The following is a 113,276-nucleotide window of genomic DNA, read 5'->3' as shown; positions in this document are numbered from 1 at the left end:
CGGCAATGGCACGATCCGGCGCATGTGCCGACGCTGCAGTTTCACGATGTTTCCGCTGCGGCCGATCCGGACGCTGCCGCGCGCGCGGCCATGCAGTCGGACCGGCTGGCGGCGGTCGATCCCACCCGCGACCGTCTGGCACGGCAGGTGCTGTTCCAGCTGGGCCCGCAGCTCTGGGTCTGGTACCTGCGCGTGCACCATCTGGCTACCGATGGTTATGGCATGGCCTTGTTCAGCGATCGCGTGTGCGCCCTGTATGCCGGTCGGCCCGGTGACGCGCTGCCAGCGCTGGATGCCGTGTTGGCCGACGATGCCGCATATCGTGCCGATGCACGGCGTGACCTGGCCCGGCAGTGGTGGCATGCGCAGCTGCAGGGGGCGCCGGCGGGCACGGGCCTGGCGGGCACCGCCGCGGCCAGCGACGATGCGCTGCGCTGGGTGCACCCAGTGGACAGCAGCTTCCGTGAGCGCCTGCTGCAGACCGCTGCGGCGTGGCTGCAGCCGTGGCCGGATGTGCTGACCGCGCTCACCGCCGAGTATCTGCGGCGCATGGGCGCGGCCGACGAAGTGGTGCTGGGCATTCCCTACATGGGCCGGCTCGGCAACCCCTCGGCACGCGTGCCGGCGATGGTGATGAACGTGCTGCCGCTGCGCGTTGCCGCCGCCGAAGGCAGCGTGGAATCGCACTGTCGCGCGCTGGGCCGCCAGCTCAGCCAGGGCCGCAAGCATGGCCGCTACCGGGGTGAACAGCTGCGCCGCGACCTGGGTCTGGTGGGGGCGCAGCAGCGCCTGCATGGGCCGCTGGTGAACGTGCAGCCGTTCTACCGCCCGCTGGCGGTGCCCGGTGTGCAGGCCACCCTGGAGGTGCTGTGCACCGGCCCGGTGGATGACTTGACCCTGGGTTTCCGCGGCGATGGCCAGCAGATGCTGGATCTTGAGATCGAAGCCAATCCCGCGCTGTACGGCGCGCAGGATCTGCAGGCGCATGCGCAGCGCCTGCTGCATTTCGTGTCGGCGGCGCTGCAGGCCGAAGACATCGGCGATGTGCCACTGGCCACGCCCGAAGAAACACAGCAGCTGGTGCATGGCTTCAACGCCACCTACCACCCGCTGCCACACACCACCCTGGCCGAGCTGCTGCGCCAGGGCATGGATCGCGACCCGCAGGCCCCGGCGCTGGTGCTGGGCGCGCAGACGCTGGACCACGCCACCCTGGAAGCACGCAGCTTCGCGTTGGCCGCGCAGTTGCGCGCGCTGGGCGCCGGCCCGGGCACGCGGGTGGCCGTGGCCTTGCCGCGTTCGCTGGAACTGGTGATCGCGCTGGTAGCCGTGCTGCGCGCAGGCGCCGCCTACCTGCCGCTGGATCTGGACCATCCTGATGATCGCCTGGCGCGCATTCTGGTCTCGGCCAAGCCGCTGTGCGTGTTGGGCGAAGCGGACATCGCACCGCGCCTGGCGGGTGTGCCGGTACTGGCACCCACGCAGTGGACCGATGTCAGCTTCGCCGCGCCATGGCCGGGGCCCGACGCGCACGATGCGGCCTATGTGATCTACACCTCCGGCTCCACCGGCGAGCCCAAGGGCGTGGTCATCGAGCACCGCGCCATCGTCAACCGCCTGCTGTGGATGCGCGAACACTACGACTTCAGCGCCGATGACCGCGTGCTGCAGAAGACACCGGCCACCTTCGACGTGTCGGTCTGGGAATTCTTCCTGCCGCTGCTGTGCGGGGCGACCCTGGTGCTGGCCCCGCCGCAGGCGCATCGTGATCCCGTCGCGCTGGCGCGGTTGATCCGTGCGCAGGGCATCACCACCGCGCACTTCGTGCCGTCCATGCTTGATGCGTTCCTGGCCGCGCCGGATGCGCAGGGCCTGCAGCTGCGCCGCGTGTTCACCAGTGGCGAAGCCTTGGATGCCTCGCTGCGCGACCGCTTCCATGCGCGCGTGCAGGCGCAGTTGCACAATCTGTACGGACCGACCGAAGCCGCGGTGGACGTGAGCTATTGGCCTGCATCGGCGGACGATGCGTCGCGCCCGGTGCCGATCGGCTTCCCGGTCTGGAACACGCGCCTGTACGTGCTCGATGTCGCGCTGCGGCCGCAGCCGGTGGGGGTGCCGGGCGATCTGTACCTGGGCGGGGTGCAGCTGGCACGCGGCTATCTGGGCCGCGACGACCTGACCGCCGACCGCTTCCTGGCCGATCCGTTCCTGCCCGGCGAGCGCATCTACCGCACCGGCGACGTGGCGCGCTGGCGCCCGGATGGCGCGGTCGAATATCTCGGTCGCAGCGACCATCAGGTGAAGCTGCGCGGGCTGCGCATCGAACTGGGCGAGATCGAGGCGGCGCTGCGCGAACTGCCCGGCATGCAGCGGGTGGAAGTGCTGCTGCGCCACGATGCGCCGGCCGAGCCGCGGCTGGTGGCCTATGTGCCTGCAGGCCTGGACGATGCGGCCGCGCTGCGCAGCCATCTGGCCGCGCGCGTGCCCGACTACATGGTGCCGTCGCTGTTCGTAGGGGTAGAACAGTGGCCGGTCACCGCCAATGGCAAGCTGGACCACGCAGCGTTGCCTGCGCCTGCGCAGGCGGTGGCTGCTGGCTTGGCGCCACGCACGCCGCTGGAACAGGAACTGGCGCAGCTGTTTGCGCAGGCACTGGGGCGCGATGCGCCGGTGCCGGTGGACGCGGATTTCTTCAGCCTGGGCGGCGACTCGTTGTCGGCGGTGCATCTGTTGCTGGCCATCGAACAGCGCTGGCGCTGCGAGCTGGGCCTGGGTGCGCTGTTCGCCCAACCCACGGTGGCCGCGCTGGCCACGCGGCTGGCCGAGCCGCCGGCCAACGCCGACCATGCCCTGGGGCCGGTGATCGCACTGGCAGCGCCGGAGGGCGAAGCCACGGCTGCACCGCTGTTCGTGCTGCACCCGGCCGGCGGCATCGCCTGGAATTACCGCACGCTGGCGCGCGCACTGCAGCCGGCGCGCCCCGTGTATGGCCTGCAGTCGCCCGCGCTGGATCCCGCGCAGCCGCTGCCGGGCAGCATCGATGCCATGGCCAACGACTACGTGCAACGCGTGGTAGCCCTGCAGCCGCGCGGCCCCGTGCATCTGCTGGGCTGGTCGGTGGGTGGCATCCTGGCCCAGGCCATGGCCGTACGCCTGCACGACATCGGGCGCGAGGTGGGCGAACTGGTGCTGCTGGATGCCTATCCCGCTGAGTGCTGGCGGGCCGAACACGAGCCCGACCCGATTGCCGCGCTGCGGGCGTTGCTGGCCATTGCCGGGCACGATCCGGACGCGCATCCGGAACTGGACAGCCGCGAGGCCATCCTGGCCTTCCTGCGCCAGGGCGGCAGCGCGCTGGGCAGCCTGCCGGATGTGGTGCTGGAAGGCGTGGTGCGCGCGGTGACCGGCACCAATCGACTGATTCGGGCCCACCACCACCGCCCGTACGTGGGCACGCTGGTGCATGTGCGCGCAGGGCGCGACCATGTGGCCCGGCCGCAACTGCAGTCGGCGCTGTGGCAGGCGCATGCGCTGGACGTACAGGCGCTGGAACTGCCGTTCCTGCACGCCGAATTGACTGGCCGCGACGCGGTGGCGCAGTTGGCGCCGTGGCTGTCGGCACGCCTGCAGCACTGGGATGAACAACAGGAGATCGCAACATGCAGTTGACCGGGTTTGCAGGCCGCGTGGCGCTGGTGACCGGCGCCGGCGGGGGCATCGGCGCGGCGCTGGTCGAACTGCTGGCGGCGGCCGGGTGCACGGTGGTGGCCACCGATCTTGCCGCGCCTGCGGCGCAGTCACGTGGGGTGCACGCCTTTGCACTGGACGTGACCGACAGCGGTGCGGTGGACGCGCTGGTGGACGAGGTGGAAGCGCGCATTGGGCCGATTGCGCTGGTGGCCAACGTGGCCGGCGTTCTGCACGTCGGCGAGGTGGTGCAGACCACCGATGCCGACTGGCGCCGGGTGTTCGCGGTCAATGCCGAAGGCGTGTTCCATGTCAGCCGCGCGGTGGCGCGGGTGATGTCACCGCGTCGGCACGGTGCGCTGGTGACGGTCAGCTCGAACGCGGCCGGTGTGCCGCGGCATGGCATGGCCGCCTATGCCGCATCGAAGGCAGCGGCGACCATGTTCACCCGTTGCCTGGGGCTGGAGCTGGCGCCGCTGGGCATCCGCTGCAACATCGTCGCTCCCGGTTCCACGCTCACCCCCATGCAGACCGGCATGTGGGAAGACGCGCAGGGCGCCGAACGGGTGATCGCGGGCAACCTGGATACCTACAAGGCAGGTATTCCGCTGCGCAAGCTGGCGACCCCGGACAATATCGCCCATTCGGTGATGTTCCTGCTGTCCGAGCAGGCCGGCCACGTGGCCATGAGTGATCTGTACGTGGACGGCGGCGCCACCCTGCGCGGGTGATGCACGCGTCGCCGATATCCCGGTAGGTGCCCAACTTGGTGGGCACGCGGGCACTGCGTGTGCCGACCAAGGTTGGCACCTACCAGGCGTCGGGGTGTGCGCGTGCCAACCAAGGTTGGCACCTACCAAGAGCGGGTCGGTTGGCACCTACCAGAAGCGGGGCAAAGCGCGGTTGGTGTCTGCGCCGGTCCGGTCAGCCTGCGGTTCGGGGTTTGCGCGTGCGCTTGGGCTTTGCCGCATCGCTGCTGCTGGCTACGCCGTCCTGCAGGGCCTGCAGCCACGACAGCGTATCCACGTAATCAATGAAATGCCGCAGGTAGCCGGGGCTGGCGCCCTGCATGGTGTCCAGCATGCGCTGCACCAGCACCGCCGAATTCAGCGGGCCGCCGTCGGCGGGGGCTTCGGCGCGCAACGATCGCTTCACCTGCAGCTCGCTGCGCAGGGCCGACCACTCGCGGCGCACCGTTTCCAGCATCGGCACCTGCGGGTAGTGTTCGCGCGCGCGCGAACCGGCATCCAGATCGCGCACCAGGGCACGCAACCCCTCACGCGCAGCGCTGGTAGCCGGCTTATTTGCCATCGCCAGCCTTCGGCTTGGGAATCGGCGCGATCTCCACGCGGCGGTTGCGCGCGCGGCCGGCTTCGTCTGCATTGGAACTGACCGGCTGCTCGCTGCCGAAGGCGGCGGCAAACACGGCATCGGCCGGCACGCCGTCGGCAATCAGGGTACGGGTGACCGTCAGCGAGCGCTGTGCGGACAGCTCCCAGTTGTCGGCGAAGCGGCGGTTGCCATCGCGGATCGGCGCATCGTCGGTGAAGCCGCTCACCATCAGGATTTCATCGCGCGAGCCCAGGTAGGCCGACAGCGGGGCAGCCAGGCTGCGCAGCAGTTCCTGACCTTCCGGCTGCAGCTGGTCCGAGTTCAACGCGAACAGCACGTTGCCGCTGATACCGATGCGGCCATCGACCAGGGTCACCCGGCCAGCAGCCAGTGGGCCAGCCAGTGCCTGTTCCAGCGTCTGCAGGCGCTTGGCCTCGGCCTGGCGCTGCTTCACTTCGGCATCCAGGCGTTGCGACAACTCCAGCTGCACTGCCACCACGCCCACCAGGATCAGCACGAAGGCGCCCAGCAGCACCGACATCAGATCGCCGAAGGCGGCCCAGATCGGGGCGTGCGATCCGCCATCGACCTCCAGTTCGTCGCTCATGCGCTGCCGGCCTTGCCACGGCGCGCGGCCAGCTGCTGCAGTTCGTCCATCACCTGCTTCTGCGACAGCAGGCTCAGGTCGACCACTTCACGGGCCTGGGCCACGTAGTAGGCCAGCTGTTCATCGCTGCGTGCCAGCGAGGCATCCAGCGCGCCGCCAATCTGTTCCAGGCGGCCGGACAGCTCGACCGCTGCGCTGCCGAACTGTTCCACCGCTGCGCCGAAGCTGCCGGCCAGCTGGCCCACGTCGCCGGCGCTGCCGCTCAACTGCGCGGCAATGCTATCCAGCTTGCCGGTCTCGGCGGCAATGTGGTCGGTGAAGCGGCTGCCCACGCGTTCCAGCAGTTCGGCCGAACCGCCCACCAGTGCGTCCACTGCGCTGCGCTGTTCGTGCGAGGCATGGTTGATGGCCTCCAGCAGGGTCTGCACGGTGGCCAGCAGGTGGCCGCGTTCTTCCAGTACGGCGTTGTCGCGTACCAGGCTTTCGGACAGCGTGTTGCGCAGTTCGTTGATGACTTCGGCGGCGGCCTTCGGCGCCTGCGCGGCGGTCTGCAGCAGGGTGGACACTTCGGCAAGGGTGGCGCTGGCCTGCGCGCGGCCGTTGTCGCCAATCTGCTGGGCGGTGTCGGCCAGGGTCTGGCACACGGTCTGCTGCTGCGCGGTCAGGTCGGCAGAGGCCGCCTGTAGTGCATCGGTCCAGCGCTGCAGGCGCTGTTCGTCGCTGGCCTGCAACTGCGCCTGCAGTGCCGCGTGGGCCTGCTGCAGATCGGCGCTGACTGCATCCCAGCGCGCCTGGCGCTGCTGTTCGCGGGTGTCCAGGCTGGCCTGCAGTTCGGCATGCGCGGCGGCTGCGGCGGCCTGTGCGTTGCGCCAGTCCTGGGTACGCTGCTGCTCGTGGGCCTGCAGCAGCGCCTGGCTGTCGGCATGGCGCGCATCCAGCGTCTGCAGCAGGGCCTGCGCCTGGGTGTGCAGGCTGTCGTTGGCGCTTTGCAGCGCCTGCTGCTGGCGCTCGGCCAGCTCGCGGTTCAGCGCGTGCTGCTGCTCGGCGGCCGTGCGCCAGGTGTCGGCATGGCGCTGGGCATCGCCCTGCAGGCGCTCACCCAGGCTGGCCAGCAGCGTTTCACTCTGGCGGGCCTGGCCGTCGCTGAAGGCCTGCAGGTGCTGCCGCAGTTCGGTCACCAGCGCCTGCTGGGCCTGGGTCTGCTCATCCACCACGCGCGCCCAGCTGGCCTCGGTGGCCACGCGGCTGCGCTCGAATCCGTCGGCCAGCCCGGCCAACTGCTGCTGCACGGCCTGTTCAACGCGCACGTGCAGTGCCTGGCCGTGGCTGGCCAGACCGGCCAGCGTGGTTTCGGCCAAGGGCTGCAGGGCGCCGCCAATGGCGCTGGCGCTGGCTTCGGCACCTTCGCGCAGCGATTGCTGCAGCGAAACCGCCAGCCTCTCCTGCAGCGCCTGGCTCTGGGTCAGGAACTCGCCCTGGCCAGCCAGCAGGCGCTCGTTGGCGGCACTGCTGTGCTGCTCGAACGCACGGGTCATGTCCTGCAGGCGGTCCACCAGTGCGGGCAGGGCGGTGGACTGTGCCTGCAGCAGGCGCAGCGATTCGGCGCGCTGCCAGGCCTGCGAATGCGGGTGCAGGTCGCCAGCGATGGCGCGGTCCAGCTGCTGCACGGCCTGCAGGCGGTCGCGGCGCAGCAGGGCGGCCAGCAGACCCAGCATGGCCGAGCTGGCCACACCGGCAATGGAGGTGCCGAAGGCCACGGCCAGGCCCTGCACCGGCGACGCCAGCGAACCGCGGATGGCGGCCATGTCGGTGGCGCTCTGCAGGGCCAGGCCGGTGCCGCGCAGGGTGTCCATCATGCCCAGCAGGGTGCCCAGCATGCCCAGCAGCACCAGCAGCCCCACCAGGTACGGGGTCAGCACCGGCGCGGGCAGGGCGGTGCGCTCGCCTTCCACGCGCAGGCGCACGGCGTTGCGCAGGCCGGCCGGCACGCGCTCCAGCCACGGTTGCAGGCTGTCCTTGGCCAGCGATAGATCGGCCAGTGCGGCGCGCAGGCCGTTGCTGGCCTGGCGGTAGCGGTACAGCTCCACGCCACCGGCCACGTAGCAGGCCGCGATCACCGCTGCCACCAGCGCGCCCAGCGGATGCACGGCCACATAGCCAATGCCGATCCAGCACACGGCCAGCAGGCCCACAAGGAAGACAACGACGGGGAAGACGGTTCTGGACATGGTGTTCCGGTCAGTGGGGGCGCAGGGCTGCAAGCAGCCCATGAATCGGGTGGAAGCGCAGTTCAAGCTCGGCCAGCAGCAGGCTGCGCATGTCATTCCTGAAGGGAGCGCGCCAGCCGGGTTGGCCATGCACGCGCTCGAAGCGCGCGCCCAGCACGGCCGGGGCGGTGGCCAGAAGCGCGTGTTCGCGCGGGCTCAGGGTCTGTTCCATCACCGCGTCGACCTCGGCCAGCCGCGCCAGTTCGGGCGTGGTCTGTACCAGTTGGTCACGCAGGCGGCCGCGCAGGCGGCCGGTGGCGGTCTGCATCGCCCGTTGCAGCACCAGATAGCGCTGCCGCAGCGAGGCGAAATTGGCGGTGGCGGCCGCCTCGGCCAGGTCCAGCAGGCGCTCGGCCTCGGCATCCTCGTTCAGCGACGCCAGCAGGCTGGTCTCGGCCTGGGCGCAGTCGGCCAGCAGGTCATCCAACGCTTCGGCCGCCTCGGCGGGCTCGGGCAGGCGGCCATCCAATGCCCCGGAAAGGGCCACGGCACGGCTCCAGTCCACCCACTGGCCGAGGCGATCGGTCAGGGCAGGACTGGTGGCCGGCATCGCGCCGTCACTGAGACGGGCGAGCAGACGGAGGAAGTCCGGTCCGCCCAGGACCGGCTGCGCTGCGTTCGCCATCAAGGGGTTGGGGGCCAAAACCGTTGATTTTACAGCCAGATGACCCCGGCCGTATGAAAGGGCCGGCGGCATGCCGCCCGCGCCCGGCGGCGGGCGTACAATGGCCGGCTGCACTACCGCACCTGAATCCACTGGAGTTCCGCATGACCCTGGCGCAGTTCTACCCCATCGGCACCCCCGGCCAGCCCTGGGGCGATGCTGAACGCGCACAGTGGCGGGCCCGTCAGCAGAAGCAGCGCAGTTACCACGACGATGTGGTGGCCGAGCTGGAACGCCTGGACGAGCGTTTCGACGTGGTGCAGTACGGCCAGCTGGATTACGCGCCCGACCATTACCCGCTGTTTGCGGTGGTGAACCACGACTGGAACCCGGCCCTGCCCACCGCGCTGGTGACCGGCGGCGTGCACGGCTACGAGACCAGTGGCGTACATGGCGCCCTGCAGTTCCTGCAGGAGCAGGCCGGGCGCTATCTGGGCCGCTACAACCTGATCGTGGCGCCCTGTGTCAGCCCGTGGGGCTACGAGCGCATCCAGCGCTGGAACCCGGACGCCATCGACCCGAACCGCAGTTTCCGTGACGGCGGCCAGATCGAGGAAGCGGCGGCCCTGATGCGCTGGCTGGCCGAGCGCAAGCCGAACATCCGGGTACACCTGGACCTGCACGAAACCACCGACAGCGATCTGCACGAGTTCGACCCGGCACGCTGCGCCCGCGACGGCAAGCCGTTCGAGCGCGACACCATTCCCGATGGCTTCTATGTGATCGGCAACAGTGAAGACCCGCAGCCGGAATTCCAGAAGGTGCTGATTGCCGCGGTGGCGCCGATCACCCATATCGCCCCGGCTGACGCCGACGGCAACCTGGTCGGTCTGCCGCTGCAGTCGCCGGGCGTGGTCTGGGGCGAATCGCGTTCGATCGGTGCCTGCGCCGGTTTTACCGATGCGCTGTATGCCACCACCACCGAGGTCTACCCGGACAGCCCGCGCACCAACCCGCAGGAATGCAACGACGCCCAGGTGGCGGCGGTGTGCGCCGGGCTGGATTTCGCGCTGGCGAACTGAGGGGCGCAACGAAATAGCGTTGCTTTTGATCAAGCAATCGAATTCCGTTGCCTCTGGCCGTTGTGCGCCGGTTTGGATTTCGCGCTGGCCGAGCACTAACCCGGTAGCGCCGGGCCATGCCCGGCGAACGGGGCAGGGCCACCCGACCTAGCAGCTGGGCACTTCGTCCGGGCGCGGTGCCAGGGCCAGGGCCGGGCGTTCGTCGGCCACGGCAACGAACAGCGCGTTGTAGCCGCGCATGTCGCAGTCCACGCCGGTGCGGTAGGAATTCAACACCAGCCGTACCGGGCCGCTGAAGTAGTGCTGCTGCTTCAGGCCGGCCTTGCGCTGGGCCGGCGACAGCAGCGCGCTGATGATCGTGTCGGTGTTGCGGATCCAGATCTCACTGACCGGGCCACGGCCCGCATCGTGCGGCAATCGCCGCTGGCTGGCCGCGTCCGGTTTCAGCACCACCCGGTAGCCGCCGCCGAAGCCCTCGCTTTCCGGCTCCCAGGCCACCTGCAGCGTGCCCGATACGGTGGCGCTGCCGCTGAAGCGGGTTTCGTTCGGCGCGACGAAGACCGAACGCTTGAAGGGCGACGGTTCGGAGGAGATGAATCGCGCCTCCTGGGCCTGGGCATTGGCTGCACCCAGGGCGAAAGTGGCGACCACGAACAGCAGGGCGTGTGCTTTCATGCGGCGGTCCGGGCCGGGGCAGGGGCGATCTGCTGCGCACACTAGCACCGCACTGGCCTGCGGTCACTCGGTGGCCACGCCTGCGCCCTGCAGCCCGTTCGGGAATGCTTTCGGGCAGACCCGCGCGAACTGCAGCGCCGAGATCGGGTTGTAGCAATAGATGTTGGTGATGGTGAACGTGCCGGTGGCCGGGTCGACGGGTGCCCAGCAGTCGCCGGGCACGCCAAGGGTGCAGAACAGGAAGGGGTTGTCGTTGTAGTAGGGGATGGGCTCGTAGTAGTTGTCCGACTGCGCCCCTGCCGGCAGGGCGAGCAGCTGCAGCAGCACCAGCATGCAGATGCCGAGTGTTCTTTTCATCGCAGGTCCTCCCTTCTTCACAGCATGCGGCTGCTGTCATGGTGGGCATTGCCGCGAAGGCCGGTCGCTTCCGGTACCGGTGACGGCGATGCGGCGAAGGTGCTCATCGGTAGCGCGTCCTGCGCTGCCATGGCCGGCGTTGCTGCCGGTGCCGGCGCCGGAGACAACCCAGGTGAGCCCGATATGTCCGGCGGCGGCGTCGGGCTGGCAAACGGCGAATAGGCCATGAAGGCGCCCATGTTGCCCTGCCACATGGCCGCGCCGATGGTAGGCGCCGTGATGATGAGCGCGGTCATCAGCAGCCCGATGCCGCCTTGTTGCAGCGCCTGCGATGACAAGCCTTCGCCAGTGTCGATCGGGAGCAGCTCCATTACCCAGTAGGCGGCGGCCACTTTGGCGGTGAACTTCAGCACCATGGCCGACACCACCGACAGGATGGACATCGAAAACAGTGTGCCCAACACGTAGAACAGCCACTTCTTGAACAGGTCCTTGGTCTGCTCGAACATCAGGGCGAGGATGAAGATCGGCCCGATGCCCATCAGGAAGGCCATGGTGAACTTGAACAGCAGCAGCATGGCACCGGCAGCCATGGGCGGGCTGGCGGTACCGAAGCTGGCCAGCTGCATGGCGCGGCCTTTCTTTTCGATCAGTTCGGGATCGCTTTCATCCACGTGGATGGCGTCCAGCGCTGACAACGCCAGCTGCGTGTACATCAGGTTCTCGTCAATTGCATCGGCTGCACCGCCGCTGCGCTTGCCGGTAAAAAGCTGGTGGATCTCCTTGTCCAGGTTGTCGGTAACCGCCTTATGCAGTGCCGTGCCATTGGCCCCCGCGGCGGTGGCGGCCATGAGCACCAGCGCCACTTTTGCCGCACGCCCCATGATCGCCAGGGCCGACTGCTGCGACCGCCCGGCGGCCAGCGCGTAGCCCTGGAGCAATACCCAGAAGGTGGTGAGCGTCATTGCGGTAAAGGTGACCCAATGCGCGGCGCGGCGGGTGAGCTCCAGCCCGAATTCGGCGATCTCTCTATCGAAGTAGTCACTCACCAGTCGGAAGAACAGGAAGTTCCCCGGCGTGATGTCTGCAAAAAGCGGCAGGCCGAACGCGGCGCTGTCAACGAATCCATTCATGCCATCTGTCCATGGGTGGGGGGGGAGCAAAGCGCCAAGCGCTCAGTTCGACAGCGCTCGTTCCAGCACGGCCGCCTGCACCAGCTGGCCCAGCAGGCTGGGGGACTTGCCGTCCAGCGCCTGGCGCGCCAGCTGCGCCCGTTGTGCGGTCAGGCCTTCGATGTAGCCGTCGTAGGCCTTCATCTGGGCCTGCCAATGCTGCAGGTCCATTTCGTTCTGCGCAGCGAAGCGGTGAACTTCGTTGTCATTGGCGGCCAGCTTGCCTTGGCTGTTGCCGGTCTGGCTGCGCTGGGTCTGGATGGCCTCGAACTGCCGGTTGCGCTGGACCAGCCGATCGAGCATGCGCACGGTGGCGTTGTACTGGGTGTTCCTGGCGCGCACGATGCGCACGCAGATGCGTGTCTGCTCGCTGGCTGCATCGCCGCCGATGCCCGGCAGCAGATCGCCGAGTGCGCGCGGTAGACCGCCAATGCCGCGCCCTGCTGCGCCGGGACAGCGCTCGTGCAGCTGGTAGTCCTCTTTGCGTTCGGAAAAGCTGTCGGTCATCACCGAATCGGTGCGGGGCAGTGGATTGAGCTGGATCAGCTGCTGCTTGTAATGTTCAACCTGCTGCTTGTAATGCTCTGCCTGCCGCTTGTACTGCTCGATGGCCTTGGCCATCGATTGCGGGTCGTTCACGGTCCAGGTGGCATGCGCGGGGCCGGCCAGCAGCAGCGTGGCAACGGCGGCACGCGCCAGCAGGCGCATCGCGCGGGAACGAACGGGTGAGGTGCGGGTCATGGCAATCCTTGCAAACCGGGCGGGGTACCTGCGGTTCCAGCGCCGTGCGATCACGGCTCCTTCCGCGGTGCCCACATTCCATTGCCGGGCCACGAGGGCGGTCAATCAGAAACCTTGCACCTCGTGTCGCATGTGACTGGTCGCGCCGTGTCGACGGCAGCGGGAACGAAGACGCGGCACGGATCTGCGGTGGTTCAGCCGCCGCGGCTCGCACACGACTTGCCGCTCAACAGCCAGTGGAAGCGGCGCCCTGACGCGGTCCGTTCACGCCATCGCGCGCGGGAACGACGTTGATAAGGGCGCCCGAGGCTAACCGTTGAACAGTTCGTGCCCGCAACGCGGGCATTCACCGGTGGCCAGCGCGCGTTTGCCAAACCTGCCCAGCAAATGGCGCGAACAGGCCGGGCAGACCAGGCCGTCGGGCAGCGGGCGGTGGCGTGGGTTGTGCAGCAGGATGTGGGCGAGCAGGCCCAGCAGCACACCCAGATGCAGCAGCGTGGGCAGGGGCTTCAGGTGCAGTGGCGTGATCGAAAGCAGCAGCGACGGCACCGTTGCGACAATGCCGAACAGCCAGAGGTGCTTGATCAGGAACTGCTTTTCCACGGCACGGAAGGCGGTCTGCAGGTAACGGAGGCGGCCGCGGGTCATGGCTGTGCGCCTGCGCCATCGCCGTGCAGGCGATCACCGACCTGCGCGCTCAGCGCCACGCACGCCATCATCAGTCCTTCCATCACGCGGTCGCCCAGGCATTCCTCGTCGTTGCCGCTCTGCCGCACGCGTTCGGCGGCCAGCAGCAGTTCCTGCACCACGCGCAGGCCGGCCACCGCACAATCGGCATCGGCCAGTTGCACGCGCCGGGTCGGCAACGGGTGCTGTTCGGGCCAGGGCTGGCCATTGGCGGCGGCGCCGCGGCCGATACGGCGCAGCGTGGCGGCGAAGGTGGTGGGGTCGGTGGCCGCCGGGCGGGCAGGGCGCAGCGGCGAAACATCAGGCGTGGTCATGGCGTGGCTCCGAAAGGGGCAAGCAACAACCGCCACACAAAGGTGGCGGGCGGTACGCGGTTCGAATCCGGATGAAACCAAGCCGGCGGGCGCGAGCGCCCCCGCGCACCGCCCGCCATGGCCGGCAGGCGGATTGCCAGCCGACGCCGCACACGGCGGCGCCGACTGGCAAGCGCAATCACTCAGTCTCAATACGGGATTCGAAGCCCGGCCATCCGTTATCGATGGCCCGCCATCTGTAACCGCGGTGATGCCGAATGCCAATCAGAAAAGTTGAAGAACGCACTCTGATAGCGACGCTTTCGGCATTGTCGCAGGCTGTTAAGTAATCCCCATCCAATGTGGCGCTTGGCGCTGCGCCTAACCGGCAATCTGCGACACAGTGCCGCCTAAGACACCTGCACACGCCGTCCGCAACATGGCATTTGCGACAACGCCTTAGCCCAGCGCGTCCTGCACCGCCGCCACGAACGCGCGTACTTTCGGCGGCACCCGGCTGGCGCTGGGATAGACCGCCCAGATATCCAGCGGTTCGGGCGCGGCATCATCCAGCGTGATCGCCCGCACATCGCCACGCGCCAGCGCATCGCGCACATACCACTGCGACAGATTGGCGATGCCCAGCCCGCCCGCGCAGGCTTCAAACACCGCTTCCACCGAACTGGCCGTCAGCCGGCCCGCCACCCGCTGCCGCAGCGGCTTGCCCTCGCGCAGGAACGCCCAGTGGCGGGTGCCACTGGCGGCCAGGCACTCGTGCGCGGCCAGATCGGACAGCAGCTGCGGCTGCCCACGCTGTTGCAGGTACGCCGACGACGCGATCAGCACGCGCGGGTTGTCGGCCAGGCGCCGCGCCACCAGCCGGTTGTCGCGCAGCGGCGCAATGCGGATCGCCACATCAATGCCCTGCGCGACGATATCCACCTGTTCGTCGGTGGTGTGCAGATCCACGTGCAGGCGCGGGTGCTCGGCCATGAACGCGGGCAGCAGCGGCGCCACCACCCGACGCCCGAATGCGGTGGACGCGGTGATGCGCAACTGGCCGCTCAGGCCACCGCCGTCGGGGTGCAGGTCGGCCAGTGCATTGGCCTGGCCTTCCAGCAGGGCCTGCGCGTAGGGCAGGAACACCTCGCCATCGCTGGTGGGCGACAGCGACCGGGTGGTCCGGTGCAGCAGGCGCGCACCCAGCTCGGCCTCCAGCGCCCCCAGGCTGCGCGAGGCCGACATGGCGGTCAGGCCCAGCTTGCGCGCCGCGCCGGCCAGGCTGCCCACGCGCACGGCTTCCACGAACACCTGCACATCGCTCAAATTCATTGTAACGATTTCCGTTTGGCTGGCCTAACTGATTGGCAGTCTACTGCATGAATCGATACGCGCTCATAGTTTCGCCACGCCCACTCCGGGTGCGAACCGAGCCCGATCCATGCGCACTGCAACGTCACCAACACAACCCGCCGCGCTACCGGCCCTGACCCCGGCCCTCACCCTGGTGATGGCCCTGTGTGCGGGCCTGGCCGTGGCCAACATCTATTACAACCAGCCCATGCTGGGCCTGATGCAGCGCGAGCTGCCGGGCACGCTGACCGGCCTGGTGCCCACCGCCACCCAGCTGGGCTACGCGCTGGGCCTGTTCGCGCTGGTGCCGCTGGGCGATCGCGTGGAGCGCCGCCGCCTGATCGTGGTGCAGTTCAGCCTGCTGGCCGTGGCCTTGGCGTTGACCGCCTTGGCGCCCAGCGGCGCCATGCTGCTGGCCGCCTCGCTGCTGGTGGGGGTGACCGCCACCGTGGCCCAGCAGATCGTGCCGCTGGCCGCCGCACTGGCCGCGCCCGAACGCCGCGGCGCCACCATCGGCATCGTCATGTCCGGCGTGCTGTGCGGCATCCTGCTCAGCCGCACCCTGTCTGGCGCGGTGGGCGACCACGCCGGCTGGCGCGCCATGTTCTGGCTGGGCGTGCCGCTGGCGCTGGGCGCGGCGGTGCTGGCACGCACGCTGCTGCCGGTCAGCCAGCCCACGCAGGGCGCAAGCTATCCCGCGCTGATGCGCTCGCTGGTGGGCCTGTGGCGGGAACTGCCGGTACTGCGCCGTGCCGCCATCACCCAGGCGTTGCTGTTCGCTGCCTTCGCCGCGTTCTGGACCACCTTGTCGCTGCGCCTGCCGCAGGTGAATGCCCACTACGGCGCCCAGGTGGCCGGGCTGTTCGGCATCGTTGGCGCGGTCGGCATCCTGGCTGCACCGCTGGCCGGCCGCATTGCCGACCGCCGTGGCCCGCACCTGGCCATCATCGCCGGCAGCGCGCTCACCCTGCTGTCGTGGCTGCTGCTGGGGCTGTGGCCGTCCATCATCGGCCTGGTCGTGGGCTGTGTGCTGTTGGATCTGGCGGTGCAGGGCGTGCTGGTTTCGCAGCAGCACGTGGTCTACGCACTGCGGCCCGAAGCCCGTTCGCGGCTCAACACGCTGTTCATGGGCTCGATGTTCCTGGGCGGTGCCGCCGGTGCCGCAGCCGCCAGCTGGGCCTGGTCGCTGGATGGCTGGCGTGGCGTGGTGGCGTTGTCGATCGGCCTGGCAGCGCTGGCCACTGCACTGCAGATGTCTGCATTTCGCAACACGGAAGCGAAGCAATGAATAAAGCAACTCTGGTGGGAATCGTGCTGATGTTGGCTGCCGGCACGCCAATCCTCGCGCAGGCCGACGAAGCGATAGCGCCTGTTGCACAGCAGGCGCCGGGGTTCTACCGCATGCCGCTGGGCACGTTCCAGGTGACCGCGCTGCTGGATGGCACGCATCTGTTCCCCGTGGACCAGTTGCTGCTGGGCGCGCGGCCCGGTGAAGTGGATCGGCTGCTGGCGCAGCAGTACCTGAAGGCACCGGTGGAAGGCATGATCAACGCGTTCCTGATCGAGCAGGGCGGTCGGCTGATGCTGGTCGATACCGGCGCCGGCGAGTTGTACGGTCCGGATGGCGGCGGCCTGGTCGCGGCACTGCGGGCATCGGGACATCAGCCTGCCGATGTGGATGACATCTTCATCACCCATCTGCACAAGGACCATGCCGGCGGCCTGCTGCGCAATGGCAAGGCGGTGTTCCCGCATGCCACGGTGCATGTGGCCAGGCGCGAGTTCGACTTCTGGACCAACAGCCGCAACCAGGACCAGGTGGGGTCGCTGCAGCGTCCGTTCTTCGCCGCCGCGCAGCGCGTGCTGGCGCCGTATCGTGCGGCCGGACGCGTGCGGACCTTCGAACCGTCAGGGCAGGACCTGCTGCCCGGGCTGCGTGCCCTGCCAGCCCCCGGCCACACCCCCGGCCACAGTGTCTACCTGCTGCACGATGCCGATCAGGCCATGTTGTTCTGGGGAGACACCGTGCATGTGGCGGCGGTGCAGTTTGTTGATCCGCATGTGGCGATCCAGTTCGATTGGCAACGCGAACAGGCCATCGCTTCGCGCGATGGGTTGTACCAGCAGGCCTTTGCGAACGGCTGGTGGATCGCCGCGGCGCATATCTCATTCCCCGGCATCGGCCATATCGCCGAAGGCACGCCGTACCAGTACCGCTGGGTTCCAGCCAACTACACGCTGAACCGTTGAAGCAGACCTGCCGCACGTGGACGCGTAGAATTCTTTCGCCGTTGGCGCCTGCATCCGCAGCGGCAGCGGCAAGGAACCCCACTGCAAATGGAATGTAGGTAATGAACGTAACCCCCTCGCTGTCGCGTGCACGCCGCACGCGCCTGAAGCTGCTGGCCCCGCTGCTGGCCGTTGTTGCCACCGCACCGGCCGCCCACGCCTTGAACGCCAGCCAGTGGCAGGCCATTGCGCCGTCGCTGCAGGCCGCGTTGGAATGCCGCGCCGCCCCCGATACCAACAACGCCGCCTGGAAGGCGCTGCCGCGCGAAGAAGACGGCAGCCTGAAGCCGATCACCCCGGCCGCCGGGTTCACTCTGTATGGTCTGCCGGTGAAGGAAATCACCGCTTACATCGACGATAGCGATGGCATGGGCCAGAGCTACAGCGCCGAACTGGGCGCCAGCGTTGCCTCCGTGCGCAAGGCCGCCAAGCTGAATGCCGGCGGTGGCCGCGAGACCGAGCTGGGCTCGCTGATGGTGAGCGAAGGCAGCCCGGTTACGCTGACCTGCACCGTGCCGGGTGAGTACGACGAGCGCGACTACCAGGAAAACTGAGTGCGGTAGACCCTGCCGGGGTGGCGCAGCGCATGTGCTGCGCCACCAGCAGCAGGCTGACGCCCGCCGACGCTGCCAGCAGCTGTGCCAAGGGCAGGCTGCTGGCATCGACCGGCAACTGCGACCACAGCAGCAACGCGGCGCCAGCGCTGGCCAACACCGGCGCCACTGGCGCCTGCCCAAGCGACAGCCCGCGGCAGAGCTGGACTACCACGCCTGCACACACCAGCGGTGTGCACAGGCCACTCAGCCCGGTGCCACCTGCGGCCGAGGGCGCGTGGGGCAGGTTGCCCGGCATCAGCTGCGGCAGCCAGGCCGCGCAGAGCACGGCGACGAAGTAGCCTGCGGCCGCGCCCTGCAGCCACACGTGTGGCCTGGAGGGTATGTACACCTTGCTGCCGCCCTTACAGCTTCACGTTCAGCCCGATCTGGAAGCCGCGCCCCGGCAAGGGTGCGATGTACTTCAGCGGCGAGTTGTGCGGTCGGGCCTCTTCGTCCAGCAGGTTGCTGCCGTTGACGAAGACCTCCAGCGCGGACACATACGCATTGCGGATCGGGAAGGCATAGCTGACCTGCATGTCGACCAGAGTGAAGGCAGGCAACGGAACCTCCTCGCTGACGTTCCGGCCAAGGTACTGCTGGGTGTCGTAGTAGGTGCCGGACAGGTGTGCCTTCCAGCCGCCGCGCTGCCAGCCCACGTTTGCACCGTAGCGGTTGGTGGGCATGTTGGGCAGGTACTGGCCATCGTTGTGGGCGCGCAGTGAGTCGGGCTGGTCGGCCTTGTTCTTCACCAGATCGGAAAACGCCGACAGCTGCAGGCTGCCGTAACGTCCCAATTCCAGTGCCTGCGACACATCCACCTCAAACCCCTTCACCGTGGTGTCAGTCTGCTTCCAGTATTTCAGCGGCAAGCGGTTGGCGGTCTGCAGGCCGGAATAGCCCAGGTAGAGATAGTTCTCGTACTTCATCTCATACGCGGTAACCGTGGCGTCGAAGCCCGCGTTGCTGAAGGCCAGCGTGAACTCCTGGGTCTTGGCGCGCTCGGGCTTCAGCGCGTGGTTCCCTTCCTCCTGGGTCATGGTGGAGTAGTGCGCATTGCTGGCGTAGAGCTCGTTCACGTCGGGGGCGCGCTGTGAATCGGCGTAGCGCAGGGTTGCCGCGAACCACTTGCCGAGCTTGAAGTAGCCACCGGCGCTGTAGCTTTCCAGGTTGAAATCGCGGTCTTTCAAACTGCCATTGGGGGAGTTCCGGCCGCTCTGGAAGCGGCTGGCCTGGATTTCGTGATCGATCTTCTCGTGCCGGTATCCAGCATCGAAGGTGGCCCACGGCAGGATCAGGGTCTCCTTCACGAACAGCGCTTTTGCCTGCGTATCCACGTCGGGCAGGTAGCGTTGCGGGCCACTGCCGGTGATGGAGCGAGACTGGTAGCTGGTCCCCAGCTGGCCGGTCAACGCACCTACGCGGCGATGGTTCAGGACAAGCTCGCCCTGGTAGGTGTCAAAGGCGTACTGGTTGGCCTTGCTGGTGCCCAGGTATTCGCCTGCGGTGCTGCTGAGCTTGGACAGATTCACTTCGGCGCTGTCCAACAGCGGCAGCGGCTCGCGCACGTTGGCCAGCATCGTGTAGGTGTCCTGCTGCAGCTTCACGCCCACCGGGCGGCCCCGGCTGTAGTCCGAACCGAAGGACAGGTTCTCCATCGAGAAGCCGGGTACGCCGTATTCACTGTCCTTGCTGTCGATGCTGGCAGCCACGTAGCCCCGATCGAAGAAGTAGGTCGAGCCCGCGGCAAGATGGGTATTGCGGAAGTAGCTGTTGCCCAGCGTGCCGGTGTAGTTCGGTATCACATCGCGGTTGATCCGCTGCTGCACGTACGACGGCGTGCCCTGCACGTACTGCGGGTTGGCCGGGTTGACGTAGGTCTTGCCCATCCACACCGAGGTAGGCTGGTTGGTGAAGAAGGAGAAATCACCATCCGCCCAGTCGGGGTTCTCGGTCATGAACTGGTCGATGAAGGGTTGCGAGGCCTTGTTGTAGACCCGCTGCACGCGCGCTTCCTTCTGGCAGGCATCGGCCAGTGCGCTGTTCACACCGCCAGCGGCAGGAAACAGCTGGCTGTCGCACACGCTGGCCTTGCTGTTGCCGGGAATATCGTAGTGGGAGATGCGCTGCACCGACATCTGCAGGTTGGTGGACACGTTACGCTGGTTGTTGAAGTTCATGCGGAAACCCTGCGCATCGGCGGCATTGAAGCCCTGGCGCAGCAGCAGTTCCATTTCCTGGTCCTTGGTTTCCATCTGCCTTGAGATGAGCCCGGTATCGACGTTCACGCTGCCGCCGATGGCATTGCCGCCGTAGCGCACGCTGTCCGCGGACTTGTTCACCGTTACCTGCTTCACGAACAGCGGGTCGAACGGCACGTTGATGTTGCCGCTGATCGCGTTCATGCCGAGGATCGAATGGCCGTCTTCGAGCAGCTGCACGCGGTTGCCGCCCAGGCTGCGGATGACCGGCGCGCCCGCATTGGGCCCGAACGCGCTGCTCTGCACGCCCGACACGTGTTCCAGCATCTCACCCAGGGTGCGGTTGGGCGCATCGGTGTTTTCGACGACCACCACCGAATCAACCTCGGAAAGGCGATCGGCGCGGACATCCAGCGTGGGCAGCGTGGTGTTTTCGGCAGCGCAGGCGCCATGGACAGCAAGCAGTACAGCAACGGCAAGAACGTGACGACGCATACATCCCCCTGAAAAAGAGGCGGGATGTTATAACATCACATTCAATGCGACAAGCAGCCGTTGGCAGGTCTTGCGCGCGAGTGCAGGTCAGGGCGCCATGGATTCGAGTGCTGCAGAGAACTTCGCCATCAGGCGCACCAGGTCCTTGACGTCCTGCGGATGCCACGTGGCGAAAATGCCGGCCGCGATGCGCGCACGCGCTGCATCCAGGCGGTCGGTCATGGCCTTGCCCTTCGGCGCGATTACCGCCTCGCGCATGCGCCGGTCAGTGGGGTTGCCCTGGCGGGTCACCAGTTCCTTGGCGACCAGCTTGGCCACCTGCCGGCTGATGGTGGTGTAGTCGCGGCCCAGCCGGTCGGCCAGTTCGACAACGCCAATCGGCCCGACCCGTTCAATCACCACCAGCAAGCGGAACAGCGCAGGGTCCAAGGCGATGCCGGCTTCCTTGATGAGCCGCAGGTCGTTGGCCGGACGGTTCATCACGCTCACGATGCCCAGCATGGACAGGTGCAGCGACTTCAGATCCGTCGAGATATGTGTATCTTGCACGCGCTTTTTAGTGGGCATAGGCTGCTCCTGAAATATGTGCATCCTACACATAAATGTGAGTGGTCGAAATGAAGGCGTCAACTGAAGTGCTGATCTGCGGCGCAGGTGCCGCAGGCCTGGCTCTGGCCATTGAACTGGCCAGACGCGGCGTTGCCATACGCGTGATCGAGCAGCGCGAAGCGCCGTTCCAGGGCTCGCGCGGCAAGGGAATCCAACCGCGCAGCCTTGAGATCTTTGAAGACATGGGCGTGGTCAACCGCCTGTTCGCCGTGGGCGGTGCCTACCCGCCAACCCGCACGCATCACCCGGACGGCAGCAGTACCGATGCAGTGATGCTGGAGGCATCCCGCGCGACCGTGGCCGAGCCCTATGGCGTGCCGTTGATGGTGCCGCAGTTCGCCACCGAGCAGGTGCTGCGCGCACGCCTGGCCGAGCTGGGCCACCACGTGGCGTTTGCCCATGTGCTGCGCGACTTCGAGCAGGACGCTGACGGGGTCACGCTGCAGCTGGATACCCCGGTGGGCCCGCAGGCGCTGCGCGCGCGCTATCTGGTCGGCGCCGATGGCGGCCGCAGCACGGTGCGCCGGGTCCTGCAGATCGGATTCCCTGGCAAAACGCTGGGCGTGCGCGCGGTGGTTGCCGATATCAGCCTTCAGGGCCTGCCGCGCGATGTCTGGCACACCTTCAACGAGCACGACCCGCAGCAACGGCTGATGCTGTGCCCGCTGATGGGAACGGCGTTGTTCCAGCTGCAGGCACCGGTACCGCTGGAAGGAGAGGTGGACCTGTCCGCCGCCGGGCTGCAGGCGATGGTGCAGCTGCGCTCGGGGCGCGATGACATCGTGGTGCAGCAGGTGCACTGGGCATCGGCCTACCAGATGAATGCGCGGCTTGCCGACCGCTATCGCAGCGGCAACGTGCTGTTGGTGGGCGACGCGGCCCACACCCATCCGCCCACCGGCGGACAGGGCCTGAACACCAGCGTGCAGGATGCCTACAACCTGGGGTGGAAGCTGGCAGCGGTGCTGCGCGGCGCGCCGCCTGTGCTGCTGGACAGTTACGAGCAGGAGCGCCGGCCGATAGCCGCCGCCATGCTGGGCCTTGCCACGAACCTGCTGGAGCGCGCACAGCACGGGGACCACCGGCGCGGGCGCGAGGTGCAGCAGCTGGATCTGCAGTACCGCAACTCGCCACTGACCGCGCAGGCGGACGCGGGCATCGCGAAGGCACTTCCCGGCGATCGCATTCCGGACGCGCGGCTGCAGGGCGCGGGTGGTCAGCCGGCACGGCTGTTCGATCTGCTGCGCGGCACCCATTGGACGCTGCTGGGCCACGCCACGGACCGGCACAGCGTTGTGCCGCGTGCCGGGCTGCAGGTGCATGTGCTGGGCGCCCAGGGCGAATGGCGGGACGTGCACGGCGACATTGCCACAGCGCTGGACCTTGCTGAAGGCCATTGGCTGCTGATCCGCCCCGACGGCTACGCCTGCGCGCTGGGTGCGGCGGCCGAGGTGGAGCGCGTGCTCGCCCGATTCGATGCCTGCATGCCAGCGCACCGAGGCAGGGGCGTTGGCAGTACCATGCACGCCCACGATCGTTCCGGCCTTGAATCATGATGTCTGCGTACAGCCCCGCCCAGGTGCCCGCATGAAAGTAGAGCTGCAGCAGCAATCGCTGCACCTGTGCCTGGCGCCCGCCGAACTGCAGGCGCTGCTGGGTGGGGAAACGGTGGAGAACATGACCCGCTTCGGCGGCGTGGAAGGCTGGGGCCTCGCGCTCTCGCTGCACGCGGGTGACCAGCCGGTACTGCTGGATGGCGGCACGTTCTGCCGGCTGGTGCTGCCGCGTACAACCTTGCAGCCGCTGGCGGACGCAGGTTCGGTGCCGGTGCAGCAGGTGCTTTACCTGGACGATGGCGGCACGCTGCAGGTGCAGGTCCTGGTCGCGCCGGTGCAGCCTGTCGCGTGACCTCGCAGTAGGGGCCGGCGTTGCCCCCCGCAAGGCGGGCACGCGTGCGGGCAAGATGGTTGCCACAGGCACAGGGCGGACCGCATCGAAGAATGTGTACTGAGCTCATGCAGCCCTGTCACAAATAAATCGCCATCACTTCACAGCTGTTTGATATGCAACAGGGCACATTCGCGTAGAGCCTACGCGCACGTCCCCCACGTTCCGCGACGACTTCCTTCCCAGCACACGCGCCCAGAAGGGCGCCGCTGGCGTCTGCCTGACTGATTCAGAGAAGCATCATGGCCCTCGACCTCGTCGCCGGTTCCCCGTACGACTCCGTGGCAGACACTGCGCTGCCCGCACCCGGCGCTGTGCCCATCGGCACGCGCCGCGGTCCCTCACAGCCCATTGAACTGCCCGCGCTCGTGCAGCGGGTGCTGTTCGTGGCCACCGAGATGGCCGACTTCATCAAGGCCGGTGGCCTGGGTGATGTCGCTGCGGCCCTGCCACGCGCAGTGCGCGCCAGCTGTGATGCGCGGGTGCTGTTGCCGGGCTATCCCGAAGTGCTGCAGCGCCTGCCGCAACTGCGCGAGGTGGGCCGCATTGGCGGCCGCGCCGGGCTTCCCGCCTGCACCCTCGGCATGGCGCTGCAGGCCGATGGGCTGCCGATCTACGTACTGCTTTCGCCCGCCCTCTATGAGCGCGACGGCTCGCCCTACGTGGATGCGCAGGGCAGGGAGTGGCCGGACAACGCGGTGCGCTTTGCCACGCTTTCGCATGCCGCCGCCGAGCTCGCCGCGGGCAGGGCGGGGCTGGACTGGACCCCGCAGTTGCTGCACCTGAATGACTGGCCGGTGGCACTGGCCGCTGCCTACGTACGCTGGGACCGAACTGCCGTACCGACCCTGCTGACCATCCACAACCTGGCCTACCAGGGGCTGTTTCCCTTCGCGCTGGCGCCTGCTCTGGGCGTGCCGGCCGAACGGCTGGATGAACTGCACTTCCACGGCCAGATGTCCTTTCTGCAGGGTGGCATTGCCAATGCAACACGGCTGAACACGGTCAGCCTTCGCTACGCGCAGCAGATCACGGCGGCCGAGGATGGTTGCGGCCTGCATGAACTGCTGGCGCGTCGCGCTGCCGGCGGTCACCTCAGCGGCATCGTCAATGGCATCGATGCCAGTTGGGACCCGCGCCGCGACATCCATCTGAAAGCGCGTTTCAGCGTGGGCCAGTGTGCGGGGCGCGATGCCAACGCGCAGGCCGTGCGCCACGCCTTCGGTCTGCAGCCATCGCAGGGTCCGTTGTTTGCCGTGGTATCGCGCCTGGTCCACCAGAAGGGCCTGGACATCACCTGTGATGTGGCCCCGCAGATCGTTGCTGCCGGTGGCCAGCTGGTGGTGATCGGCGGTGGCGAGCCGCAGGTCGAGGCGCAGGTGCAGGCACTGGCGCAGCGCTACCCGGGTCGGGTGGGCGCCTTCATCGGTTTCGAAGAAGGCTTGGCGCGGCAGATGTTCGCCGGCGCGGATTTCCTGCTGATGCCATCGCGTTTCGAACCGTGCGGGCTGAGCCAGATGTATGCCCAGCGCTTTGGCTGCCTGCCGGTGGCGCACGCCACCGGTGGTCTGGTCGACACGGTGGAGGACGGCGTGACCGGCTTTCTGTTCCATGGCGCCAGCGCCGATGGGCTTCGCCGTTGCGTGGAACGGGCCATGCGTACCTTCCGGCTGCCGGTGCTGATGCAGGCCATGCGGCGTGCCGCGATGCTGCGTCCGGGCGGCTGGGAAACCGCCGGCCGCGCGTACCTGGCGCTGTACCAGCAGACCTGCGGGGTCGCGGCATGACCGACGGCGGGCGCGGCACGGTGGGTGTGGAATGCGGGCTGGGCCCGCAGCTGGATGTTGCCGCGGCAGTGGCGGCGGAACTGCAGGATCTGGCCCAGGCCCGGCCTGCGGACGCGTTCGCATGGCTGGGGCCGCATGTCGATGCCGATGGCAATCGGCTGATCCGCGTACTGGTGCCGGACGCGCGTCGGGTGGAGGTGGTGTCAGCGGGCGGCCGACGCTGGGATCTGCGCAGTACCGGACTGCCCGGACTGTTTGTGGGGCCGGCCGGCGACGAGGAGATTCCGCTGCTGGCGCTGCATTTCGCCCACGGTATCGAGCAGGTGCATGACGCCTACGCGTTTGGTCCGTTGTTGGACGAGGCGCTGCTGCAACGCATCCACCAGGGCGATGCCGATGCCATGCGCGCACTCGGCGCGACCGTGATGACACTGCACGGAGTTGCCGGTGTGCGCTTTGCGGTGTGGGCACCGAATGCGCGGCGCGTGGCGGTCATCGGTGATTTCAACGGATGGGATGGACGCCGCCACCCCATGCGCCTGCGCCATCGCGCCGGGGTGTGGGAACTGTTCGTGCCTGCGGTGAAACCGGGGGACTGCTACAAGTTCCGCATCATCGGTGCGCAGGGCCAGTTGCTGCCGGACAAACTGGATCCGATGGCGCGGTGGGCCGAGCGCGCACCGGCGACGGCATCGCGCGTACCGGCCGACGCACCGCTGCGCTGGAACGATCAGCCTTGGCTGGACCGCCGCCGCAGGCTGGGCGCTGCAGCGCCGCTGTCCATCTACGAGGTGCACGCCGGCTCGTGGCAACGGCTGGATGACGGCGGCGCGCTGGACTGGGATGGGCTGGCAGAGCGGCTGATCCCCCACGTGACCGGCCTGGGATTCACCCATATCGAACTGCTGCCGGTCAGCGAGCACCCATTCGGTGGATCGTGGGGGTACCAGCCGCTGGGTATCTATGCGCCAACGGCCCGCTACGGTACCCCGGAGGACTTCGCCCGCTTTGTGGACCGCTGCCACCAGGCTGGGCTGGGTGTGATCGTGGACTGGGTGGGCGCGCACTTTCCCGAGGATGGCCACGGCCTGGCACGCTTCGATGGCACCGCCCTGTACGAGCATGCCGATCCGCGCGAGGGCAAACACGCCGACTGGGACACGCTGATCTACAACTACGGCCGCAACGAAGTGGCGGGCTACCTGCTGGGCAGCGCGGTGGAATGGATCGAGCGCTTCCACATCGATGGGCTGCGCGTGGATGCCGTGGCTTCGATGCTGTACCGCGACTACAGCCGCGCCGACGGGCAGTGGGTGCCCAATGTGCAGGGGGGGCGTGAGAATCTGGAGGCGGTTGCGTTCCTGCAGCGCATGAACCAGACCCTGCGTGAGCGCTTCCCGGACGTGTTGGTCATTGCCGAGGAAAGCACGGCCTGGCCTGGCGTGACCCGTGCGGTGGCCGATGGTGGCCTGGGCTTCACCCACAAATGGAACATGGGCTGGATGCACGACACGCTGCAGTACCTGCGGCGCGATCCGGTGCATCGCCCGCATCACCACAGCGAGATCAGCTTCGGCCTGGTCTACGCGTTTTCCGAACGTTTCTTGTTGCCGCTGTCGCACGACGAAGTGGTGCACGGCAAGGGCTCGCTGCTGCGCAAGATGCCGGGCGAGCGCCGCCAGCAGTTTGCCCAGCTGCGCGCGTACTACGCCTTCATGTGGGCGCACCCGGGCAGCAAGCTGCTCTTCATGGGCGGCGAGTTCGGCCAGGCGGAGGAGTGGGCCCATCAGCGCGGGCTGGAATGGCAGCAGGCCGGTACGCCCGAAGGGGGCGGACTGATGCGCCTGGTGGCCGATCTGAACGCGCAGTTGCGGCAGCAATCTGTCCTGCATCAGCACGAGCATGACGAGCGCGGGTTTGCCTGGAGCGTGGGCGACGACAACGGCAACAGCGTCTTCGCCTTCGTGCGGCAGGACCCCACGGGCAGGGCGCCTGCGGTGCTGGTGGTCAGCAATTTCACCCCTGTGCGGCGCGACGGCTATCGCGTGGGCGTGCCCACGCCGGGCCGCTGGTCAGAGTGCCTGAACACCGACAGCCACCATTACGCGGGCGGCAACGCAGGCAACCTGGGTGCGGTCGGCACCGATACCCGGCCCATGCACGGCCATGCCCAGTCATTGCGACTGACGTTGCCGCCGCTGTCGACCCTGTACCTGCAGGTAGCGCAATGACCGCAGACGCGCGCCTGGGCGCGTGGCCGATGGACGACGGTGCGGTGGCGTTCCGGCTGTGGGCGCCGGATGCCGCGCAGGTGGAACTGGTGCTGGCGGGCGCGGCGATACCGATGCGCCGGGAGCCTGACGGTACCCATTGGGTTCATGCCGCTGCCGGGCATGGCGACCGCTACCGGTTCCGTCTGCCCGACGGCAGTGAAGTGCCAGATCCCGCGTCGCGCTGGCAGCCGGACGGCATCGATGGCCCCAGCGCCGTGGCCATGCCTGGCCACCACGTGTGGCTGACCGGGCAACGCAACCCGGTTGCGTGGTCGGACATGGTGATCTACGAAGTGCATGTGGGCGCAGCGGGTGGCTTCGAAGCGCTGATCGCACAACTGCCGATGCTGGCCGAGACCGGTATCACCGCGATCGAGCTGATGCCGGTGGCGCAGTTTCCGGGCAACCGCAACTGGGGCTATGACGGTGTGTTTCCGTATGCCCCGGCGCAGGCCTACGGCGGCCCCGACGCGTTGAAAGGCTTTGTTGATGCCGCACATGCGGCCGGCATGGCCGTGCTGCTGGACGTGGTCTACAACCATTTTGGACCGCAGGGGAACCATCTGGCCCAGTACGCCAAGGCATTCTTCCGCAGCGGGCACAGCACGCCGTGGGGCGAGGCCATCGATTTCTCGCAGCCGCAGGTGCAGCGCTTCTTCATCAACAATGCGCTGATGTGGCTGCAGGAGTACCGCTTCGACGGCTTGCGCCTGGATGCCGTGCATGCCATCGCCGATGACAGCTTCCTGCAGCAGCTCAGTGATGCGGTGCGCGCCCAGGTGCCGCATGCCTGCCTGGTGCTTGAGAACGAAGGAAACCAGGCGCACTGGCTGCGCGGTGCCTACCAGGCACAGTGGAATGACGACTTCCACAATGCGCTGCACGTGCTGCTGACCGGCGAGAACGAAGGCTATTACGCCGCCTATGCCGGTCGTGCCGAGGCGCTGCTGGCGCGCTGTCTTGCCGAAGGCTTTGCCTGGCAGGGCGAGCCCGACCTGCACGGCGTACCACGTGGCGAAGCCAGCGCAGACCTGCCACCGTCGCGGTTCGTGGTGTTCGCGCAGAACCATGACCAGGTCGGCAACCGCGCGTTCGGTGATCGCCTGAGTACGCTGGTTTCGCCGCCGCAGCTGCGCATGGCCATGGCGCTGACCGTGCTGACGCCGATGGTGCCGTTGCTGTTCATGGGCGAGCCGTGGCAGGCAACATCGCCCTTCCTGTTCTTCACCGATTTCGAAGCGCCGCTGAACGAGGCCGTACGCGAAGGACGCCGGCGCGAGTTCGCCGGGTTCAGTGCCTTTGCCGATGCCGCTTCACGCGCGCGCATTCCGGACCCGAACGATCCGGCAACGCTGCAGGCGTCCTGTGTGGCCTCGCCCGGCGCTGACCCCACGGCGCAGGCGGCACTGGCATGGCTGCGGGAGCTGCTCACGGCGCGCCGGCGTTACCTGCAGCCGGGCCTGGAACAGGCGCGTTCGCTGGGCGCGATGGTACTGGGTGCGGGCGCCGTCCAGGCCGGCTGGCAGTTGCCTGCCGGGCAATGGTGGATCGCCATCAATGCAGGCGCCGAGGCGGTGGCCCACTCCCTTCCCGAGGGCGAGCCGCCGCTGCAGCTTCCGGCCGGCCCATGGCTGGCGCCCCAGGGTGGGCTGCAGCTGCGCTGGTTGCAGGCATGAGCACCGACGCAGCGCTGCAGGCCGCCGCCCGTGCGGCCGGACTGATGCCCGAGTGGGAAGATGTAGCCGGGCGCCATTGCACGGTGTCTCCCGCCGTGTTGCGTGTGGTGCTGGCGCAGTTGCAGCCGGATGCAGACGCCCAGCACGCACCGCTGCGTACGGCCATCTGCGGCCAGCCCGTGGTGCTGCCGGCAGTATCCAGCGCGGCGGGCTGGGTGGATGAAGCGGGCAGGGCGCACGACGCGCGGCAGGATTCGCGCGGTGCGTGGACCGCGCCGGAACAGCCGGGTTACTGGCACTGGCAACAGGGGCGCAGGTCCATCGCCATCGCGGTGGCGCCGCAGAAAGCGTGGTGGCCCGCGCAGCTTGATCGGGCCTGGGGCCTGGCGGCGCAGGTATACAGCCTGCGCAGCGACGCCGACGCGGGGATCGGAGACAGTGCAGGGTGCGGGCCGTGGCTGCAGCGCCTGGTCGCGCACGGCGGGCACGCACTGGCACTGAGCCCTTTGCATGCCGGCTTGCCACCCACGGCCGGCTACAGCCCTTACTCACCCAGCGACCGCCGCTGGCTGGACCCGTTGCAGGCCTCGCTGCTGCAGGGCGTTCCCGATGCTGCCCGTGCCGCGCTGGCAAGCAACCCTGCCTTGGCCGAGGCCGTGCAGGTCGCCACCGCGGCGCGGCGTATTGATTGGCCCGCCGCAGCCGACCTGAAGTGGCGCTGGCTGCGTTCGGCCAGGGTCCAACTGCAGCGCCTGCAGCCGGGGCAATGGGACGCGATAAGCCAGTGGCGGGGCGAGGCCGGGCCCGCGTTGCAGGCGTACTGCGCCTTGGCCGCCGACCCGCGCAGTGGCGATGCGGACGATCACGCGTTCGCGCAATGGCTGGCGCAGCGGTGCTGGTCGCAGGTGCAGCAGGGCGCGCGCAGCGGCGGTGCCGGCATCGGGCTGATCGCCGATCTTGCTGTCGGCTGCGCGCCCGAAGGTACCGAAGCGCGTTCGCAGCCGCAGTGCATGCTCTCGGGTCTGGAGCTGGGTGCGCCGCCGGATGCCTTCAACACCCAGGGCCAGGCCTGGGGCATTACGGGGTTCTCGCCGCTGGCCCTGCGCAGGCAGGGCTATGCCCCCTTCATCAACCTGCTGCGATCGGTGATGGCCGGCCGCGGCGGCGTGCGTATCGACCATATCCTGGGCCTGCACCGGCTGTGGGTGCTGCCCAGCGGCGGCTCGGCCAGTGACGGCGTCTACCTGCAGTTTCCGTTGGATGATCTGTTGAACCTGCTGGTGCTGGAGTCGTGGCGGCATCAGTGCGTGGTCATCGGTGAAGACCTGGGGGTGGTGCCTGCCGGCATCCGCCAGCAGCTGGCCAGCCGTGGCGTGCTGGGCGTGGACGTGCTGCCGTTTACGCGCAATGCGAGCGGCTTCCTGGCGCCTGCCGCTTGGCGGCGCGAGGCCGTCGCGATGCCTTCGACCCATGACCTGCCGCCACTGGCGGGATGGCTGCGCGGGCGCGATCTGCGCTGGCGGGCGCGGCTGGGGGAGATGGACGATCTACCCGCTGCGATGGCACAGCGTCGCGCCGATGCGCAGGCGCTTGCGCACGCCGCGCACGGTGAGGAGGTGGAAGACGCTGCACTAGAGCGGCTGGCCGCCACGCCGTCACGGTTGGCGCTGCTGCCGCTGGAGGACGCGCTGGGATTGCGCACGCAGGTCAACCTGCCCGGCACCGTCGGCGTCCACCCGAACTGGCGGCGGCGACTGCCGCTGCGCTGGGATGCGCCTGCACTGCAATCGCGGCTGGGGCGCATCAGTGCCGGTCGCGGCGGAGCAGGCCGATGACCGCGCTCCGCGCCACCGCCCGCCTGCAGTTGCACGCTGGCTTCGACTTCGCTGCCGCCGCGGACCAGGTGGGCTATTTCTCTTCGCTGGGCGTCAGTCATCTGTATCTGTCGCCGATTGCGGCGGCCATGCCCGGTTCCAGCCACGGCTACGATGGCATCGACCCCACCCGCATCAGCCCGGAACTCGGCGGTGAAGCGGGCTTCCTGCACCTTGCTGGCCGCGCCCGCGCGCATGGACTGGGCCTGATCCTGGACTGGGTGCCCAACCACCTGGCGGCCGCGCCACAGAATGCCTGGTGGTCGGACGTGCTGATGCATGGCCGGCGCAGCCCTTACGCGCATTGGTTCGATATTGACTGGGATGCCGCAGCCTGCGGGCAGCGGCTGTGGCTGCCGGTACTGGATCGGCCGCTGGACGCGGCCATCGGATCCGGCGTGCTGCGCGTGGACGACGACGGCGATCTGCCCGTGCTGCGCCACCACGACCTGTGTCTGCCGTTGTCACCGCGCAGCTATCCGTTGGAGCGCCATGCGCGGCAGGGCTGGGTGGCACGCTGCAATCGTTCTGCCGAGCGCATGCATGCGCTGCTGGAACGCCAGCACTACCATCTGGCGTGGTGGCGCACCGCCGGTGACCAGGTCAACTACCGCCGCTTCTTCGACATCACGACGCTGGTTGCGCTGCGGGTGGAGCGCGAGGACGTGTTCGAGGCGGTGCACGCGCTGCCGCTCCGGCTGGTTCGCGAGGGCCGGGTGGATGGCCTGCGCATCGACCACGTTGATGGGCTGTCCGACCCGGGCGGCTATCTGGCGCGGTTGCGCGCCTGCCTTGACGCGGCGGTGGTAGAAGGCGGCCGCGCAGGCCATGAGATCACCCTGCACGTGGAGAAGATCCTGGCCGAGGGCGAATCCTTGCCAGACCGGTGGTGCTGCGATGGCACCACCGGCTACGACTTCATGGACCAGGTGGGCGCATGGCTGCATGACGATGCCGGTGCCGACGCGCTGACGGCACAGTGGCAGGCCCGTGCCGGGGACCGGCGTACGGTTGATGAGGTGCAACGGGCGGCCCGCGACGCGCTGTTGGACGGCTCCCTGCATGCGGATCTGCAGCGGCTGCGGGTCTGCGTGCGGCAGGTGCTGGGCGCAGCGGCACGGCAAGCCGATGTGACCGACGCAACGCTGCGCAGGGCGGTGTGCGCGCTGCTGCGCTGCTACCCGGTGTATCGGCCGTATCACCTGCAGACCGAAGCCGAGCGCGATGCTTTGCAACGCGCCAGTGAAGCAGCTGCTGAAGGGCTGGATGAAGCCGCACGCACAGCGTTGCGCCTGCTGGTGGATGCCTTGCAGGCTCCGGATGCGGACGCGCTGCGCGTGCGCTTTGGCCAGCTCTCGGCACCACTGAACGCCAAGGCGGTGGAGGATACCGCCTTCTATCGCTACTTCCGCCTGCTGTCGCGCAATGAAGTGGGCAGCGACGCGCAACGGATCGGTCTTGATGGCAGCGAGCTGCTTGCGCTGGCACAGGCGCGTGCGCGGCAGCAACCGCTGGCGATGCTGGCGTTGGCCACGCATGACCACAAGCGTGGACCGGATGCCCGGGCGCGCCTGGCGCTGCTGAGCAGCGATGTGGCGGCGTGGCAGGCAGCGCTGGCGGACTGGGAGCGGCGCTGTGATGCGGCGGGCATGGCCATGCCATTGCCCGCTGCCGAAGCCTATGCGCTCTGGCAGGCGCTGGTCGCAGCGTGGCCGATGCAGGGCAGGCCAGAGGCGGATTTCGCAGGGCGGATGCAGCAGTGGCTGCGCAAGGCCCTGCGCGAGGGCAAGCGGATCAGCAGTTGGCTCGACCCCGATCTTTCCGTGGAGGATGCGGCCTGTGTGTGGCTGCAGTCATTGCTTGCCGGCAGCCGCCTGCAGGATGTCCGCGCCGCTTTGGCTGCGTTTGTTCAACGCATCGCGCCTGCCGGTGCAAGCAACGGGCTGGCACAACTGTGCCTGCAGTTGTGTCTGCCAGGTGTCCCGGACATCTACCAGGGCACCGAGTGCTGGGATCTGAGCCTGGTCGACCCGGACAATCGGCGCGCGGTCGATTTCGCGCAGCGCGCACATGCACTGGCCGATGATCGATCGTGGGCAGCGTTGCTGCACGACTGGCACAGCGGTTCGCCCAAGCTGCGGCTGCTGGCCGCGCTGCTGCGATTGCGCAGCGACAATGCCCCGCTGTTCCTGCAGGGCACGCTGCGCAGGCTGTCCGAAGCCAAGTGCACACGCCTGGTCTTCGTACGTGAGTACAGGGGGCAGCAGTTGCTGGTGGCGGTCAGGCGGGCGGGGATGGAGCAGCCTGTCGGCCCAGGCCTTGCCTGGCAGGATGCGGCGCAGCAGTTGGTGCCAGGGGTTCCGCAGCGACGCATGCGCAACGTGCTGGATAGTCGCACGCAGATGTTCAACGGTTCCGCCACCGACGCGCTGCTGTTTGCGGGCAGCCCGGTGGCGGTGTGGATCAGCCAGGAGAGTGGGGCAGATGGACAGCAGTGAGCGGCGACGCCGCATCGAATTGTTGGCGCACCAGATATGGGAGGCCGAAGGGCGCCCGGATGACCAGCAGCAGCGGCATTGGCACATGGCCGAACGCCTTGTTGAAGCAGAAATAGCGGCCCTGCACGCGGCTGAGGACGAACACGATGGCAACGCGTAAATGGACCCAGACCTCGCGTGTGCGCGAAGGCCGCCCCTTCCCGCTGGGCGCGACCTGGGATGGCCTGGGAGTGAACTTCTCGCTGTACTCGCGGCATGCCACCAAGGTGGAACTGTGCTTGTTCGATGCGCGCAACCGGGAAGTCGAACGGATCGTGCTGCCCGAATACACCAACGAGGTGTGGCATGGCTATCTGCCGGATGTGCGGCCGGGCCAGCGCTATGGCTACCGCGTGCATGGACCGTACGCGCCGTCGGACGGGCATCGCTTCAACCCCAACAAGCTGCTGCTGGACCCGTATGCAAAGCAGATCGTGGGTGAAATCAAGTGGGCGCCGCACCTGTTCGGTTATACGCTGGGCCACCGCGATGCAGACCTGAGTTTCGACCGTCGCGACAGCGCGCCGTACATGCCGCGCTGTGCAGTGATCGATCCGGCCTTCAGCTGGGGCGGCGAGCGCGCGCCGGCGACCGCCTGGGACCGATCGGTGATCTACGAGGCACACGTGCGTGGCCTGACCATGCAGCACCCGGGCGTACCGCCGGCCGAGCGCGGCACGTTCTCGGCGTTGCGGCACGACGCGGTGGTGGACCACCTGGCGTACCTGGGCGTGACCGCGATCGAGCTGCTGCCTGTGCATGCGTATGTGGACGACCAGCAGCTGCTGGAACGGGGGCTGCGGAACTACTGGGGCTACAACACCATTGGCTTCTTCGCGCCGCAACCGCGCTACCTGTCGCTGGAGACCATTGCCGAGTTCAAGCAGATGGTGGCGCGGCTGCACAGCGCGGGCATCGAGGTGATTCTGGATGTGGTCTACAACCACACCGCCGAAGGCAACGAGCTGGGGCCCACGCTGTCGTTCAAGGGCATCGACAACGCCAGCTATTACCGCCTTGCCGAGGACCGTCGCTACTACATCAACGATACCGGCACCGGCAACACCTTCGACCTGACCAATGCCGGTGCATTGCGCATGGTCATGGATTCGCTGCGCTATTGGGTGACCGAGATGCGCGTGGATGGCTTCCGTTTCGACCTGGCCACCATCCTCGGCCGCGAACGCCATGGGTTTGATCCCTCGGGCAGCTTCCTCGATGCCGTGCGCCAGGACCCGGTGCTGAGCCAGGTGAAACTGATTGCCGAACCGTGGGACATCGGCCCGGGCGGCTACCAGCTGGGTCAGTTCCCGCCCGGCTGGGCCGAATGGAACGACCGTTTCCGTGACACCACCCGTGCGCTGTGGCGCGGTGATGCCGGGCAGCTGCCGGAGTTTGCGGCGCGCTTCACCGGATCGGCCGATCTGTTTGACCATCACGGGCGCCGGCCGTCGGCCAGCATCAACCTGGTCACCGCCCACGACGGCTACACGCTGCATGATCTGGTGAGCTACAACGACCGCCACAACGAGGCCAACGGCGAGGACAACCGCGACGGCCATTCGCACAACCTGTCGTGGAACCACGGCGTGGAAGGCGATACAGACGACGACGGCATCCTGACCCTGCGTGCGCGGCAGATGCGCAACCTGCTGGCCACGCTGCTGCTGGCGCAGGGCACGCCGATGCTGCTGGCCGGCGATGAGTTCGGCCATTCGCAGCGCGGCAACAACAATGCCTACTGCCAGGACAATCCACTGAGCTGGATCGACTGGGAACGCGCGGCGCAACCCGGCCCGCGGGCGCAGGCAGCGTTCGTGCGGCGCGTCCTTGCGCTGCGGCGGCGCTACGGCCTGCTGCGGCGCAATCGCTTCCTGACCGGTGACTACGACGCATCCCTGGGCATGCGTGACATCGAGTGGCGGCGGCCGGATGGCGAGCCGATGGGCGAAAGTGATTGGCACGATGCGGAACAGCGCGCCTTGCTGATCGTGCTCGATGGCCGCAGCCCTGACAGTGGCCTGCGGGAACCGGGCCGCCACGTCAGCCTCGCCCTTCTGCTGAACCCGAGTGACCAGCCGCAGCGGTTCCGCCCGTCCGACCAGGTGCTTTCGTTCCGCCGGGTGGTGCTGCAGACCGATGAGGCGCCGCTGGACATGGACGAAGAGGGGCAGTGGACGCTGCCGGCGCGCAGTCTGTGCCTGCTGGCATCGAGCAGCGCCGCGTGATGGCGCGACCGTTGTGGGCCGGTAGCGCCGGGCCATGCCCGGCGGGCGCTTCACCGCTGCAAAGGGAAGCCGATCGTCTGGTGGCAGTGCTGCGCAAGGTCGCGGCCTGCACCCTCGATGTACAGAATCCCAGCGTCGCCGAAGAACTGCGATAGTGCCGCTCCGGCTTCGTTGCCGGCATGCCCGGAACGTCGGGCTGCCTGTGACAGCAAGGCAGCCGCGCGCGGATCGTGTCCGCCTGGCAGATCGGCACGTGCAAGAGCGCCTTCGATCAAGAGCTGGGCACAGGCGCCGGCCAGATAGGCATCGGGTTCGCGTTGCCTGCCGCGTCGTGCCTGGCCTGCCAGGGCGGTGGCGATATGCTGGAATTCGTGCGCGGTGGTGGCGATCACCCGCCGGCGCAGCGCATCGGTGTCCGGGTCGTGCGGGAACCAGAAACTGACGGTCTGTCCCGGCGGGTTCGCGTGTGGCAACTGCCGCCAGATGCCACCTCCGTCGCTCACTATCGTGAGGCGATAACGCACCGGGGTCCATTCAAGCCCAAGGGCCTGCAGCGGTAGCCCGGCAGAGCGTGCGGCCGCCTCGCAGAGCTGCGAGGCCTGCTCGGCTGAAAGCGTGTCATCTGCCCAGAGAATCTGGGTTGCAATGGCGGACCACCCGCACGCGGCGGATCGATTGGGACGCTCCCGGCTTTCCGGGCCTGGAAGTACAGACACTGTGCTGACTTTCAGACGGGAGGCAGGGCCTCGCAGCACGGTGGCATATCCGCCCTCGGCGCCTACCAGGTCGCGGGGAGGAAGCTCGATGGAATGGCATGCACTTGTGGCCAGAAGGACGGCCGCCAGCCCCGCGTGGCTCCCGGACTTGAACGTCTTGAACTGAGGCCGTCTTGTTGGCTCCGCCATAGTGATCGCCCATCGCTACGCGCCATGCTGCGCTTCGGTTGACCGACAGGTTCAACCTGCGGATCGCGATCGGGCAATCAGAATGGTTTCAAACGCCTCCACAGCGGGTCCGATCAAGAGTGCGTCGTCGCTCGTGCCGGGGGGCGTGTGACGCCGGGCATGGCCCGGCGCTACCGTTGTGGGCAGGTAGCGCCGGGCCATGCCCGGCGGACGCTTCACCCAAGCACGTAACGCAGCACGCCCGCCGCAACCACGCCGATCAGCACCGTGGGCAGCATCGACCAGCGCGTTGCGGCCAGCAGGGTGATGGCCAGCGCGGCCAGGTCGGCCGGGTTGTTGGCCACGAAGTCCGGTGCGATCACCGAGATCAGCACGCAGCCCGGCGCTGCTTCCATTACGGTCACCGCGCGCTTGCTCAGGGTGCGGTTGCGCAGTGCCAGGAAGCCGATGATGCGGGTCAGGTAGGTCACCGCAGCCATCAGCACGATGGTCAGCAGCGAGCTCCAGTGCAGCAGGCCGTCGAAGATCATGCTTCGTCTCCTGCCAGCCACCACGCGGCGGCCAGGCCGGCCAGCGCGCCGCTGGCCACGTACCAGGCCCCCGGCACCAGCAGATAGGTGGCCGCCGCCACCACCAGGCTGACCAGCCACGGGCGTGCCGCGCGCATGCCCTGCCACATGCCGCGCAGCAGCACCAGGAACACCGCCGGGAAGGCCATGTCGAAACCGTAGGCGTGGATGTCGCCCAGCAGCGGCCCCACCAGTGCACCGATGCAGGTGCACACCACCCACACCGTATACAGGCCGGCCGAAACACCCAGGTAGTAGGCCAGGCTGAACCCCAGGGCGCGCCGGCGCGCGTCTGCCACGCCCAGTGCCCAGCTTTCATCGCACATGAAGAACAGCGCCGGCAGCACGCGGCGGCGCGGCAGGTGCTGCAGCAGGGGGGCCAGGCTGGCGCCCATCAGCAGGTGGCGGCTGTTGACCAGCGCGGTGATGGCCACGATGAGCGCGATATGCGGCGGCGAGGTCCACAGCTCGACGGCAGCAAATTCCGAGCCGCCGGCAAAGTTCAGGCCGGTCATCAAGGGCACTTCCAGCGCGCTCAGGCCCTTCTGTGCGGCTTGCGCGCCCAGCACCAGGGCGAACGGCAGGAAGCCGATCATCACCGGAACGGCGGCGCGCAGCCCGCGCAGGAACTCGCTGCGGGTGCTGGTCTGGCAGGCGGGGTCGGGCAGGGGCAGGGTGGTGCGGGCGTCCATGGAGCATGCTTGCGTGGGGGTGGCCCATGCTAGCGGGGGCGGCGCAGAATCGGGTTGCGTTGATGCGGCAGATGCGCGGAATTTCCGCATATGATGCGTCAAGACCGCGAAATGGTGGAATCTGATGCTTGACGCCCTGGACAACCTGGATAAGCGCATCCTGCAGGCCCTGCAGCACGATGGCCGCCTGCAGAACCTGGAGCTGGCGCGGCAGGTGGGCCTCTCACCGTCGGCCTGCCTGCGGCGGGTGCGCCTGCTGGAAGAGGGCGGCTACATCGACCGTTACGTGGCCCTGTTGAACCCGGCCAAGGTCGGGCGCGGGTTCACGGTGTTCGTGCGGGTGTGGCTGCGCGGGCAGGATGAGGACACCACCAACCACTTCATCAACAGCGTCAAATCCTTCCCGGAAGTGCTGGAGTGCCACCTGATGGCCGGCGACTGCGATTTCCTGCTGCGGGTGGCGGTGGCCGACCTGGATGCCTACCGGCAGTTCCAGATCCAGCACTTGAACCGCATTGCCGGGGTGCAGAACACCAAGACCGAAATTCCCATGCAGCGGGTAAAGCAGACCACCGAACTACCGCTCTAGCGCGGCTTCACCACATGCCCAGCAGCTTCCACCACGCGCTGCCGACCAGGGCGAACACCAGCAGTTCCAGCACGCACATCACAAAGCCCACCCGCCACCAGGTGCCCAGGGTGACGTAGCCACTGCCGAAGATGATCGGCGAGGTGCCGGTGGCGTAGTGGGTCAGGGTCATCATGATGGCCGAGCCGGCCGTCATCATCAGCAGGAACGGCACCATGTACTCGCCGGGAATCAGCTGTACGCCCACGCCCAGGAAGGCCAGCAGCATGGCGCTGATATGGGCGGTGGTGCTGGCAAACAGGTAGTGCGAGAACACGAAGGCCAGCACCAGCACCGCGGCGATGGCCTGCCAGCCCATGCCGCTGCTGGCGATGGCGCCCTTCATGCCCTGCGAGAACCAGTCGATCACGCCCAGCTTGTTCAATTGCTCGGCCAGCATCACCAGCGCGCCGAACCAGATCAGGGTGTCCCAGGCGCTCTTTTCGGAAAGCACATCGTCCCAGTTGATGGTGCCGGTGATGATGAGCACGAACAGGCCGACGAAGGCGACCACGGTCGGGTCCAGCGTCCACGCCGGGCCGAAGATCATTGCCGGCACGTTGGCCCACAGCAGCAACAGCAGGCCGAAGGTGCCCAGCATGACCTTCTCTTTGGCGGCCAGCGGGCCCATCGCGGCCAGTTCGCTGCGCGCAAAGGTGACCGCGTCGGGGGTGTGCTTCAACTGCGGCGGGCTGAGCAGATACACCACCAGCGGCATCAGCAGCAGGCAGAGCAGGCCGGGCAGCAGCATGCACAGCGCCCAGGTGGTCCAGCTCAGCTGCAGCTGCTGGCCGCTGGCCTTGGCCACGAAATCCACCACCAGCGGGTTGGGCGCGGTGGCGGTGAGGAACATGGCCGAGGTGATCGGGTTGGCGTGGTAGTTCACCAGTGCCAGGTAGGTGCCGACCTTGCCCTGGGTGCCCTTGGCCGGATCGGAATCGAAGGCGGTGGCAATCGAGCGCATGACCGGGTGCACGATGCCGCCGCCGCGCGCGGTATTGCTGGGCGTGAACGGTGCCAGCAGCAATTCGCACACCGCCAGCCCATAGCCGATGCCCACCGTGCGCTTGCCCAGCAGCGCAATGAACATCAGGCCGATGCGGTTGCCCAGCCCGGTTTTCTTCAGCCCGCGGGAAATCAGGATGGCCACCACGATCAACCAGATCAGCGGGCTGGCGAAGCTGCTCAGCGCATCGGTGATGGCGCCCTTGGAGCTGTTGGAGGTGACCTGCGAAAGCGAAACGATGACGATGGCCATCATCGCCATCACCCCGATCGGCATCACCTTCAGGATGATCGCCACGATGGTGGTCAGGAAGATTGCGACCAGCCGCCAGCCATCGGCGGTCAGGCCCTGCGGGCAGGGCAGCAGCAACAGGGTGACCAGCACCGCCGTGGTGATGAGGGCGGGTACCAGGCGGAACGGAACGGCCTGGTTGAAGTACTGCAGTGCGGCCTTGATGCGCTCGAGCATCGTTGCTTCCTTACCGGGTGAGGGGAGGGCACGGCACCTGCCGCGCCATGATGGCACGGGCGATCAGCGCGGGCGTGACAGGCGTGCGGCCTGGGCCAGCTGCGCGGCCAGCTCGGCATGCAGCTGCGCGTAGTCCACATCGGTGAAGGCAGCGGCCATCGGCGAGTGCGCGGCGGCACGGGCTTCTTCGGCCAGGGCCTCGTCCAGTGAATCGCTGCGTGCGGCCAGGTCGGCCAGCACGATCACCCGGTCCGGCTGCACTTCCACGTAGCCGCCGCTCACGTGGATTTCCACCATGGCGGTGTTGTCGGCGGGAAACAGCCGCACCAGACCGGCGGACAGCGGTGCCATCAATGGGGTGTGGCCGGGCAGGAAGCCGAGGCGGCCGGCAGCGCCGGGCACGCTGGCTTCGCGCACATCGCCGTCCCAGTGCAGGCCATCCAGGCTGATGACCTGTAGGGCGAAGCTGGAACCGGGGGTTGCAACCGCCACGGGGACGGCGGGAGTGGGAGAAGGCATAAGACCGTGATGCGGTGTGGGGACTTCAGGGTGGCAGCAACGGCGCGTGCGGGCCGTGATCTGGGTCAAATGCGGGGTGGATCGTGTGCGATCATCGGCGCTTGGATCGCATTGCCAAGGGAGTTGCAATGAAAGAACGCATGCAGGGGCCGCTGCAGGCCGCGTGCGCCGTGGTGTTGATGCTGCTGGCGGCCACGGCGGCCGCACAGACTGCGGCGGGAGAAGGGGCAGCCGCGCCAGCCGAGGGCATCAGCTATGACAAGGCACGGCGCACCGCCGAGGCCTCGCTGCGGCTGCACCCGGCCACCGACAGCACCTACGATTACCGCCCGCTGTGGGCCGGCAATGCCGATCTGGATGGCGATGGCCGCCCGGAAATCGTCTATGTGTACACGGCCGCACAGACCGGTGCGGCGCAGCAGTTGAACGAGCTGGTGGTGATGACCGCGCTGGCCGACAACGACCCGCGCGCGCAGGCGCCGGCGCCCGGCAAGAGCGTGTACGACGATGAGACCTATGCGCTGATCCGTGCATCGGGGTATGCCGACGCTGCCAGCGTCCACGTGCCCGGCGAAGTGGAAAGCGTGACGTTCGACGCGGGGCGGATCGTGGTGGCGTTCAGCAGTGCACGGCCCACCCGGCTGTGTGGCGCCGGCAAGGGCCGCACGGCGTGCCCGCCCGATGGGCGGCACACCTGGACCTACGTGTGGACCGCAGCGAAGCTGGCCCGCACCGATTGACGGAATGGGCGGGGCCAACCCGCTTTTGTAGAGTCGAGCTTGCTCGACTGGCGGTGCACGTGCAGTCGAGCAAGCTCGACTCTACCTCGACTGTGCGTGCACGTGGAGCTATGCCTGGACCGCAGGGAAGCTGGCCCGCACCGATTGACGGAATGGGCGGGGCCAACCCGCTTTTGTAGAGTCGAGCTTGCTCGACTGGCGGTGCACGTGCAGTCGAGCAAGCTCGACTCTACCTCGATTCCCCTGGTAGTCGCCAACCTTGGTTGGCGTGGGGTGGTCCACGGGTTCTGATGGAGGTAGGCGCCGGACGCAGGTGCCAACCAAGGTTGGCACCTACCAGAGCGGGGCGGTCAGGCCGGACGCGCTTGTTCCGGCTCGGCCGGTTCCGGCAGCGGCGGCAGGGTCGGGTCAACCGTCACCGGGATGTCGCTCTTCAACAGCGCGGCGGCTTCGCGGTCGCTTCCCACGGCCGGCGGTGAACCGCGCAGCGGCAGGCCGGCGGTTTCCTTCACGAACAGCATGGTGACCAGGCCGATCACCGCTGCGCCCATCAGGTAGTACGCCGGCACCAGCGGGTCGCCGGTGCGTTCCACCAGCCAGGCGGTGACCAGCGGCGTGGTGCCACCGAACAGCGACACCGACACGTTGAATGCAATCGACAGCGCGCTGTAGCGCACCGGGGTATAGAACAGCGCCGGCAGGGTGGACGGCATCGAACTGGTGAAGCACACCAACGCCAGGCCCAGCAGCATCAGCCCCAGGAAGATGAGCCAGTCGTTGCCGCTGCCGACCAGCAGCAGGCACGGCACGGCCAGCACCAGCAGCGCGATGCACGCGCCGATGATCATCGGCCGGCGGCCCAGCTTGTCACTGAACAAGCCGCCGACCACGTTCAACGGCATCATCACCAGCATCACGATGATGATCAACAGCAGACCCTTGCTCTCGGCGTAGCCCATGGTCACGCTCAGGTAGCTGGGCATGTAGGTCAGCAGCATGTAGTCGGTCACGTTGAAGACCAGCACCAGGCCCATGCATACCAGCAACTGGCGGCCGTGAACCTGGAACAGCGCGCCCAGGCCCGGACGCTCGTGCTCGCGCTTGTCGGCTTCCTCGGCGAAGGCGCGGAAGGCCGGGGTTTCCTCCAGCTTCATGCGCATGTACAGACCCAGCAAGCCCAGCGGACCGGCAATCAGGAACGGAATGCGCCAACCCCAATCCAGCATGTCTTCGCTGCTCAACAGCATGTGCAGCGCGGTGACCGTGCCGGCACCGGCGATGTAGCCGCCCAGCGTGCCGAACTCCAGCCAGCTGCCCATCAGGCCACGGTTGCGGTCGGTGGAATATTCGGCAATGAAGGTGGCCGCGCCGCCGTACTCACCACCGGTGGAGAAGCCCTGCACGATGCGCGCCAGCAGCAACAGCACCGGTGCCCAGATGCCAATGCGCTCGTAGGACGGAATCAGGCCGATGGCAAAGGTGCCCAGCGCCATCAGGATCATGGTGAAGGCCAACACCTTCTGCCGCCCATAGCGGTCACCCAGCGGACCGAACACCAGGCCGCCCAGCGGGCGCACCAGAAACGCCACGGTGAACGTGGCAAAGGCTGCAATGACCTGCGCGGTGGGGTTGCTGGAAGGGAAGAAGACCTGGCCGATGGTGACGGCCAGATAGCCGTAGACACCGAAATCGAACCATTCCATCGCGTTGCCCAGTGCAGCGGCGCCCACGGCGCGCTTGAGCATGGGCTTGTCGACAACCGTGATCTCGTCGACGTTCAGATGGCGGCGGCGTTTGAACCAGCCGAAATGGGCATGGGCATCGGAGTTGTCCTGCATGGGGACTCCTTGTTGGGTGAATGCAGTGCGGAATAGACGGTGTGGTGTGTCCCGAAAAACGGAAACGGCGATGCAGGCGCAACTGGCGCAGGGGCATCGGGGCGGGAGGCCAGACGGCCAAGAAAGCGCGCAAGGGTAGGGTCGAGCTTGCTCGACTAAGCGCGAAACATGGGTGCAACGAGGTAGAGTCGAGCTTGCTCGACTACTCAACTAAGCGCGAGACGCGAAGAAGCGGTGTCTCAGGTGTGCACCATCATCCGCCGGGATCCAGCGCCAGACGGTGGAATTTCGGGGCGGATGCGGATGCGGTTGCGGCAGGCGAGGCGCCGGTCGGCAGTGCTTTCCACGTAACGGGCATGCCCATTACGCAGTGGGTCGTGTCGATCATCCGTTCATGATACCGGTTACAACGTGAGCGTGCCGACAATAGGGACGAAACAGACGCTGTGTTCCATCGCGCCTGTTCATGCTGACAACGACTGAACGCTCTGTGGTCGTGCCGCTCACATGCGTTTTTCTACGGTGGAGCTGCAACGCAACCAGAAGGAACATCGCATGACCCGACGCATTCCCGAAGGCACCCTGGTGGTGGTGACCGATGGTGGTTCCGCACGTGTGTTCACCAACGTGGGCACCGAGCACCAGATCACCCTGAAGCAGGAAGGTGAGCTGCGCCTGGCCGATCTCAGCGAACAGGGCGTGTCCGGGCAGGGGCCGTCCGGTGCCGTGCCCAAGGACATGTCGATTTCGCAGTTGAATGAAGCGACCTTCGCCAAGCAGGTGGCCGAGCAGTTGAACGATGATGCGCTGAACAACCGTTTCTCGCATCTGATCCTGGTGGCCGACCCGATCACGCTGGGGCGCATTCGCCCGCTGCTGCACAAGGAAACCCAGGCGCGGTTGCTGGATGACATCGCCAAGAACTTCACCAACGCGCCGCTGGAAGACATCCAGCGCGCCATCGCGGCCTGAGCCATGCCGTTCATGCGCAGTCATCTTGCTGCCGAGCCTGCGCCTGCCGATGTGCAGGCGCAGGCGGGCTGGCTGTTGTTGGAGTTCGGCGCGCCGTGGTGTGGCCATTGCCAGGCCGCGCAAGCGGCGTTGCAGGCGTTCGTGGATGCGCACGATCTGGCGCATTGGAAGATCGAGGATGGCAAGGGGCGGCCGCTGGGCCGCGCTTTTGCGGTGAAGCTGTGGCCGACGGTGGTGTTGTTGCGCGATGGGCAGGAGGTGGCGCGGGTGGTGCGGCCGGTGGAAAGTGCGGATCTGTACACGCTGCAGGCAGCGCTGGCGACGTGACTTTTGTAGAGTCGAGCCATGCTCGACTGCCGTTGCTCTCGCCTTTGCGTAGAGTCGAGCTTGCTCGACTGCTTTTGCTTTTGTAGAGCCGATCCATGCTCGGCTGGAAGAGCAGTCGAGCAAGCTCGACTCTACCGCCGCGTGGGGCGCTGACTGGCGGCGCTATAATCCACCCGTGCTGTCGCTCTGCTTGAACTCCAATGAACTCTCCGCTTTCCGCTAAACCGCCGCGACGCCTTGCCGCGCCCGCACTCTGGGACGACCTGCTCGCCCACCGCTTCGCAAACGTCCAAGCCGCGTTGCCAGATCTGCTTGCCAGGCAGGATGCTGAAGGTGGCGCGCGCGCCCTGGCCGTGCTTGCACCGCCGCCTTTGCAGCCCATCAACGCTCTCTGGCAGGCGCTGACGGTGTGGCAACGGCAATCGCCGCAGGCCGATGAACCGTTGTTGCTGGCTGCGCTGGTCTGGGACCGCATCGCGGTGGATGCGCGCGGCTCGGGCTGGTCGTCTGCGGTGGGCGAGGGCGCATGGTCCACTGTGCAGGCCGCGCAGACCGCACTGTTCGTGCATGCAATTGCCCTGGTCGATCGCGGGCCGCTGTGCTGGCCGCTGCTGCACCAGTTGATGCGCAGCGTGGCAGCGCTGGGTGTTCCGGTGTGGATGAGCGACTGGATGCACGATGGTTTTCATCCGGCCGACGGCGCTGGCCCATGGCACGACATTCAGGCGCTGCTGGATGCGTGGATGGCCGACGCGCCTCGCTTGCCTGCCTTGCCGGCGCAGATGCCCAGCGCGTGGGCAGCCGCCATTCCTCGGCCGCCGGAGATTGATGCGGACGGCGAGGTTATCGACGATGGAGAGGACGCATCGGGCGAGGTGGCACTGGCCTGGTTGCAGATGGGACTTCAGGCCGCAGGGCATGGCCTGCCGCTGCTGGATACCTATGCGCGTCTGCGCACACCTCGATGGGGCGGCAGCCATGTGGAGATCCTTGCCTTGGCCGACGGTCCATTGGCTGAGGGTCTGGATGCATCGCAACGCAACCAGCTGCGGATGATCGCCTGGCTGGATGCCATTGACGTGGACAGCATCGACACCGACGATCGCGGCGCCGTGCAGCAGGCCTTTGCCCGGGGCATGGCGCTGTTGGCGCAGCCGCAGTCGGCGCTGGAGCGTACCGGCATCCATCTGCAGTTGGCCGAACTCGCCGCGCGGGTGGACAACACAGAGGTGGCGGCAGCGCACTATGCTGCGGCAGCCGACCCCAGTGTTCCGCGTGGGTTCGACGATCATCAGTTGATGCGCATGCTGCACTCGGCCGCCGCGACCGGCATGGGCGACTGGCTGGCGCCGGTGGTGGCCCGGCAGTGGCGCACGTCCGCGTGGGCAGCGGTGATGCACGGCGTGCTGCTGGACACCGGCTGGTGCGGAGCTCTGCGTGATACAGCGCAGGCCGAGGCGGCGTACCGGCAGGCGGGCGTGCTGATGGCTGTGCCTGAGCCGGGCGCGGACTGCCCGTTCAACGACGTGTATTACACCTTCGACGATGCCGAGCAGCACGGCGCGCTGATGCATATGGCGCAGGTAGGCGCGGAGCTGGGCTTCCCGGAGATGCAGGCAGCGCTGGGGTACCACTATTTTGAGCATGCGCCGGCGTACGACCCGGCGCTGGCCATTCAGTGGTACAGCCGTGCTGCCGCGCAGGACAGTGGGCGCGCACTTTACAACCTCAGCCTGATCTACGACCGGGGTCTGGAGGAGGGCGGCATTGCCGGCATCGACGTTGGCGCGCTGGTGCACCTGTCCAATGACTGCGAGCTGCGCTGCCTGGAACTGGCGGCGACGGAGGCGGAGTGGGGTGAGCGCATGCAGCGCCGCGTGCGCAGCTGCGTGGCCGGGGTGGGCTATTACCTGCGCACGCAGGTGCCTGCCGAAGGCCGCCTGCCGCATCTGCTGGAGACGCTGGGTTTCTGGGCAGACCACGATTGGACACGGGCGGCCTGGATGCTGGCGCAGTATTACGCCTCACGTAGCGATAGTGAGTTTGATCGCGCGGTATTGTGGGTCGAGCGCGCGTGCGCGCAGCAGCCGGAAGACGATGACGTGCTGGCGCTGCGGGCTGACCTGCAGCGCGGCCTGTTTGGCAGCCGACGCTACCGACAGGCACTGGAGCGCGTAAGCGACGGGGGCCTGTAGAGTCGAGCTTGCTCGACTGCATTTGCTTTTGTAGAGCCGAGCCATGCTCGGCTGGAAGAGCAGTCGAGCCAGCTCGACTCTACGGGGCCGGTTGCACGTGTCTGTCGAACTGCTCCGGCCAGTCGCGGTACAGGGCGACCTGGCCTTCGCGGCGCACGGCGGCCACGGCCTTTGCATCAATCTGCCCGATCACCCAGCGGCTCTGTCCGGTGAACACCGCTTCGCTTTCGCACAGCACGCCGTCGGCCGGCATGCCGCGATCCGCTGGCACGTACAGCGCGGCGCGGCCGAAGTTCACGTCTACCGAGGGGCTCCACGGCGCCAGGCCGGCGGTGGCCGACACCAGTACCGGCATCTGGTTTTCCAGTGCCCGTGCCTGCGAACCAATACGCACGCGGTGGTAACCGGCTTCGGTGTCGGTGCAGCTGGGGGCCAGCAGCAGGTCCACGCCGGCTTCGGCCAACCGCCGCGCCAGCATGGGGAATTCGGTGTCGTAGCAGATCAAGATGGCCAGCGTACCCAGCGGCGTTTCGAACACACGCAGGCCATCGCGGCCGCCGCTGATGTTCCATTCCTCACGCTCGAAGCGGGTCATGATCTGTTTGTCCTGGTGGCCCAGCAGGCCGTGCGGGCCGAACAGGAAGGCGCGGTTGCGGTAGCACCCGTCGTCGTCCAGCACCGGTGCCGAGCCCGGGCAGAACCAGATCTGGTGGCGCCGCGCGATCTGTTCGCACAGTGCCTGCCAGCGCGGCAGCAGTGCCTGCATGCCGGCGATGGAGGCGGCCAGATCGCTGCGCTGCGCGGCGGGCAACTGGCCGGTCAGGGCCATGGCCGCGTACTCGGGCAGCAGCACCAGCTGCGCGCCGGTGGCAGCAGCTTCGGCCACATGCGCATCCAGATGCGCGGCGTAGTCATCCCACTGTTCAATCAGTTCAATGGCGTACTGGCTGGCGGCGAAACGGATCATGCGCGCAGGTCCTTCAGCCAGAACGACATCGGCTTGGCGCTCGCGTGGTCTTCGCCCACGTCGCGCCAACGGAAGGTGGTGTGCAGTTCCGGGTGGTGCACATAGCCGCGCTTGTGCCAGAACGCGTCCAACGAAACGTAGTTACGCGGGCGGGCCGGGTGGTCCAGTGGGCGCTGCACGGCGCTGAAGCAGCAGATGTCGAAACCACCGGCCTGGCGCGCGTGCGCTTCGCGTGCCTCGAAGAAGCGCACGCCCAGCCCCTGGCCGCGGTAGGCCGGCAGCAACACCGATTCGCCGAAGTAGAAGATGCGCTGCGGCTTCCATGGGCCGTTGAGGAAGGGCGCCTGGAATTCTTCGGTTTCTTCGCACAGGGGCAGGGCAGTGGACGCGCCCACCACGGTGTCGCCGTCCTGGGCCAGCACGATGATGCTGCCGGGGGCGGCTGCGTAGGTGGCCACGTAGTCGCGCTCGTAGCCCAGGTCGCCTTCGTACAGGTAGGGGAAGTCGCGGAAGACGCCGATGCGCAGGCGTGCCAGGTCGTCCAGATACGGGGCGGCGGCGGCCCCCTGCAGCGTGGTGATGCGCACGATCGCTCAAGCCCATGGATACTGGGGGTGAGTATAGGCTATGCTCCGCAGCCCGCCCACCCTTAGGACATCCCCATGAGCGCCACCGACGTCATCCACGCTTACTATGCCGCCTTCAACAGCGGGGATATCGAGGCCTTCGTAGCCCAGGTGACCGACGATGTGGTGCACGACATCAACCAGGGTGGCCGTGAAGTGGGCAAGGACGCGTTCCGTGCGTTCTGCCAGAAGATGGCCCGTTCCTACCGTGAGCAGCTGACCGATATCGTGGTGTTCGGCAATGCCGACGGCACCCGCGGTGCGGCCGAGTTCACCGTGAACGGCCAGTACCTGGCCACCGACGAAGGCCTGCCCGAAGCCACCGGCCAGGCCTACGTGCTGCCGGCCGGCGCCTTTTTCGAGATTCGTGATGGCAAGGTGGCGCGCATTACCAACTATTACAACCTGCCGCACTGGATCGCGGCGGTGGGCGGCTGAGGGCGAACCCGGTCGCCCGGCCGTTCAATGCAGGGTGACCTTCAGGTACTGCTGGCGCAGCTCGTTCAGCAGCCGGCGGCCATGCTGGCTGAGCGCCATCATCGCCACGCTGATCTTCTGCACGTTGTAGCCCGGCCGCGTGTGCGCGGTGGGGTCGGCCGGTTCGTTGTCGCTGATCATCAAGGCCATGCCCTCGGCCGAACTGAGGGCGTGGTCGATACGGGACAGCAGGGATTCCACTTCCGGGGTCAGGACAGGCGGTTGTGGTGACATGTGATGGCTCCTGGCAGGACAGGCCACCGGTAAGGTGGCGGGCGATGCGGGGTTGGAACTTCGGCTGAGTAGTTGGAAAAAGCCGAGGGCCATGCGGCCGCCGCGCACCGCCCGCCGTAGTCATGGCAGGCAGCTCCAACTACTCATTTCGGGGTTCCACACCCGGCAGCGGTGTACCCGCTGCGGGGGCATCGTGCGCAGGTTCTGTTGGGCATTGCCATGGGTTTGCGTGGTGTTGCTTGGATGAAGTGCAGGCGGTCAAGCGGGCTTGAGGCGTAGCGGGCTGAAAGCGGCATAGGGAGTCGCATCGTGGCCGGCCTGTGCTGAGTATTGCGCGCAAGATGAAGCAGGCCCCATCCCCCCCGAGCGGTCGTTGCCACGCCAGAAGCGACGCCGTAGACCACGCTCTTGTAGAGTCGAGCTTGCTCGACTGCTCTTTTGTAGAGTCGAGCCATGCTCGACTGCTTCAAAACCAGCCGAGCATGGCTCGACTCTACAGAAGAGCCAGTTTCCCCGCGAAAAGCCAATCGAGCAAGCTCGACTCTACGGGCCAACGGTTGCCGAGGCAGGGCCCACGCGGCGGGCCCAACGTTGTCGAACATTGCGCCACGTGGCGTGGCCGAAGGTTGTCGAACGAGGCCGCACGTTGGGTAAGACCTTGTGGAGCCGGGACTCGCCCGGCTCCATCTGCACCCCGGCTTACCAGCTGTAACTCACACCCACCTGCGCACTCGTCTGGTGGAAGCCACTGGCCTTCTGCAACGACAGCCCGCCCCACGCACCCACGCCGTTGGCAAACTTCAACGACGCACCGGCACTGAACTCGCCGCGGTTACGCGGGATGCGCGCGTCCACCACTTCATCATCCATGCGGATCTGCGATTCGCTGCGGGTATGCTGCCAGTTGGCAGCGATATACGGCTGCACATCCACCGCACCATTGCCCCAGCGGGTCACGCCGGACAGACGCACGCCGGCGCGACCGAACAGGCCATCGGCGTTCTCGGCACCGACCACCGTGCCGTTGGTTTCGGTATGGCGATAATCATCCCAGCGGCTGTAACCCACCTGCAGTTGCGGTTCCAGGTAAATGCCGCCGTTGCTGGCGCCGCCCATGCGGAAGGCATAGCCGCCTTCCACCGCACCCTGCCAGGCGCGGCTGTCGTAGCGCTCATCGGCCAGGCCGATACCTTCCACGCGGTTGCGGAACTGCGCCCGCTGCACCGAGCCATCCACGTAGAAGCCCGCATACGGGTCGCCGCCGTTGCCGCCGCGCCACGTGCCGTACACGCCCAGCGCCTCGCCCTTCACCTTGCCGCGGGCGTAGTAGCCGGTCAGCTCATTGGTGGAGGTGCTGCTGGCATTACCGGTGGACAGCATCACGCCCACACTGCTGCCATTGTCGGCGCGCCACAGATCGGCACCGACGGTCAGCGCCTGGCTGTTGCCACGGATATCGAGCTGGCGGCTGATGGCATCGAAGCCGCTGCGCGAGCCATCCACGCGCGCCCAGGCGCGGCCGGCGTTCTGGCCGGCATGACGGTCGTGGTAGCCCACCCGGAACATGCTCTGCGCCGCCTGCAGGTTGGCCAGGTAGGCGCCGGGTTCCGGGCGCAGCACCGGGTCCGGATCCGGGCCCGGCAGCACCGGGTTGCACTCGGGCAGCGTCGGGTCGGCATCGCACGGGTCCGGCTGGGTCGGCAGCTGCGAGCGCAGGTACCAGTTGCCATCGGCGCCGGTGCCCTTGAACAGGAAGTACTCATACTGCCCGCCCACGGCACGGCCGGCCAGGTTGAACTGGCCATTGGACGCGCCGCCGACCGAGATCAGCTCGATGCCCTCATTGGTCTGCGCACCGGCACCACCGACGTTGTTCACGCGCACGTTGGCGGTGCCGCTGGTGTCGCCGCCGATGACCAGCTTGTCGGTTGCCGCGTCATCGCCGGCCAGCACGGTGTTGAACACGATCGTTCCGTCAGCGCCGGTGAAGTTGCCGGAAACATTGAGGGAATTGAACGTGGAGCCGTTGCCGAGCTCGATGATCGATCCGGTATCGGCGGACAGTTGCTGGACCGAGCTGTCCCCGGTCAGCCGCCAGACGGAGTCGCTGACGCTTACCGCGCTGCCATTGACGATGGCGCCCACCAGCATCGAGCGATCCGCCAGATCGACGTTCAGTTCCGTTGGCGCGGTGCTTGTGGGCCGGGCTACCACGTCGCCGCGGATGGTGGAACCGGTGACCCGGACGTTCGCGCTGGCACCGCGCTCAAGCTCAAGCGCGACGCCATTGCCTGCTTCAATGCTGGAGCCATTGGCAATGAGGGCATCCAGTTTCGCAGTCGAGGACACCGACAGCGCCGGCCCAGATCCGGACACCACCTTCGATTGGTCTATGCCCAAGGTGTTCTGCGTGCTGCCACTGATGCGGATGCCCATGCCGGCGCCTTCAATCAGACTGCCGGCGGTCGCCTTGAGCGAGCCATTAGCCAAACTCGCTCCGGCAGATGAAGTACTGGTGCCCGTGCCTCTGAGCGTGCTGCCCGCGATGTTGAGTTCGGAACCGTACTGGATACTGGCCGCGGTGCTGCCGGTGACGATGGAGCTGATCAGGGTTGCCTGGCTTCGCTGAGTGGGGTCTGAGGTCGACCCCAGCATGATCAAGCCGTTGTCGATGCTCGACCGCTCCACGACCAGTTGGCCGGCATCTTCGATTCGGACGCCGCCGCTTGCACCTGAAAGCCTGCTATTGGATACCCGCGCGGTGCCTCCGTACATGCGCAGACCGATTCCGAAGGCGCCGCTGGCGCTGCCGTCCGTGGAGGCGCTCACATTGTCCAGCACAAGCAGTCCACCATTACCCACCTGCAGTGCCTCACCGCCGGCGCTGATGCTGCTGTTGCGCAGTGTCAGTTCGCTGCCGGCGCCGCTGACACTGAATCCACGCCCGGCAGAGGTAACCGTCATGGCGTCCAAATTCATCTTGCTGCCGGACTGCGCACCGCCAGCGTCGCCCAGGCTGGACGGGATCACGATCTGGCCGCCGCTGATGGTGGCCCTACTGGCATTTGAGAGCCGGATCCCAATGGCGCCACGCACATCGACGCTGTTGCCCAGCACATCAGCGCCGTCAACCTGAATGCCTCCGACGGCGCCACCCGGAGCGATGTTCAGCTGGGCGCCGTCTTCGACGAACCAGAACTCCCGGGTGTCGCCTGGGTTGACTGTGTGCGAGGCGCCCGGGCCGGTAACGGTGCCAGCCTGCGCGACGGGAACGCCAATCGTGAGGGCGGCCGCAACAGCCACGGCCAGTGAGCGATGAACAGCGGTTTTCATGACAGTACTCCTTCGGAGAGATGGTCAGAAAGCAAGCCGTACTCATTTCGCTGCTGAATGAAGCCCATGGGCGTTGTGGATTCAGCGTGAAATGGACGAGCCCTCTGGTGGGATAGAGAAGTAGCTATGGAGAGATTCCCGGCGCGTGCCGCCTGCCACTCGGCTGCGCCGTTAAGGCACCTGTGCAGTCTTGGGGGAGGGGCGGGATCGATCCATACAAAAAGTTGCAGTCGAATCGGGACAGGTTCTGTCGCGTATTGAACGGTTCAGCCGCAGCGCAACATGCGACCGGGGTGGGGCGGTGCTACTCTCTGACCACCACCTGAATCGATCCAAATGCCGATGCCCATGCTGGACCGTCGTCTCCTGACCGCTGTCGCCGCCACGGCGATGTTCGCTTCCGGCCTGGCCAGTGCGGCCCCGGCCCGAACCGCTGCCGACAAGGCCTATGCCTCGGTGGACCCGTTCATCGGCACCGGCGGAGAAGGCCACACCTACCCGGGCGCCACGCTGCCGTTCGGCATGGTCCAGCTCAGCCCGGATACGCGCATCCAGCCGCGCGAGAAGGCCTATGGCTGGGCTGCGGGCTACCGCTACGACGACAGCAGCATCGTCGGCTTCTCGCACACGCATTTTTCCGGCACCGGCCATTCGGACCTGGGCGACATCCTGGTGATGCCGTTCACCGGCACGCCCGGCCTGGAGCGCGGCGACCCGGACAAGCCGCGCAGTGGCTATGCGTCGCGCTTCCGCCACGACGATGAAAAGGCCGAGCCGGGCTATTACGCGGTCACTCTGGACGATTACAAGGTGCGCGCCGAGCTGACCACCACTGCGCGCGTGGGCGTGCACCGCTACGCCTTCCCCAAGGGCGCCGACGCCAAGGTGCTGCTGGACATGCGCACCAGCATGTACGACTACCCAGGCAAGGTGCTGTGGTCGCGGGTGCGCGTGCGCGCCGATGGCACCATCACCGGCTTCCGCGAAACCCGTGGCTGGGCGCCGGGCCGCCAGCTGTATTTCGCCATGCGCTTCTCGCGCCCGTTGGCCGCCCACGAACTGCACAACACCGAGCAGGACATCGCCTACAAGGGCTTCCCGCCGCCGGGCCACCAGGACCCGAAGCAGCGCGCACAGATTGAAGGCCGGCAGCTGGTCGGCACCTTCGACTTCGGCAAGCTGGATGCGCCGCTGGTGGTGAAGGTGGCGATTTCGCCGGTCAGCGAGGCCGGTGCGATGGCCAACCTGGATGCCGAAGTGGCCGACTTCGATTTCGACCGCGTGCGTGCGCAGGCCAAGCAGGAATGGACCCAGGCGCTTTCGGTGCTGGATATCGACGCGCCCGAGCATGCGCGGCGCAGCGCCTACACCGCGCTGTACCACACGCTGCTGGGGCCGACGCTGTTCATGGATGCCGATCGCCAGTACCGCGGCCCGGACAATGCCGTGCACAAGGCCGAGGGCTACACCAACTATTCCACGTTCTCGCTGTGGGATACCTACCGGGCGCTGCACCCGTTGCTGACCCTGGTGCAGCCGGAAAAGCGCAACAGCGATTTCATCAATTCCATGCTGGCCCACCACCAGCACAGCCCCTACGGCATGCTGCCGGTGTGGTCGTTCCACGGGCTGGAAGACTGGTGCATGATCGGCTACCACGCCGTGCCGGTGATCGCCGATGCCTACGTGAAGGGCATTCGTGGCTTCGATGCCGACAAGGCGTTGAAGGCGATGGTGGAGACCGCCAACTACGGCCCGTATGACGGCATCGCGCAGTACCGCGAGCTGGGTTACGTGCCGATTGACGAGGAAGGCGAAGCGGCCAGCAAGACGCTGGAGTACGCGTTCGACGATTGGACCATCGCGCGCATGGCCCAGGCGATGGGCAAGACTGAAGTGGCGGCGACCTTCGACAAGCGCGCCGGCAACTGGCGCAACGCCTTCGACAAGGACACCGGCTTCATGCGCGCACGCAAGCGCGATGGCAGCTTCCGCACCCCGTTCGACCCCAGTGCCAGCGGTTACGGCACCGACTACACCGAAGGCAATGCCTGGCAGTACTCGTGGTACGTGCCGCAGGACGTGGCCGGCCTGGCCGCCGCGCACGGTGGCAGCGACACGCTGCTGGCGCGGTTGGACGAGGTGTTCAACGCCAAGGTCGATCCTTCCATCTTCGAGCACATGGAAGACATCACCGGGCTGATCGGCTGGTACGCGCATGGCAACGAGCCCAGCCACCATGTGGCCTACCTGTATTCGTACGCCGGGCAGCCGTGGCGCACGCAGGCGCGCTTGAAGCAGATCATGGACACCCAGTACGCCGATCGCCCCGATGGCCTGGCCGGCAATGATGACGTGGGCCAGATGTCGGCGTGGTACGTGTTCACCGCGCTGGGCTTCTACCCGGTGGCGCCGGGCTCGGGCGAGTACATCCTGGGCCGGCCGTTCCTGCCGAAGACTGCGATGCGTCTGCCCAACGGCAAGACGTTCACCATCGTGGCCGACGGGCTGGATGACAGGCACACCTATGTGGGCGGTGTGATGTTGAACGGCAAGCCGCTGCAGCGCACGTTCCTGCGCCACGACGAGATTCTGGCCGGTGGCGAGCTGCGCTTCACCATGCAGGCCGAACCGAACAAGGACTGGCCGGGGCAGGGCGCGCAGGCGCCGTATTCGATGAGCCGGTAACCGCGGGCGATGGGGTAGGTGCCCACCTTGGTGGGCGCAAGGAATCCGCTTTGGTAGGTGCCCACCTTGGTGGGCACGAGGAATCCGCTCTTGGTAGGTGCCCACCTTGGTGGGCACGAGGAATCCGCTCTTGGTAGGTGCCCACCTTGGTGGGCACGAGCGTGCCGACCAAGGTCGGCACCTACCAGGGCAGAGGCGTGCCGACCAAGGTCGGCACCTACCAGGCCAGAGGCGTGCCGACCAAGGTCGGCACCTACCAGGGCAGAGGCGTGCCGACCAAGGTCGGCACCTACCAGGGCAGAGGCGTGCCGACCAAGGTCGGCACCTACCAAGGCAGAGGCGTACCGACCAAGGTCGGCACCTACCAGGCACGAGCGGCCCACCAAGGTGGGCACCTACCCTCCGCCGGTCGGATTACTGCGCGGCCATTACGGTCTGCGGTTCCAGGAACGCTTCCAGGCCCCACTGGCCGCTTTCGCGGCCAATGCCCGAGTGCTTCATGCCGCCAAACGGGGCCAGCGATTCGTGCTGCAGGGTGTTCACCAGTACGCGGCCGGACTGGATCTGCCGGCCCACGGCGGTGGCGCGCGGGGTGTCGGCGCCGATCACCAGGGCACTCAGGCCATAGGGGCTGTCGTTGGCAATCGCTACGGCATCGGCCTCGTCGCGGTAGCCGATGATGCACAGCACCGGCCCGAAGATCTCCTCGCGCGCCACGGTCATGTCATTACGCACATCGGTGAACAGCGTGGGGCGTACGAACCAGCCACGCTGCATGCCCTCGGGGCGGCCTTCGCCACCGGCCAGCAGCCGCGCGCCTTCGCCCAAGCCGGTGCGGATATAGCCCTGCACGCGCTCCCATTGCCGTTGGCTGACCATCGGCCCGACCTGGGTGGCGGGATCCTGCGGGTCATCGCTGCGCACGGCCTGCACCGCACGCGCCAGCGCGTCCTCGAATTCGGCACGGCGCGCTTCCGGCACCAGGATGCGGGTGCCGGCCACGCAGGCCTGGCCGCTGTTGATGAAGCCGGCCTGCACCGCCAGGGCAGCGGCGCTGTCCGCGTCGGCATCGTCGAGGATGATCGTGGGCGACTTGCCGCCCAGTTCCAGGGTGACCCGCTTGAAGCTGTCTGCGGCCGCACGCAGGATCGCGCGGCCGGTGCCGGTGGAGCCGGTGAAGGAGATCTTGGCCACCTGCGGCGAGGCACTGAGCGCGGCGCCGACATCGTGCCCGGCGCCGTTGACGATGTTGGCCACGCCCGGCGGCAACTGCGCGGCGTGCAGCGCCTGCATCACGACCTGGGTCTGCAGGGCCGACAGTTCGCTGGGCTTGACCACGGCCGTGCAGCCGGCGGCCAGCGCGGTGGCCAGCTTGGCGCAGATGAAGGCGGCGTTGCTGTTCCAGGGCGTGATGATGCCGGCCACGCCCACCGGAAGGTAATGCACCTGGGCCTGGCCGACACTGCGCTGGAACGGGAAGTCGGCCAGTACCTTCATGGCGTCTTCGATCACCTGCACCGGGTGCTCCACCATCCAGCGCGAGCGCGCCGACGGGGCGCCGTACTCGGCCAGCACGGCGGCATGCAGGTCATCGCGTCGGGCGGCCATGGCATCGCGGAAACGACCCAGCAGAGCCAGCCGTTCTTCCACGCTGCGCGCAGCGTGCGCCGGCAGTGCGGCGTGGGCGGCGGCAATGGCTCGCTCGGCGTCCACCGTATCGCCGAGCCGGACCTGGCCGATCACCGCTTCGGTGGCGGGGTTGGGCAGGTCGGCCAGCTGCTGGCCGTGCGAGGCGACGAAGGCGCCGTTGATGTAGTGCTGCTCGATGCGTTGCATGCCGGGAGCTCCGTAAGGAAGGTGCGGCCAGTCTGTGCCCGCTCGACCGTACTGGGAATCCGGTTTATGGTGGATGGGGAGTCCCGGTTTTCGGGACTATAGGGCGGCGGCCTTGCATAGATCGGGACTGGTGGAACTGGAGGCGGTACTGGCCTTGGCCCGGCGTGGCAGCTTCCGCGCGGCGGCGCGCGAGCTGGGTATGTCCACCTCGGCGCTCAGCCATGCGGTGGCCAGCCTGGAAGCACGGCTTCAGGCGCGTCTGTTCCATCGCACCACGCGCAGCGTGGCGCTGACCGAAGCTGGCGCGCGGTACGTGGCGCAGGTGGGGCCGGCGGTGGAGGCGATCCGCGGCGCAGGCGACGCGCTTCACGAGGATGAGCGTGACCCCGCCGGCACCTTGCGCATCAACGTGCCGCCGGAAAGCACGCGCATGCTGGCTGGGCTGGTGGCCGAGTTCGTGCAGCGCTACCCGCGCGTGCGGCTGGAAATGGCCGCCGAGGCGCGCTTGGTGGATATCGTGGCCGATGGTTTCGACGCGGGCGTGCGCCTGCACGAGCAGGTGCCGCAGGACATGGTGGCGGTGCCGCTGTACCGCCAGCAGCGCATGCGCGTGGTGGCCGCGCCGGGCTATCTGGCCGCGCACGGCACGCCGGACACCCCGGACGCACTGGCCACGCACGCGGCGATCCGCATGCGCCTGTCGCATGGCGGGCTGTACCGCTGGGAGCTGGAGCACCGCGGCCAGGTGCTCCAGGTGGACCCGCCGGCGCGGCTGGTGGTGGCCGAACTGCAGGCGGCGCGCGCGGCCGCGCTGGCCGGCGTGGGCCTGGCATTCCTGTCCGAATGGCACATCCGTGACGACCTGGACAGCGGCGCGCTGGTGCCGGTGCTGGACGCGTGGTGCCCGCCGTTCCCGGGCCTGTACCTGTACTTCCCCGGGCACCGGCACGTACCGCCGGCGCTGAAGGCGTTTACCGATCTGCAGCGCGAACGCGATGCTGCCGGGCTGGCGCCGGACGCGTTGCGCGCGGTTCCGTAGCCAGCCCCTGTTGTTGAAGCCGCATCAGCGCTTGCGCAGATTGCGCTTGGCAGCATCGGCATACGCGCTGCAGGTCAACGCCTTCGCGGCTGCTTCATTGCCGGCGCGGTAGTTCCAGCCGCTGGCGCCGGGGTGCGGGGTCAGCAGCAGATCGCAGGGCAGGCTGCGCACGGTGGCGAAGCTGCGGTGGAAATCCTGCGGGAGGTGCGGGTAGCGCGGGTTGTCCTTCACCGTGTAGCCCGGTGCGCTGAGGCTGTCCACATAGGCGATGCGCAGCGGTGCGCCGTTGCGGGTGTCGGTCCAGGTCCAGGCGGTGCTGCCGGGGGTGTGCCCGGGCACGAAATGCGCGGTGAAGCGGATGCCGCCGAATTCGACGACTTCGCCATCCATCACGATGCGGTCGGCCTGCACTGGCGGGAAGGTGATGGCATCGCCGAAGTGCAGGTCGTTGCTGCCGCCGCGCGCCAGCAATACGGCGGTTTCGGCGTTGGCCAGTACCTGCGCGCCGGTGCGGCGCTTCAGTTCGGCCACCGGACCGGCGTGGTCGGCATGGGCATGGCTGAGCAGGATAAGCCGCAGATCATGCGGTGCCACGCCGCGCAGTTTCATGTTGGCCAGCAGATGATCGGCCATCTGGGGCATGCCGCCATCGAGCAGCACCGCGCCTTCCGGCGTCTGCACCAGCAGCGCGGTGAGTTCGGCAGTGCCGATCTGCCAGGTGTGGTCGGCAATCTGCAGCGGCGCGATCGGCTGCAGCCAGTCGCTGTCGACGGTGTAGGCCTTCAGTTGCGGCAGCGGCGCGGGCTCGGCGCTGGTGGCGGCGAAGGGCAGTGTGGTAAGCAGAATCAGGGCGAATGTGCGCATGGCGATGGGCTGTGTGATGGCAGTGGGGACGCTATCACGCGGCGCGCGCGGGCCGTTTCGCGTATTTTTCATGGCAGCCATAAGGGCAGTGCGCATGACCGGTAGAGTCGAGCTTGCTCGACTGCTCTGTGCGGCATTGCGTGAACGGCAGTCGAGCAAGCTCGACTCTACGGCCGTGCGGGGGCGTGGGCGGTTGGGCGAACGCGACGCGACGCGCTGCGGTTTGCGACATGCGCGCCGGCCAGCAGCACGCCACCGCATGCGGTCAGCAGGCCATGCCACAGCAGCGATTCCTTCAGCGGCAGATACAGCGCCGAGGGCATCAGCAACAACGCGCCTGCCAACGCCAAGCCCTGCGGCAGGCGCCGATGATGGCGGCGCCGCCCCAACGTGGTACTCGCCACGGCTAAAACAGAGGCCAGCAGCGCGAACACCCATTCCCAGCGCGACATGACCAGCAGGGCGGTCATCAGGCCGTGCGCCGGGTGCTGGAACGAGCGCAGCGCCATCAGTGCTGCGGGCACGAAGGCCAGCAGCAGCGGCAGGGTGATGCAGTGCGCGGCGCAGGCCATGGCCAGCCAGGCGGCACCGAAATCGAAGCGGGCATGCCAGCGTGCCGATGCTGGCGGTTGGGTGGCGTGGCTTGCGGGAAGCGTGGTGATGTGGTCCATAATGTTACATAGTAACAAATAGGATCCCCCATGAAGTACACCTTTGCATTGCTGCTGCTGAGCGCCCTGCCTGCGGCGCACGCACATGACCACCGGCAGCTGGGCGCGCACGTACACGGCCAGGCCAATGTTGATCTGGCCGTGGACAACGGCGCCCTGGAGCTGACCCTGGCCGCGCCGGGCATGGGCGTGCTGGATTACGAACGGCCGCCGACGAATGAAGCCGAGCGCGCGGCGCTGCAACGCGCCCTGACGGTGCTGCGTGAGGGGCGTTGGTTGACCCTGCCCAGCGCCGCGCAGTGCACGCGCATCCGCGCCGATGCCCAGGCCGAGGGCTTCCAGCCACAGACCAGCAACACCGGCAGCACCACGCACGCCCATGCGGGCTTTACTGCATCGCTGGCCTACCGCTGCGCCAACCCTGCGGCGCTGAGGGTGGTGGTGGTCACCCTGCCCACCGTGTTCCCGGGTCTGCGCGAGGTCATCGTCAACACGGCCACGGCCGCCGGGCAGGGGCGCAGTATCGTGACGCCGGACAATCTGCGGGTGGTGCTGGCGCCATGACCGGCACGGCCATCATCGCTCTGGACGCGGTGCGCTTCGGTTACGGCGCGCACGTGGTGCTGGATATACCCCAGCTGCACATTGCCGCCGGCAGCAGCGTGTTGCTGCGCGGGGCCAGCGGCTCGGGCAAGAGCACGCTGCTGGGCCTGTTGGCCGGGGTGCTACGGGTGCAGCAGGGCAGCGTGCAGGTGGCCGGCCATGCACTGCACTTGCTGGGCGGTGCGGCGCGTGATCGTTTCCGTGCCGACCAGCTGGGCGTGGTATTCCAGCAGTTCAACCTGTTGCCGTTCCTGAGCGTGCACGACAACGTTGCCCTGGGCGTGCGCTTTTCGAAGGCACGCAGCGCCCGCGTGCACGGCGGCCTGATCGACGAGATCGCGCGGCTGTTGCAGGCGCTGCAGCTGGACCCGGCCGTGATGCAGCGGCGCGCGGGAACGCTCAGCGTGGGCCAACAGCAACGCGTGGCGGCGGCACGTGCGCTGATTGGCCGGCCCGCCCTGATGCTGGCCGATGAGCCCACTTCGGCGCTGGACCGCAAGGCAGCGAACGCCTTCCTGCGGCTGATGACCGCGCAATGCCAGGCGGCCGGAACCACGGCGGTGGTGGTCAGCCACGATGACAGCCTGCCGGCGCTGTTCGACCTGGTGCTGGACCTGCAGGTGATCAACCACGCGGGGGTGGCCCATGCTTGAACTGGCCTGGGCCAGCCTGCGCAGTCGTGCGCTGGGCGCGGGCCTGACGATGCTGGTCATTGCCCTGAGCGTGACCCTGCTGCTGGGCGTGGAGCGGGTACGCACGCAGGCGCATGAAGGTTTTGCCAGCACGGTGTCGGGCACTGACCTGATCGTGGGCGCACGCTCGGGGCCGGTGAACCTGCTGCTGTATTCGGTATTCCACATGGGGGATGCGACCAACAACGTGTCCTGGCAGTCCTACCAGGAACTGGCGGCGCTGCCGCAGGTGAAGTGGGCGGTGCCGCTGTCGCTGGGCGATTCGTGGCGTGGCTACCGGGTGATCGGCACCACGGCCGGCTACTTCGACCACTACCGCTACGGCGCCGGGCACGCCCTGCACCTTGCCGATGGCCGGGTCTTCGGTGATCTGTACGACGCCGTGCTGGGCGCCGATGTAGCGCGCGCGCAGCGGGTGGGGGTGGGCGATACGTTGGTGCTGGCCCACGGTACCGCGGCAGTGACCCTGGCGACGCATGCGGACAAGCCGTTCCGGGTCAGTGGCGTGCTGCAGCGTACCGGCACGCCAGTGGATTCGTCGGTGCTGGTGTCACTGCCGGCGATTGAAGCGATCCATCTGGACTGGCGCTCGGGCGTGCCGATGCGCAGCCAGCAGATCAGTGCCGAGGCGGCACGCCACAGCGATCTGACCCCGACCAGCATCACCGCGTTCATGCTGGGCCTGCACTCGCGGGTGGCGACATTTGCGGTGCAGCGGCGCATCAACGACTACCCCGATGAGGCATTGATGGCGATTCTTCCGGGGGTGACGCTGCAGCAGCTGTGGCAGAGCCTGGGCGGTGCCGAGCAGGCGCTGCGGCTGATCAGCGCGATGGTGGTGCTTCTGGGGCTGGTGTCGCTGGTGGCGATGCTGGTCAGTACGCTGCAGGAGCGCCGTCGCGAGATGGCGGTGCTGCGCGCCTGCGGTGCGCGCCCGGCTGCGGTGGCCGGACTCCTGGTGCTGGAAGCGGTGGCCAGCAGCACGCTGGCCGTCGTGCTGGCGCTGGGCGTGTTGGCGGCCGTCAGCCTTGCAGGACGCGAATGGGCGCTGGCCCATTACGGGCTTTCGATCACGCATGTGTGGCCGGATCTGCGCGAACTGGCCTGGGCGGCGGCGGTGGTGGCGTTGAGCGCAGTGGCCGGGCTGGTGCCGGCGCTGCTGGCCTACCGGCGCACGCTGGCCGATGGCCTGGCGCCGGCGGTATGAACATGCGCCACGTGTTTGCGTTGTCGTTGCTGCTGCTGGCGGCTTGCCAGCGTCCGGTGGATACCGGCGTGACCGCGGTACCGCAGGATGCGCCTGCCGCTGCAGCGGCGCCCGAACAGGAACTGGATTGGCTGCAGATGCTGCCGCCCGACGAGCTGGCGGCGCTGGAGCGAGGCGACGGACCGGAGGTGCAGCACAGCGGTAACCGGCGCATGGCGCAGTTCGGTACCTTCCGCACAGTCGACGCCGTGCTGCAGCGACCGGTGCGGTTGCCCGGCTATGTGGTGCCGCTGGGCACCGCGGCCGACGGGCGCTTGAGTGAGTTCCTGTTCGTGCCGTACTACGGCGCGTGCATCCATGTGCCACCACCGCCGCCGAACCAGATCGTGCATGTGCGGCTGCCGGAACCGATCGCGATGCCGGACATGTATGCGCCGTACTTCTTGGCCGGGCATCTGCAGGCCGAGCGGGTGGACGACGATCTGGGTGGGTCGGCCTACAGCATGCGCGAACCGACGTTGAGGCCTTATGAACCGTAGAGGCTTGCTGATTCTCATGCTGTGTCTGCTCGGGGCCTGCGGGCGCGAACCAGCGGTGGCGCCCACTGCCGCCACGGCACCGAGCGGTCCGCCCGAGGCTGCGGTGATCGCGCAATGGGACAGTTTGATGCCGGACCAGGACATGTTCCAGCGACCCCCGCCGCAGATCGGTGTTGCGCGCGGCAACGGAATGCAGGGCATTGGCGGGCTGATCGATGACAGCGGTGCCGGCAGTGCGCCGGGAGCGGTGATCGACCATTCCAGCCCGGTGCGCGCCAAGCAGTTTGGTTCGTCGGCGGTGGTGGAGGCGGTGGACGGTCGCCCGGTGCGTCTGCAGGGCTATCTGGTGCCGCTGGGCGGCGACAATGCCGGGCGGGTGAGCGAGGGATTGTTCGTGCCGTTCTACGGCGCGTGCATCCATGTGCCACCGCCACCGCCGAACCAGGTGATTCATGTGCGCCTGGCGCAGCCGATGGCGCCCGGGGCGTTGTGGGATGCGTATCGGTTGACCGGCACGCTGCGGGTGCAGCGGTTCGATGCGGATATCGCCAGCGCATCGTATGAGGTGGGGGATGCGGAGCTGGTGGTGGTTGAGGATGCAGCGCGGTGACCGTTTGGGTGTCGCGATGATGGCGAGCGTGGTGCTGTCACTTTTCTGGCTTCGCGATGATGGGGAACGGGGGGCGGTGACGCGTCGGGCGCGGCGATGATCGGAAACGAGGCGTCGTAGAGTCGAGCTTGCTCGACTGCTTTTGGCAGGAGCAGTCGAGCAAGCTCGACTCTACGAGGCATGCCGCCTCCCCGAGGTGGGTTGGGTTCATCTAACTATACCGGATGTCCTGTATAGTTATGGCGGTCGATTCTCCTTGCGGGCGTGTTCGATGGCGGTTTCCCAGTCTCTGGCCGGTGCTCCGGCCCTGTCGCGTGCCCGGCGCTGGGCGTTGCTGTTCACCGTGGCCGCAGGCCTGCTGCTGGTCACCCTGGACAATTCGGTGCTGTACACCGCGCTGCCCACGCTGAGCGAGGCGCTGGCGGCCACGCCGGCGCGGGCGCTGTGGATCATCAATGCCTATCCGCTGGTGATGGCGGGCCTGCTGCTGGGCGCCGGTACGCTGGGCGACCGCATCGGCCACCGCCGCATGTTCCTGATCGGGCTGGTGGTGTTCGGGCTGGCCTCGGTGGTGGCCGCATATGCCGGCAGCGCCGCACAGTTGATCGGCGCGCGGGCGCTGCTGGCGGTGGGCGCGGCGGCGATGATGCCGGCCACCCTGGCGCTGATCGGCCTCAGCTTCCACGACCCGCGCGAGCGCACGATGGCCATTGCGATCTGGGGCTCGGTATCGCTGGTGGGTGCGGCGTTGGGGCCGATCATCGGTGGCTGGTTGCTGCAGCATTTCTGGTGGGGTTCGGTGTTCCTGGTGAACGTGCCGGTGGTCGTGGTCGCCTTCGTGACCACGCTTGTGCTGGCTCCAGAAGGCCAGCGCGATCACTCGCGCCCGTGGGATCTGTGGTCTTCGCTGCTGGCGCTGGCAGCGCTGTCGGGCCTGGTGCTGGCGATCAAGTCGTGGATTGCCGCGCCGCCGGCCTATGCCGTGGGCGCCGCGGCGCTGCTGCTGGCCGCGGTAGCCGGTTACGCGTTCGTGCGCCGGCAGCGTCGTCTGCCATATCCGTTGCTGGATTTCAGCGTGTTCCAGAATCCGGCGTTTCTGGCCGGCACATTGTCAGCGGTGTTCACGCTGTTCGCGTTGGCTGGCCTGCAGCTGGTTACCACCCAGCGCTTCCAGCTGGTGGCCGGCTTCAGCCCGTTACATGCGGGGCTGCTGGTGTCGGTGGCCGCGCTCGGCAGCCTGCCCAGTGCCCTGCTGGGCGGCAGTCTGGTGCATCGGTTGGGCCTGCGGCCGCTGATCGCCGGTGGTCTGGGCATTGGTGCGGTGGGCGTGGCGGTGGTTGCGTTCGGGTTCCCGCTGGGGCTGGGCTGGATGATTGCCGGTATGGCCATCACCGGTTTCGGCATGGGTGCGGCGATCTCGGTGGCGTCGGCGGCCATCCTCAACAACGTGCCGGCCCACCGTGCCGGCATGGCCTCTTCGGTGGAAGAAGTGTCCTACGAGTTCGGTGGCCTGCTGGCGGTGGCGCTGCTGGGCAGCCTGAGCGCGGCGCTGTACGGCGTGTTCCTGCCGGCGACGGGGCTGCCCGATGCCGCGCGCGAGGGCTTCGTGCAGGCCGTGCATGTGGCCCGAGAGAGTGGGCCGGAGGCCTGGTTCGTGCTGGCCACGGCGGCCTATGACCGCAGCTACCGCATCGCGCTGTGGGTGGTGGCCGTGGTGCTGGCGGTCGGCGCGATCATCACGGGCCGGTTGCTGTGTGGCCGCGTCGGCAGCCGCGAGGGCGCGGCTGACCGCGTAAAGTAGCGCGCATGAGAACCAGCAAGCGCCAACGTATCCTCGACGCCGCCGTGGCCGTCATCAATCGCGAGGGCGTGCGTGCGGTCACCTTCGAATCAGTCGCTGCCGAGGCGCAGTTGACCCGCGGCGGGCTGCTTTACCACTTCCCATCGCGTGAAGCGCTGCTGCGCGGGATCGACGAGCATTTGGTGCAGCAGTGGGAAGCGTCGATGGAGGTGCTGCTGGGCAAGCGCGCCGAAGAAGCCAGTGCGCTGGAGCGTTACCAGACGTTCGTGCGCGTTTCTGCGCAGAGTGCTACGCGGGCCGAGTTGTTGTTCATGCTGGAATCGATGGACCCGGAGGCCGGTCAGCGCCCGTGGGCGCCGGTGATGGAGCGCTGGGCACCGGCGCCGCCGGCCAGCGTGGATGACACGGCGGGGATGGACAGATTCGTGGCGCGGCTGGCCGCCGATGGGTTGTGGATCTATGAAGCCATGTATGAAGGGAAGCTGGAGCCGGCACTGCGCGCGCAGGTGGCCGAGCGCATTGCCGGGTTGTTGGTGAAGCCGTAACGTCGAGCGGCTTTCGTAGCGTCGAGCTTGCTCGACGGCTTTTGGCGCGCGGCAGTCGAGCAAGCTCGACTCTACGACGGGGTATGCACGAGCGCAGGTGGCCGAGCGCATTGCCGGGTTGTTGGTGAAGCCGTAACGTCGAGCGGCTTTCGTAGCGTCGAGCTTGCTCGACGGCTTTGGGCATGCGTTAGTCGAGCAAGCTCGACTCTACTGAGCGGGGCAGTCGAGCAAGCTCGACTCTACGGGCGTTCGGCGCTCAGGCGATCGTAGAGGCGGACCAGGTCGACCAGGGTGCGTGCGCCCAGCTTGCGCATCAGTTGGCCGCGCCGGACCTTTACCGTGATCTCGCTGACGCCCAGATCGGCGGCGATCTGTTTGTTCAAGCGGCCGGCAACCACGCCCTGCGCGACCTCGCGTTCTCCGGTGGTGAGGGTGGCCCAGCGTGCCTGCAGGGCGGACGTTTCGTTGTGCTCGCTGCGGCGCTGCCGGTCCTGTGCGATGCCTTTCTGGATGGCGTCCAGCAACTGCTGGTCGCGGAACGGCTTGGTCAGGAATTCCAGCGCGCCGTCCTTGATGGCGTTCACGCCCATGGCGATGTCACCGTGGCCGGTGATGAACACCACCGGCAGGTGCAGGCCGTGGGCGGCCATCTGCCGGTGGAAGTCCAGGCCGCTCTGGCCGGGCATGCGCACGTCCAGCACCAGGCACGCCGGCGCATCCTCGCGCGCCGCGTGCAGAAACGCCTGCGTTGATGCAAAGCTGCGTACCTCCAGCCCCATCGAGGCCAGCAGATCTTCCAGTGCCGCACGCACCGAGGCGTCGTCATCCACGACGTAGACCACGGCATCGGGTTCAGTGTGCGCGGTGCGGGTCATGTGCGGCGTCCTCCATGGCAGGCAGTTCGATGATGAAGCACGCGCCGCCGCCACTGGCGCGCTCGGCGTGGATGCGGCCGCCATTGGCTTCCAGCATGCTGCGGCTCAGGCTGAGCCCCAGCCCCAGGCCATCGGGCTTGGTGGTCCAGAATGCATCGAACACCTGTTCGATCGCTTCGCTGGGCAGGCCGACGCCGCGGTCGCGCACGCTCAGGCGCACGTGCTGGTCGCGGGCGTGGGTGAGCACCGACAGGCGGCGCTCGGGCAGCGGCGTGTTGGCCATGGCTTCGATGGCGTTCAGCAGCAGGTTGCCGATCACCTGCTGCACCTGCACGCGATCGGCCAGCACCGTGGGCAGCGTCGGGTCGAGCAACGTGGCCACGGTGATGTGCTGGCGCTCCAGTTCGGCCTGCGACAGGGCCAGCATGTCCTGCACGGCCTGGTTCAGGTCGAACACTTCGCGCTGTGGCGCAGCGCCGCGGGTCAGCCCGCGCACGCGGGCGATCACGTCACTGGCACGGTGCGCGTCGGCCAGGATCCGCGCCAGTGCCTGCTGTGCCCGCTCCACGTTGGCCGGCTGCTGGGCCAGCCAGCGCTGGGCGGCCTCGGCACTGCTGGCGATGGCGGCCAGGGGCTGGTTCACCTCGTGCGCGATGGACGTGGTCAGCTCGCCCACGGTAGACGCACGGGCCACCCGCAGCAGCCGCGTCTGCGCGTCCTGCACGGCGGCCTTGGCCGCTTCCATTTTCAACGCAAGGTAGGTGGTGATGCCGATGACCAGGATGCCGATGGCGGTGTTCACCAAGCCGATGCGATAGGCCCCGGAGCGGGTGAGCAGGAAGCTGGTGATGGTCAGGGCAACGCAGGCCAGGGCCAGGCCCAGCAGCGCGCGGGGCAGCAGCCGCCGCGACATGGCCAGGATCAGTGCGGCGTAGAAGCAGGCAGCCGCGACGGCATAGTCGCTGAAGGTGTCGACCAGGAAGATGGCCGCCATGGCGACGATCAGGGCCAGGTGGGCCAGCGGGCGGCGGAGCGGGGGGCGGAGCATCGGCAACGGTTCCCGGGCGGGCAGGCGCGAGGATAGCAAAGGCTGTTGGGGGTGCTGGCGGGCAGCGCGGCCGTCACTCTTCCAGGGTGGCATTCCAGAACCCCTGCAGCATACCCGGTTGCGCTGCCAGCTCAGCCAGCACGGCGTCCAGTTCGGTGCCATCGACGGTAGTGGCGTACAGCACTGCTTCGATCTCCACGTCGCGCTCGCCGAACGGGCGCTGGTCTACGGCACGCACCGGGTACTGGGCCTGTTCCAGCAACAGCAGCAGGCGGTCCAGCACCTCGGCCTGCTGTTCGCGCTGGCACACCACATTGATGGCGTAGGTTGCTTCGCTGAAGGTTTCCGGCAGCGGTTGGCGCTGGATGCGGTTGACCACCGGCCGCAGCAGGGTGTTCGAGGCGAGGACGAAGACGGCGGCCAGCAGCGCTTCGGGGAACAGCTTCAGCCCCGCACAGGCTCCGACTGCGGCCGAGCCCCACAGCGTCGCGGCGGTGTTCAGGCCCGATATCTGGGCGCCGTCCTTCATGATGGCGCCGGCACCGAGGAAGCCCACGCCGGAAATCACGTAGGCGACCACGTGCAGCGGCGAAGGCGTGCCGCCGTGCAGGCCGTGATAGCGCACGGCCAGATCGACGAATACCGCGGCGCTCACCGCGACCAGGGTGTTGGTACGCAGACCGGCGGTGCGCTGCCGCACCTGCCGTTCCAGGCCGATGGCGCCACCCAGCACAAAGGCGGTGGACAGGCTGAGCAGGGATGCCAGGGTGGCGCCGGCATCGAATGCCGGCAGGTGCAGATCGAGGTTCATGGGGTGTAGCCCTCCACGGATCGGAGCCGGTCAGGAGTGATGAAGCACGAATGCGGCGACGCACAGCTGCAGGCGGACGCGCGGGCTGCTGCCGATGCACAGCGGCTTCATGGTTTCGCGCAGCGGCGCGGGCAGGTGGCGAAGTACGGTGATGCGTTCGCTCATTGGCAGCAGCGACAGTGCGTCGGCCACCACGCGGGGTGAGCCCAGCGCGAGCGCACGCGCGAACAGCACCGGGCCGTGTTGCAGCAGCTGGCTGCGCAGCGCCGGTACCGCGCGTTCACCGATCAGGCGGCGCAGGGTGATGTACAGGATCTTGTAGGACATGGGCGGGCTCCGGGCAGGCGATGCCCGCAGCCCCGGTCACGCAAGGTGATGCGAACCGGCTGCAAGGCACCAGCAGAGAGGGACAAGAGGGCAGGGCGCGCGCGAAGCGCACCGGACAGGATCGGGATCCATCTTCGACTCCGCAGTGGATGGAGGCCGGTATTGTCCGCCGCCGGCCGGGCCCGGCCTAGAGGCCCGTGGTACAGCGCGGGTATACTTGGGTATAGCCGCGCGCGCGGGGTGTGCGGGTTTTCGTAGCGTCGAGCTTGCTCGACGGGTTTTCGCGTGGAGCAGTCGAGCAAGCTCGACTCTACCGGCGCGCGGCAGTCGAGCAAGCTCGACTCTACGGGTGTGCGGGGCGTGCGGTACAGGCGTGTCGGGGTCAATCGGCGTGGTGGTCGAGGGCCGCATCGGTGGCGCGGATCAGTGCATCGGTGGTGGCCGCTTCGGTGGCGCTGTGGCCGGACAGCACCATCTCCAGCCGTGCTTCGGGCCAGGCCTGGGCCAGATCCCAGGCGCTGCGCGCGGGGCAGATGATGTCGTAGCGGCCCTGCACGATCACGCCGGGCAGATGGCGGATGCGATCGATATTGCGCAGCAGCTGGCCGTGTTCCAGGAATGCGTTGTGGCGGAAGTAGTGCGCTTCGATGCGGGCCTTGGCCAGGGTCTGCTGCGGGTCTTCATCGGACATGGCGTTGACGTCGTGCAGCAGGGTGGCTGCGTTGTCCTCCCAGCCCAGCCAGGCCTGCGCGGCGGCAATGCGAACGGAGAGGTCCGGGCTGTCCAGGCGCTTCCAGTACGCCGCGATCATGTCGCCGCGCTCCTCTTCTGGAATGAAGGCCTCGTAGCGCGCCCACCGTTCCGGGAAGATCCAGCGGGCGCCGCCGTCGGCTTCGGCGAACCAGCGGTTTTCTTCCGCACGGCCCAGATAGACCCCGCGTACGATCACCCCGGTGGCGCGCTGTGGGTGCGCCTGCGCGTAGGCCAGTGCCAGCGTGGAGCCCCACGAGCCACCGAACACCAGCCAGCGCTCGATGCCCAGGTGTGCGCGCACCTGCTCGATGTCGGCCACCAGGTGCGCGGTGGTGTTGTCGCGCAGTTCGCCAAAGGGGGTGGAGCGGCCACAGCCACGCTGGTCGATCAGCACGATGCGGTAGCGGGCTGGGTCGAAGAAGCGGCGGTGCACCGGCGAAACGCCCGCACCGGGCCCACCATGCAGGAACACCACGGGCTGGCCCTGTGGGTTGCCGCATTCTTCGATATGCAGCGTGTGCAGCGCATCCACGGCGAGGCTGTGCTGGCGGTAGGGTTCGATGGACGGATACAGGGTGCGCATGGCGGTGCCTCACGTGCAGGACGCACAAGCATAGCCAGCCGTGGCAAGATTTTGCAGCGCAACCAGAAACCCAATACCCATGCAGGATGCAGCCGCAGCCCCGACCACCGTTCCCTACGTGCTGCCCAGCGGCGCGCGCGAGGCGTTGAAGTGGCTGGCGCTGCTGTTGATGACCGGCGACCATGTGGCCAAGGTGGTCCATGGCGGCTACGTGCCGGTGGTGAGCGAGCTGGGGCGTATCGCGTTTCCGCTGTTTGCGGCGGTGATGGCCTGCAACCTGGCCCAGCCCGGCGCCGACCTGGGCAAGTCGATCCGCCGCCTGTCGCTATGGGGCGTGCTGGCGCAGCCGCTGCATGCGTGGGCGTTCGGCGGCTGGCTGCCGGTGAACATCCTGCTAACCTTTGCCCTGGCGGCCCTGGCCATCCAGGCGCTCGCACGGAATCGACCGTGGTGGCTGTTGCTGGCCGCCGGTGTGTTGCCGTTCTTCGTGGATTACCGCTGGGCCGGCGTGGGGCTGGTGCTGCTGTGCTGGATCGCGTTCCGCCACCGGGTGTGGTGGCTGCCGCTGCCGGCGCTGGCCGCGGTGTGCTGGTTCAACGGCAACGCGTGGGCGCTGCTGGCCGTGCCGGTGCTGTGGCTGATGGCACGCTGGCCCTGGGCCATTGCGCGCACGCGCTGGTGGTTCTACGTGTACTACGTGGGGCATCTGGCGGTGTTGGCGGCATACGCGCAGCTGCTGCGCTGAGCGGCTACTGCGTCTGGCTGCCGGCAAGATCACTGCTGTACTGCAGGACTTTGTCGTCGTGCTGCAACGGAACGACCTGCACGGGCTGGCCGACCAGCGCTGCGGCCAGCCGCCGTGCAGCGTCGTCGGCATGCTGCAGTTCGCCCGGCGGCAGCGACAGCTGCAAGCTGCCATCGGCGTTCTGGTGCACGACGAATCGTGACAGCGGCAACGGCGCCAGCGCATGGGTCAGGTCGATGTTGTTGATCCACTGTCCCTGCGCGGTGCGGTAGCGCAACGGGCGGCGCCCCTGCAGCCCGACGATCATCGGGATGTCGCCGGCCATGGCCAATGCGCCGCGATCACCGGTGCGGTAACGCAGCAGTGGCAGGCAGAAGTTGAAGCCGCCGCTGAGCGTGATCTCGCCGGTCTGCCCGGCCGGCAGTGGCGTGCCGTCGGCATCCAGGATTTCCACGTACATGCCCGGCTGCAGCAGCACGTGGCCGCCGGCCTCGGCATCGAACACCGCCAGCGGCCCGGCTTCGTTCATGGAATACAGATCCAGCACGGGACAAGCGAAGCGCTCGGCCAGCTGCGTACGTAGCCCGTGTGACAGGGCCATCGACACCGACAGCAGCGCGCGCGGGCGGTGCTGCACCGGCAACTGCAGCAGCGCGGCGAACGAGATCGGATCGCCGGCAATCACCTCCGGCTGCATCTGGTCGATGTAGCGCGCGCGATCGTCGGGATGGCGCCAGTCGTCCGGGTGCAGGTTGATCTTGGCCAGCCCTGATTCGCCCATGCTGGGGGTGACCGACACATAGGTGAAGCAGCGCTGCTGCATGCCCAGCAGCATCACCCCCATCTGCCCGGCGCCGTGCTGCAGGGTGATGCCGAAGCGGCGCAGGGCACGCTTGTGGTAAGCCAGGTAACGCGCGGCCACCACCGGGTGCGAGGGCAGCACCAGCGGATGGCCGGTGGTGCCGGTGGTGCGGAAGTTGATCATCCGCTGCAGTGGCACCGGGTCGGGCACGAAGCGGGCCACGTCGGCGGCCAGGTCGCCGCGGTGCACGCTGTGGATGTCCTGGAACGCTGAGGGGCGCGGCAGTGCCCGGTAGTGCGGCACCTGGGCGAAGGTGTCTTCCACGAACGCGTCCAGCCACGGCGGCGGACTGCCGGGGTGCCAGTCGAACCGCGCCTGGGCGATGTCGCGTTCGTAGACGCGCAGCGCGGCCACTTCGTCGGCCAACAGACGGTTGCCGCTGGCGTTGCGGAACAGCGGCGCGGCCGGGTGCTCGCGCATGTGCCGCAGCATCGCGCGGCCGGCATCGCTCAGGGTGGGGTAGCGATCGGCATCGGTCGGTTCGGTGTGCATGCCCACCGGGTTACTCGCGCGTCCACTTGTCGGCCGATTCTTCGGCGGCCTTGCGCGCCAGCGCCTCGCGGATCGCACGGGCGCGTGCCTCGGTGGCGCGGCTGGCGTCGAGCAGGCGCTGCCGTTCCACGCCGCTGATGCGGGCCAAGCGGTCGGCGGCCTGGGCGGCGGTTTCCCCCTCAGGCAGCAGGCCCAGGCGGGCAATGGCGGTACGCGCCAGTTCTTCGCGGCGGTCGGCCTCGAACACGAACTGATCGGCCGGGGCGCTGGCCGCCAACGCGGGGATGGCGTCTGCAAACAGGCTTGGCCAGAGCTCCTTCTGCAGGGCGATCTGCTGCCAGTGCGGGTCGGCCATCAGCCAGGCGGCAACGGCGGCCACGCTGAGCTGGTTGGCGCCCACGCCCGGCAGATCGCCGGACAGGGTGGCACGCAATGCGGGCGGCAGGTCCAGGCCGTGCTGTGCGAACACATCACCCACCACGGCTGCCACATGCACACCGCCCTGGCCGGCACGCCGCGGCACGGCGAGGAAATCCGGCGGGGTTTCCAGCAGGCGGCGCAGCAGGACATCAAGGGCAGGGCCAGCGGTCATGGTCATGTTCCGAATTTTGCAAACACCTGGGTGGAAGGACAATCACCGCAGACCGCGGCCGGCGTCTGCAGGCGCTGTTGCCGCAGCCGCTCGCGCAGCGTATCGAGGTCGTCGGGCTGGCGCAGGTCGCGGCTGTCGATGGCGTGGGTGTCGACGGTGAAACTGCAGGCGCCGATGCGGCCGTGTTCGTCGATGAACAGGGTCGGGCGGCGGGCCTCGCAATCCAGCACCGGCAGCGCCGCGCCGATGGCGCTGGCATGGAAGCGGTCGAGATATGCCGGCTGGGCATGCAGCTGCACGCCGCGCTCGGCCAGTTGAACGGCCAGGGCGGGCAGGGCATGACGCAGCTGTGCCACATCGACGGCCGTCAGCGCGTGCTGGCGGTGAAACAGCGGGCGGTCGCGGCCACCCAGCTGGTTGAAAGTGATCTCATCCACGCCCCAGTCGGCCAACTGCAGGCACAGATCGGAGAAGTGTTCGAGGGTAGGGTGCATCAGCACCACGTTGGCACGCAGGCGCGGGCGGCTTTGGTTCTCGCCGACACACTGGCCAGCCAGGGCGCGGATCGCCTGTTCCAGCCTGCGCGCACCGCCGGGCCAGCCGCGCAGCGCATCGTGCATGGGGCCGGGGGCATCGATGCTGAAGGTGATCTCGTCGAAGGCCTCGGCCAATGCCTGCGCAGCACCCGGCTGCCAGGCACGGGTGCCATTGCTGGTCATGCTGATCCGCAGGCCCTGCTGGCGCAGCCGCTGCGACAGCGGCAGCAGGCCGGGCCAGAGCAGCGGCTCGCCGCCCAGCCAGCTCAGCAGTACTGGCTGGCCGCTGCGCTGCTGGTAGCGCACGAACAGGTCCGCGACACGCTCCACCTCTGCGGCCGGCATGTGCACGCGGGGCTGGCGGACGCGGCGGTCGTAGGCACAGAACCCACATGCCAGGTTGCACAGCGTGGTCAGCCGCCACAGCACGATCACGGTCGTGGACCGACCGGGCCGGGCGCGTAGTGGCGCTGGGCAAAGGCGCGCGCGAACTGCAGCAGATCCGCCATGTCGCGCACCACGTGGATGTCCCAGCCGGCGTCGCGCGCGCGTAGCAGGTCGGCGGTCCAACCGGTGGCCGCGGCATCGGCCAGGCGTGCTGGCAGCGGGCTGTACAGGTTCAGCGCCATGGTGCCGCCGCCGCGCGCGGCCTGCAGTGCATGGCGGGCAATATCCCAGCCGCTGCCGCCACGTTCGTCCTGGTCGAACAGGGTGGTGATGCCGTCGTCGGAGATGTGCAGGATGTGCACGGGGCGGTCGCGCGGCGTGCGCGCGGCATAGGTGTCGCGCAGGCGATGGATCGGGAAGGCGGTGGCGCCGCCGAAGTACCCGGTCAGCACATGCAGGATGGGGTCTTCGGCGCGCACGAAGCCATCGGTATGCAGATGCTGGTGGGTGCCGCTCCACAGCGTGGCCTGTACGCGCGCGCCGGCGCGCAGCGCCGACAACGCAATGATGGCACCGGCCAGGGCCAGGTAGGAGGTGTGCTGCTGCGGGTTGGGCATCGAGCCCGAGCTGTCCACGTACAGATCCAGATCGATGGGTTCTGCCGCCGGCTCGCGGCCGGGCGCGAGCCCGTACACCCGCTGCACGGTGGTGACCCCGGGGATGACGTGCGGCGATTGCAGGACCGACTGCAGCCAGTCCACCGCATCCAGTGCATCGCCCGGCTCCCACGGTTCCAGGCCTTCGGGCAGTGCTTCCAGTGCCTGCGGCTGCGGCGCGCTGGGGTAGCGGATCAGGTGCGGAAGCGCGCGTTCGCGGTAGTAGCGGATGGCGATCTGGTGGTCATCCAGATCCAGCCCGGCCGCGCGCAGGATCTGCCCATATTCGAACGGTTCGCGCATCTGCCCGCGCGAGGTGGCGGCTGCGGTGTGCTGCGGTGCTTCTGCTGGGCCCGCTTCATCGGCCTGGCCGGTGATGAGCGGGTCGTCCGCCGGGTGCAGGACCGGCGACAGCTCATCGTCATCCAGCTGGCCCAGGCCCGCGGGCTGGCTGCCGTGGCCGGCGTGCTGGGTGTCCATCAGGGCGTCCAGCCGTGCATCGGTCTGTGCCTGCAGCAGCCAGGGCAGCAGCAGGGTTGCAAAGCGGGTGGCACCGGCCATCCAGTCGTTGGCGTAGACGCGCACCACCCGCGCGCCCAGCCACGCATCGGCGTGCACGGCCGCATCGTCCGGGGAACCGCCCAATGCGCCACGCGGCTGCTGCCACAGTTCCTCGTAGATGCCCATGTACAGCTGCCAGACCGTGGATGCCGGCCGGGTGGCCGCCTGCGCCAGGCGCCGGTAGATGGCATCCATCTGCAGGCCGTTCTGGCGCTGCAGGCGGTCGTTGATGATCAGGTCGGTGTAGAGGTTGGCCACCATCGGCGCGTGTGCTTCCAGCGTCGGCAGCGCGCGGCGGATGCGGGCCAGCATGCGCGCATGGTCGCTGGCGGTGGCCGGGGCCAGTACGTGGTGGCCGATCTCGTGCGCGAGGATTTCCACCGCATAGGGCTGCAGGCCGAGCTGCTGCACCTGCTCAAGATCAATCACGATGCGCTGGTCGGCCAGGCGGATGGCGGCGAAGCTGCCGGTCAAGCCCTCGGCAGCGGCTTCCACGTGCGAGTCGCACAGGCGCGGGTCCTGCAGGCGGGTGAACCGGCTCCAGGCGGCCAGTGCCTGTGGCCACGCCTGCTGCCAGGCGAGCAGGGAGCCGGGAAGCGGTGGCGGGTTCATTGCGGTGGCAGCACGCGCAGCGCATGCGACCAGGCCGAGAACAGGACGATGCCAGCGTCACTGGCCACCGCTTGCACCTCATGGCGTGCAGCCGCGTGCGGCAGATGCTGTTCGGCAAGGCGCGCGGCGGTGGCAGCCGGCAGCGTACCGGCCGGCGCCGCATCGAACTCCCCGGCATGGGCCGGCAGCAGGGCCGCACCGAAGGCATCGGCCAGCAGCAGGAAGTGCTGTTCGCCGCTGCGGATGACAAAGCCCTGCGGCGTGGGCCGCACCAGCGGAGGCGTGCTGAACGACCCACCAAAACCAGTGAAGGCGCCCGTGCTGTGGCCGACCGCGGCACTCGGCGCTGGGTGGTACCAGCGGTCGGCGCGCAGCCGCGCGGGCAGGTCGTCTACGCCGGCGGCAGGGGCGCCGATGATCGCGGCGGTCACTGCGAGCGGAAGGCTGTCCAGTTGCTGCAGTACCGGCTCACGCAGCTGCGCCATGCCCGCGCGCCAGGCCGCCAGTGCGCCCAGGTCGCGCAGCTGCTGCACGTTGCTGCAGTGCGCACCGTGTGCGGCCACGGTGGCAATCCACGCGTCCACGCGTACGCCGGGTTGTTCGGCCATGCGCAGCACGGCGTTGGCCACGGTGCCCAGCACCGCGTGTGGCTCACGCCGCAGCAACGGAGCCAGCGCAGGCGCCAGCGTGCACCAGGCCGCATCGACCCAGGGCAGGCGCGCACGCGGGCCGGCCTGGCCATGGGCCACCAGCTGCAGTCCCAGTTCGAAGGCCACCTCGCACACCTGGGCGGTGCACGCCGGGTCTTCGCCGTCCACGGCCTGGCACAGCGTATCCAGGGTTTCGCGCACGAACTGACTGAACGCGGCCAGGTCCAGGCTGGGCCAGCGGTGGCGTGCATCGGCCACGGCCTGGTTGAACAGCGCACGCCGCGATGCCAGCAGCGACGCCAGAGTGGGCGACACCATCTCAGCGTGCCCGCAGCCAGTGCAGGTAATTGGTGTAGCGCTGGTGCAGGTACTTCAGTTTCAGCAGATCGTCGTACAGGTGGCCGTACAGCTTGCGCCCCTTCACGCGCTCTTCCACCAGCCGTTCGATGCGGGTCAGGCGCTTGCGGGTCTCGCCTTCGCCCAGGCCGTCCAGGCCCTGCGCGAACTGTTCGGACAGCGTGCCCACCGGATCGTCGCGGTCCAGGTCCAGGCGGTCGTACTCGGCGGTGGACGCATCGAACAGCCACCGCAGCCAGCCCAGGTGGTCGCTGCGGTAGGCGGCGTTTTCCGGCAGCGCGAAGAACGGTGCATCCGGGTCGGGCTGCAGCTTGTCGTTCAGCACGAAGGGCAGCACCTGACGCACGTCGTCCAGGGCCACGGTGGTGTTGCCGCGGAAGTAGGCCATGGCCTTGGCGAACATCAGCAGTGTCATCAGGTTGCGCACGGACAGGCCGTTGCGGGTCTGGCAACCGAGGTCCTTCATGCGGTCGCGGCCACTGTCGGCGGCGGTCAGCTGTGCCCAGTCGGCGCCAGCCAGGCGCGCGGTGTCCTTGGTCATGTATTCGAACTGCGCACCGGCGGTTTCCATCAGCTCGAACTGGCTGCTGAAGAATTCGATGCGGCGGCGCACATCCTGCGGAACCTCGACCGCGCGGATTTCCTGCAGCAGCTGGTCACCCTCGGCCTCGGTGAAGATGATGTCGCGCGGCACGACTTCTTCGGGGCGGATGTCCTGTTCGATGCGCAGCAGCATCTCTTCCAGGAAGCGCGGGTTGAACGCCAGCGCTTGCACGACCACGTCGATGCGGTCACGCAGGGCCTCGATCACCTGGTAGGTGCCGCCGCCGCGATCATCATTGGCGGTCAAGTACCAGGCCGATTCGGGGCATTCGTAGACGTGGTTGAGGATTTCGGCGTAGTTGTCGCCCATCACCGTGAGCAGGGCGCTCTGGGTGCGGGTGGGAATGCGGTTGTACTCGTCGATGATCTTCACCCGCATGCTCAGCCAGCTGCGCCAGGCGATGCGGATCTGGTTCATGTCCTGGGCGGCGACCAGGTCGGCCGGCAGCGGGTTGCCGAGCAGATCGGCAATGGTCATCTGCGGGTGGCCATGCTGCATGGCGCGGCGCACCTCGCGCACCGGGTAGCCGGCCAGCACGCCCATGAGGATGGCGCTGGCGGTCTTGCCACGACCGGGCCCGCCCACGAACAGGCACTTGCGGCGGGTGGCGAAGGTCAGCAGCGGCAGCAGCACGTAGCTGGAGTAGCTCTGCGCCGACGGCAGGGTGAGCGGACGGCGGCTGTCACCCACGTTGAACCGCGGCGATGGACCGTCGTGGTATTCGATGTCGTAGTGCGGGCTGATGATCGCGTTGTTGACGATCCAGAAGTAGGCCTGGCGCAGCTTCTCGTCCAGCGCCAGCGGCGCCGCAGCGGCATCACCGGGCAGTGCCACCGGGCCCGCGTACAGTTCGGCCACATCGAAGCTGCGTGGCGCCGGCTCGGCGCGGGGATTGGTCGGCGCCTGCGAAAGACGCTGGAACAGATTGAACGGGGGCACGCAGATCCTTGGGTGACGGCCTGCCCGGATTGTAGAACGGCCGCGCATGGTCTGCGCCCTGCGGCTGGGGAAACGGCGGGGAAACGTCGACTGGGTAGGGTCGGTTGGGGATGCGCGACCGGGCATGGCCGACTGGAAATGGGCGATTGGGAATGGCCGACTGGGAATATCCGACTGGAAATGGCCGACTGAAAATGGTCGGCTGGAAATGGTCGGCTGGGTAGAGTCGACTGTTAGTCGACTATCGCGCGCAGCGCGGGTTTTTTGGCAGCTCTGGGAAGAGCAGTCGACTAACAGTGGACTCTACCCCGTCGTTGCCCCCCGTCGTCGCCGTTCCGTCGTCGCCCCCAGTTGTCGCCGTCCCGTCGTTCCCCCCAGTCGCCGACGTGCCGTCGTTGCCCCAGTCGTCGCCGTCGCGTCGATGCCAAGCAGTCTGCGCCTTCCGTCGCCGGGGCCCAGTCGCCGCCATCCGGCTGCCGCGCCGATCTACAATGGCCCATGGCCGCATCGCCCACCCTGGACCAGTTGCGCCGCTATGCGGTGTCACGCACCTTGTTCACGCCCACCACGCTGATGGCGGCGATTCGTCGCCTGGGTTTCGTGCAGGCCGATCCGATCCGCGCGCCTGCCCGTGCCCAGGACCTGACCCTGCGGCACCGCGTGAAGGACTATCGCGCTGGTGACCTGGAGCGCCGCTATGCGCGGCTGCCGGTGGAAGAAGACTGCCTGGTGAACTATGGCTTCCTGCCGCGCGAGCACGTGGCGCTGATGCACCCGCGCGTGCCCAAGCGGGCCTGGGATGCGGCCACCCGGCGCCGCGCCGAGCAGGTGCTGGCATTCGTGCAGGCGCAGGGTGCGGTACATCCGCGCGAGGTGGACCAGGTCTTTGCGCATGGACGGGTGACCAATTACTGGGGCGGCACCAGCAACGCCAGCACGCAGCTGCTCGATGGCATGCACTACCGCGGGCTGCTGCGGGTGCAGCGGCGTGACAGCGGCACGCGCATCTACGCACCGGCGCTGCACGCGCCGCTTGATGCCGATGGCCTGACCGCGCAGCAGCGTGCCGAGGCCTTGCTGGCCCTGGTGGTGCGCAAGTACGCGCCGCTGCCGGCGGCCAGCCTGACCTACCTGGTGCGGCTGCTGGGCTATGGCGCTCCGCACCTGGCCGCGCCGCTGCAGCAGGCCCTGCGCGACGCGCGCGCGCAGTTGGCCAGCTGCACGGTCGATGGCACGGTCTGGTTCTGGCCGGCCGACGAGAACCCGCGTTCGCGACGCCACGCAGTGGATGAGGCCGTGCGCCTGCTGGCGCCGTTCGACCCGTTGGTCTGGGACCGTCGCCGCTTCGAACAGCTGTGGGGCTGGGTCTATCGGTTCGAAGCCTATACGCCTGCACCCAAGCGCCGCTTCGGCTACTACGCGCTGCCGCTGCTGTGGCACGAGCAGGTGATTGGCTGGGCCAACGTGGCGGTGGCCGGCGGCCAGCTGCTGCCGCAGTTCGGCTACATCAGCGGCGCGGCACCGCGCGGTGCGGCCTTCAGCAATGCGCTGGACGATGAACTGCAGCGCATGAGCCGTTTCCTGCTGGACTAGCGCCCGCCATCGCCGTGGCTGGCGCCGCGTGGTGACCGGCGAACGCGGGCCCGCGCGCGGTACAGATGGTCATCGGCGCGGTGGATGGTATCGGCCACGCTTTCGCCGGGCACATGCTGCGCTGCGCCCATCGAGAATGCGCAGGGCGAATCGCTGCAATGATCGTTGTACCAGCGCTCCAGTTCCTGCAGCCGTGCAGGGTCGGGGTTGTTGGACACCACCAGGAATTCATCGCCCCCCAGCCGTACCACGGCCTCGTCCTTGCCCAGCGGTGTACGCAGGAAGGTGGCGAAGCCGACCAGGATCGCATCGCCGCGGCGATGGCCTTCGCTGTCGTTGATCTGCTTGAAGTGGTCCAGGTCGAACACCAGGCAGGCCCAGGCCTGCCCGGTCTGCGCTTCCAGGGTGTGCAGGTAGCGCCGGTTGTTGCACTGGGTCAGCGGGTCCTTGAAGGACAGTTCGCGTAGCTGTTGTTCCTGGGTGCGCAGGGCGGTGACATCCTGCGCGTGGCCCAGCACATAGGGCGGCTGGGCTTCCGAATCCAGCACGTTGTGGTAGGCCCAGTAGCGCCGGGTGCCATCGGCGGCGATCAGTTCGATCACGCCCGAATCGGTGTGGTTGGCGCCGATGCGGCGCAGATAGGCGGCAAAGTGCTCCTGCTTGTCCTCGGGCATGAACTCGCCCAGGCTGCGGCCGACCACGTGGGCTTCGTCGTAGCCCAGCGACTGCATGGCGGCCGGGTTCACCGAGGTGAGCGTGCCATCCAGCGTATGGGTGCAGATCAGGCCCAGGCTGTAGTGGAACAGGCGCCGGTAGCGCACCTCGCTGGCTTCCAGCGCATCGCGGGTGCTGCGTTCCTCGCTGATGTCCTGGATGGCGCCCACCAGCCGCTGGCGGCCTTCGACAATCTGCCGGTTGCCGACCACGCGCACCCAGATGTCGCGCCCATCGGCGGTGCTCATCGGCAGCTGCAGTTCATACGGCGTGCCTTCGTCCACGCAGCGCTGTACCGCCGTCTGGATGATGCCGCGGGTGTCGGGCCGGTAGAAGGACAACGCCGTTGCCAGCGTGGGTTCGTAACTGGAGCGCACGCCGTGGATCTGCTTGGTTTCGCGGGTCCAGCGCACGTCGCCGCTGGCCAGCTCCAGTTCCCAGCCACCCACGCGCGCGGCGGTGTTGGTGCGCTCCAGGAAATCCTCGCTGCGCTTCAGTTCGCGGTGCAGCACACGCGCCTGTTCCACCTGTGCCAGCAGCGCGCTGCGTTGTTCCAGCACCTGGGTGGTGACCCGGCCCAGGTGCACCATCAGCTCGCGCTGCGAGGGCGAGAGCACGCCAGGCAGGGTGTCGAGCAGGCACAGCGTGCCGATCTGCGCACCGTGCGCCGTTTCCAGCGGAATGCCAGCGTAGTGGCGGATGCGCGGCCCACCCAGCACAAGAGGGTTGCGCTGGAAACGCGGGTCCTGGAGCGCGTCTGGAACCTCCATCAGACCCCGCTGTTCGATGGCGTGGGTGCAGAAGGAAATGTTGCGTGGGGTTTCGCAGGTGCCCTCCAGGCCGATGTTGGCCTTGAACCATTGGCGATCGCGGTCGATCAGCGAGATGAGGCCCGTGGGCATGCCGGTGGCGGCGCGCGCGGCGGCCACGATGGCGTCGAACACGGGTTCGGGTGCGGTATCCAGCACCCCCAGGCGAGTCAGTTCTTCAAGTCGGGCGACTTCATCCATGGCAAGCGTGTGCTGTGTAAGGAAGTGTGGTGCTGCGACCTGCGGCCCGATCCTGACAATGAACGGGTTATGCTGATGCGCAGACCAGTGAAGCGTGCGTCAATGCCGGCATACGCGGCATTGACGCAGTTCACGAAGGGGCCAGCGAGCGCTAGGGGACCGGCGCCACCAGGATCGCGGCATCCAGCACTGGCAACGCCTGCGGCGTCTGCCCCGAGGAGGCGACCAGACGGATTTCCAACGTGGTGCTGCCGCCCGCGGCGGCCGAAAGCCCGCTGAAGGCCGCCAGCTTCTGCGGCAAGGGCACCGCAAACGTGGTCGGATGGCTGTGGTCCATGCCCGGCATGCTGGGGCCGAAGAACGACACCGTGCCGGCATAGTACGGGCTGTCCGCATCCACGCTGCGCACGCCGGCCGGGGCGTTCACCAGCACGTCGAATTCGCGCGCATTCTGCAGGCCGTGGGGGCGCTCCAGGGTGACTTCGGCAATCAGCTGACGCGGTTCAGTTGTGGCCAGGTGCGCACGCACCGCCGCGTGCGGTACGGCCACACGCACCGCGTCCTGCGCACGGGTGCCGCGCACCAGTGTCGCTTCGGCGGCAGCGGGAACAGCGGCGGCCGCCGCACTGGCAACCGCGCCGGCACCGTACGCGTAGTCATAGTCGAACGCCTGGGTGGTGAAGAAATCGCGGGCCGTCTTGTTGCCGACCGGGCGGCCCTGTGCATCGACGAAGAAGCGGAAGGGTTCGCGCATGAACTGTTCGCGCGTGGCCGGATCGGTGGGCATGATCGGGCGGCCGAAGCGTTGCTGCTGCTTGGTCCAGACATCCCACAGGCGATCCATGTTGGCGTGGTGCAGATAGAAGATCGGATCCAGCGGCGACAGGAAGTTGGTCATGTTGCCGTAGGGGCCGGGATCGACCGCACCGACGCCGCCAATGCAGTTGTGCACCTTGTTGTGCGGGAAGCCTTCCAGTACCGAGAATTTCGTGGCGCCGTCGGGTTGCAGCACGTGCGAGGCGGTGCGCGAGCTGGTGAAACTGCGGCTGATGTCGGGGTTATTGAAATCCTGCGGTGACAGGCCGGCGCGGATGGTATCGGGCGATACCGCCGAGGCCGTCTTCGGGTCCAGCTGCGGGTGTTCGGCCCACAGGTAACGGGCGCCACAGGTGACCGCGTAGGCGGCATTGCCGGAAATGCCGGTCTGTTCCTTGGCGTTGTAGCCGGTCACATCGTTCCAGACATCGTCCATGCTGTTGTAGCCGCGCAGCGACAACTGCTTGCGCTGCTCCGGGTCCAGGGTGGCCCAGTAGCGCTGCAGGGCCGGTTTGATGAAATCGGTGAACACCGCCAGGTTGCGGGTGTAGCGCGAATAGGCCGCGTCGGTGGGGGTCAGCACGCCCTCGAACATCGACGGTGGAATCTTCGGCAGTTCGGTCCAGTCCCAGTACGGCATGGCGAACTGCGGATCGCCGCTGAGGCTGCGGATGGTCTGTTCGAAGTAGCCCACATAGCCGCGGTGCCAGACGTAGAACCACCAGTTACCGTGTGGGCAGTCCATCAGGTGCACGAAGGCATTGCGGAACCAGTTGCGTGGATCGTCGGGCGGCAATGCCAGCATGGCGCGGATGCCGCGCGCATAACTGGCCAGCATGCGCTGGCCCTGCGGGCTGGTGACGTTGTAGCGCTGGAAGCGCGGTGCACCGGCTGCGGCGGCCGCAGGGGCATCGTCGGCCAGCGCCGCCGACGCCAGCGAGGCCAGCGATGCGCTGGCGGTGGTTGCGAGGAAATCACGTCGTGTGAGGCGCATGGCATCCTTCCTGGTGTGTGGTGGAACCGCATGGGTCGCACAGCACGGCAGGGGCCGGCGGCGTGGCCGCGGGCCCAACGGATACATCCCGTCCGTTGCCTGCCCGTGGCGGTCGCGCAGCGGCAACCGGGGGCAGGCGGCCGTAGTATAGGCACCGCCTTGCGCCCGGTTCTGGGCAGCAGGGCACACTCAGAAGGACGCTGCGCCGGTGGTCAGCGCGATCCCTGGGGGTTCAGGTAGAGGCGGGCGCCATCGGCGACCCGGCGCCCTGACCAGCGGCCGCTGCCGCTCTGCCGGAAGCGCGCGATCACCGTGTTGTTGGTATCGGTCAGCAGCAGGTCGTTGCCCGACAGCAGCCAGCGGTTCACCGAGAACACGCCATCGGGGCAGCCGGCTGGCACCCAGGCGCCGTAGCCACCGAACCAGGTGCTGTCCTTCAGTTCGATGGTGCAGCTGTTGCTGCCTTCCTGGCCCAGGGTCCACTGGCCGAACAGATCGCGCTCGTCCACATCGTCGCGCCGGTGGCGTGCGCCGTGGCCCCGGCTCTCACCCCAGTCGTCGTCAGCGTCGTGGTCGATGCTGATGTCGATCTCGCTGCGGCTGCTGCGTGTCTGGGTGGTCTCGCTGGAGGTGGTCTGCGTGGTGGCGCTCAGTTCGCCCACCGGTGGCGGGGCGTCCTGCGCGGCGGCGAACAGGGGGCCTGCCAGGGCCAGGCTGGACGACATCAACAGCAGCACGGAACGGGTGCGGATGACCATGGTCGGTGCCTCAAAGGGAGCGGCGGAAGGGCGCGCGCGCCCAGCCTGGCCCCGGCCCTGCATCGGAGGCGTGAACTAGCCGGTCTGCGCCAGTGCAACCCGCACCCGGGTCGCCAGTTCATCGATGGTGAAGGGCTTGCCGATCAGCTGCACGCGCGCATCGAGCACGCCGTCGTCCACCAGCGCATTGCGGCTGTTGCCGGTGGCGTACAGCACTTTCAAGCCGGGGCGGCGGGCCAGCGCCTGCTCGGCCAGCTGGCGACCGTTGACTTCCGGCATCACCACGTCGGTGAACAGCAGGGCGATGGACGGATGGGCATCGAGCAGGGGCAGGGCGCTGGCGGCGCCATCGGCGGACAGTACGTCGTAGCCCAGTTCAGTCAGCGCATCGACCGAGAAGCGGCGCACCGCCTCGTCATCGTCCACCACCAGGATGTGCTCGGCGCCCCCGTCCGGCGGCGTTGCTGGACTACGTGACGGCGGCCGCGCCGACGGTGACGCTTCGCCCAGCAGGCGCGGCAGGTAGACGCGCACGCAGGTCCCAGCGCCGGGGTTGGAGTCCAGCGCCACATGTCCCGCCGACTGCTGCACGAAGCCATAGACCTGCGACAGACCCAGGCCCGTGCCCTGGCCCACGTCCTTGGTGGTGAAGAACGGATCGAAGGCGCGCGCCTGCACGTCCGGCGCCATGCCAGTACCGGTGTCGCTGACCGCGATCAGTACGTAGTCGCCTGCAGGAATGCCGGGATGGGACGCCGCGTTGCCGATGTCGATGCGGCAGTTGCCGGTCTCCACCTTCAGGTGACCGCCGCCGGGCATGGCGTCGCGGGCATTCACGGCCAGATTCAGGATCACGTTCTCCAGCTGGTTGGCGTCGGCGTGGGTCCACCACAGATCGCGGCCCAGCACGGTTTCCAGCATGATGCTGCTGCCCAGCGAATGCACCAGCAGGTCGCTCATGCCGGCCAGCAGGTGGTTGCTGTCCACGGCGACCGGTTGCAGCGGCTGCTGCCGCGAGAACGCCAGCAGGCGCTGGGTCAGCTGCGCGGCACGCTGGGCGCCATCGAGCGCCATTTCAATGTAACGGTGGGCGCGGCTGTCGCCGCTGTCGATACGCAGTGCCAGCAGATCCAGCGGGCCGATCACCGTGGCCAGCATGTTGTTGAAGTCGTGCGCGATGCCGCCGGTCAACTGGCCTACCGCTTCCATCTTCCGGCTCTGTCGCAGCGCATCTTCCACGCGCAGGCGTTCGGCCACTTCGGCGTGCACGCGGGCTTCCAGCTGTTCGTTCAATTCCTGCAGGCGCGCATCGGCGGCCTTGCGGCGGGTGATGTCGATGGCCACGCCCAGCATGCGCACGCACTGGCCGTGTTCGAAGATGCCGCGGCCCTTGGCGGCCACCCAGCGCACGATGCCGTCTTCCTTGCCGACGGTGCGGTATTCCACATCGTAGCTGGCACGCCGGGCCGGATCCGCGGCCGCATCCAGCGCGGCCAGGGTGGCCTCGCGGTCGTCGGGGTGCAGGCCGGCGCGGAAGTCGTCCATCGTTACGTGTGCGCCGGCGGAGATGCCGAACATGGCCTTGGTACGGGCCGGCCAGATCAGCAGGTCGCGCACCAGGTCCACATCCCAGAAGCCTTGTTCACTGGCTTCGGTGGCCAGGCGCAGGCGCTCTTCACTATCGGCCAGCGCGGCTTCGGCGGCCTTGCGGTCGGTGATGTCCAGCGAGGTGCCGACCAGCCCGATGACGGTGCCATCGGCATCGCGCAGCGGCGCCTTGGTGGACAGCCACCAGGCCTGCCGGCCATCGGCGAAGCTGATCTTTTCTTCCAGCTGCTCGGTGCGGCCACTGGCCATGATGCGTTCGTCGGTGGCCATCACTGCCGCGGCCTGCGCGGGGTCGCCCAGCAGTTCGGCGTCGGTGCGGCCCACGTACTGCTGCGGCGGCAAGCCGATCAGTTCGGTGGCGCCATGGTTGCCCATCAGCAGCCGGCCCTTCCGGTCCTTGGCGTACATCACACCGGGCGCGGCTTCCATGAACGAGCGCAGCAGCGCCTGTGCCTGGTCGCGCTCGGCCTGCACGCGCAGGCGCTTGTCAATGTCGATCAGCACGCCAGGGAAACCGGTCGCGCGACCTCTGGCATCACGCTCGATCCGGCCGATGCCTTCCAGCCAGTGGTACTGCCCATCTTCGCCACGCGCCCGGTAGGGGTGGGCGAAGCGGTCGCCGTCGCGCACGGCGGCGTCGATGGCGGCGGTCAGCCCGGGCAGGTCGTCGGGGTGGATGGCGCCCAGCACGTCGTGCAGCTGCAGCTTCTGCCCGGCCAGTGCCGGGTCCAGGCCGAAGGCGCGGGCCAGGTAGGCATCCACGGTCAGCTGGTCGTTCGTTACGTCCCAGAACCAGGTGCCGACGATGGCGCCGCCGGCCAAGGCCATGTTCACGCTGGCCGTGGCGCGTGCCGCAGGGGAATCGTTCGGGGGTGCAGCGTTCACGGTGGTCTCGGCAGCAGAGATTGGCCCCGGCCAGCGTTGGCGGGGGCGCCAGTCTAGATCAGCAGGGTGTGGTCAGGACGTGGTGCCCGGTGGCCCGCTGCGGTCGGGATCGGGCGCGACCCGTGCCACCCGCTTGCGGTACTCATGCACGTTGTCACCGCGCACGCGCCGTTCCTGGGTGCCGGTGATGCTGTCCACCCGCCGGTCCGAGCCGGTGACCGGCTTGGCGTCGATCTCGGTTTCGTGTTCGAACCCGTGCGACTTGTCGGTGTTGCGGTAGTAGCGGTACAGCGCCCAGTACAGCGCCGTGGCGCCTGCCGGGCCTGCGGCCAGCAACCAGAGACCAGCGTCATCACTCATGTCGTTGCCACCAGGAAGGCGATTGCGAGTGCTTCGATGATCGTGCCGGTGGTGAGCGCGGCCAGCAGCAGCTTCCACTGCTGCACCGGCACGCTGCCCATGGTTTCACCGGTGCGTCCGTTCACCGCGATGTAGTGCAGCATGCCGCCGTTGCGGCCGGGCTGGTGGTAGGAATACAGCCAGACTGGCAGGTACATCGCCACCCAGCGGGTACCGTGCACCTGCAATTGTTCCTGTTCCCAGCGCACGCCGCGGTCGTAACGATTCACGCTGCGCTCCACCTGCGCGCGGGCAATGGACAGCAACTGGTCTTCCAGCCGCGGCCGCAGCTTTTCCACGTCCAGATCGCGCTTTTCCGAGGTGAAGCCGGCCAGGTAGGAAGCGTTCCACTTCACCGCGTTCTTGGTATCGAACGGCAGGATGGTGTTGATGATGTTGTTGGTGTTGGCGCGGGTGTCCAGGTTGCCGCGGTCGGCAGAGGACTCGAGCGGCAGATCGTCCACGGTGAAATCCACCTGGCGTTCCACCTGGTAGATGTCGGCGTCGTAGTAGGTCTGCTTGTTCTTCTCGGTGCCGCGGGTGTATTCGCGGGTCTTGATCTCGCCCTTGCCGGCCACTGCCGCGCTCACGTTGCCGTCCACGATCATGTAGGGCAGGTAGACGCCCACCACGTTTTCCGGGGTGAACTGGTCCTTGAACGCCTTCAGCGCGAACATGCGCCGCTTGTCCACGAACTGGCGGATGCGGGCGACGGCGTCGTCCTTGCGGATATGGAACGGCAGCACCGCGTCGGGTACCGCGCCGTTGGCAATCTGCTCGTTCACCCCGAACACGTGCCGGCACCAGTGGCAGCGGGCGGTCATGGTGCTTTCGGTATTGACCGTTACTTCGGCGCCGCAGCCGGTGCACTTGAAGGTCATCAGTGCCGACAGGTCGGCATCGATGTCGCGCGCGCCGCTGGCGATCACCGTGCCGCGAAGCTCGCCGATGGCCTCGCCCAGACCGAAGGCTTCCTCCACGCGGGCGCCGTGCCATTCGTGGCGGCAGAACTGGCAGACCAGGATGTCGGTGCCCAACCGTGGCCGGATATCGGTGGCGCCACACTTGGGACAGCGGTTCAGGCCGTCCTTCAGTTCGCTGGCCGCGGTGTCGATGGCCAGCGGGTCGGGCGCCTCGATCTCATCGCGGATCGCCTGCGGAAGTTTCGAGGTGTCCAGCGGGAAGCTGCCGGGCGGCGGCGGTACATCCTGCGGCGAGCCGGGGCCATCCAGCGCCGCCCCGGGCAGGGGCGGTGGCGTGGGTGCGGCGGGCGGCACGGGGGGCAGGGGCGGCGGGCTGTTGCGTGGATCGGACATGGTGATGGTCGGTCCTGCCGGTTACAGCCCCAGCGCCTTGGCCTTCAGCGCGTCGTAGTCGCTCTGCGTGATCAGGCCCAGGTCCAGCATTTCCTTGGCCTTCTTCAGTTTGGCGACCGGGTCTTCCGCCGCCGGTGCGGTGGGCTGCTGCAGGTTGCCGGCACCGAACATGCCCGAGGCCATGCCCACGCCCACCAGCCCGGCCGCGCCGCCGTTCTCGCCGGCCGACTGGATGCCCTGGGCCACGCTGGCCTGCAGGTTGGAATTGCCGCGCGAACCGGACAGCGCATCGGCGCGCTGCACGGTCTTCAGCAGTTCGCGGGTGTTGGCGTCGTATTCAATGGAGACGATGGCCGTCTTGACGATGGCCAGGCCGCGATCGCTCTGCCACTGGTAGGCCTGTTCCACCGCGGCCGACAGGCTCTGCGCGAAGCCGATCGAATCCTGCTGCAGCTTGGTGATGCGGTTGCCCTTGGCGGGGTCGTTGCTGTACAGGCTGAAGGCCGGCGCCAGCGAACCCACCACTTCATTGAACAGCTGGGTGGCGGCGGCGTTGTCCATGTCGGTGAAGTCGAACACCTGGCCGGGCTGCAGGTAACTGGCCGGCACGAAGTTCTTCACGAACAGGATCGGGTCGACAATCTTCAGCGTGTACGAGCCACGGGTGACCGCGCCAACCTGGGTATTGAGGAAGGCATCGTCCCAGTAGATTTCCGACTGGGTGCCGAAGCGGTTGTCCGGCAGTTCCTTCAGCGAGACAAAGAACGCTGCCTGCTGCGAACCGGGCTGGCCGCCGAACTTGAAGCGTTCCCAGCTTTGCTTGATGAAGGTGCTGACCAGCCCATCGCCGGCGAAGATCGATTGCGAGTTCAGATCGTCCGAGCGCCATTCATAGCCACCGGGCTCGGCCACGAAGGCGGTGATGGCACCGTCCTGGAACAGCAGCAGGCCGTAGCCTTCGGGCACGACGATCTTCGAGCCGTTGCTGATGATGTTGGACGAACCGCTGGTGTTGGAGCCGCGCCCGGCATTGGTGCCGCGCGGCACCGCCGCGAACAGCGCCGCCGTGGACGGCAGGCCCGTTGGCACGGTGTAGAAATCCTTCCACTGGTCGGCCAGAACACCGCCTACCGCACCCTTGACCGCCTGTACCAGACCCATGACCTGCTCCGTGTGGTTGTCTGGGCAGACTATATATCAGCGCGGGCAGGGCGCGTTGGGGGTGGAAACCACCCCCGGTACGGCAGTTACATCATGGCCCGGTTGATCAGGCCCCAGCCGATCAGCACCACCAGCAGGGCCGGCAGGGTCACGAACGAGGCGATCATCCAGCGCAGGGCCTTGCGCGAGGTGACGGCGGCCGGACCCATCTGCCCGGTCGCCTTCAGCGACGAGGTCTTGTTGGCGTAGACGGTGGCCACGATGCCGAAGGGCCAGAAGCCGCAGAAGATGCTCAGGATGGCGGCGAACAGGTAATCCTTGGGCGGATTGGCGGGTGCTGCATTCTCCATGAAAACGTTTCCTCCATTTTGGAGGCGCGATTATGGGGCAGCCCATGGGCCTTTGGAACGGCACGTTGCGTTTCTAGCGCACGGATTGAGGCACCCGTCGCAACTTGCTGATGTCATAGCCCATTGCCTGGATGCGGGCGACCGCCTGCTGGTACTGGGCCTCGCTTACCCGCGGGGTGCGGGCCATGTACCAGACGTAGTCGCGCTTGCTGCGGCCGACGATGGTCTGGCCGTAGTCCGTATCGACCCAGGCGATGATGTATTCGGCCTGGATGGGCCAGACGAACTGCATGCCCCAGACCGCGCCGGCGCCTTCCGGTTCCACCCGGCCAATGGGGTGCATGGTTTTCAGCGGCGCCTGGAAGCTGCCCTTGCGGTAGGTAAAGGTGGTCTGGATGCGGCCATCGGGGCGCGGTGCGTAGCTTTCCACCGCATCGAAGGCCTCGCGCTCGGGCCAGGAGGGAATATGGGCGATCACGTACCAGTCGCCCATGAAACGCGGCACATCCACCGATGCCGGGCGCGGCAGGGGGCGGGTGTCCTGGCTGCTGCAGCCGGTGCCGAACAGGGCCACGGCCAGCAGGGAAAACAGCGGGGGCATGCGCATGGTGGGCCTCGCTCAGCGGGGGCGGAACAGGTAATGGGCGACCAGCCACTGCTGGCCGTCGTCGTAGCCGAACAGCTCGGCGCAGGCCATCCAGAACATGCGCCAGCGCTGCCACCACACGCGTGCGGCGGCGTCGCTGCCGTAGGTCTGGGCCAGCAAGGGCAGCAGTTCTTCGCGTGCTGCATCCTGGTTGGCCAGCCAATGGTTGGCCGTGCGCTGGTAGTGGGTACCGTCCAGCAGCCAGCGCTGCTGCAGCTGCAGGTCGTGCTGGAAATGCAGCAGCGTATCGGCGGCCGGCATCAGGCCGCCGGTGAAGAAGTGGCGGCCCATCCAGTTGTCATCGCCTTCGGTTTCGAACGGGTACATCAGCGTGCGGTGCGCGAAGATGTGCACGAACAGCGCGCCGTCCGGTCGCAGCCAGCCGGCGATGCGGCCCAGCAGCTGCGCGTAGTTGCGCACGTGTTCGAACATCTCGACCGACACGCAGCGATCGAAGGCGTGCCCGGGCAGCTCCAGCTGATTCACGTCGCGGGTGAGCACCTGCACGTTGCGCAGCCCGCGCGCTTCACACTGGGCCATGATGTGCGCGCGCTGGCTGTGCGAGTTGGATACCGCGGTGATGCGCGCCCTGGGATAGCGCTCGGCCATCCACAAGGTCAGCGAGCCCCAGCCGCAACCCAGTTCCAGGATGTCCTGGCCATCGGCCAGGCCGGCGCGCTCGCCATACAGCGCCAGCATCGCGTCCTCGGCCTGGTCCAGCGTTTCGTGACCGGTACGGTAATAGCAGCTGCTGTACTTCAGGCGGTGACCCAGGCACGCCTGGAAGAACGCGGCCGGCACTTCGTAGTGCTGGCGGTTGGCCGCATCCACGTGCAATGCCAGCGGGCTGCTGGACAGCTCCTGCAGGCGCCGCTGGAAGCGCTGTGACTGCGCGTGCAGGCCGCCGTCCTGTTCTTCGGCCAGGCGTTGCGCGCACAGGCGGCGGATGCCCAGGCGCAGCGCGGCGTCGGGCAGCCAGCCGCGTTCGGCCCAGCCGGTCAGTCCGGTTTCAACCAGGGTGGGTGGGGTAAGCGAGGTGACCGCATTCATGGCGAGGGATCCTTGGGCGAGCGGGGGAACCACGGGAAGAACATCGGGGTGCTGCGCTGGTACTGGCGGTAGTCCTCGCCGCGGCTGCGCAGGGCCTGCTTTTCAGTGAACGGAACGCCGCTGAGATAACGCAGGAACACGTACATCAGCAGCGGCCCGGCCCAGGCCAGCCACCACAGCGGTGAACCTACGGCCAGCAGCACGTAGGCCAACCAGTGCAGCCATTCGAAGAAGTAGTTGGGATGCCGCGAGTAGCGCCAGAGGCCGTCGCGGCAGGTGCGGCCCTTGTTGGCCGGGTTTGCGCGGAAACGCGCCAGTTGGCGATCCGCCAGGCTTTCACCGCCCACGCTGAGCAGCCAGACCGCCACCGCCGCGGCGATCCAGCCCCCCATCTGCGTACTGGTATTGGCGGCCACCGCAACGAACGGCAGCGCGAACAGCACTACCAGCAGCGCCTGCGCCATGAAGAAGCCGAAGATCTTGCCCTGGTGACCGTGCCAGTGTTCACGCAGGTAGCGGTAGCGACCGTCTTCGTCTTCGTGGCGCACGCGCTGCCACAGGTGCAGGGCCAGCCGCGCGCCCCACAGCCCGCCCAGCACCGCCAGCGCGATGCGCGGTGCCTGCGCACCCTCACCCAACCAGGCCAGTAGCAGGGCAGCAGCAGCCACGCCCTTGGCCCACAGCACGTCGACCACGCCGATGTTGTCGTGGCGGCGCTGCCAGGCCCAGCCCCAGCTCATCACCAGCGCGGCATACGGCAGCACCCACAGCAGGCTGCTCATGGTCGCGCCCTCTGCAGCACGGGCCGGCGTGCTGCGCGGGCGCCATGGCGGGCCATGCCGACCAGCAGCGGCAGTGCCACCGCCCAGCCCAGGCCCAGCAGCGCCAGGCCCTGCCAACGGGGTTCAACGAAGGCGACCGCATCGAAGCCGCGTGCGGCCGACAGGTAGGCCAGCGGTGCCAGCAGCAGGCCGAACAGGATCGGTAGCAGCCAATGCCGCTGCAGGAAGGTCATCGATGCAGTCAGGGTCATGGCGAAGGCGGCCCACAGCGCGCAGATCCACGGCGGTGGTGCCCAGCCGAATGGGGCGGCGGCATAGCGCACGCTGCCGGTGGCGGCCACCACGCCGTCCACCAGCCACGCGCAGGCCAGGGCCAGCGCCACCAGTTTCAGGTCCAGCCGAGGCTGCGGTGACGTCATCAACTGGCTGCCGATATAGATCGTTGCGGCCAGCAGGGCCGGCCACTGCCAGCCGCGTGCGGCACCGGCCACGGCGCACAGCCAGACCGCTTGGTTGCCGAGCAGGTTGATCCAGGTGCGGCGCATTTCACACCGCCTGCCCGGCATTGCCGGCGGGGCGGTAGCCGGGGCGCGCCAGCAACAGGTGCGATACGCCGATCGAACGCTCCAGGAAGCCGCCTTCGCAGTAGGCCAGATAGAACTCCCACAGGCGGCAGAAGCGGGCGTCGAAGCCTTGTGCCTGCACGGCGCTGCGCTGGGCCAGGAAGCGCTGCCGCCAGGCACGCAGGGTCAGGGCATAGGAGTGCCCGAAGTCGTGCTGGGCCACCAGCTGCAGGTCGCTGCTGCGGGTCTTGGCGGCCATGATCGCGTTGATGGAGGGAATGAAGCTGCCGGGAAACACGAAGCGCTTGATGTAGTCCACGCTGCGGCGCGCCTGCTCGTAGCGGTGGTCTTCGATGGTGATCGCCTGCAGCAGGGCCACGCCATCGGGCTTCAGCAGGCGCTGCAGGGTGGCCAGGTAAGTGTCCAGGTATTCGGCACCGACGGCTTCGATCATCTCGATCGAGACCAGCTTGTCGAACGGCCCCTGCAGGTCACGGTAGTCCTGGGTGAGCAGGGTGATACGGTCCTGCAGGCCGGCCTCGCGCACGCGTTGCTGCGCCAGCGCGTGCTGTTCGGCGGAAATGGTGGTGGTGGTCACATGGCAGCCGTAGTGCCGTGCGGCATGCAGGGCGAAGCCGCCCCAGCCGGTGCCGATTTCCACCACGCGGTCGCCCGGCTGCAACTGCAGCTGCTGGCAGATGCGGTCCAGCTTGCGCTGAGATGCGGCTTCCAATGTTTCCTGTTCGTTGGCGAACAGTGCCGAGGAATACATCAGGTCCGGCGACAGGAACAGGCTGAAGAAGTCGTTGCCCAGGTCGTAGTGGGCGGCGATGTTGCGCCGGCTGCCTGCGCGGCTGTTGCGGCGCAGGCGGTTCCAGCCGCGCAGCAGCCAGCCGCCCACGCGTGCCGGGCCGCGCTCCATGCCGTCCAGCAGGTCGCGGTTGCGTACCAGCAGCTGCACCAGCGCCACCAGGTCCTCACAGCGCCAGTCACCGTCGATATAGCTCTCGCCCGCACCCACGCTGCCCTGCGCGGCTACCTTGCGATAGAACGCCGGGTCTTCGATGGTCACCGTGGCGTGCAGCTCGCCGCCGGGTTCCCCCAGCCGTTGTTCGCCGAAGGCATCGCGCACCAGCAGGCTGCCTTCGCGCAGCGGTGCCAGCTGGTCCAGCAGGCGGCGGCGCAGGAAGGCGTCCAGCGCGCCGGGCGGGGCCAGGGACACCGAGGGAGTGAGTTCGTTCATCGCGGTTTCTCGGCAAGGGAAGGGTGGTCGTGCACAGGGTTGCGCTTCAGCCACAGGCGCAGGGCCTGCCAATGAATGGCGGCCACCACCTGCACGGTCATCAGGGGATAGGCGGCCAGCACCCGCGCCAGCCCAGGGCCATCCAGCGGCCGGCGCTGCATGCTCTGGGTGGCATCGAACTGGCGCACACCGTCGCGCCAGACCTGCATGTGCACGCGCAGTTGCTCGCCGGGCAGGTTGAAGCGCCAGTCGTAGTGGCAATCCATGGCCATGAACGGCGACACATGGAAGGCCTTGTCGAACTGCCAGCGCAGGTCCTGGTGGCCATGCAGGGCACGCGCAACCGGCAGCACATAGGCGTGGCGCTCTTTCCACGGCGTGTTGGTGATCTCGGCCACGATGCAGTCCAGGGTCTGTCCATCGGCGCGATAGCAGTAGTAGAAGCTGACCGGATTGAACACGTGGCCGCCAAAGCGCAGGTGGGTAAGCAGACGCACCGGGCCCTGTGGGCGATAGCCCAGCTCGCGGGCCGCATGGTCGCGCACGGCATCGGCAAGCGGCTGGTCCGGATCACCGAAGTAGTCGCTACGGCGGAACTCGGCCACGTTGCGGCGGTTGACCGACCACAGCCAACGCCCGGCAAACACGCTGTCCAGTTCATCCAGGTCCAGCAGCAGCTGCGCGATCGGGTAACGGAACGCATGCGCGTGCGGCTGGTGACGGCGGTGCAGCACATGGCCGAAGTAGAGCGCGCTGCCGCTCATGCCGGCACTTCCACGTCGAAGGTACTGCTGGCCTGGGCGGTGCGTTCGCGCAGCGCATCCACCACGCGGCGGGCGCTGCGGATGCCGTCTTCGTGGAAGCCCCAGCCCCAGTACGCGCCGGCAAACCAGGTGTGGTGGCGACCCTGCACCTCGCCCCAGCGCTGCTGTGCGCGCACGGCGGCGTGGTCGTGCACCGGGTGCGCGTACTGCAGGCGGCGCAGCACCTTGTCCGGATCGATGGCGTCGCTGCGGTTCAGGGTGACTACCAGTGGCGTATCGCCGGGCAGGCCCTGCAGCAGGTTCATGCAGTAGCTGACCGTGCAGGCCGCATCGGGCGCGCGCGGCACATGCGCATTCCAGGCGGCCCAGGCCTTGCGGTTGCGTGGCAGCAGGGAGGCATCGGTGTGCAACACGGCTTCATTGGGCTGGTAGCGGATTGCGCCCAGCACGGCGCGTTCCACCGGATCCACCTGCTGCAGCAGGGCCAGTGCCTGGTCGCTATGACACGCCAGGATGACCTCATCAAAGCCTTCCACGCCGGCGGCACTGTGGATGCGCACGCCCCACGGCAGGCGCTCCACCGCGTGCACCGGGCATTCCAGACGCTCGCGTACCTGCCAGCGCGCACGCAGGGCATCCACGTAGCGCGCCGAGCCGCCGCGCACGACCCGCCACGGCCGGCGCCCGGTCATCTGCAGCATCTGGTGGTTTGCCATGAACTGCACCAGGTAGCGCGCCGGGAAGTCCAGCACCGTGGCCGTGGGCGATGACCACAGCGCCGAGGCCATCGGCAGCAGGTGCTCATCGACGAAGGCCTGGCCGTAGCCGTGCTGCTCCAGGTACTGGCCCAGGGTGGGGCCGTGTTCTTCCTGCAGCAGGGCTGGTGCCTGGCGATAGAAGCGGCGCAGGTCGGCCAGCATTCCCCAGAAACGGGGCGAGACCAAGTTGCGGCGCTGGCAGAACAAGCCATCGAGCGAGGTGGCGTTGTACTCCACGCCGCTGCGCTCGCTGTGCATGGAAAAGCTCATGGTGGTGGGCTGCGAGGCCACGCCCAGCTCATTGAACAGGCCGGTGAGCAGCGGGTAGTGCTGCTCGTTGAAGACGATGAAGCCGGTATCGACGGCGAGCGGGCGCCCATCCACAGTGACGTCATGGGTGTGGGTATGCCCGCCCAGATAATCGTTGGCCTCGAACAGGGTGACTTCGTGTTCGCCGTCCAGCCACCAGGCACTGGCCAGCCCTGCAATGCCCGATCCGATGATTGCGATGCGCATGTCAGTGCCTCGCCTTGGCCAGCACCCAGTCGGGTATGGGTTTGAGTCCTTTCACCAGGCCGACCGCCGCCATCGCGCGCAGGCCGTACCAGGTCAGGTCGATTTCCCACCAGCGGAAGCCCTGGCGCACCGTGCCGGGGAAGAAGTGATGGTTGTTGTGCCAGCCCTCGCCGAAGGTGAGCAGGGCCAGCCACAGGTTGTTGCGGCTGTCATCGCGCGTATCGAAGCGGCGGCTGCCGAAGCGATGGGCCAGCGAATTGATGGTGACCGTGGCGTGGAACAGCACCACGGTGGAGATGAAGAAGCCCCACACCAGCAGTTGCGGGCCGCTGGTGCCCAGGCCCGGCGCGGTGTGCTGCAGCAGTTCGCCCAGCCCGAACAGGGCCGCGGCCAGCAGCACCGGCACGGCGATGTCGAAGCGATCCAGCCAGCGCAGCTCGGGGTAACGGGCCAGGTCCGGCACGCGGCTGAGATTGGTGCTGAAGGCTTCGCGGGTCAGGAACCAGCCCATGTGGCTGCGCCAGAAGCCGACTTCGTTCGGCGAATGCGGATCCTGCGGCTGGTCGGCATGGCGGTGGTGGTGGCGGTGATGCGCGGCCCACCACAGCGGCCCGCGCTGCACGCTGGCGGCGCCGATCACCGCGAACGCGAACTGCACCGGCCGCGAGGTCTGGAAGGTGCGGTGCGAGAAATAACGATGGTAGAAACCGGTGATGGCGAACATGCGCACGGCGTACAGGGCGCCCGCCACCGCAACAGCGGTCCACGAAACGCCTACCCAGACCACCCCCAGGCAGGCCACGTGCAGCAGCACGAAGGGCACCGCGCGCAGCCAGTCGATGCGCCCGGCCTGGGCTGCCGGCACATCGTTCGCAGTGCTGCCGGTGTCGAACCAGCGGCGCAGGGTGCGCAGCAGGCGGGCGCGTCGGCGGGGCAGGGGCGCAGCTGCAGACATGTTCGGTTTCCGGAAGGCACGTTTTCAGGTTCCTACGCAGCAGCGGGACGATTGGATGCAGTGCATTTGCATCGGTGCAGTCTTTCACTTGGCCGTAACACCACACGCGGCGACCAGCGGAATGTCTTGTTCGCGCTGCAACTGGCTGCGGCTGGCGGGGACGGGTGGCTTGCTGAAGGCCACGCGCACCTGGGGGTAGCGTCCATTGCCGTCGCGCAGATTGCTGGTGCCGTTGAACTCGAGCAGGCGACGGTCGGCGTTGGCATAGACCAGGCTCAGGCCGGGTGCCACCGCGCCGTACCAGGCATCCAGGCGCACGGCGAAGGACTGCGCCGGCTGGCCCTGCCATTGCAGCGCGCCGCGGTACTGCACCTTCAGCGGGTAGAAGCGCTGCCGCCCCGGCACCAGGAAGGACAGGGTGACCGGCTGGCCGCGCAGCAGGGTGTCCCAGTGCTGGCGCACGGCGGCATCGAAGCCGGCATCGATCACCGCGTCTGCCGGCAGCGCGACCCGTGCCTGTACGGGTGCCGCGTCGCCGGCTTCCCGCCACTGGACCTGGACGGCCGTTGCGGAAACGTCCAGCGTGGCGGCCTGGCCGCTGCGCCGGTCCTGCAGGCTGTAGCCACGCGCGGCGGGGCGGCTGGTGGCGGGCAACTGCTTGCGGGCGAAGGGCTGGCCCGATCCACAGCGGTACTCCACCCAGCGCTGCGCCCCTTCGTCCGGGCCCTGCTGCCAGTGCACCTCGCGGTAGGCCACGCGCCCGTCCGCGGTGGTGGCCACGCCTTCACTGCGCATCAGGGCGGGTTCGGCATGGGCGCAGACAGGCAACAGCAGCAGGTAGGCACAGGTGCGCATGGGCGGGTTTCCGTCGGGTCTGCCAGTACTACGTGGCGGCGTGGCCAGTGGATGCATCGGCCGGTGCATCCAATAGCCGCCTGCCTGCGTAGAGGCACAGGAACCACCTTCACCTGATTGCCGCCCCTGCCCATGTATGTTGAACGCCGCCCGCCCCGCAGCCCTTTCGACGCCGCCCGTCTCGTGTCCAGTGTCCAGCAGCCCAGCAGTGAGCCCACCAACTGGACCGGTGACATGGACGGTGTGGCCCGGCTGCGTGACCGCGACTGCTTCCTGCGCATCTACGACCACTTCATGCCGCGTCTGTGCGTCTACCTGCGCGGCCTGGGCGCCCCGCCTGCCGTGGCCGAAGAGCTGGCACAGGAAGCGTTGCTGCGACTGTGGCTGCGTGCGGCCGATTTCGATGCCGCGCAGGGCGCGCTGAGCACCTGGCTGTTCCGCATTGCGCGCAACCTGCATATCGACCGCGTGCGCCATGAACGTGGCTGGCTGCAGGCGCAGGCCGCGGTGGCCGATGCTGCCAGCTTCGACGTGGTCGAGCGCAGCAGTGCCGAACAGTATGCCGACCAGGTACGGCTGCGCCAGCGCATCAATGAACTGCCGGCGGTGCAGGCGCGGTTGGTGCGCATGTCCTACTTCGAGGCGCGCAGCCACGGCGAGATCGCCGCCGCGCTGGGCATGCCGCTGGGCACGGTGAAGTCACACCTGCGCCGGGCGTTCCTGCAGTTGCAGTCGAAGGTGGGAGGTGGCCAGTGAGCCCGCGCCACCATCTGCACGAATCCACCTTGATCAGCTATGCGTCCGGCGGCCTGCCGACGGCGTTGAGCGTGGTCGCAGCCGCGCACCTGGAACAGTGCCCGGCCTGTCGCCAGCGCCTGCGCGATGCCGAGGCGATCGGCGCCGTGCTGCTGGAGCAGACCCAGCCGGCCGTGGACGATTCGCGGCATGCGCAGCTGCGCATGGCCATGCTGGCGCAGATGGACCAGGCCGATGGGGGACTGGCTGCGCCCTGCGTGGCGGTCCGCGCCGTACCCAGCGAACGGCCGCAGGCCAACCCGGATCACCTGCCTGCCGCCCTGCATCCGTACTTCGGTGCGTCGCTGTCGCAGCTGCGTTGGCGCTGGATCGCGCCGGGGGTGTACTGCATCCGTGCGGCGCAGATGCCGTCGCTGATCATGCTGAAGATCGCCCCGGGCAAGTGCCTGCCCATGCACAGCCATGGCCAGAGTGAGCTGACCCAGATTCTGCGGGGCAGCTACAACGATGCACTGGGCCTGTTTGCGCCGGGCGATGTGGCGGATCTGGATGAGGACGTCGAGCATCAGCCGGTGACCGCGCCGGGTGTGCCGTGCATCTGTGTTTCCGCGCTGGATGCGCCGCTGGTGTTCAGCGGCTGGCTGGCGCGCAAGATCCAGCGTTTTGTGAAACTCTAGCGCGCCGCAGGAGCTGTGCATGAGCGCTGACAATACGCAATCCATCAAGATTCTTCTGGTCGGCAGCGGCGGTCTGGTCGGGCAGGGTGTCGCGTTGGCCTGCGCGGACTCTGGCCAGGTGCAGCAGGTGAGCGCGCTGGTGCGTCGCAACGGCGCGGCCCCTGCGGGGTTCCAGGAAATGGTGCTGCCCGACTTCCTGCAGGCCGCGCACGCTGACCTGCCGTGGGCGGGATTCGATGCGTGTTTCTATTGCGCCGGCGCGCCGCCACTGGGCACGCCCGAGGCCGAATACCGGCAGGTGACGGTGGACGCCACGTTGGCCGTTGCCCGCGCGTGGGCCGCCGCCAATCCGCAGGGCTGCTTCCTGTATGTATCCGGCGCACACGCCAACCCGGCCAGCCGCATCATGCCGCTGCGGGTGAAAGGTGAGATCGAGCACGCGCTGGCGCGACTGCCGGTACGCACGGTGATGTTGCGGCCCGCAGGCGTGCAGCCGGTGGCGGGCACCGGAACCCGGCACACGTTGATGAAGCCGTTCTACTGGGTGGCCGCGCCGTTGATGGGGTTGGCCGGAAGCGTGCTGCCGTCGCTGACCGTCAGCAACCGCGCGATTGGCGAGGCGATGATCGCGCTGGCCGGCATGGCGCAGCCGCCCGGCGTGGTGGAGTGCGCGCAGATCCACCGTTTCGCGAGGGCGGTACGGTAGGGGCCAACCTTGGTTGGCCCGGTTTACCCCGCCTTGGTAGGGGCCAACCTTGGTTGGCCCGCAGGGTGTGCCGACCAAGGTCGGCACCTACCAGGGCGCGGGGCGTGTGCCGACCAAGGTTGGCACCTACCAGAGCGCGGGGCGCGTGCCGACCAAGGTCGGCACCTACCAGGGCATGTGGCGGGATCGGGGGTTCAGGGCGCCAGCGCGTTGCGCACCGACTGCGCCAGGTCGCTGCGGGTGAAGGGCTTGGACAGCAGCGGTGCGCCGCGCCCGGGGCTGCCCACGGTTTCGTGGTCACGCGGGTAGCCCGAGGTGAACAGGACGGCCACCGAAGGCCAGCGCTCGCGCACCTGTCGGCCCAGTTCCCAGCCGGACATGCCCGGCATCACGATGTCCGAGAACAACAGATCGATCTGGGTGTCGGGCCGCTCCAGCAGGCGCAGGGCGGACGGCCCATCGTGTGCTTCCAGCACGCGGTAGCCCAGCTGTCGCAGTGCATCCACGGTGTAGGCGCGCACATCGTCGTTGTCCTCGGCCACCAGGATCGACTCCTCGCGCGCTTCGTAGCTGGCCCAACCGGTCTGCGTCGGCGCCGCCTGGCTGGGCAGGGGCAGGGTTGAGCGCGGGAACATCATGGTGATGCTGGTGCCGCCGCCGGGGATCGAATCGATCAGCACATGGCCGCCGGACTGCTTCACGAAGCCATGCACCATCGACAGCCCCAGCCCCGTACCGCGGCCCACCTGCTTGGTGGTGAAGAACGGTTCGAACACCTTGGCCAGCGTTTCGGCCGACATGCCATGGCCGTTGTCGCGCACCCGCAGCATCACGTATTCGCCGGGCGCTGCATCGGGGAACAGGGCGGCGTAGTCATGGTCCAGGTGACTGTTGTCGATTTCGATCACCAGCTGGCCGCCGTGGTCCATGGCATCGCGTGCATTCACGGCCAGGTTCAGCACCGAGACTTCCAGCTGGCTGACATCCAGTTCCACGCACCAGATATCGTCAGCGCTGCGGATCTCCAGCTGCACCAACTCGCCCAAAGCGCGCTGCAGCATGTCCTGCATGCCGTGCACGGCGTCGTTCAGATTCACCGCCTGGCTGTGCAACGGTTGCCGGCGGGCGAAGGCGAGCAGACGCTGGGTCAGGCTTGCGGCGCGGTTCACGCCTTTCAAGGCGTTGTCCAACGCCCGCGCGGTCATGCCGGCCGGTTCGCCATTGCGCTGGTTCAGCAGCATGGCGTGTTCCACGTTGCCGGCGATCACGGTCAGGATGTTGTTGAAATCGTGAGCAATGCCGCCGGTCAGCTGACCAACGGCTTCGATCTTCTGTGACTGGCGCAGCGCGTGTTCGGCCTGCAGTCGGGCGGTGGTTTCCACCGCTTCGCAGACCACCGCCGCTACCTGGCCATCGGGGCCCAGCAGCGGCCGCAGCGAGAAATCGAAACTGCGCTTGCCGGTGGGCAGTTCCAGCTCGAACGCATGCAGTGACGGGGTGCCAGTCGCGGCGTTCTGCACCGCCTCGGTGACGGTGCGTGCGGCCTGCGGGGTCGCGGCAAACCAGGCGGTGCTGGAAAAATGCGCGCCCACGACGTCCGGCTTGCCAGCCAGCACCGCTGCCAGCGAGGCTACGTTGGCATCGATCACCCGCCCGTCCAGGTCCAGCAGCACCTGGTGCTGGAAGCTGGATTCAAAGATGGCCTGCAGGCGCCGCTTGCTGGCCTGCAGCTCGGCGGTGCGCGCCTGCACCTGCTGTTCCAGCGACTGATTGTCCTGGCGCAGCGCCAGCTCGGCGCGCTTCAACCCGGACACATCACTGCCCAGGCAGGTGTAGCCGGTCACCGTGCCGTCAGCAGCAAACTCGGGCACGCAGTCCATCTGCACGAAGCGGGCTTCGCCGCTGCGGTGGGTCAGGGTGATCTGGAAGCTGGCGCGCTCGCCGGCCAGTACCCGTTCCAGGCTGGGCAGGGCCTGCTGGAACGAGGCGCTGTTGCCGATGTCGGCCGGCTGCTTGCCCAGCAGGTCGTCCAGGGCAATGCCATGCCAGTCCAGGAAGGCCTTGTTGGCGAAGCGGTAGCGGTGGTCGGCACCCAGGTGCGCGATCAACGCGGGAATGGCATCGGTGATCTGTTGCAGTTGTGCCTGGCTGTGCTCCAGTGCCGTGCGCGCCTGGGCGAGCTGGTTGCGCTCGCGGGCTTCATCGCGGGCGCGCCGGATCGCGTCCGGCAGCCGCTGCAGCCGCTGCTTGACCACGTAGTCGCGCGCGCCGCGGGTCAGCGCCTGCACGGCCAGCTCTTCGGTCAGCGTGCCCGAGACAAAGATGAAAGGGATCTGCGGCGCGTGCTCGCGCGCCAGCGCCAGTGCGGTATCGCCGTCGAACCCCGGCAGCACATGGTCGGCCAGGATCACATCGAACTGTGCCGAGGTTATGGCCGCCAGGAACGTGTCGTGCGCCCACACCCGGTGGGTGTCGAAGCGCAGGCCGGAGCGCTGCAGCTGGGCCGTGATCAGTTCGGCGTCCAGCGCGCTGTCTTCCAGCATCAGGATCCGCAGGCGGCCGCCTGCAGGCGCGGGGTCATTCATGGGTGGGGGTGTTCCCGTTGCCGCCGCGGTGCGGAGGTGGCTGGTTGGTGATGCCCCAGAACATGCCAAGGCCCTGGATGGCGTCGAAGAATTCCTTGAAATCCACCGGCTTGACGACGAAGGCATTGACGCCCAGCTGGTAACTGCGCACCAGATCCTGTTCTTCGCGCGAGGAGGTCAGCATGACGATCGGGGTACTGCTCAGCTCTGGGTCCTCGCGCACCTGCTGCAGCACTTCCAGACCGTTGATCTTGGGCAGTTTCAGATCCAGCAGCACCACCACCGGGCCGCCGTGGTAAGCGCCGGCGAAGTTGCCTTCGCTGCGCAGGTAATCCAGTGCCTCGGCGCCATCGCGCACGTGCACCACCGCGTTGAGCAACTGGCAGCGCGCAAGCGCAGCCAGGGTCAGTTCGGCGTCCTTGGGGCTGTCCTCGACCAGGAGGATCGGCCGCAGATCCCTCATGGGTGTTCTCCGGTAGAAAGGGGAAGGGTGAAATAGAGTGTGGCACCTTCACCCAGCGTGCCTTCGGCCCAGGTGCGCCCGCCATGGCGGCCGATGATGCGGCGCACGTTGGCCAGGCCGATCCCGGTGCCTTCGAATTCGTCTTCGTGGTGCAGGCGCTGGAACACGCCGAACAGTTTGTCCACGTAGCGCATGTCGAAGCCGCAGCCGTTGTCGCGCACATGGAAGATGTCTTCGCTGGCGCTGCGCTGGTGGCCGACTTCGATTACGGCATTGGGTACGTCGCGGGTGAACTTCACTGCGTTGGACAGCAGGTTCTGCCAGACCAGGCGCAGCATGGTGGGGTCGGCCTCGACCACCGGCAGCGGACCGATGCGCCAGTTGATGCAGCGCCCGGCATAGTCCAGCGCCAGGGTGCGGCGCACATCCTGCGCCAGCGCGCCCATGTCGATGTGCATGCGGCCCAGGGTCGAACGGCCCATCTGCGAGAAACTCAGCAGATCATCCACCAGGGTGCCGGCGGACTTGGCCGATTCCACGATGGTGTCCAGGAAGCGCCGTTCGTTCTCGCTCAGGCGCTCGGCCGCCGAGCTGCCCAGCAGTTCGGAATAACCCACGATATGCCGGAACGGGGCGCGCAGATCGTGGCTGACCGAGTAGGAGAAGGCTTCCAGTTCCTTGTTGCTGCGTACCAGCTGTTCGTTCAGTTCGGCCATTTCTTCGGCCTTGCGCAGCACGATATCAACGATGGCCGTGCGCATTTCGTGCGCGGCCTCGGCGTCGGCGTCGGTCCAGGGCAGGCTGCGTTGCTGCACGGTTTCCTTCCATGCTTCGAAGGAGTGGCGCGGCGACAGCGCGGTTCCCGGATCGCCGGATTTGCGCGGATCGCCGCCCCAGCGCACGGTGCGCACCACTTCGGGACGGAACCACATCAGGTAACTGTCGTGCAGCTGCGAAATGGACACCGCCAGCACGCCACTGGCCACGTCGCTCAGGTGCGCAGCCGACGGCCAGGCACCGGCCAGATGGTCGGTGTGGAACACTTCTTCGCCCGGGTGCTCGGCTGCCACCCAGTGCGCCAGGCGCAGGATGTCCTCGCGGGCGGGGCACTGACCCACCCGCATGCAGTCGCCCTTGTGCACGATCGCCGCACCGGCCGCTTCGGTCAGTGCCAGCAGGCTGCCGTGGTCCTGGCGCAGCGCCGCCATGAAGTCTTCATCGCCGGCCATGCGGGCCAGCAGCTTGACCAGCAGCGAACGGCGGATCACCCGTTCTTCCACCACCCGCCCGCGCTCTTTCAGCGCAATCTGCAGCGACAGGATCTGGCCCATGAACTCGCAGGCCGTGCGCACGGGGTAGGGCAGGCGGCGGGCATGGGCGGTATGGCAGGACACCAGTCCCCACAGCCGCCCTTCGTGGATCAGCGAGACCGACATCGACGCGCCGGTGCCCATGTTGCGCATGTACTGCAGGTGCACCGGGGAAACACTGCGCAGCACCGCCAGGCTGAGGTCGGTGGGCGCTGCGTCGGCAGCCGCGGCATCGCGCACCAGCGGAACGGCGGTGTAATCGGAATCAGCAATCAGGCGTACCCGATTGCGCCGGTACAGTTCGCGTGCCTGCGCCGGAATGTCCGATTCGGGGAAGCGCAGGTCCAGGTAGGAAGGCAGTACGCCGTTGCCATCCTCGGCCACCACGGTGCCATTCCAGGCGCTGTCGAACTGGTAGACCAGGGTGCGGTCGAAGCCGGTCATCGCGCGCATGTGCTGGGCGGCCAGCTGGCACAGATCGGCCACGGTGGCGGCCGATTCGATCTCGGACATCAGGCGGCGGATGGCCGGGTAGAGCTCTTCCAGCGAACTGGGCTGGCCAGGCACCGGGCTTTCCAGTTCCACCAGCAGGTCGTGCTGCGAGCGGTGTACCAGCAGCTGGTGGCGGCCATGCCCGTCCAGGTGCACGGCGCCCACGTGCACGCTGCTGTCGACCGTCGTGCGGCGCAGCTGCGGCAGGAACGCGGCCAGCACGCCGCCCAGCACGGCGTCCAGCGGCTGTCCCAGCGGATCGCCGAACTGCTGCAGCAGGGAGTCCTGGCTGATCGCGCGCTCGCGTACCTGCAGCGTGACCGGATCGGCGACCAGCAGCACCCCGTAGGGCTGGATGGCGCCGGGTGTGTGGATCGGCTCGCGGGCACAGACAGACAGCGCCAGATCGTTCACGGCGTCAGTGGCGTTGGACATGAAGACAGGAACCCGGAAGTGGTGAGGCGGCGCAGGCGCGCGCGGAACAAGGACAGCAACAGACATCCCTCTACTATCGCATTGCTGTCAACGGCTGGATCAGGCATTTCTGAACGCTTCATCCACGCGTCGTCCGACGAAATCAAAGGCAGCCCTCGCTGCGGCAGCGGCCTGTGCGCGCTGCGCATCCGTCAGAGCGAGCGCGTCCATCGCGGCCCGCACGTTGCGCCAGTGCCCGGCGACCCCGGCTGCAGCCGGTGCCAGATGGCGTGCGCCGAAGCCCGCGTGCAGGCCCAGGCGGGCTGCATGGTGCAGCAGTACCGCCGCGCCCATGCTGGATCCTTCGGCCACGTACCACCAGCCCAGCGCCACCGGCAGCGGTGCCGTGGCCAGCGCCGGTGCGTCGGCGGTCGGCAACGCAGGGTGTGCGCCCAGATCCTGCAGATCGGCCAGCACCTGCGTGTGCTTGCCCAGTTCCGTTGCCGGCATCGGCAGATCCTGCCGCCGGTACAGTGCTGCCACCGCGCCATGGAACTGCGCCTGCACCTGCAGGAAGCGCAGATAGTCGCGGCGATCATCAAAGATGCCCAAGGCCATCAGGCGTTGGTCCAGGCGCTCATGCGTGCTGCGCGTGGCCGTCTTCAGCATCGCGCTGAGCGGCTCGTCGGGGGCAGAAGAGGAGGCAGCGCGCTGCGCGCAGGGGGCGGGGACGGACATTGGCGCTACGCTAGCAGAAGTGGTGTAAACGCAGTGAAGAGATTTCGCCTGGGTTGCACCCGCAGTGAACGCCGGCTGCACGCGGCCAACGCTACGGTGGGCGCCGACCTTCCCGCTGGCCATCCCGTGAACCTGCAGCCCACTCCCGCACGTCTCTCCTTCAGGCACATCTTGCCCGACACCTGCCGGTTCGATCTGTTGCACATCGATGCGTTGAAGGACCCCAGCAGTGGGCGCATCGTCCATCTGTATTCGCTGGTGGCGCGCTGCCATGGCTGCGCGCAGGTATTCACCGCGCACGAAGGTGCCGGCTTCATCAGCACCTCCGTGGCGCGCATCCTGCGCTGCCCGGAAGGCTGCGGTGAGCACGCCTTGAAGCCGCGGGTGCTGCGCGACTGGCAGCCGGCCGCGGCTTGAGGCCCGCTGGCGCCGTCAGGGTGCCGGCGCCAACAACGCAGGACGGCCATCGAACCAGTCGCGCGCGCCGGCCAGGTGCCACTGGCGGCGATCGCCATCCAGTTCGATGCCCGCGCCCAGCACGCCCCAGCGCAGATACAGATCGCCCTTGCGCCGCTGCTGCAGCAGATCCAGCCGCGCACGCAGCGAGAACCGGTCGTTCTCCGCCTGCAGGTTGTCCAGCATCAGGTGCCCGGGCTGCCAGCGCAGCGCGGTCTTTGCCTCCACCCGCCCGGAATCGAGCAGCTTCAGTACCCAGCCCGGGTAGTCGCCGCGTTCGGCAAACACCGCCAGCAGCGGGCCGGCATCGCTCATGGCCACCCGCGCGCGCGCGTCCACCTGGAAGGGGGACTGGGCATCAATGCGGCCTTCATCAACGTACAGTCGGCCCTGCCACCCCTGCGGTCCCGGCCGGCCATCAATCTGTACGTTGCGCAGTTCCACCGCGCTGCCGGTCAGGTCGAACCAGCGCTGGCGGAAGTCGCCGCGCTGCAGGGTGCCGTCCACACGGGTGTCGGCACGCAGGTCCAGGCCGGCAAGCTGCAGGCGCGCGCCTTGGCCGAGCAAACGCGCCGTGCCCTGGCCGATGCGCCCATCGGTATCCAGCCCGACGTCGCCACTCAGGCGCGCCGTGCCTGACACGAGGCGTACCTGCCCGTTGCCCAGGAAGCGGTTGTAGGCCGCCAGATCGGGAATGTCCGCATCGCTGAAACGCAGCCGGGCACGTACGCCGCGGCGCAGCTCACGCAGCCGGCCATCACCGCTCAGCTGCAGTGACAGGTCGCGCCCCTCGAACAGGGTGGCCGCGTCCTTGCCCTGGGTGCGTGCGGAGAAACGCGGCAGCCGCACATCCAGTTCGGCACGCGTGGGCGTACCGGCCTTCAACTCTCCGTGGGCACTGGCGGTGCCGGCCATGCGCACGCCGGCCACTTCGGCCACGGCCTCGGCCGCGGGCAGGTCCACGGTGCTGCCGGCCACCAGCTCACCGTCCTGCACACGCAGGTCGGCCTTCAGTACGCCGCCGCCTTCCAGCTGGAACCAGGGCTTGCGCACGAACAGGGCCGGAATCCAGTTGAGCGAAGTAAACGTCCATTCGCCCTGTACCTGGCCGGACGTGCGCTCCAGCAGGCTGGCCGGGTCGTCGAAGGGAACAGCGTGACCGCGGATACGCAGGTCGGCATCCAGTGCCGCGCCGCGCTCAGGGCGTGGCGGCAGCCGAGCCTGCAGGCGCATGTCCTGCGCCACATCCAGCTGCAGGGCCAGCACTCCGCGGTCGGGGGCGCCATCGCCCAGCTGCAGCGGCACCCGCCAGATCGCACGGGTGCCCGGCATCAGCGCGCCGCGCTGCAGATCCACGTGTGCCTGCAGCTGGCCGGCCAGCGGTGAGCTGGCAATGGCCACCTGCTGGGCGTCGGTGTTCATGCGCAGGCCCTGGCTGCGCGCGGTGATGTCCAGCGTGCCTTCCACCAGGGTGAACTTGCGGATGCCTGGCGCCTGGTCGCGGTAGTGCCGCGGGTAGCGGAAGGTGGATTTCAACTGCATGCCCGACAGCAGTTGTACGCCGTCGTAGCTGGCGAAGGCATCGTTGAATTCAACCTGCGAATCCAGCAGTTGCGACGGACCGCCACGCAGCTGCTTGACGAAGCCGACGGTGCCGCTGCCGCCGCCCTGCAGCAGCAGTTTGCCGAAACGTGCGCTGCGGATGCTGTCGCTGTGGATCGCGTCGAAGCGCAGCGTCCAGCCCTGGTCGCCACGTGGCGGCGAGGGCACCACGTCCTGCACGCGCTCGATCTCGGCCGATACCCCGGTCGCCTGCAGGTACGGCACCCGCACTTCGCGGCGGAACAGCGGCAGCACCGCCAGCCGTGCACTGGCACGGTCGGCGTGTAGCACATACACGGTGTGGTTCACATGGCCGCGCATGTGCACGTTCCAGGCAATCACATGGCCGGGCAGCAGGGTAATGGCCGGCCCGGTGGACATTACGAACTTGTGCGCCTTGCGGTTGGTCACTGCATCGAACAATGGCGTATTCAGGAAAATATTGCCGGCCAGCAGATACAGCGCCTGCAGACCCAGCAGGCACCACGCCAGCAGCCGCCAACCACGTGGCCAGGTTGAAAAGTGGAAGATGCGGCGGTGCATGCGGGCCTTCTCGATGGGACGTGGTTCACTATCTCGAACACTGCGGCGGTGCCGCGTGAACGCAACTGCGCGTCGGCTGCCATAATCAAGCGGTCTACGTTCAAGGAGCCCACGGCATGAATGCCACCACCCGCACGGAAGGCGCAGCCGCACAGGGCGCGCACGCGGCCACTGCCAGCGCGGCGTTCGATCCCACCTATGTGTCCAGCAATGGCGAAGCGCAGTTGAAGGGCGCCGGCCATGCCATCACCGTGAACGGCGAAGACCAGTCGGTGAAGCTGGCGCAGGAAAAGAAGGTGTCAGGCACCGGTCCCGGCACGCAGTTCCGCGGCACATCGGTGGCCGCTGCAGCTACGCCCACCCGCGACGGCGTGGATTATCTGGTAACGGTCGACAGTGTGGTGGGCAACCGCATGAAGGCTGGCGGATTCACCCAGGAGGACAGCACCGGCGCACGGGGTCGCTACCGCGTCAGCCTGCCGCACGGTGCGCTGGATACTGATCCCACCACGGTGAATCCCTTCGATCCGCAGACCATTCCCAAGGGCGGCAGCGTTACCCTGGACGGCCAGCATTTCACTGGCACGGCGCTGGAAGGACGCTTCCGCAACATCGCCATCCAGAGCCAGGTGGCCGAGGCGCAGGGCGCCAGCTACCGCGTGGATCATCTGGACGATGGCCGCGTGCGCGTCACCACCGGCCCCAACCAGGCGGTGGAAGCCTTCAACGGCGTTGGCTTCGCGGCGGGCAAGTTGACCGCCGTGGCCGGGCGCCAGGACGCGCTGGGGCAATCCACGGTGCGCACCGCCACCTTCGATCTTGAGCAGGTGGATGGCCGCGCGGCGTACCAGCACTTCATCGACACCGGGGTAATGGATGCGCACACACCGGGCGTACAGGACCTGGCCACCGTGGAACGGCTGGGCATGAGTTCGCAGACGCGCCTGAAGGTGGGCGTGGGCGATGCGTTCAACATGGACATGGCTGGGCAGCGCAACAGCGGCGATGTGGTTCGCGTACGCCACGAGGACGGCAGCTTCACCGAACAGCGCAGCGTGGAATACAGCGGCAACGTGCCGGTCAGCCGCTTCAGTGCCTACGGTGCCGATGGTCAGGAAGACATCGCCCAGCGCCGCTATCAGTTCCAGATCGACCTGCGCGACCACGAACACGGCGAACAGATCGCCGGCATGGTGAATGCCGCGCTGACCGGCAAAGCGGCCGGCGATCGCGGCCCGCTGCATGCCGGGGTGGAGAACACTCTGGTGCTGGATGAGCCGCAGATGCGCGCCCTGATGGAGCGCACCCAGGCCATGGTGAAAGACAACCCGATGCTCGGCCCCGACTGGCGCCTGTTGGCCGAACACGGGCAGGGCAGGCCGCAGCAGGATGTGGATGCATTCGCTGCCGCGCTGGCACGCAACCAGGGCCATTCGGCGTATGGGCTGGGCGAGCGCCTGTTCCGCGTGGCGTCAGCCGAAGGCCGCGACCTGCAGCCGATCGAGGCCAGTGTGCAGTCGCAGGCCTTGCAGGACCTGCCGCCGCCTTCACCGTTGCTGCCGCAGCACGACCCGCGCAATGAAGCCAGCCCGCGCCACGGACTATGGCTGCAGACCCAGGGCGCGGTGAACAGCCTGGACGAGGCCATGGGGCGCCAGCCCGACCAGGCCAGTGAGCGGCTGGGCATGGCGCTGCTGGTGGCCGCCACCCACAAGGGCATGGAGCGGGTGGACCAGGCGGTGCTGAGTGACGATGGCCGCTACGCCTTCGCGGTGCAGGGCGAAGTGCATGCCGCCGACCGGCAGATTGCCCGCGCCGATACCGCGCAGGCGGTGGCCACACCGGTGGATGATCACGTGCGCCAACTGCAGCAGATGCCAGAGTGTGCCGCACCCGAAGCGCAGGTCGCGCAGCAGCGCGAGCAGGAGCAGGTGCAGCAGCAGGAGACAGCGCGCAGTCTGGCGCGCTGAGGTAGCGCCGGGCGATGCCCGGCGTTCCCTGCAAACCTTCAGCCCGGCAGTTCGCACTGCATCTTGCCGTCCACGTAGTACGGCTTGGGCACGTTCGGGTTCTCGCTGGTCTTCTCGAACACCACTTCAAACGTATCGGCGGCGGGCGTGCCCTTGCGCTCGGTGCAGGCGTCCTGCAGTTTCTTCTTCACCGCAGTGATGCCGGCATCGCGGTTGGCACCGTCGGCGCTGTTGGTCAGGTTCACCGTTTCGGCCCAGGCCAGGGGGCTCAGGGCCAGCAGGGCGGCCGTGGCGGCCAGGGTGTGCAGCTTGCTCATCCAATGTCCTCGTTGCGTTCCATGGGTGCAGCCCGGCGCAAGCGCCCGGCGCTGGCCCAGTATCGAAAAGCGCGGTTAACGCGGCGTCGGTACGGCCGACCGCCCGGCAGCAGGCAGCCTGAACCATGGACGTTAGTGCGAACCATTCGCATTTGATATGATTTCATGCGTCCTTAACAGTGCCGCGGCCCGCCGCTGGCGCCCCTTCCTGGCAGGTTCCCCCATGAATTCCCCAACATTTCCCGTCCGCTCCCCGCTCAGCACGGCGCTGACGGTGGCCTTGGCCCTGTGCGCGCCGCTGGCCGCGCAGGCGCAGACTCCGGACGGCAGCAGCCCCACCGACCTGGATGCGGTACACGTGAACGCCTACCGCACGCTCACCCACACCTCTGGCGCCACCAAGACCGACACCCCGGTTGCCGAGATGGCCAAGTCGGTGTCGGTGATCGCGCGCGAGGAACTGGACGCGCGCGGCGTGCAGACCTTGAACGAGGCCATGCGGTACGTGGCCGGTGTATCGCTGGAAAGCAGCGGTATCGACAACCGCGTGGATGATTTCCGCATCCGCGGCTTCGATGCCGGCAGCTGGAGCAACAATGTCACCATCGACGGCATGCGCGCGCCGCAGGGCGGGCAGTGGAACCGCACCATGGTCGACAGCTGGAACCTGGACCGGGTGGAAGTGCTGAAGGGTCCGTCGGCGGTGATGTACGGCCAGGTGGCCCCGGGTGGCATGGTCAACCAGGTCAGCAAGACGCCCACGCCAGACCAGCAGCAGATCGTGCAGCTGGGTGTGGATGGCAACGGCCAGTACAGCACCGCCTTCGACGTGGGCGCGGCATCGGCGGACAAGCAGCACCTGGGCCGCCTGGTGGGCCTGTACCGCGATGGCGACACCCAGATCAAGCACACCGAGCAGGAGCACTGGTTCCTGGCGCCCAGCTACACCTTCCAGATGGCCGAGCGCACGCGCCTGACCCTGCTGGGCCTGTACCAGCGCGACGATGGCGGCTCCACCTACCAGTTCCTGCCGATGGCCGGCACGCTGAACGCCACGCCCTATGGCCATATGAAGAACAGCACCTTCATTGGCGAACCGAACTGGAACACCTACGACCGCACCATCTGGTCGGCCGGCTGGATGTTCGAACACGCGTTCAATGAAAACTGGACGTTGAGCCAGAGCGCGCGCCGCCTGAACGTCGATTCCACTTTCCGCACCGTGGTGACCAATGGCGCGCTGAATGCCGACGGCCGCACGCAGAAGCGCCGCGCCACCTGGGGCGAAGGCGATTCGCGCGGGGATACCGCCGATACCCGCCTGACCGGCAAGTTCAGCACCGGCGCGGCCCAGCACACCCTGCTGCTGGGCGTGGACTGGCAGAAGGCCGATTGGGATGCGGCGCGCGGTGCGATGGGCACGGCCACCGATACGCCCAATGCCATCGACATCTTCAACCCGGTCTACACCGGCTACATTCCGGCCACCACCTCGATCAGCTACTCCGGTGGCATCAACCGCCAGACCGGTGTGTACCTGCAGGACCAGATTGCGCTGGACAAGTGGCGCTTCACCGTGGGCGGCCGCTACGACTGGACCAAGGATGACACCTGGACCCAGGCCTACACCGTGGCCAGCAACCGCTTCGGCGCGCGCACCCCCAGCCGGATCAAGAACGAGGCGTTCAGCGGCAACGCGGGCATTCTGTTCGTGGCCGACAACGGCCTGACGCCGTACCTGAGCTACGCCGAATCGTTCCAGCCGGCCGGCAGCACCGCCACCCAGTCGTTCGACCGCACGCCGTTCGATCCGATCACCGGCAAGCAGTGGGAGGCCGGCGTGAAGTACCAGCCGGCCAACTTCGATGGCCTGGTGACCCTGTCGGCCTACGATCTGCGCCAGCAGAACGTGCTGACCGATGATCCGGACAGCACTCACAACACCTGCGGCACCACCGGCACCAGCCAGTGCCAGGTGCAGGATGGGGAAGGCCGCGTGCGCGGTGTGGAACTGGAGGGCCGGGTGACCCCGCTGGCCGGTTTCAGCGTGATCGGCGCAGCGGCCTGGATGGATTCGGAAGTGACCCGCAGCAACAACGGCTACCGCGGCAAGCAGTTGGCGATGGTGCCGGACTGGACCGCCTCGCTGTGGGGCGACTACACCTTCCAGGGCGGTGCGCTGGAAGGCCTGAGCCTGGCCGCCGGCGTGCGCTACAACGGCAAGAGCTACGGCGACAGCGCCAACCTGTACCTGATTCCGTCGTACACCCTGTGGGATGCCGCGATCCGCTATGACATCGGCCAGTACGGCAACGTCGGCACGCAGTTGTCGCTGAATGTCAGCAACCTGGCCGACAAGCGTTTCGTGTCGACCTGCACCGGCGTGTCCTCGTGCTACTACGGCACCGGCCGCACCGTGACCGCCACCGCGCGTTTCACCTGGTGATCCGCGCGGCTTGATGCGGTGCTACCGCCGCTCTCGCAGGAGGGCGGCGGTGGTGATCAGGCCGCCGTATGGCCGCTATACGCGGCCAGCACCGCCGGCAGGTCGCGCATGGATTCGAAGATGACATGCGCACCGGCCGCACGCAGCGCCTCGGGCGTGCTGTGGTACTGGCCGCCCGGGCTGTAGCCGAACACGGTGGCACCAGCGGCCACGCCGGCGGTCGCACCGGTCACAGTGTCTTCAATGACCGCGCAGCGCGCCGGGTCCACGCCCAGTGCAGCGGCGGCGGCCAAGTAGACATCGGGGTGAGGCTTGGTGCGCGGCTGGTCCTGGCCACTGAAGATCTGCCCTCCGAAGGCATCGAGGATGCCTATCTTGCCCAGTTGCAGGCGCACCTTCAGCAGATCGGCGCCAGAAGCGCAGGCGATGCGGCCCTGGGTGAAGGTCTGCAGCGCACGCACAGCGGCAGGCGCACCGGGAATCTCGGTCAGATCGCGCTCCAGCGCCACGTTGCGCTGGCGGCGGAATTCATCGAGCCACGCTTCGGTGAACGGCTTGCCGGTGCGTTCTTCGATCAAACCGGCCAGGCTGGCGACCGATTTGCCCAGGAACACATCTGCGGCCTGCTGCTGGGTGAGTGGCCAACCGCGCTCGGTCAGCATTTCCGAGAGCACGCGGGCGACCAGCGGCTCGGAATCGACGAGGACGCCATCGCAGT

99 protein-coding genes (2 of these 99 only partly in view) are annotated in these 113,276 nt (G+C 67.8%); 38 read left to right on the top strand and 61 right to left on the bottom strand.

What is annotated here, in order from left to right:
- Both C1932_RS10825 and C1932_RS10820 read left to right on the top strand, forming a co-directional pair.
- Positions 1–3,669, top strand: partial view of a non-ribosomal peptide synthetase gene (locus C1932_RS10825; RefSeq protein WP_108762159.1) — the 3' portion only. 225 nt of this gene lie to the left of the window's left edge; 3,669 of the gene's 3,894 nt are visible here — the last part of the coding sequence; its start codon lies beyond the left edge, outside the window; the stop codon is at positions 3,667–3,669.
- Positions 3,660–4,418, top strand: coding sequence for a 2,3-dihydro-2,3-dihydroxybenzoate dehydrogenase (locus C1932_RS10820; protein ID WP_108762158.1), 759 nt, complete (start codon positions 3,660–3,662; stop codon positions 4,416–4,418). Before C1932_RS10825 ends, C1932_RS10820 begins: the two co-directional genes overlap by 10 nt.
- Before the next feature lie 193 nt (positions 4,419–4,611).
- Here C1932_RS10820 and C1932_RS10815 read toward each other — a convergent pair whose 3' ends face one another.
- The 4 genes from C1932_RS10815 to C1932_RS10800 are packed head-to-tail and all read right to left on the bottom strand — an operon-like array spanning position 4,612 to position 8,518.
- The gene (locus tag C1932_RS10815; RefSeq protein ID WP_108753270.1) at positions 4,612–4,998 is read right to left on the bottom strand and encodes a DUF2894 domain-containing protein; all 387 of its coding nucleotides are present in this window, start codon (positions 4,996–4,998) and stop codon (positions 4,612–4,614) included.
- On the bottom strand, positions 4,988–5,626 hold the full coding sequence (locus C1932_RS10810) for an OmpA family protein (RefSeq protein ID WP_108753269.1): 639 nt from the start codon (positions 5,624–5,626) through the stop codon (positions 4,988–4,990). Before C1932_RS10810 ends, C1932_RS10815 begins: the two co-directional genes overlap by 11 nt.
- Positions 5,623–7,854, bottom strand: coding sequence for a DUF802 domain-containing protein (locus tag C1932_RS10805; protein ID WP_108762157.1), 2,232 nt, complete (start codon positions 7,852–7,854; stop codon positions 5,623–5,625). Before C1932_RS10805 ends, C1932_RS10810 begins: the two co-directional genes overlap by 4 nt.
- Before the next feature lie 10 nt (positions 7,855–7,864).
- Positions 7,865–8,518 (bottom strand): DUF3348 family protein, encoded by a 654-nt coding sequence (locus C1932_RS10800; protein WP_108762156.1) that lies wholly within the window; start codon positions 8,516–8,518, stop codon positions 7,865–7,867.
- Positions 8,519–8,661: 143 nt separating this feature from the next.
- Between C1932_RS10800 and C1932_RS10795 the strand changes: the two genes are divergently transcribed.
- The gene (locus tag C1932_RS10795; protein ID WP_108762155.1) at positions 8,662–9,579 is read left to right on the top strand and encodes a M14 family metallocarboxypeptidase; all 918 of its coding nucleotides are present in this window, start codon (positions 8,662–8,664) and stop codon (positions 9,577–9,579) included.
- Positions 9,580–9,726: 147 nt separating this feature from the next.
- On the opposite strand, the gene C1932_RS10790 is transcribed toward C1932_RS10795, so the two are convergent.
- The 7 genes from C1932_RS10790 to C1932_RS10760 form a co-directional block, all read right to left on the bottom strand.
- Positions 9,727–10,254: a hypothetical protein gene (locus tag C1932_RS10790; RefSeq protein WP_108762154.1), complete on the bottom strand. Its 528-nt coding sequence runs from the start codon at positions 10,252–10,254 to the stop codon at positions 9,727–9,729.
- A 63-nt stretch (positions 10,255–10,317) separates the two neighbouring features.
- The gene (locus tag C1932_RS10785; RefSeq protein ID WP_159094534.1) at positions 10,318–10,611 is read right to left on the bottom strand and encodes a hypothetical protein; all 294 of its coding nucleotides are present in this window, start codon (positions 10,609–10,611) and stop codon (positions 10,318–10,320) included.
- Positions 10,612–10,628: 17 nt separating this feature from the next.
- The gene (locus tag C1932_RS10780; RefSeq protein ID WP_108762152.1) at positions 10,629–11,744 is read right to left on the bottom strand and encodes a type IV secretion system protein; all 1,116 of its coding nucleotides are present in this window, start codon (positions 11,742–11,744) and stop codon (positions 10,629–10,631) included.
- Between the two features lie 42 nt (positions 11,745–11,786).
- Positions 11,787–12,524, bottom strand: a complete 738-nt coding sequence (locus tag C1932_RS10775; protein WP_234412100.1) for a hypothetical protein — start codon at positions 12,522–12,524, stop codon at positions 11,787–11,789.
- Positions 12,525–12,833: 309 nt separating this feature from the next.
- A complete protein-coding gene (locus tag C1932_RS10770; RefSeq protein WP_108762151.1) occupies positions 12,834–13,172 on the bottom strand; it encodes a hypothetical protein in 339 nt (112 codons plus the stop codon).
- Positions 13,169–13,525 carry a hypothetical protein gene (locus C1932_RS10765; protein ID WP_234412098.1) on the bottom strand — a complete coding sequence of 119 codons (357 nt, stop codon included), beginning with the start codon at positions 13,523–13,525 and terminating at the stop codon, positions 13,169–13,171. Before C1932_RS10765 ends, C1932_RS10770 begins: the two co-directional genes overlap by 4 nt.
- Before the next feature lie 438 nt (positions 13,526–13,963).
- Positions 13,964–14,836 (bottom strand): LysR family transcriptional regulator, encoded by an 873-nt coding sequence (locus C1932_RS10760; RefSeq protein WP_108762150.1) that lies wholly within the window; start codon positions 14,834–14,836, stop codon positions 13,964–13,966.
- A gap of 109 nt (positions 14,837–14,945) precedes the next feature.
- Between C1932_RS10760 and C1932_RS10755 the strand changes: the two genes are divergently transcribed.
- The 3 genes from C1932_RS10755 (at position 14,946) to C1932_RS10745 (ending at position 17,700) form a co-directional block, all read left to right on the top strand.
- Positions 14,946–16,145 (top strand): MFS transporter, encoded by a 1,200-nt coding sequence (locus C1932_RS10755; RefSeq protein ID WP_234412096.1) that lies wholly within the window; start codon positions 14,946–14,948, stop codon positions 16,143–16,145.
- Positions 16,142–17,107 carry an MBL fold metallo-hydrolase gene (locus tag C1932_RS10750; RefSeq protein WP_108762148.1) on the top strand — a complete coding sequence of 322 codons (966 nt, stop codon included), beginning with the start codon at positions 16,142–16,144 and terminating at the stop codon, positions 17,105–17,107. Before C1932_RS10755 ends, C1932_RS10750 begins: the two co-directional genes overlap by 4 nt.
- Before the next feature lie 101 nt (positions 17,108–17,208).
- Positions 17,209–17,700, top strand: a complete 492-nt coding sequence (locus tag C1932_RS10745) for a hypothetical protein (RefSeq protein ID WP_108762147.1) — start codon at positions 17,209–17,211, stop codon at positions 17,698–17,700.
- 404 nt (positions 17,701–18,104) lie between these two features.
- Here C1932_RS10745 and C1932_RS10735 read toward each other — a convergent pair whose 3' ends face one another.
- Complete coding sequence (locus C1932_RS10735) at positions 18,105–20,435, bottom strand: TonB-dependent receptor (RefSeq protein ID WP_108762145.1); 2,331 nt, start codon at positions 20,433–20,435, stop codon at positions 18,105–18,107.
- An 87-nt stretch (positions 20,436–20,522) separates the two neighbouring features.
- The gene (locus tag C1932_RS10730) at positions 20,523–21,026 is read right to left on the bottom strand and encodes a MarR family winged helix-turn-helix transcriptional regulator (RefSeq protein WP_234412094.1); all 504 of its coding nucleotides are present in this window, start codon (positions 21,024–21,026) and stop codon (positions 20,523–20,525) included.
- Positions 21,027–21,052: 26 nt separating this feature from the next.
- Between C1932_RS10730 and C1932_RS10725 the strand changes: the two genes are divergently transcribed.
- The 9 genes from C1932_RS10725 (at position 21,053) to glgX (ending at position 35,366) form a co-directional block, all read left to right on the top strand.
- Positions 21,053–22,600 carry an FAD-dependent oxidoreductase gene (locus C1932_RS10725; protein WP_108762143.1) on the top strand — a complete coding sequence of 516 codons (1,548 nt, stop codon included), beginning with the start codon at positions 21,053–21,055 and terminating at the stop codon, positions 22,598–22,600.
- Positions 22,601–22,631: 31 nt separating this feature from the next.
- A complete protein-coding gene (locus C1932_RS10720) occupies positions 22,632–22,952 on the top strand; it encodes a hypothetical protein (RefSeq protein ID WP_234412093.1) in 321 nt (106 codons plus the stop codon).
- 266 nt (positions 22,953–23,218) lie between these two features.
- Positions 23,219–24,778, top strand: a complete 1,560-nt coding sequence (glgA, locus tag C1932_RS10715; RefSeq protein WP_108762142.1) for a glycogen synthase GlgA — start codon at positions 23,219–23,221, stop codon at positions 24,776–24,778.
- Entirely contained in the window at positions 24,775–27,009 is a 2,235-nt protein-coding gene (gene glgB, locus C1932_RS10710) for a 1,4-alpha-glucan branching protein GlgB (RefSeq protein WP_108762141.1), read from the top strand. The genes glgA and glgB overlap by 4 nt, the downstream gene beginning before the upstream one ends.
- Positions 27,006–28,727: a malto-oligosyltrehalose trehalohydrolase gene (gene treZ, locus C1932_RS10705; RefSeq protein WP_108762140.1), complete on the top strand. Its 1,722-nt coding sequence runs from the start codon at positions 27,006–27,008 to the stop codon at positions 28,725–28,727. Before glgB ends, treZ begins: the two co-directional genes overlap by 4 nt.
- Positions 28,724–30,562, top strand: a complete 1,839-nt coding sequence (locus tag C1932_RS10700; RefSeq protein ID WP_108762139.1) for a 4-alpha-glucanotransferase — start codon at positions 28,724–28,726, stop codon at positions 30,560–30,562. Before treZ ends, C1932_RS10700 begins: the two co-directional genes overlap by 4 nt.
- A complete protein-coding gene (gene treY / locus C1932_RS10695; protein WP_108762138.1) occupies positions 30,559–33,099 on the top strand; it encodes a malto-oligosyltrehalose synthase in 2,541 nt (846 codons plus the stop codon). The genes C1932_RS10700 and treY overlap by 4 nt, the downstream gene beginning before the upstream one ends.
- Positions 33,086–33,259: a DUF2934 domain-containing protein gene (locus C1932_RS10690; RefSeq protein ID WP_108749770.1), complete on the top strand. Its 174-nt coding sequence runs from the start codon at positions 33,086–33,088 to the stop codon at positions 33,257–33,259. The genes treY and C1932_RS10690 overlap by 14 nt, the downstream gene beginning before the upstream one ends.
- On the top strand, positions 33,246–35,366 hold the full coding sequence (gene glgX, locus C1932_RS10685) for a glycogen debranching protein GlgX (protein ID WP_108762137.1): 2,121 nt from the start codon (positions 33,246–33,248) through the stop codon (positions 35,364–35,366). Before C1932_RS10690 ends, glgX begins: the two co-directional genes overlap by 14 nt.
- Positions 35,367–35,416: 50 nt before the next feature.
- Here the strand turns inward: glgX and C1932_RS10680 are convergent, their stop codons facing one another.
- The 3 genes from C1932_RS10680 to C1932_RS10670 all read right to left on the bottom strand — a co-directional run bounded on the left by C1932_RS10680 (position 35,417) and on the right by C1932_RS10670 (position 37,532).
- On the bottom strand, positions 35,417–35,890 hold the full coding sequence (locus C1932_RS10680) for a hypothetical protein (RefSeq protein WP_159094533.1): 474 nt from the start codon (positions 35,888–35,890) through the stop codon (positions 35,417–35,419).
- Between the two features lie 596 nt (positions 35,891–36,486).
- The gene (locus C1932_RS10675) at positions 36,487–36,801 is read right to left on the bottom strand and encodes an AzlD family protein (protein WP_108762135.1); all 315 of its coding nucleotides are present in this window, start codon (positions 36,799–36,801) and stop codon (positions 36,487–36,489) included.
- Complete coding sequence (locus C1932_RS10670; protein ID WP_108762134.1) at positions 36,798–37,532, bottom strand: AzlC family ABC transporter permease; 735 nt, start codon at positions 37,530–37,532, stop codon at positions 36,798–36,800. The genes C1932_RS10675 and C1932_RS10670 overlap by 4 nt, the downstream gene beginning before the upstream one ends.
- A gap of 124 nt (positions 37,533–37,656) precedes the next feature.
- Between C1932_RS10670 and C1932_RS10665 the strand changes: the two genes are divergently transcribed.
- Entirely contained in the window at positions 37,657–38,121 is a 465-nt protein-coding gene (locus C1932_RS10665) for an Lrp/AsnC family transcriptional regulator (protein ID WP_108753246.1), read from the top strand.
- Positions 38,122–38,128: 7 nt separating this feature from the next.
- On the opposite strand, the gene C1932_RS10660 is transcribed toward C1932_RS10665, so the two are convergent.
- Together C1932_RS10660 and atpC are read right to left on the bottom strand one after the other, a co-directional pair.
- A complete protein-coding gene (locus C1932_RS10660; RefSeq protein ID WP_108762133.1) occupies positions 38,129–39,634 on the bottom strand; it encodes a DASS family sodium-coupled anion symporter in 1,506 nt (501 codons plus the stop codon).
- A gap of 63 nt (positions 39,635–39,697) precedes the next feature.
- Positions 39,698–40,126 carry an ATP synthase F1 subunit epsilon gene (gene atpC, locus C1932_RS10655; RefSeq protein ID WP_234412091.1) on the bottom strand — a complete coding sequence of 143 codons (429 nt, stop codon included), beginning with the start codon at positions 40,124–40,126 and terminating at the stop codon, positions 39,698–39,700.
- Between the two features lie 155 nt (positions 40,127–40,281).
- On the opposite strand from atpC, the gene C1932_RS10650 reads away from it, so the two are divergent.
- The gene (locus C1932_RS10650; RefSeq protein WP_108762131.1) at positions 40,282–40,893 is read left to right on the top strand and encodes a hypothetical protein; all 612 of its coding nucleotides are present in this window, start codon (positions 40,282–40,284) and stop codon (positions 40,891–40,893) included.
- A 350-nt stretch (positions 40,894–41,243) separates the two neighbouring features.
- Here C1932_RS10650 and proP read toward each other — a convergent pair whose 3' ends face one another.
- On the bottom strand, positions 41,244–42,731 hold the full coding sequence (proP, locus tag C1932_RS10645; RefSeq protein WP_108762130.1) for a glycine betaine/L-proline transporter ProP: 1,488 nt from the start codon (positions 42,729–42,731) through the stop codon (positions 41,244–41,246).
- Positions 42,732–43,286: 555 nt separating this feature from the next.
- On the opposite strand from proP, the gene C1932_RS10640 reads away from it, so the two are divergent.
- From C1932_RS10640 to C1932_RS10630, 3 genes are all read left to right on the top strand, one after another.
- Positions 43,287–43,703, top strand: a complete 417-nt coding sequence (locus tag C1932_RS10640) for a host attachment family protein (protein ID WP_108763422.1) — start codon at positions 43,287–43,289, stop codon at positions 43,701–43,703.
- A 3-nt stretch (positions 43,704–43,706) separates the two neighbouring features.
- Positions 43,707–44,030, top strand: a complete 324-nt coding sequence (locus C1932_RS10635; protein WP_108762129.1) for a thioredoxin family protein — start codon at positions 43,707–43,709, stop codon at positions 44,028–44,030.
- Between the two features lie 200 nt (positions 44,031–44,230).
- Entirely contained in the window at positions 44,231–46,225 is a 1,995-nt protein-coding gene (locus C1932_RS10630; RefSeq protein WP_108762128.1) for a DUF4034 domain-containing protein, read from the top strand.
- Between the two features lie 79 nt (positions 46,226–46,304).
- Here C1932_RS10630 and C1932_RS10625 read toward each other — a convergent pair whose 3' ends face one another.
- Entirely contained in the window at positions 46,305–47,192 is an 888-nt protein-coding gene (locus C1932_RS10625) for a carbon-nitrogen hydrolase family protein (protein ID WP_108762127.1), read from the bottom strand.
- Entirely contained in the window at positions 47,189–47,779 is a 591-nt protein-coding gene (locus tag C1932_RS10620; protein ID WP_108762126.1) for a GNAT family N-acetyltransferase, read from the bottom strand. Before C1932_RS10620 ends, C1932_RS10625 begins: the two co-directional genes overlap by 4 nt.
- A gap of 75 nt (positions 47,780–47,854) precedes the next feature.
- On the opposite strand from C1932_RS10620, the gene C1932_RS10615 reads away from it, so the two are divergent.
- A complete protein-coding gene (locus C1932_RS10615) occupies positions 47,855–48,256 on the top strand; it encodes a ketosteroid isomerase-related protein (protein ID WP_108749756.1) in 402 nt (133 codons plus the stop codon).
- Positions 48,257–48,280: 24 nt separating this feature from the next.
- Here the strand turns inward: C1932_RS10615 and C1932_RS10610 are convergent, their stop codons facing one another.
- Together C1932_RS10610 and C1932_RS10605 are read right to left on the bottom strand one after the other, a co-directional pair.
- A complete protein-coding gene (locus C1932_RS10610) occupies positions 48,281–48,529 on the bottom strand; it encodes a hypothetical protein (protein WP_108753237.1) in 249 nt (82 codons plus the stop codon).
- Positions 48,530–49,228: 699 nt separating this feature from the next.
- Entirely contained in the window at positions 49,229–51,862 is a 2,634-nt protein-coding gene (locus tag C1932_RS10605; RefSeq protein WP_108762125.1) for an autotransporter outer membrane beta-barrel domain-containing protein, read from the bottom strand.
- 336 nt (positions 51,863–52,198) lie between these two features.
- Between C1932_RS10605 and C1932_RS10600 the strand changes: the two genes are divergently transcribed.
- Positions 52,199–54,550, top strand: coding sequence for a GH92 family glycosyl hydrolase (locus C1932_RS10600; RefSeq protein WP_108762124.1), 2,352 nt, complete (start codon positions 52,199–52,201; stop codon positions 54,548–54,550).
- A 414-nt stretch (positions 54,551–54,964) separates the two neighbouring features.
- On the opposite strand, the gene C1932_RS10595 is transcribed toward C1932_RS10600, so the two are convergent.
- Positions 54,965–56,386, bottom strand: coding sequence for an aldehyde dehydrogenase family protein (locus C1932_RS10595; RefSeq protein WP_108762123.1), 1,422 nt, complete (start codon positions 56,384–56,386; stop codon positions 54,965–54,967).
- Positions 56,387–56,498: 112 nt separating this feature from the next.
- Here C1932_RS10595 and C1932_RS10590 point away from each other — a divergent pair, with 112 nt between their 5' ends.
- Positions 56,499–57,425 carry a LysR family transcriptional regulator gene (locus tag C1932_RS10590; protein ID WP_108762122.1) on the top strand — a complete coding sequence of 309 codons (927 nt, stop codon included), beginning with the start codon at positions 56,499–56,501 and terminating at the stop codon, positions 57,423–57,425.
- 24 nt (positions 57,426–57,449) lie between these two features.
- Here C1932_RS10590 and bla read toward each other — a convergent pair whose 3' ends face one another.
- On the bottom strand, positions 57,450–58,289 hold the full coding sequence (bla, locus tag C1932_RS10585; RefSeq protein WP_108762121.1) for a subclass B3 metallo-beta-lactamase: 840 nt from the start codon (positions 58,287–58,289) through the stop codon (positions 57,450–57,452).
- 167 nt (positions 58,290–58,456) lie between these two features.
- A complete protein-coding gene (locus C1932_RS10580) occupies positions 58,457–58,960 on the bottom strand; it encodes a MerC family mercury resistance protein (protein ID WP_108762120.1) in 504 nt (167 codons plus the stop codon).
- Between the two features lie 30 nt (positions 58,961–58,990).
- On the opposite strand from C1932_RS10580, the gene C1932_RS10575 reads away from it, so the two are divergent.
- The 7 genes from C1932_RS10575 (at position 58,991) to C1932_RS10545 (ending at position 64,957) form a co-directional block, all read left to right on the top strand.
- On the top strand, positions 58,991–59,524 hold the full coding sequence (locus tag C1932_RS10575; protein ID WP_108762119.1) for a DUF2796 domain-containing protein: 534 nt from the start codon (positions 58,991–58,993) through the stop codon (positions 59,522–59,524).
- Positions 59,521–60,216, top strand: a complete 696-nt coding sequence (locus tag C1932_RS10570; protein ID WP_108762118.1) for an ATP-binding cassette domain-containing protein — start codon at positions 59,521–59,523, stop codon at positions 60,214–60,216. The genes C1932_RS10575 and C1932_RS10570 overlap by 4 nt, the downstream gene beginning before the upstream one ends.
- A complete protein-coding gene (locus tag C1932_RS10565) occupies positions 60,209–61,462 on the top strand; it encodes an ABC transporter permease (protein WP_108762117.1) in 1,254 nt (417 codons plus the stop codon). The genes C1932_RS10570 and C1932_RS10565 overlap by 8 nt, the downstream gene beginning before the upstream one ends.
- A gap of 2 nt (positions 61,463–61,464) precedes the next feature.
- Entirely contained in the window at positions 61,465–62,001 is a 537-nt protein-coding gene (locus C1932_RS10560; protein WP_108763421.1) for a DUF3299 domain-containing protein, read from the top strand.
- A complete protein-coding gene (locus tag C1932_RS10555) occupies positions 61,991–62,611 on the top strand; it encodes a DUF3299 domain-containing protein (protein WP_108762116.1) in 621 nt (206 codons plus the stop codon). Before C1932_RS10560 ends, C1932_RS10555 begins: the two co-directional genes overlap by 11 nt.
- 271 nt (positions 62,612–62,882) lie before the next feature.
- Positions 62,883–64,412: an MFS transporter gene (locus C1932_RS10550; RefSeq protein ID WP_108762115.1), complete on the top strand. Its 1,530-nt coding sequence runs from the start codon at positions 62,883–62,885 to the stop codon at positions 64,410–64,412.
- A gap of 5 nt (positions 64,413–64,417) precedes the next feature.
- Positions 64,418–64,957, top strand: coding sequence for a TetR family transcriptional regulator (locus C1932_RS10545; RefSeq protein WP_108762114.1), 540 nt, complete (start codon positions 64,418–64,420; stop codon positions 64,955–64,957).
- A gap of 239 nt (positions 64,958–65,196) precedes the next feature.
- Here C1932_RS10545 and C1932_RS10540 read toward each other — a convergent pair whose 3' ends face one another.
- The 5 genes from C1932_RS10540 to pip all read right to left on the bottom strand — a co-directional run bounded on the left by C1932_RS10540 (position 65,197) and on the right by pip (position 69,354).
- A complete protein-coding gene (locus C1932_RS10540; protein ID WP_108762113.1) occupies positions 65,197–65,832 on the bottom strand; it encodes a response regulator in 636 nt (211 codons plus the stop codon).
- Positions 65,810–66,886, bottom strand: coding sequence for an ATP-binding protein (locus C1932_RS10535; RefSeq protein ID WP_108762112.1), 1,077 nt, complete (start codon positions 66,884–66,886; stop codon positions 65,810–65,812). The genes C1932_RS10540 and C1932_RS10535 overlap by 23 nt, the downstream gene beginning before the upstream one ends.
- 67 nt (positions 66,887–66,953) lie before the next feature.
- A complete protein-coding gene (locus tag C1932_RS10530; protein WP_108762111.1) occupies positions 66,954–67,691 on the bottom strand; it encodes an MgtC/SapB family protein in 738 nt (245 codons plus the stop codon).
- Between the two features lie 30 nt (positions 67,692–67,721).
- Positions 67,722–68,018, bottom strand: coding sequence for a hypothetical protein (locus tag C1932_RS10525; RefSeq protein ID WP_108762110.1), 297 nt, complete (start codon positions 68,016–68,018; stop codon positions 67,722–67,724).
- 382 nt (positions 68,019–68,400) lie between these two features.
- On the bottom strand, positions 68,401–69,354 hold the full coding sequence (gene pip, locus C1932_RS10520; protein ID WP_108762109.1) for a prolyl aminopeptidase: 954 nt from the start codon (positions 69,352–69,354) through the stop codon (positions 68,401–68,403).
- Between the two features lie 79 nt (positions 69,355–69,433).
- Here pip and C1932_RS10515 point away from each other — a divergent pair, with 79 nt between their 5' ends.
- Entirely contained in the window at positions 69,434–70,099 is a 666-nt protein-coding gene (locus C1932_RS10515) for a TraX family protein (protein WP_108762108.1), read from the top strand.
- A gap of 4 nt (positions 70,100–70,103) precedes the next feature.
- On the opposite strand, the gene C1932_RS10510 is transcribed toward C1932_RS10515, so the two are convergent.
- Genes C1932_RS10510 through C1932_RS10485 form a run of 6 tightly spaced genes read right to left on the bottom strand, consistent with a single transcriptional unit; the run spans position 70,104 to position 77,347 of the window.
- Positions 70,104–71,453 carry an AMP-binding protein gene (locus C1932_RS10510; protein WP_108763420.1) on the bottom strand — a complete coding sequence of 450 codons (1,350 nt, stop codon included), beginning with the start codon at positions 71,451–71,453 and terminating at the stop codon, positions 70,104–70,106.
- A gap of 10 nt (positions 71,454–71,463) precedes the next feature.
- Entirely contained in the window at positions 71,464–72,045 is a 582-nt protein-coding gene (locus C1932_RS10505; protein ID WP_108762107.1) for a hypothetical protein, read from the bottom strand.
- Between the two features lie 2 nt (positions 72,046–72,047).
- Positions 72,048–73,016: a radical SAM protein gene (locus tag C1932_RS10500; protein ID WP_159094532.1), complete on the bottom strand. Its 969-nt coding sequence runs from the start codon at positions 73,014–73,016 to the stop codon at positions 72,048–72,050.
- On the bottom strand, positions 73,013–74,797 hold the full coding sequence (locus C1932_RS10495; protein ID WP_108762105.1) for a hypothetical protein: 1,785 nt from the start codon (positions 74,795–74,797) through the stop codon (positions 73,013–73,015). Before C1932_RS10495 ends, C1932_RS10500 begins: the two co-directional genes overlap by 4 nt.
- Positions 74,794–75,765, bottom strand: a complete 972-nt coding sequence (locus C1932_RS10490; RefSeq protein WP_108762104.1) for a hypothetical protein — start codon at positions 75,763–75,765, stop codon at positions 74,794–74,796. The genes C1932_RS10495 and C1932_RS10490 overlap by 4 nt, the downstream gene beginning before the upstream one ends.
- Position 75,766: 1 nt before the next feature.
- Complete coding sequence (locus tag C1932_RS10485; protein WP_108762103.1) at positions 75,767–77,347, bottom strand: AAA family ATPase; 1,581 nt, start codon at positions 77,345–77,347, stop codon at positions 75,767–75,769.
- Positions 77,348–77,845: 498 nt separating this feature from the next.
- On the opposite strand from C1932_RS10485, the gene C1932_RS10480 reads away from it, so the two are divergent.
- The gene (locus C1932_RS10480; protein WP_108762102.1) at positions 77,846–78,940 is read left to right on the top strand and encodes a crosslink repair DNA glycosylase YcaQ family protein; all 1,095 of its coding nucleotides are present in this window, start codon (positions 77,846–77,848) and stop codon (positions 78,938–78,940) included.
- Here the strand turns inward: C1932_RS10480 and C1932_RS10475 are convergent.
- From C1932_RS10475 to C1932_RS10395, 17 genes are all read right to left on the bottom strand, one after another.
- Entirely contained in the window at positions 78,937–80,664 is a 1,728-nt protein-coding gene (locus C1932_RS10475; RefSeq protein ID WP_108762101.1) for a PAS domain S-box protein, read from the bottom strand. The genes C1932_RS10480 and C1932_RS10475 overlap by 4 nt on opposite strands.
- Positions 80,665–80,815: 151 nt before the next feature.
- Positions 80,816–82,474, bottom strand: a complete 1,659-nt coding sequence (locus tag C1932_RS10470; protein WP_108762100.1) for a tyrosinase family protein — start codon at positions 82,472–82,474, stop codon at positions 80,816–80,818.
- 212 nt (positions 82,475–82,686) lie between these two features.
- Positions 82,687–83,232 (bottom strand): AprI/Inh family metalloprotease inhibitor, encoded by a 546-nt coding sequence (locus C1932_RS10465; protein WP_234412089.1) that lies wholly within the window; start codon positions 83,230–83,232, stop codon positions 82,687–82,689.
- Positions 83,233–83,307: 75 nt separating this feature from the next.
- A complete protein-coding gene (locus C1932_RS10460) occupies positions 83,308–85,725 on the bottom strand; it encodes a PAS domain-containing sensor histidine kinase (RefSeq protein ID WP_234412087.1) in 2,418 nt (805 codons plus the stop codon).
- A gap of 72 nt (positions 85,726–85,797) precedes the next feature.
- Positions 85,798–86,085 (bottom strand): hypothetical protein, encoded by a 288-nt coding sequence (locus tag C1932_RS10455; RefSeq protein WP_108762098.1) that lies wholly within the window; start codon positions 86,083–86,085, stop codon positions 85,798–85,800.
- Positions 86,082–87,440 carry a hypothetical protein gene (locus C1932_RS10450; RefSeq protein WP_108756266.1) on the bottom strand — a complete coding sequence of 453 codons (1,359 nt, stop codon included), beginning with the start codon at positions 87,438–87,440 and terminating at the stop codon, positions 86,082–86,084. The genes C1932_RS10455 and C1932_RS10450 overlap by 4 nt, the downstream gene beginning before the upstream one ends.
- A 21-nt stretch (positions 87,441–87,461) precedes the next feature.
- Complete coding sequence (locus C1932_RS10445) at positions 87,462–88,601, bottom strand: SPFH domain-containing protein (RefSeq protein WP_108753196.1); 1,140 nt, start codon at positions 88,599–88,601, stop codon at positions 87,462–87,464.
- Positions 88,602–88,687: 86 nt separating this feature from the next.
- Positions 88,688–88,951, bottom strand: coding sequence for a CD225/dispanin family protein (locus C1932_RS10440; RefSeq protein WP_108753195.1), 264 nt, complete (start codon positions 88,949–88,951; stop codon positions 88,688–88,690).
- Between the two features lie 73 nt (positions 88,952–89,024).
- Positions 89,025–89,558: a lipocalin family protein gene (locus tag C1932_RS10435; protein WP_108762097.1), complete on the bottom strand. Its 534-nt coding sequence runs from the start codon at positions 89,556–89,558 to the stop codon at positions 89,025–89,027.
- A 12-nt stretch (positions 89,559–89,570) separates the two neighbouring features.
- Entirely contained in the window at positions 89,571–90,647 is a 1,077-nt protein-coding gene (locus C1932_RS10430; protein WP_108762096.1) for a class I SAM-dependent methyltransferase, read from the bottom strand.
- On the bottom strand, positions 90,644–91,429 hold the full coding sequence (locus C1932_RS10425) for a DUF1295 domain-containing protein (RefSeq protein ID WP_108762095.1): 786 nt from the start codon (positions 91,427–91,429) through the stop codon (positions 90,644–90,646). Before C1932_RS10425 ends, C1932_RS10430 begins: the two co-directional genes overlap by 4 nt.
- Entirely contained in the window at positions 91,426–91,974 is a 549-nt protein-coding gene (locus C1932_RS10420; RefSeq protein ID WP_108762094.1) for a DUF2878 domain-containing protein, read from the bottom strand. The genes C1932_RS10425 and C1932_RS10420 overlap by 4 nt, the downstream gene beginning before the upstream one ends.
- Position 91,975: 1 nt before the next feature.
- A complete protein-coding gene (locus C1932_RS10415) occupies positions 91,976–93,235 on the bottom strand; it encodes a cyclopropane-fatty-acyl-phospholipid synthase family protein (protein ID WP_108762093.1) in 1,260 nt (419 codons plus the stop codon).
- Positions 93,232–93,999: a DUF1365 domain-containing protein gene (locus C1932_RS10410; protein WP_108762092.1), complete on the bottom strand. Its 768-nt coding sequence runs from the start codon at positions 93,997–93,999 to the stop codon at positions 93,232–93,234. Before C1932_RS10410 ends, C1932_RS10415 begins: the two co-directional genes overlap by 4 nt.
- Positions 93,996–95,273: an FAD-dependent oxidoreductase gene (locus tag C1932_RS10405; protein ID WP_108762091.1), complete on the bottom strand. Its 1,278-nt coding sequence runs from the start codon at positions 95,271–95,273 to the stop codon at positions 93,996–93,998. Before C1932_RS10405 ends, C1932_RS10410 begins: the two co-directional genes overlap by 4 nt.
- 1 nt (position 95,274) lies before the next feature.
- Positions 95,275–96,228, bottom strand: a complete 954-nt coding sequence (locus C1932_RS10400; RefSeq protein WP_108762090.1) for an acyl-CoA desaturase — start codon at positions 96,226–96,228, stop codon at positions 95,275–95,277.
- 84 nt (positions 96,229–96,312) lie between these two features.
- Positions 96,313–97,083 carry a hypothetical protein gene (locus tag C1932_RS10395; protein ID WP_108762089.1) on the bottom strand — a complete coding sequence of 257 codons (771 nt, stop codon included), beginning with the start codon at positions 97,081–97,083 and terminating at the stop codon, positions 96,313–96,315.
- A 132-nt stretch (positions 97,084–97,215) separates the two neighbouring features.
- Here C1932_RS10395 and C1932_RS10390 point away from each other — a divergent pair, with 132 nt between their 5' ends.
- From C1932_RS10390 to C1932_RS10380, 3 genes are read left to right on the top strand one after another with little or no spacing between them, the layout of a single operon-like run.
- Positions 97,216–97,839 (top strand): sigma-70 family RNA polymerase sigma factor, encoded by a 624-nt coding sequence (locus tag C1932_RS10390; protein ID WP_108762088.1) that lies wholly within the window; start codon positions 97,216–97,218, stop codon positions 97,837–97,839.
- Positions 97,836–98,516: a ChrR family anti-sigma-E factor gene (locus tag C1932_RS10385; protein ID WP_108762087.1), complete on the top strand. Its 681-nt coding sequence runs from the start codon at positions 97,836–97,838 to the stop codon at positions 98,514–98,516. Before C1932_RS10390 ends, C1932_RS10385 begins: the two co-directional genes overlap by 4 nt.
- 19 nt (positions 98,517–98,535) lie before the next feature.
- Entirely contained in the window at positions 98,536–99,222 is a 687-nt protein-coding gene (locus tag C1932_RS10380; RefSeq protein ID WP_108762086.1) for an oxidoreductase, read from the top strand.
- A 194-nt stretch (positions 99,223–99,416) separates the two neighbouring features.
- Here C1932_RS10380 and C1932_RS10375 read toward each other — a convergent pair whose 3' ends face one another.
- The 4 genes from C1932_RS10375 to C1932_RS10360 form a co-directional block, all read right to left on the bottom strand.
- A complete protein-coding gene (locus C1932_RS10375) occupies positions 99,417–101,807 on the bottom strand; it encodes a response regulator (protein ID WP_108762085.1) in 2,391 nt (796 codons plus the stop codon).
- On the bottom strand, positions 101,800–102,270 hold the full coding sequence (locus tag C1932_RS10370) for a response regulator (RefSeq protein ID WP_108753181.1): 471 nt from the start codon (positions 102,268–102,270) through the stop codon (positions 101,800–101,802). Before C1932_RS10370 ends, C1932_RS10375 begins: the two co-directional genes overlap by 8 nt.
- On the bottom strand, positions 102,267–104,507 hold the full coding sequence (locus tag C1932_RS10365) for an ATP-binding protein (RefSeq protein WP_108762084.1): 2,241 nt from the start codon (positions 104,505–104,507) through the stop codon (positions 102,267–102,269). The genes C1932_RS10370 and C1932_RS10365 overlap by 4 nt, the downstream gene beginning before the upstream one ends.
- Before the next feature lie 99 nt (positions 104,508–104,606).
- Positions 104,607–105,224, bottom strand: coding sequence for a biliverdin-producing heme oxygenase (locus C1932_RS10360; protein ID WP_108762083.1), 618 nt, complete (start codon positions 105,222–105,224; stop codon positions 104,607–104,609).
- Between the two features lie 126 nt (positions 105,225–105,350).
- On the opposite strand from C1932_RS10360, the gene C1932_RS10355 reads away from it, so the two are divergent.
- Positions 105,351–105,641, top strand: a complete 291-nt coding sequence (locus C1932_RS10355; RefSeq protein WP_108762082.1) for a hypothetical protein — start codon at positions 105,351–105,353, stop codon at positions 105,639–105,641.
- A 15-nt stretch (positions 105,642–105,656) separates the two neighbouring features.
- Here C1932_RS10355 and C1932_RS10350 read toward each other — a convergent pair whose 3' ends face one another.
- Entirely contained in the window at positions 105,657–107,825 is a 2,169-nt protein-coding gene (locus tag C1932_RS10350; protein ID WP_108762081.1) for a hypothetical protein, read from the bottom strand.
- Positions 107,826–107,941: 116 nt separating this feature from the next.
- Between C1932_RS10350 and C1932_RS10345 the strand changes: the two genes are divergently transcribed.
- Positions 107,942–109,795: an XVIPCD domain-containing protein gene (locus tag C1932_RS10345; RefSeq protein ID WP_108762080.1), complete on the top strand. Its 1,854-nt coding sequence runs from the start codon at positions 107,942–107,944 to the stop codon at positions 109,793–109,795.
- Positions 109,796–109,833: 38 nt separating this feature from the next.
- On the opposite strand, the gene C1932_RS10340 is transcribed toward C1932_RS10345, so the two are convergent.
- Positions 109,834–110,112, bottom strand: a complete 279-nt coding sequence (locus tag C1932_RS10340; RefSeq protein WP_108762079.1) for a hypothetical protein — start codon at positions 110,110–110,112, stop codon at positions 109,834–109,836.
- 223 nt (positions 110,113–110,335) lie between these two features.
- On the opposite strand from C1932_RS10340, the gene C1932_RS10335 reads away from it, so the two are divergent.
- Complete coding sequence (locus C1932_RS10335) at positions 110,336–112,558, top strand: TonB-dependent siderophore receptor (protein WP_108762078.1); 2,223 nt, start codon at positions 110,336–110,338, stop codon at positions 112,556–112,558.
- A gap of 56 nt (positions 112,559–112,614) precedes the next feature.
- Here C1932_RS10335 and C1932_RS10330 read toward each other — a convergent pair whose 3' ends face one another.
- On the bottom strand, positions 112,615–113,276 hold the 3' portion of the coding sequence (locus C1932_RS10330; RefSeq protein ID WP_108762077.1) for an HAD family phosphatase. Its footprint extends 34 nt past the window's final position; only the last 662 of its 696 coding nucleotides appear in the window; its start codon lies off the right edge, out of view — the gene reads right to left on this strand; the stop codon is at positions 112,615–112,617.

The sequence above is a fragment of the Stenotrophomonas sp. YAU14D1_LEIMI4_1 genome, from assembly GCF_003086815.1.
Lineage (GTDB): Bacteria > Pseudomonadota > Gammaproteobacteria > Xanthomonadales > Xanthomonadaceae > Stenotrophomonas.
Note: the sequence above shows the minus strand (reverse complement) of the source record. Positions and strands in the feature narration are given on the sequence as shown.

Excerpts from the sequence above, each read along its gene's own strand:
- C1932_RS10820 (WP_108762158.1), top strand. The coding sequence starts at position 3,660 with ATGCAGTTGACCGGGTTTGCAGGCCGCGTGGCGCTGGTGACCGGCGCC.
- C1932_RS10815 (WP_108753270.1), bottom strand. The coding sequence starts at position 4,998 with ATGGCAAATAAGCCGGCTACCAGCGCTGCGCGTGAGGGGTTGCGTGCC.
- C1932_RS10810 (WP_108753269.1), bottom strand. The coding sequence starts at position 5,626 with ATGAGCGACGAACTGGAGGTCGATGGCGGATCGCACGCCCCGATCTGG.
- C1932_RS10805 (WP_108762157.1), bottom strand. The coding sequence starts at position 7,854 with ATGTCCAGAACCGTCTTCCCCGTCGTTGTCTTCCTTGTGGGCCTGCTG.
- C1932_RS10800 (WP_108762156.1), bottom strand. The coding sequence starts at position 8,518 with ATGGCGAACGCAGCGCAGCCGGTCCTGGGCGGACCGGACTTCCTCCGT.
- C1932_RS10795 (WP_108762155.1), top strand. The coding sequence starts at position 8,662 with ATGACCCTGGCGCAGTTCTACCCCATCGGCACCCCCGGCCAGCCCTGG.
- C1932_RS10790 (WP_108762154.1), bottom strand. The coding sequence starts at position 10,254 with ATGAAAGCACACGCCCTGCTGTTCGTGGTCGCCACTTTCGCCCTGGGT.
- C1932_RS10785 (WP_159094534.1), bottom strand. The coding sequence starts at position 10,611 with ATGAAAAGAACACTCGGCATCTGCATGCTGGTGCTGCTGCAGCTGCTC.
- C1932_RS10780 (WP_108762152.1), bottom strand. The coding sequence starts at position 11,744 with ATGAATGGATTCGTTGACAGCGCCGCGTTCGGCCTGCCGCTTTTTGCA.
- C1932_RS10775 (WP_234412100.1), bottom strand. The coding sequence starts at position 12,524 with ATGACCCGCACCTCACCCGTTCGTTCCCGCGCGATGCGCCTGCTGGCG.
- C1932_RS10770 (WP_108762151.1), bottom strand. The coding sequence starts at position 13,172 with ATGACCCGCGGCCGCCTCCGTTACCTGCAGACCGCCTTCCGTGCCGTG.
- C1932_RS10765 (WP_234412098.1), bottom strand. The coding sequence starts at position 13,525 with ATGACCACGCCTGATGTTTCGCCGCTGCGCCCTGCCCGCCCGGCGGCC.
- C1932_RS10760 (WP_108762150.1), bottom strand. The coding sequence starts at position 14,836 with ATGAATTTGAGCGATGTGCAGGTGTTCGTGGAAGCCGTGCGCGTGGGC.
- C1932_RS10755 (WP_234412096.1), top strand. The coding sequence starts at position 14,946 with ATGCGCACTGCAACGTCACCAACACAACCCGCCGCGCTACCGGCCCTG.
- C1932_RS10750 (WP_108762148.1), top strand. The coding sequence starts at position 16,142 with ATGAATAAAGCAACTCTGGTGGGAATCGTGCTGATGTTGGCTGCCGGC.
- C1932_RS10745 (WP_108762147.1), top strand. The coding sequence starts at position 17,209 with ATGAACGTAACCCCCTCGCTGTCGCGTGCACGCCGCACGCGCCTGAAG.
- C1932_RS10735 (WP_108762145.1), bottom strand. The coding sequence starts at position 20,435 with ATGCGTCGTCACGTTCTTGCCGTTGCTGTACTGCTTGCTGTCCATGGC.
- C1932_RS10730 (WP_234412094.1), bottom strand. The coding sequence starts at position 21,026 with ATGCACATATTTCAGGAGCAGCCTATGCCCACTAAAAAGCGCGTGCAA.
- C1932_RS10725 (WP_108762143.1), top strand. The coding sequence starts at position 21,053 with ATGAAGGCGTCAACTGAAGTGCTGATCTGCGGCGCAGGTGCCGCAGGC.
- C1932_RS10720 (WP_234412093.1), top strand. The coding sequence starts at position 22,632 with ATGAAAGTAGAGCTGCAGCAGCAATCGCTGCACCTGTGCCTGGCGCCC.
- glgB (WP_108762141.1), top strand. The coding sequence starts at position 24,775 with ATGACCGACGGCGGGCGCGGCACGGTGGGTGTGGAATGCGGGCTGGGC.
- treZ (WP_108762140.1), top strand. The coding sequence starts at position 27,006 with ATGACCGCAGACGCGCGCCTGGGCGCGTGGCCGATGGACGACGGTGCG.
- C1932_RS10700 (WP_108762139.1), top strand. The coding sequence starts at position 28,724 with ATGAGCACCGACGCAGCGCTGCAGGCCGCCGCCCGTGCGGCCGGACTG.
- treY (WP_108762138.1), top strand. The coding sequence starts at position 30,559 with ATGACCGCGCTCCGCGCCACCGCCCGCCTGCAGTTGCACGCTGGCTTC.
- C1932_RS10690 (WP_108749770.1), top strand. The coding sequence starts at position 33,086 with ATGGACAGCAGTGAGCGGCGACGCCGCATCGAATTGTTGGCGCACCAG.
- glgX (WP_108762137.1), top strand. The coding sequence starts at position 33,246 with ATGGCAACGCGTAAATGGACCCAGACCTCGCGTGTGCGCGAAGGCCGC.
- C1932_RS10675 (WP_108762135.1), bottom strand. The coding sequence starts at position 36,801 with ATGATCTTCGACGGCCTGCTGCACTGGAGCTCGCTGCTGACCATCGTG.
- C1932_RS10670 (WP_108762134.1), bottom strand. The coding sequence starts at position 37,532 with ATGGACGCCCGCACCACCCTGCCCCTGCCCGACCCCGCCTGCCAGACC.
- C1932_RS10665 (WP_108753246.1), top strand. The coding sequence starts at position 37,657 with ATGCTTGACGCCCTGGACAACCTGGATAAGCGCATCCTGCAGGCCCTG.
- C1932_RS10660 (WP_108762133.1), bottom strand. The coding sequence starts at position 39,634 with ATGCTCGAGCGCATCAAGGCCGCACTGCAGTACTTCAACCAGGCCGTT.
- C1932_RS10650 (WP_108762131.1), top strand. The coding sequence starts at position 40,282 with ATGAAAGAACGCATGCAGGGGCCGCTGCAGGCCGCGTGCGCCGTGGTG.
- proP (WP_108762130.1), bottom strand. The coding sequence starts at position 42,731 with ATGCAGGACAACTCCGATGCCCATGCCCATTTCGGCTGGTTCAAACGC.
- C1932_RS10640 (WP_108763422.1), top strand. The coding sequence starts at position 43,287 with ATGACCCGACGCATTCCCGAAGGCACCCTGGTGGTGGTGACCGATGGT.
- C1932_RS10635 (WP_108762129.1), top strand. The coding sequence starts at position 43,707 with ATGCCGTTCATGCGCAGTCATCTTGCTGCCGAGCCTGCGCCTGCCGAT.
- C1932_RS10630 (WP_108762128.1), top strand. The coding sequence starts at position 44,231 with ATGAACTCTCCGCTTTCCGCTAAACCGCCGCGACGCCTTGCCGCGCCC.
- C1932_RS10625 (WP_108762127.1), bottom strand. The coding sequence starts at position 47,192 with ATGATCCGTTTCGCCGCCAGCCAGTACGCCATTGAACTGATTGAACAG.
- C1932_RS10615 (WP_108749756.1), top strand. The coding sequence starts at position 47,855 with ATGAGCGCCACCGACGTCATCCACGCTTACTATGCCGCCTTCAACAGC.
- C1932_RS10610 (WP_108753237.1), bottom strand. The coding sequence starts at position 48,529 with ATGTCACCACAACCGCCTGTCCTGACCCCGGAAGTGGAATCCCTGCTG.
- C1932_RS10605 (WP_108762125.1), bottom strand. The coding sequence starts at position 51,862 with ATGAAAACCGCTGTTCATCGCTCACTGGCCGTGGCTGTTGCGGCCGCC.
- C1932_RS10600 (WP_108762124.1), top strand. The coding sequence starts at position 52,199 with ATGCCGATGCCCATGCTGGACCGTCGTCTCCTGACCGCTGTCGCCGCC.
- C1932_RS10595 (WP_108762123.1), bottom strand. The coding sequence starts at position 56,386 with ATGCAACGCATCGAGCAGCACTACATCAACGGCGCCTTCGTCGCCTCG.
- bla (WP_108762121.1), bottom strand. The coding sequence starts at position 58,289 with ATGCGCACATTCGCCCTGATTCTGCTTACCACACTGCCCTTCGCCGCC.
- C1932_RS10580 (WP_108762120.1), bottom strand. The coding sequence starts at position 58,960 with ATGGACCACATCACCACGCTTCCCGCAAGCCACGCCACCCAACCGCCA.
- C1932_RS10575 (WP_108762119.1), top strand. The coding sequence starts at position 58,991 with ATGAAGTACACCTTTGCATTGCTGCTGCTGAGCGCCCTGCCTGCGGCG.
- C1932_RS10570 (WP_108762118.1), top strand. The coding sequence starts at position 59,521 with ATGACCGGCACGGCCATCATCGCTCTGGACGCGGTGCGCTTCGGTTAC.
- C1932_RS10565 (WP_108762117.1), top strand. The coding sequence starts at position 60,209 with ATGCTTGAACTGGCCTGGGCCAGCCTGCGCAGTCGTGCGCTGGGCGCG.
- C1932_RS10560 (WP_108763421.1), top strand. The coding sequence starts at position 61,465 with ATGCGCCACGTGTTTGCGTTGTCGTTGCTGCTGCTGGCGGCTTGCCAG.
- C1932_RS10555 (WP_108762116.1), top strand. The coding sequence starts at position 61,991 with ATGAACCGTAGAGGCTTGCTGATTCTCATGCTGTGTCTGCTCGGGGCC.
- C1932_RS10550 (WP_108762115.1), top strand. The coding sequence starts at position 62,883 with ATGGCGGTTTCCCAGTCTCTGGCCGGTGCTCCGGCCCTGTCGCGTGCC.
- C1932_RS10545 (WP_108762114.1), top strand. The coding sequence starts at position 64,418 with ATGAGAACCAGCAAGCGCCAACGTATCCTCGACGCCGCCGTGGCCGTC.
- C1932_RS10540 (WP_108762113.1), bottom strand. The coding sequence starts at position 65,832 with ATGACCCGCACCGCGCACACTGAACCCGATGCCGTGGTCTACGTCGTG.
- C1932_RS10530 (WP_108762111.1), bottom strand. The coding sequence starts at position 67,691 with ATGAACCTCGATCTGCACCTGCCGGCATTCGATGCCGGCGCCACCCTG.
- C1932_RS10525 (WP_108762110.1), bottom strand. The coding sequence starts at position 68,018 with ATGTCCTACAAGATCCTGTACATCACCCTGCGCCGCCTGATCGGTGAA.
- pip (WP_108762109.1), bottom strand. The coding sequence starts at position 69,354 with ATGCGCACCCTGTATCCGTCCATCGAACCCTACCGCCAGCACAGCCTC.
- C1932_RS10515 (WP_108762108.1), top strand. The coding sequence starts at position 69,434 with ATGCAGGATGCAGCCGCAGCCCCGACCACCGTTCCCTACGTGCTGCCC.
- C1932_RS10510 (WP_108763420.1), bottom strand. The coding sequence starts at position 71,453 with ATGCACACCGAACCGACCGATGCCGATCGCTACCCCACCCTGAGCGAT.
- C1932_RS10505 (WP_108762107.1), bottom strand. The coding sequence starts at position 72,045 with ATGACCGCTGGCCCTGCCCTTGATGTCCTGCTGCGCCGCCTGCTGGAA.
- C1932_RS10495 (WP_108762105.1), bottom strand. The coding sequence starts at position 74,797 with ATGAACCCGCCACCGCTTCCCGGCTCCCTGCTCGCCTGGCAGCAGGCG.
- C1932_RS10490 (WP_108762104.1), bottom strand. The coding sequence starts at position 75,765 with ATGGTGTCGCCCACTCTGGCGTCGCTGCTGGCATCGCGGCGTGCGCTG.
- C1932_RS10480 (WP_108762102.1), top strand. The coding sequence starts at position 77,846 with ATGGCCGCATCGCCCACCCTGGACCAGTTGCGCCGCTATGCGGTGTCA.
- C1932_RS10475 (WP_108762101.1), bottom strand. The coding sequence starts at position 80,664 with ATGGATGAAGTCGCCCGACTTGAAGAACTGACTCGCCTGGGGGTGCTG.
- C1932_RS10470 (WP_108762100.1), bottom strand. The coding sequence starts at position 82,474 with ATGCGCCTCACACGACGTGATTTCCTCGCAACCACCGCCAGCGCATCG.
- C1932_RS10465 (WP_234412089.1), bottom strand. The coding sequence starts at position 83,232 with ATGGTCATCCGCACCCGTTCCGTGCTGCTGTTGATGTCGTCCAGCCTG.
- C1932_RS10455 (WP_108762098.1), bottom strand. The coding sequence starts at position 86,085 with ATGAGTGATGACGCTGGTCTCTGGTTGCTGGCCGCAGGCCCGGCAGGC.
- C1932_RS10450 (WP_108756266.1), bottom strand. The coding sequence starts at position 87,440 with ATGTCCGATCCACGCAACAGCCCGCCGCCCCTGCCCCCCGTGCCGCCC.
- C1932_RS10445 (WP_108753196.1), bottom strand. The coding sequence starts at position 88,601 with ATGGGTCTGGTACAGGCGGTCAAGGGTGCGGTAGGCGGTGTTCTGGCC.
- C1932_RS10440 (WP_108753195.1), bottom strand. The coding sequence starts at position 88,951 with ATGGAGAATGCAGCACCCGCCAATCCGCCCAAGGATTACCTGTTCGCC.
- C1932_RS10435 (WP_108762097.1), bottom strand. The coding sequence starts at position 89,558 with ATGCGCATGCCCCCGCTGTTTTCCCTGCTGGCCGTGGCCCTGTTCGGC.
- C1932_RS10430 (WP_108762096.1), bottom strand. The coding sequence starts at position 90,647 with ATGAATGCGGTCACCTCGCTTACCCCACCCACCCTGGTTGAAACCGGA.
- C1932_RS10425 (WP_108762095.1), bottom strand. The coding sequence starts at position 91,429 with ATGAGCAGCCTGCTGTGGGTGCTGCCGTATGCCGCGCTGGTGATGAGC.
- C1932_RS10420 (WP_108762094.1), bottom strand. The coding sequence starts at position 91,974 with ATGCGCCGCACCTGGATCAACCTGCTCGGCAACCAAGCGGTCTGGCTG.
- C1932_RS10415 (WP_108762093.1), bottom strand. The coding sequence starts at position 93,235 with ATGAACGAACTCACTCCCTCGGTGTCCCTGGCCCCGCCCGGCGCGCTG.
- C1932_RS10410 (WP_108762092.1), bottom strand. The coding sequence starts at position 93,999 with ATGAGCGGCAGCGCGCTCTACTTCGGCCATGTGCTGCACCGCCGTCAC.
- C1932_RS10405 (WP_108762091.1), bottom strand. The coding sequence starts at position 95,273 with ATGCGCATCGCAATCATCGGATCGGGCATTGCAGGGCTGGCCAGTGCC.
- C1932_RS10400 (WP_108762090.1), bottom strand. The coding sequence starts at position 96,228 with ATGTCTGCAGCTGCGCCCCTGCCCCGCCGACGCGCCCGCCTGCTGCGC.
- C1932_RS10395 (WP_108762089.1), bottom strand. The coding sequence starts at position 97,083 with ATGCGCACCTGTGCCTACCTGCTGCTGTTGCCTGTCTGCGCCCATGCC.
- C1932_RS10390 (WP_108762088.1), top strand. The coding sequence starts at position 97,216 with ATGTATGTTGAACGCCGCCCGCCCCGCAGCCCTTTCGACGCCGCCCGT.
- C1932_RS10380 (WP_108762086.1), top strand. The coding sequence starts at position 98,536 with ATGAGCGCTGACAATACGCAATCCATCAAGATTCTTCTGGTCGGCAGC.
- C1932_RS10375 (WP_108762085.1), bottom strand. The coding sequence starts at position 101,807 with ATGAATGACCCCGCGCCTGCAGGCGGCCGCCTGCGGATCCTGATGCTG.
- C1932_RS10370 (WP_108753181.1), bottom strand. The coding sequence starts at position 102,270 with ATGAGGGATCTGCGGCCGATCCTCCTGGTCGAGGACAGCCCCAAGGAC.
- C1932_RS10365 (WP_108762084.1), bottom strand. The coding sequence starts at position 104,507 with ATGTCCAACGCCACTGACGCCGTGAACGATCTGGCGCTGTCTGTCTGT.
- C1932_RS10360 (WP_108762083.1), bottom strand. The coding sequence starts at position 105,224 with ATGTCCGTCCCCGCCCCCTGCGCGCAGCGCGCTGCCTCCTCTTCTGCC.
- C1932_RS10350 (WP_108762081.1), bottom strand. The coding sequence starts at position 107,825 with ATGCACCGCCGCATCTTCCACTTTTCAACCTGGCCACGTGGTTGGCGG.
- C1932_RS10345 (WP_108762080.1), top strand. The coding sequence starts at position 107,942 with ATGAATGCCACCACCCGCACGGAAGGCGCAGCCGCACAGGGCGCGCAC.
- C1932_RS10340 (WP_108762079.1), bottom strand. The coding sequence starts at position 110,112 with ATGAGCAAGCTGCACACCCTGGCCGCCACGGCCGCCCTGCTGGCCCTG.
- C1932_RS10335 (WP_108762078.1), top strand. The coding sequence starts at position 110,336 with ATGAATTCCCCAACATTTCCCGTCCGCTCCCCGCTCAGCACGGCGCTG.